General features: G+C 67.5%; 111 protein-coding genes, 2 tRNA genes and 1 pseudogene (2 of these 114 only partly in view). 56 read left to right on the top strand and 58 right to left on the bottom strand.

The window, feature by feature from the left end:
- On the bottom strand, positions 1-12 hold the 5' end (the start) of the coding sequence (locus DMH03_RS13865; protein ID WP_125792385.1) for a tetratricopeptide repeat protein. The gene continues 960 nt to the left of window position 1, outside the view; the window shows 12 of its 972 coding nt (coding positions 1-12); the start codon lies at positions 10-12; the stop codon falls past the left edge of the window.
- Between the two features lie 97 nt (positions 13-109).
- On the opposite strand from DMH03_RS13865, the gene DMH03_RS13860 reads away from it, so the two are divergent.
- On the top strand, positions 110-526 hold the full coding sequence (locus tag DMH03_RS13860; RefSeq protein ID WP_125792384.1) for a hypothetical protein: 417 nt from the start codon (positions 110-112) through the stop codon (positions 524-526).
- A gap of 1 nt (position 527) precedes the next feature.
- Here the strand turns inward: DMH03_RS13860 and DMH03_RS13855 are convergent, their stop codons facing one another.
- Complete coding sequence (locus DMH03_RS13855; RefSeq protein ID WP_125792383.1) at positions 528-827, bottom strand: thiamine-binding protein; 300 nt, start codon at positions 825-827, stop codon at positions 528-530.
- Between the two features lie 87 nt (positions 828-914).
- On the opposite strand from DMH03_RS13855, the gene DMH03_RS13850 reads away from it, so the two are divergent.
- Complete coding sequence (locus tag DMH03_RS13850; protein WP_037341773.1) at positions 915-1,415, top strand: MarR family winged helix-turn-helix transcriptional regulator; 501 nt, start codon at positions 915-917, stop codon at positions 1,413-1,415.
- A gap of 73 nt (positions 1,416-1,488) precedes the next feature.
- Here DMH03_RS13850 and DMH03_RS13845 read toward each other — a convergent pair whose 3' ends face one another.
- Positions 1,489-1,854: a DUF3817 domain-containing protein gene (locus DMH03_RS13845; RefSeq protein ID WP_125792382.1), complete on the bottom strand. Its 366-nt coding sequence runs from the start codon at positions 1,852-1,854 to the stop codon at positions 1,489-1,491.
- Between the two features lie 202 nt (positions 1,855-2,056).
- A complete protein-coding gene (locus DMH03_RS13840) occupies positions 2,057-4,444 on the bottom strand; it encodes a GH92 family glycosyl hydrolase (protein WP_199748860.1) in 2,388 nt (795 codons plus the stop codon).
- 270 nt (positions 4,445-4,714) lie between these two features.
- Between DMH03_RS13840 and DMH03_RS13835 the strand changes: the two genes are divergently transcribed.
- Genes DMH03_RS13835 through DMH03_RS13815 form a run of 5 tightly spaced genes read left to right on the top strand, consistent with a single transcriptional unit; the run spans position 4,715 to position 9,594 of the window.
- The gene (locus DMH03_RS13835) at positions 4,715-5,701 is read left to right on the top strand and encodes a LacI family DNA-binding transcriptional regulator (RefSeq protein WP_125792381.1); all 987 of its coding nucleotides are present in this window, start codon (positions 4,715-4,717) and stop codon (positions 5,699-5,701) included.
- Entirely contained in the window at positions 5,698-6,753 is a 1,056-nt protein-coding gene (locus tag DMH03_RS13830; RefSeq protein WP_125792380.1) for a class I mannose-6-phosphate isomerase, read from the top strand. Before DMH03_RS13835 ends, DMH03_RS13830 begins: the two co-directional genes overlap by 4 nt.
- The gene (locus tag DMH03_RS13825; RefSeq protein ID WP_125786857.1) at positions 6,750-7,514 is read left to right on the top strand and encodes an ATP-binding cassette domain-containing protein; all 765 of its coding nucleotides are present in this window, start codon (positions 6,750-6,752) and stop codon (positions 7,512-7,514) included. Before DMH03_RS13830 ends, DMH03_RS13825 begins: the two co-directional genes overlap by 4 nt.
- Complete coding sequence (locus DMH03_RS13820; protein ID WP_125792379.1) at positions 7,511-8,572, top strand: ABC transporter permease; 1,062 nt, start codon at positions 7,511-7,513, stop codon at positions 8,570-8,572. The genes DMH03_RS13825 and DMH03_RS13820 overlap by 4 nt, the downstream gene beginning before the upstream one ends.
- Positions 8,573-8,604: 32 nt before the next feature.
- Positions 8,605-9,594, top strand: a complete 990-nt coding sequence (locus DMH03_RS13815; protein ID WP_199746387.1) for an ABC transporter substrate-binding protein — start codon at positions 8,605-8,607, stop codon at positions 9,592-9,594.
- A 243-nt stretch (positions 9,595-9,837) separates the two neighbouring features.
- Here DMH03_RS13815 and DMH03_RS13810 read toward each other — a convergent pair whose 3' ends face one another.
- Positions 9,838-10,317 (bottom strand): hypothetical protein, encoded by a 480-nt coding sequence (locus DMH03_RS13810; RefSeq protein WP_233611499.1) that lies wholly within the window; start codon positions 10,315-10,317, stop codon positions 9,838-9,840.
- Between the two features lie 74 nt (positions 10,318-10,391).
- On the opposite strand from DMH03_RS13810, the gene DMH03_RS13805 reads away from it, so the two are divergent.
- The 6 genes from DMH03_RS13805 to DMH03_RS13780 all read left to right on the top strand — a co-directional run bounded on the left by DMH03_RS13805 (position 10,392) and on the right by DMH03_RS13780 (position 16,316).
- Entirely contained in the window at positions 10,392-11,438 is a 1,047-nt protein-coding gene (locus DMH03_RS13805; protein ID WP_199748859.1) for a sensor histidine kinase, read from the top strand.
- On the top strand, positions 11,435-12,205 hold the full coding sequence (locus DMH03_RS13800; RefSeq protein WP_125792376.1) for a LytTR family DNA-binding domain-containing protein: 771 nt from the start codon (positions 11,435-11,437) through the stop codon (positions 12,203-12,205). Before DMH03_RS13805 ends, DMH03_RS13800 begins: the two co-directional genes overlap by 4 nt.
- Positions 12,202-12,549 carry a hypothetical protein gene (locus DMH03_RS13795; protein ID WP_125792375.1) on the top strand — a complete coding sequence of 116 codons (348 nt, stop codon included), beginning with the start codon at positions 12,202-12,204 and terminating at the stop codon, positions 12,547-12,549. The genes DMH03_RS13800 and DMH03_RS13795 overlap by 4 nt, the downstream gene beginning before the upstream one ends.
- Positions 12,549-14,282 carry a cation acetate symporter gene (locus DMH03_RS13790; protein WP_125792374.1) on the top strand — a complete coding sequence of 578 codons (1,734 nt, stop codon included), beginning with the start codon at positions 12,549-12,551 and terminating at the stop codon, positions 14,280-14,282. The genes DMH03_RS13795 and DMH03_RS13790 overlap by 1 nt, the downstream gene beginning before the upstream one ends.
- 67 nt (positions 14,283-14,349) lie before the next feature.
- On the top strand, positions 14,350-14,691 hold the full coding sequence (locus tag DMH03_RS13785; protein WP_125792373.1) for a DUF485 domain-containing protein: 342 nt from the start codon (positions 14,350-14,352) through the stop codon (positions 14,689-14,691).
- On the top strand, positions 14,688-16,316 hold the full coding sequence (locus tag DMH03_RS13780; RefSeq protein ID WP_125792372.1) for a cation acetate symporter: 1,629 nt from the start codon (positions 14,688-14,690) through the stop codon (positions 16,314-16,316). Before DMH03_RS13785 ends, DMH03_RS13780 begins: the two co-directional genes overlap by 4 nt.
- 59 nt (positions 16,317-16,375) lie before the next feature.
- Here the strand turns inward: DMH03_RS13780 and DMH03_RS13775 are convergent, their stop codons facing one another.
- Positions 16,376-17,119 carry an isocitrate lyase/phosphoenolpyruvate mutase family protein gene (locus tag DMH03_RS13775; protein ID WP_125792371.1) on the bottom strand — a complete coding sequence of 248 codons (744 nt, stop codon included), beginning with the start codon at positions 17,117-17,119 and terminating at the stop codon, positions 16,376-16,378.
- Positions 17,116-17,580, bottom strand: a complete 465-nt coding sequence (locus DMH03_RS13770) for a carboxymuconolactone decarboxylase family protein (protein WP_125792370.1) — start codon at positions 17,578-17,580, stop codon at positions 17,116-17,118. The genes DMH03_RS13775 and DMH03_RS13770 overlap by 4 nt, the downstream gene beginning before the upstream one ends.
- 46 nt (positions 17,581-17,626) lie before the next feature.
- Between DMH03_RS13770 and DMH03_RS13765 the strand changes: the two are divergent.
- Positions 17,627-19,005 (top strand): annotated as a pseudogene (locus DMH03_RS13765) (PLP-dependent aminotransferase family protein).
- A gap of 80 nt (positions 19,006-19,085) precedes the next feature.
- Here the strand turns inward: DMH03_RS13765 and DMH03_RS13760 are convergent.
- Positions 19,086-19,766: a peptidylprolyl isomerase gene (locus DMH03_RS13760; protein ID WP_125792925.1), complete on the bottom strand. Its 681-nt coding sequence runs from the start codon at positions 19,764-19,766 to the stop codon at positions 19,086-19,088.
- Between the two features lie 146 nt (positions 19,767-19,912).
- Here DMH03_RS13760 and DMH03_RS13755 point away from each other — a divergent pair, with 146 nt between their 5' ends.
- Positions 19,913-20,500: a hypothetical protein gene (locus tag DMH03_RS13755; protein WP_125792369.1), complete on the top strand. Its 588-nt coding sequence runs from the start codon at positions 19,913-19,915 to the stop codon at positions 20,498-20,500.
- A 196-nt stretch (positions 20,501-20,696) separates the two neighbouring features.
- Here the strand turns inward: DMH03_RS13755 and meaB are convergent, their stop codons facing one another.
- Together meaB and DMH03_RS13745 are read right to left on the bottom strand one after the other, a co-directional pair.
- Positions 20,697-21,665, bottom strand: coding sequence for a methylmalonyl Co-A mutase-associated GTPase MeaB (gene meaB / locus DMH03_RS13750; protein WP_125792368.1), 969 nt, complete (start codon positions 21,663-21,665; stop codon positions 20,697-20,699).
- A gap of 5 nt (positions 21,666-21,670) precedes the next feature.
- The gene (locus DMH03_RS13745; protein WP_125792367.1) at positions 21,671-22,852 is read right to left on the bottom strand and encodes an acetyl-CoA C-acetyltransferase; all 1,182 of its coding nucleotides are present in this window, start codon (positions 22,850-22,852) and stop codon (positions 21,671-21,673) included.
- Positions 22,853-22,983: 131 nt separating this feature from the next.
- Between DMH03_RS13745 and mce the strand changes: the two genes are divergently transcribed.
- Positions 22,984-23,433, top strand: coding sequence for a methylmalonyl-CoA epimerase (gene mce, locus DMH03_RS13740; RefSeq protein ID WP_125792366.1), 450 nt, complete (start codon positions 22,984-22,986; stop codon positions 23,431-23,433).
- Here mce and DMH03_RS13735 read toward each other — a convergent pair.
- On the bottom strand, positions 23,427-23,990 hold the full coding sequence (locus DMH03_RS13735; RefSeq protein WP_125792365.1) for a TetR/AcrR family transcriptional regulator: 564 nt from the start codon (positions 23,988-23,990) through the stop codon (positions 23,427-23,429). The two genes, mce and DMH03_RS13735, sit on opposite strands and share 7 nt — an antisense overlap.
- 16 nt (positions 23,991-24,006) lie before the next feature.
- Complete coding sequence (locus DMH03_RS13730; RefSeq protein WP_125792364.1) at positions 24,007-24,375, bottom strand: SPW repeat protein; 369 nt, start codon at positions 24,373-24,375, stop codon at positions 24,007-24,009.
- 203 nt (positions 24,376-24,578) lie between these two features.
- On the opposite strand from DMH03_RS13730, the gene ccrA reads away from it, so the two are divergent.
- The 4 genes from ccrA (at position 24,579) to DMH03_RS13710 (ending at position 28,839) form a co-directional block, all read left to right on the top strand.
- Positions 24,579-25,919 carry a crotonyl-CoA carboxylase/reductase gene (ccrA, locus tag DMH03_RS13725; protein WP_125792363.1) on the top strand — a complete coding sequence of 447 codons (1,341 nt, stop codon included), beginning with the start codon at positions 24,579-24,581 and terminating at the stop codon, positions 25,917-25,919.
- Between the two features lie 77 nt (positions 25,920-25,996).
- Entirely contained in the window at positions 25,997-27,133 is a 1,137-nt protein-coding gene (locus tag DMH03_RS13720; RefSeq protein WP_199748858.1) for a chromosome segregation protein, read from the top strand.
- A gap of 105 nt (positions 27,134-27,238) precedes the next feature.
- On the top strand, positions 27,239-27,688 hold the full coding sequence (locus DMH03_RS13715; protein ID WP_125792362.1) for a universal stress protein: 450 nt from the start codon (positions 27,239-27,241) through the stop codon (positions 27,686-27,688).
- Positions 27,688-28,839 (top strand): adenylate/guanylate cyclase domain-containing protein, encoded by a 1,152-nt coding sequence (locus DMH03_RS13710; RefSeq protein ID WP_125792361.1) that lies wholly within the window; start codon positions 27,688-27,690, stop codon positions 28,837-28,839. Before DMH03_RS13715 ends, DMH03_RS13710 begins: the two co-directional genes overlap by 1 nt.
- A gap of 138 nt (positions 28,840-28,977) precedes the next feature.
- On the opposite strand, the gene DMH03_RS13705 is transcribed toward DMH03_RS13710, so the two are convergent.
- The 3 genes from DMH03_RS13705 to DMH03_RS13695 are packed head-to-tail and all read right to left on the bottom strand — an operon-like array spanning position 28,978 to position 31,953.
- Positions 28,978-30,210, bottom strand: coding sequence for an aldehyde dehydrogenase family protein (locus DMH03_RS13705; protein ID WP_125792360.1), 1,233 nt, complete (start codon positions 30,208-30,210; stop codon positions 28,978-28,980).
- 52 nt (positions 30,211-30,262) lie between these two features.
- A complete protein-coding gene (locus tag DMH03_RS13700) occupies positions 30,263-30,976 on the bottom strand; it encodes a M50 family metallopeptidase (RefSeq protein WP_125792359.1) in 714 nt (237 codons plus the stop codon).
- Positions 30,977-31,011: 35 nt separating this feature from the next.
- Complete coding sequence (locus tag DMH03_RS13695) at positions 31,012-31,953, bottom strand: DNA-3-methyladenine glycosylase (RefSeq protein WP_125792358.1); 942 nt, start codon at positions 31,951-31,953, stop codon at positions 31,012-31,014.
- Between the two features lie 141 nt (positions 31,954-32,094).
- Here DMH03_RS13695 and DMH03_RS13690 point away from each other — a divergent pair, with 141 nt between their 5' ends.
- The 3 genes from DMH03_RS13690 (at position 32,095) to DMH03_RS13680 (ending at position 35,206) form a co-directional block, all read left to right on the top strand.
- Positions 32,095-32,865 (top strand): class I SAM-dependent methyltransferase, encoded by a 771-nt coding sequence (locus tag DMH03_RS13690; RefSeq protein ID WP_125792357.1) that lies wholly within the window; start codon positions 32,095-32,097, stop codon positions 32,863-32,865.
- Positions 32,862-34,190, top strand: a complete 1,329-nt coding sequence (locus DMH03_RS13685; RefSeq protein WP_125792356.1) for a M20 family metallopeptidase — start codon at positions 32,862-32,864, stop codon at positions 34,188-34,190. Before DMH03_RS13690 ends, DMH03_RS13685 begins: the two co-directional genes overlap by 4 nt.
- Before the next feature lie 65 nt (positions 34,191-34,255).
- Positions 34,256-35,206 carry a S1C family serine protease gene (locus tag DMH03_RS13680; RefSeq protein ID WP_125792355.1) on the top strand — a complete coding sequence of 317 codons (951 nt, stop codon included), beginning with the start codon at positions 34,256-34,258 and terminating at the stop codon, positions 35,204-35,206.
- Positions 35,207-35,291: 85 nt separating this feature from the next.
- On the opposite strand, the gene DMH03_RS13675 is transcribed toward DMH03_RS13680, so the two are convergent.
- Complete coding sequence (locus DMH03_RS13675) at positions 35,292-35,669, bottom strand: DUF3224 domain-containing protein (protein WP_125792354.1); 378 nt, start codon at positions 35,667-35,669, stop codon at positions 35,292-35,294.
- A 47-nt stretch (positions 35,670-35,716) separates the two neighbouring features.
- Positions 35,717-37,249, bottom strand: a complete 1,533-nt coding sequence (locus DMH03_RS13670; RefSeq protein ID WP_125792923.1) for a helicase HerA-like domain-containing protein — start codon at positions 37,247-37,249, stop codon at positions 35,717-35,719.
- A gap of 113 nt (positions 37,250-37,362) precedes the next feature.
- On the opposite strand from DMH03_RS13670, the gene orn reads away from it, so the two are divergent.
- A complete protein-coding gene (gene orn, locus DMH03_RS13665; RefSeq protein ID WP_125792353.1) occupies positions 37,363-37,971 on the top strand; it encodes an oligoribonuclease in 609 nt (202 codons plus the stop codon).
- Between the two features lie 78 nt (positions 37,972-38,049).
- A tRNA-His gene (locus DMH03_RS13660) sits at positions 38,050-38,125 on the top strand.
- 386 nt (positions 38,126-38,511) lie between these two features.
- Here DMH03_RS13660 and DMH03_RS13655 read toward each other — a convergent pair.
- Positions 38,512-39,732 (bottom strand): Ig-like domain-containing protein, encoded by a 1,221-nt coding sequence (locus tag DMH03_RS13655; protein WP_199748857.1) that lies wholly within the window; start codon positions 39,730-39,732, stop codon positions 38,512-38,514.
- A gap of 194 nt (positions 39,733-39,926) precedes the next feature.
- On the opposite strand from DMH03_RS13655, the gene DMH03_RS13650 reads away from it, so the two are divergent.
- Positions 39,927-39,999 (top strand) — tRNA-Lys (locus tag DMH03_RS13650).
- Between the two features lie 107 nt (positions 40,000-40,106).
- On the opposite strand, the gene DMH03_RS13645 is transcribed toward DMH03_RS13650, so the two are convergent.
- From DMH03_RS13645 to DMH03_RS13615, 6 genes are all read right to left on the bottom strand, one after another.
- Positions 40,107-41,423, bottom strand: coding sequence for a site-specific integrase (locus DMH03_RS13645; RefSeq protein WP_158633082.1), 1,317 nt, complete (start codon positions 41,421-41,423; stop codon positions 40,107-40,109).
- Positions 41,424-41,985: 562 nt separating this feature from the next.
- Positions 41,986-43,659 (bottom strand): DUF6119 family protein, encoded by a 1,674-nt coding sequence (locus DMH03_RS13635; RefSeq protein ID WP_158633081.1) that lies wholly within the window; start codon positions 43,657-43,659, stop codon positions 41,986-41,988.
- A 734-nt stretch (positions 43,660-44,393) separates the two neighbouring features.
- Entirely contained in the window at positions 44,394-44,978 is a 585-nt protein-coding gene (locus DMH03_RS13630) for a hypothetical protein (protein ID WP_125792350.1), read from the bottom strand.
- 96 nt (positions 44,979-45,074) lie between these two features.
- Complete coding sequence (locus DMH03_RS13625) at positions 45,075-46,703, bottom strand: adenylosuccinate synthetase (protein WP_199748855.1); 1,629 nt, start codon at positions 46,701-46,703, stop codon at positions 45,075-45,077.
- A 49-nt stretch (positions 46,704-46,752) separates the two neighbouring features.
- On the bottom strand, positions 46,753-48,171 hold the full coding sequence (locus DMH03_RS13620) for an ImmA/IrrE family metallo-endopeptidase (protein ID WP_125792348.1): 1,419 nt from the start codon (positions 48,169-48,171) through the stop codon (positions 46,753-46,755).
- Positions 48,172-48,243: 72 nt separating this feature from the next.
- On the bottom strand, positions 48,244-48,714 hold the full coding sequence (locus DMH03_RS13615; RefSeq protein WP_125792347.1) for a MazG nucleotide pyrophosphohydrolase domain-containing protein: 471 nt from the start codon (positions 48,712-48,714) through the stop codon (positions 48,244-48,246).
- A 95-nt stretch (positions 48,715-48,809) separates the two neighbouring features.
- On the opposite strand from DMH03_RS13615, the gene purB reads away from it, so the two are divergent.
- On the top strand, positions 48,810-50,102 hold the full coding sequence (purB, locus tag DMH03_RS13610; protein ID WP_199748854.1) for an adenylosuccinate lyase: 1,293 nt from the start codon (positions 48,810-48,812) through the stop codon (positions 50,100-50,102).
- 342 nt (positions 50,103-50,444) lie between these two features.
- Here purB and DMH03_RS13605 read toward each other — a convergent pair whose 3' ends face one another.
- Complete coding sequence (locus DMH03_RS13605) at positions 50,445-50,882, bottom strand: tyrosine-type recombinase/integrase (RefSeq protein ID WP_125792346.1); 438 nt, start codon at positions 50,880-50,882, stop codon at positions 50,445-50,447.
- Positions 50,883-50,908: 26 nt separating this feature from the next.
- On the opposite strand from DMH03_RS13605, the gene DMH03_RS13600 reads away from it, so the two are divergent.
- Both DMH03_RS13600 and DMH03_RS13595 read left to right on the top strand, forming a co-directional pair.
- Positions 50,909-51,490, top strand: a complete 582-nt coding sequence (locus tag DMH03_RS13600; protein ID WP_125792345.1) for a hypothetical protein — start codon at positions 50,909-50,911, stop codon at positions 51,488-51,490.
- On the top strand, positions 51,487-52,503 hold the full coding sequence (locus DMH03_RS13595; protein WP_125792344.1) for a glycosyltransferase: 1,017 nt from the start codon (positions 51,487-51,489) through the stop codon (positions 52,501-52,503). The genes DMH03_RS13600 and DMH03_RS13595 overlap by 4 nt, the downstream gene beginning before the upstream one ends.
- Before the next feature lie 366 nt (positions 52,504-52,869).
- Here DMH03_RS13595 and DMH03_RS13590 read toward each other — a convergent pair whose 3' ends face one another.
- The 8 genes from DMH03_RS13590 to DMH03_RS42045 form a co-directional block, all read right to left on the bottom strand.
- The gene (locus DMH03_RS13590; RefSeq protein ID WP_233611534.1) at positions 52,870-53,364 is read right to left on the bottom strand and encodes a tyrosine-type recombinase/integrase; all 495 of its coding nucleotides are present in this window, start codon (positions 53,362-53,364) and stop codon (positions 52,870-52,872) included.
- A 123-nt stretch (positions 53,365-53,487) separates the two neighbouring features.
- A complete protein-coding gene (locus DMH03_RS42300; RefSeq protein WP_199748853.1) occupies positions 53,488-53,754 on the bottom strand; it encodes an integrase core domain-containing protein in 267 nt (88 codons plus the stop codon).
- A gap of 584 nt (positions 53,755-54,338) precedes the next feature.
- The gene (locus DMH03_RS13580) at positions 54,339-55,316 is read right to left on the bottom strand and encodes an LLM class flavin-dependent oxidoreductase (RefSeq protein ID WP_125792342.1); all 978 of its coding nucleotides are present in this window, start codon (positions 55,314-55,316) and stop codon (positions 54,339-54,341) included.
- Positions 55,317-55,322: 6 nt separating this feature from the next.
- Positions 55,323-56,228, bottom strand: coding sequence for a T3SS effector HopA1 family protein (locus DMH03_RS13575; RefSeq protein WP_125792341.1), 906 nt, complete (start codon positions 56,226-56,228; stop codon positions 55,323-55,325).
- A complete protein-coding gene (gene lxmK, locus DMH03_RS13570; protein WP_125792340.1) occupies positions 56,228-57,295 on the bottom strand; it encodes a class V lanthionine synthetase subunit LxmK in 1,068 nt (355 codons plus the stop codon). Before lxmK ends, DMH03_RS13575 begins: the two co-directional genes overlap by 1 nt.
- 18 nt (positions 57,296-57,313) lie before the next feature.
- Positions 57,314-57,517, bottom strand: a complete 204-nt coding sequence (locus DMH03_RS13565) for a hypothetical protein (RefSeq protein ID WP_125792339.1) — start codon at positions 57,515-57,517, stop codon at positions 57,314-57,316.
- Positions 57,518-57,593: 76 nt separating this feature from the next.
- Positions 57,594-57,776 (bottom strand): hypothetical protein, encoded by a 183-nt coding sequence (locus DMH03_RS13560; protein ID WP_125792338.1) that lies wholly within the window; start codon positions 57,774-57,776, stop codon positions 57,594-57,596.
- Positions 57,777-57,799: 23 nt separating this feature from the next.
- Entirely contained in the window at positions 57,800-57,967 is a 168-nt protein-coding gene (locus DMH03_RS42045; protein ID WP_158633080.1) for a hypothetical protein, read from the bottom strand.
- Positions 57,968-58,150: 183 nt separating this feature from the next.
- On the opposite strand from DMH03_RS42045, the gene mpaB reads away from it, so the two are divergent.
- From mpaB to DMH03_RS13515, 9 genes are read left to right on the top strand one after another with little or no spacing between them, the layout of a single operon-like run.
- Positions 58,151-59,134, top strand: a complete 984-nt coding sequence (gene mpaB / locus DMH03_RS13555) for a daptide biosynthesis RiPP recognition protein (RefSeq protein ID WP_125792337.1) — start codon at positions 58,151-58,153, stop codon at positions 59,132-59,134.
- Positions 59,131-59,904, top strand: a complete 774-nt coding sequence (mpaM, locus tag DMH03_RS13550) for a daptide-type RiPP biosynthesis methyltransferase (protein WP_125792336.1) — start codon at positions 59,131-59,133, stop codon at positions 59,902-59,904. Before mpaB ends, mpaM begins: the two co-directional genes overlap by 4 nt.
- Positions 59,897-61,117, top strand: a complete 1,221-nt coding sequence (mpaD, locus tag DMH03_RS13545; protein WP_125792335.1) for a daptide-type RiPP biosynthesis aminotransferase — start codon at positions 59,897-59,899, stop codon at positions 61,115-61,117. Before mpaM ends, mpaD begins: the two co-directional genes overlap by 8 nt.
- Complete coding sequence (mpaC, locus tag DMH03_RS13540; protein WP_125792334.1) at positions 61,114-62,226, top strand: daptide-type RiPP biosynthesis dehydogenase; 1,113 nt, start codon at positions 61,114-61,116, stop codon at positions 62,224-62,226. The genes mpaD and mpaC overlap by 4 nt, the downstream gene beginning before the upstream one ends.
- Positions 62,223-63,422, top strand: a complete 1,200-nt coding sequence (locus DMH03_RS13535; RefSeq protein ID WP_233611533.1) for a YcaO-like family protein — start codon at positions 62,223-62,225, stop codon at positions 63,420-63,422. The genes mpaC and DMH03_RS13535 overlap by 4 nt, the downstream gene beginning before the upstream one ends.
- A gap of 1 nt (position 63,423) precedes the next feature.
- Positions 63,424-65,037, top strand: coding sequence for a daptide biosynthesis intramembrane metalloprotease (mpaP, locus tag DMH03_RS13530; RefSeq protein WP_125792332.1), 1,614 nt, complete (start codon positions 63,424-63,426; stop codon positions 65,035-65,037).
- The gene (locus DMH03_RS13525) at positions 65,034-65,735 is read left to right on the top strand and encodes an ABC transporter ATP-binding protein (RefSeq protein WP_125792331.1); all 702 of its coding nucleotides are present in this window, start codon (positions 65,034-65,036) and stop codon (positions 65,733-65,735) included. The genes mpaP and DMH03_RS13525 overlap by 4 nt, the downstream gene beginning before the upstream one ends.
- Positions 65,728-66,399, top strand: coding sequence for a hypothetical protein (locus tag DMH03_RS13520; RefSeq protein WP_125792330.1), 672 nt, complete (start codon positions 65,728-65,730; stop codon positions 66,397-66,399). Before DMH03_RS13525 ends, DMH03_RS13520 begins: the two co-directional genes overlap by 8 nt.
- Positions 66,396-67,019, top strand: coding sequence for a hypothetical protein (locus DMH03_RS13515; protein WP_125792329.1), 624 nt, complete (start codon positions 66,396-66,398; stop codon positions 67,017-67,019). Before DMH03_RS13520 ends, DMH03_RS13515 begins: the two co-directional genes overlap by 4 nt.
- Before the next feature lie 27 nt (positions 67,020-67,046).
- Here the strand turns inward: DMH03_RS13515 and DMH03_RS13510 are convergent, their stop codons facing one another.
- The 3 genes from DMH03_RS13510 to DMH03_RS13500 all read right to left on the bottom strand — a co-directional run bounded on the left by DMH03_RS13510 (position 67,047) and on the right by DMH03_RS13500 (position 70,597).
- Positions 67,047-67,643, bottom strand: coding sequence for a response regulator transcription factor (locus DMH03_RS13510; RefSeq protein WP_125792328.1), 597 nt, complete (start codon positions 67,641-67,643; stop codon positions 67,047-67,049).
- 2 nt (positions 67,644-67,645) lie between these two features.
- Positions 67,646-68,746 (bottom strand): sensor histidine kinase, encoded by a 1,101-nt coding sequence (locus DMH03_RS13505; protein ID WP_125792327.1) that lies wholly within the window; start codon positions 68,744-68,746, stop codon positions 67,646-67,648.
- A 1,341-nt stretch (positions 68,747-70,087) separates the two neighbouring features.
- Positions 70,088-70,597 (bottom strand): DUF2247 family protein, encoded by a 510-nt coding sequence (locus DMH03_RS13500; RefSeq protein WP_125792326.1) that lies wholly within the window; start codon positions 70,595-70,597, stop codon positions 70,088-70,090.
- A gap of 392 nt (positions 70,598-70,989) precedes the next feature.
- Here DMH03_RS13500 and DMH03_RS13495 point away from each other — a divergent pair, with 392 nt between their 5' ends.
- Complete coding sequence (locus tag DMH03_RS13495) at positions 70,990-71,337, top strand: hypothetical protein (RefSeq protein ID WP_125792325.1); 348 nt, start codon at positions 70,990-70,992, stop codon at positions 71,335-71,337.
- A 264-nt stretch (positions 71,338-71,601) separates the two neighbouring features.
- Here the strand turns inward: DMH03_RS13495 and DMH03_RS13490 are convergent, their stop codons facing one another.
- A complete protein-coding gene (locus tag DMH03_RS13490; protein ID WP_125792324.1) occupies positions 71,602-71,802 on the bottom strand; it encodes a cold-shock protein in 201 nt (66 codons plus the stop codon).
- A 131-nt stretch (positions 71,803-71,933) separates the two neighbouring features.
- On the opposite strand from DMH03_RS13490, the gene DMH03_RS13485 reads away from it, so the two are divergent.
- From DMH03_RS13485 to DMH03_RS13475, 3 genes are all read left to right on the top strand, one after another.
- Complete coding sequence (locus tag DMH03_RS13485; RefSeq protein WP_199748852.1) at positions 71,934-72,338, top strand: SDR family oxidoreductase; 405 nt, start codon at positions 71,934-71,936, stop codon at positions 72,336-72,338.
- 265 nt (positions 72,339-72,603) lie between these two features.
- Entirely contained in the window at positions 72,604-73,341 is a 738-nt protein-coding gene (locus DMH03_RS13480; RefSeq protein WP_125792322.1) for a GAF and ANTAR domain-containing protein, read from the top strand.
- Between the two features lie 42 nt (positions 73,342-73,383).
- The gene (locus tag DMH03_RS13475) at positions 73,384-73,629 is read left to right on the top strand and encodes a hypothetical protein (protein WP_125792321.1); all 246 of its coding nucleotides are present in this window, start codon (positions 73,384-73,386) and stop codon (positions 73,627-73,629) included.
- Here the strand turns inward: DMH03_RS13475 and DMH03_RS13470 are convergent.
- The 7 genes from DMH03_RS13470 to DMH03_RS13440 form a co-directional block, all read right to left on the bottom strand.
- Positions 73,626-74,375: a GAF domain-containing protein gene (locus DMH03_RS13470; protein ID WP_125792320.1), complete on the bottom strand. Its 750-nt coding sequence runs from the start codon at positions 74,373-74,375 to the stop codon at positions 73,626-73,628. The genes DMH03_RS13475 and DMH03_RS13470 overlap by 4 nt on opposite strands.
- A gap of 20 nt (positions 74,376-74,395) precedes the next feature.
- Complete coding sequence (locus DMH03_RS13465) at positions 74,396-75,112, bottom strand: GAF and ANTAR domain-containing protein (protein ID WP_233611497.1); 717 nt, start codon at positions 75,110-75,112, stop codon at positions 74,396-74,398.
- Positions 75,113-75,211: 99 nt separating this feature from the next.
- Positions 75,212-75,469, bottom strand: coding sequence for a hypothetical protein (locus tag DMH03_RS13460; protein WP_125792319.1), 258 nt, complete (start codon positions 75,467-75,469; stop codon positions 75,212-75,214).
- A gap of 17 nt (positions 75,470-75,486) precedes the next feature.
- Entirely contained in the window at positions 75,487-76,377 is an 891-nt protein-coding gene (locus DMH03_RS13455; protein WP_125792318.1) for a diiron oxygenase, read from the bottom strand.
- Positions 76,374-77,255: a crotonase/enoyl-CoA hydratase family protein gene (locus tag DMH03_RS13450; RefSeq protein WP_125792317.1), complete on the bottom strand. Its 882-nt coding sequence runs from the start codon at positions 77,253-77,255 to the stop codon at positions 76,374-76,376. The genes DMH03_RS13455 and DMH03_RS13450 overlap by 4 nt, the downstream gene beginning before the upstream one ends.
- Complete coding sequence (locus tag DMH03_RS13445; protein ID WP_125792316.1) at positions 77,245-77,844, bottom strand: TetR/AcrR family transcriptional regulator; 600 nt, start codon at positions 77,842-77,844, stop codon at positions 77,245-77,247. The genes DMH03_RS13450 and DMH03_RS13445 overlap by 11 nt, the downstream gene beginning before the upstream one ends.
- 253 nt (positions 77,845-78,097) lie before the next feature.
- Positions 78,098-81,682 (bottom strand): CARDB domain-containing protein, encoded by a 3,585-nt coding sequence (locus DMH03_RS13440; RefSeq protein ID WP_125792315.1) that lies wholly within the window; start codon positions 81,680-81,682, stop codon positions 78,098-78,100.
- 259 nt (positions 81,683-81,941) lie between these two features.
- On the opposite strand from DMH03_RS13440, the gene DMH03_RS13435 reads away from it, so the two are divergent.
- Positions 81,942-83,813 (top strand): translation factor GTPase family protein, encoded by a 1,872-nt coding sequence (locus DMH03_RS13435; protein WP_125792314.1) that lies wholly within the window; start codon positions 81,942-81,944, stop codon positions 83,811-83,813.
- A 59-nt stretch (positions 83,814-83,872) separates the two neighbouring features.
- Complete coding sequence (locus DMH03_RS13430; RefSeq protein ID WP_125792918.1) at positions 83,873-84,616, top strand: GAF and ANTAR domain-containing protein; 744 nt, start codon at positions 83,873-83,875, stop codon at positions 84,614-84,616.
- Here DMH03_RS13430 and DMH03_RS13425 read toward each other — a convergent pair.
- Complete coding sequence (locus DMH03_RS13425; RefSeq protein ID WP_125792313.1) at positions 84,613-85,752, bottom strand: Gfo/Idh/MocA family protein; 1,140 nt, start codon at positions 85,750-85,752, stop codon at positions 84,613-84,615. The two genes, DMH03_RS13430 and DMH03_RS13425, sit on opposite strands and share 4 nt — an antisense overlap.
- Positions 85,753-85,840: 88 nt before the next feature.
- Positions 85,841-86,212, bottom strand: a complete 372-nt coding sequence (locus DMH03_RS13420) for a MerR family transcriptional regulator (RefSeq protein ID WP_125786897.1) — start codon at positions 86,210-86,212, stop codon at positions 85,841-85,843.
- Positions 86,213-86,276: 64 nt separating this feature from the next.
- Here DMH03_RS13420 and DMH03_RS13415 point away from each other — a divergent pair, with 64 nt between their 5' ends.
- On the top strand, positions 86,277-87,503 hold the full coding sequence (locus DMH03_RS13415) for an MFS transporter (RefSeq protein WP_125792312.1): 1,227 nt from the start codon (positions 86,277-86,279) through the stop codon (positions 87,501-87,503).
- Here DMH03_RS13415 and DMH03_RS13410 read toward each other — a convergent pair.
- A complete protein-coding gene (locus tag DMH03_RS13410) occupies positions 87,424-88,320 on the bottom strand; it encodes a LysR family transcriptional regulator (protein ID WP_125792311.1) in 897 nt (298 codons plus the stop codon). The genes DMH03_RS13415 and DMH03_RS13410 overlap by 80 nt on opposite strands.
- A gap of 86 nt (positions 88,321-88,406) precedes the next feature.
- Between DMH03_RS13410 and DMH03_RS13405 the strand changes: the two genes are divergently transcribed.
- On the top strand, positions 88,407-89,735 hold the full coding sequence (locus tag DMH03_RS13405) for an aspartate aminotransferase family protein (protein WP_125792310.1): 1,329 nt from the start codon (positions 88,407-88,409) through the stop codon (positions 89,733-89,735).
- Positions 89,736-89,959: 224 nt separating this feature from the next.
- Here the strand turns inward: DMH03_RS13405 and DMH03_RS13400 are convergent, their stop codons facing one another.
- Positions 89,960-90,760: an alpha/beta fold hydrolase gene (locus DMH03_RS13400; protein ID WP_125792309.1), complete on the bottom strand. Its 801-nt coding sequence runs from the start codon at positions 90,758-90,760 to the stop codon at positions 89,960-89,962.
- Between the two features lie 13 nt (positions 90,761-90,773).
- A complete protein-coding gene (locus DMH03_RS13395; RefSeq protein ID WP_125792308.1) occupies positions 90,774-91,640 on the bottom strand; it encodes a bile acid:sodium symporter family protein in 867 nt (288 codons plus the stop codon).
- A gap of 159 nt (positions 91,641-91,799) precedes the next feature.
- On the opposite strand from DMH03_RS13395, the gene DMH03_RS13390 reads away from it, so the two are divergent.
- Complete coding sequence (locus DMH03_RS13390; protein WP_125792307.1) at positions 91,800-92,345, top strand: DM13 domain-containing protein; 546 nt, start codon at positions 91,800-91,802, stop codon at positions 92,343-92,345.
- Here the strand turns inward: DMH03_RS13390 and DMH03_RS13385 are convergent.
- Entirely contained in the window at positions 92,342-92,971 is a 630-nt protein-coding gene (locus DMH03_RS13385) for a TetR/AcrR family transcriptional regulator (RefSeq protein WP_125792306.1), read from the bottom strand. The two genes, DMH03_RS13390 and DMH03_RS13385, sit on opposite strands and share 4 nt — an antisense overlap.
- Positions 92,972-93,031: 60 nt before the next feature.
- Here DMH03_RS13385 and DMH03_RS13380 point away from each other — a divergent pair, with 60 nt between their 5' ends.
- The 3 genes from DMH03_RS13380 (at position 93,032) to DMH03_RS13370 (ending at position 96,742) form a co-directional block, all read left to right on the top strand.
- Positions 93,032-93,463 carry an RpiB/LacA/LacB family sugar-phosphate isomerase gene (locus DMH03_RS13380; protein ID WP_125792305.1) on the top strand — a complete coding sequence of 144 codons (432 nt, stop codon included), beginning with the start codon at positions 93,032-93,034 and terminating at the stop codon, positions 93,461-93,463.
- A 262-nt stretch (positions 93,464-93,725) separates the two neighbouring features.
- Entirely contained in the window at positions 93,726-95,363 is a 1,638-nt protein-coding gene (locus tag DMH03_RS13375) for a glycosyl hydrolase family 18 protein (RefSeq protein ID WP_125792304.1), read from the top strand.
- An 11-nt stretch (positions 95,364-95,374) separates the two neighbouring features.
- Positions 95,375-96,742 (top strand): cellulose binding domain-containing protein, encoded by a 1,368-nt coding sequence (locus tag DMH03_RS13370; protein WP_199748851.1) that lies wholly within the window; start codon positions 95,375-95,377, stop codon positions 96,740-96,742.
- 504 nt (positions 96,743-97,246) lie between these two features.
- Here the strand turns inward: DMH03_RS13370 and DMH03_RS13365 are convergent.
- Positions 97,247-99,016 carry a chitinase gene (locus tag DMH03_RS13365; protein ID WP_125792303.1) on the bottom strand — a complete coding sequence of 590 codons (1,770 nt, stop codon included), beginning with the start codon at positions 99,014-99,016 and terminating at the stop codon, positions 97,247-97,249.
- A gap of 243 nt (positions 99,017-99,259) precedes the next feature.
- Between DMH03_RS13365 and DMH03_RS13360 the strand changes: the two genes are divergently transcribed.
- On the top strand, positions 99,260-99,889 hold the full coding sequence (locus DMH03_RS13360) for a sigma-70 family RNA polymerase sigma factor (protein ID WP_125792302.1): 630 nt from the start codon (positions 99,260-99,262) through the stop codon (positions 99,887-99,889).
- On the opposite strand, the gene DMH03_RS13355 is transcribed toward DMH03_RS13360, so the two are convergent.
- The 5 genes from DMH03_RS13355 to DMH03_RS13335 all read right to left on the bottom strand — a co-directional run bounded on the left by DMH03_RS13355 (position 99,886) and on the right by DMH03_RS13335 (position 104,618).
- Positions 99,886-100,533, bottom strand: a complete 648-nt coding sequence (locus tag DMH03_RS13355) for a response regulator transcription factor (protein WP_125792301.1) — start codon at positions 100,531-100,533, stop codon at positions 99,886-99,888. The two genes, DMH03_RS13360 and DMH03_RS13355, sit on opposite strands and share 4 nt — an antisense overlap.
- Positions 100,530-102,077 carry a GAF domain-containing protein gene (locus DMH03_RS13350; RefSeq protein ID WP_125792300.1) on the bottom strand — a complete coding sequence of 516 codons (1,548 nt, stop codon included), beginning with the start codon at positions 102,075-102,077 and terminating at the stop codon, positions 100,530-100,532. Before DMH03_RS13350 ends, DMH03_RS13355 begins: the two co-directional genes overlap by 4 nt.
- 30 nt (positions 102,078-102,107) lie before the next feature.
- Positions 102,108-102,587 carry a pyridoxamine 5'-phosphate oxidase family protein gene (locus DMH03_RS13345; protein WP_125792916.1) on the bottom strand — a complete coding sequence of 160 codons (480 nt, stop codon included), beginning with the start codon at positions 102,585-102,587 and terminating at the stop codon, positions 102,108-102,110.
- Between the two features lie 806 nt (positions 102,588-103,393).
- Positions 103,394-103,825, bottom strand: a complete 432-nt coding sequence (locus DMH03_RS13340) for a nitroreductase family deazaflavin-dependent oxidoreductase (protein WP_125792299.1) — start codon at positions 103,823-103,825, stop codon at positions 103,394-103,396.
- Between the two features lie 10 nt (positions 103,826-103,835).
- Positions 103,836-104,618 (bottom strand): TetR/AcrR family transcriptional regulator C-terminal domain-containing protein, encoded by a 783-nt coding sequence (locus tag DMH03_RS13335; RefSeq protein WP_125792298.1) that lies wholly within the window; start codon positions 104,616-104,618, stop codon positions 103,836-103,838.
- Between the two features lie 78 nt (positions 104,619-104,696).
- Between DMH03_RS13335 and DMH03_RS13330 the strand changes: the two genes are divergently transcribed.
- The gene (locus DMH03_RS13330) at positions 104,697-106,958 is read left to right on the top strand and encodes an excinuclease ABC subunit UvrA (RefSeq protein WP_125792297.1); all 2,262 of its coding nucleotides are present in this window, start codon (positions 104,697-104,699) and stop codon (positions 106,956-106,958) included.
- Between the two features lie 49 nt (positions 106,959-107,007).
- Here DMH03_RS13330 and DMH03_RS13325 read toward each other — a convergent pair whose 3' ends face one another.
- Positions 107,008-107,868 (bottom strand): hypothetical protein, encoded by an 861-nt coding sequence (locus DMH03_RS13325; protein WP_125792296.1) that lies wholly within the window; start codon positions 107,866-107,868, stop codon positions 107,008-107,010.
- Positions 107,869-108,006: 138 nt separating this feature from the next.
- Here DMH03_RS13325 and DMH03_RS13320 point away from each other — a divergent pair, with 138 nt between their 5' ends.
- The 4 genes from DMH03_RS13320 to DMH03_RS13305 all read left to right on the top strand — a co-directional run bounded on the left by DMH03_RS13320 (position 108,007) and on the right by DMH03_RS13305 (position 111,280).
- Positions 108,007-109,140 (top strand): metallophosphoesterase, encoded by a 1,134-nt coding sequence (locus DMH03_RS13320; RefSeq protein ID WP_125792295.1) that lies wholly within the window; start codon positions 108,007-108,009, stop codon positions 109,138-109,140.
- 124 nt (positions 109,141-109,264) lie between these two features.
- A complete protein-coding gene (locus tag DMH03_RS13315; RefSeq protein ID WP_125792294.1) occupies positions 109,265-109,909 on the top strand; it encodes a DUF998 domain-containing protein in 645 nt (214 codons plus the stop codon).
- A 23-nt stretch (positions 109,910-109,932) separates the two neighbouring features.
- The gene (locus DMH03_RS13310; protein WP_125792293.1) at positions 109,933-110,730 is read left to right on the top strand and encodes an alpha/beta fold hydrolase; all 798 of its coding nucleotides are present in this window, start codon (positions 109,933-109,935) and stop codon (positions 110,728-110,730) included.
- A 10-nt stretch (positions 110,731-110,740) separates the two neighbouring features.
- Positions 110,741-111,280, top strand: a complete 540-nt coding sequence (locus DMH03_RS13305) for an O-acetyl-ADP-ribose deacetylase (RefSeq protein WP_199748850.1) — start codon at positions 110,741-110,743, stop codon at positions 111,278-111,280.
- 259 nt (positions 111,281-111,539) lie between these two features.
- Here the strand turns inward: DMH03_RS13305 and DMH03_RS13300 are convergent, their stop codons facing one another.
- A protein-coding gene (locus DMH03_RS13300; protein WP_125792291.1) for a PD40 domain-containing protein crosses the window boundary here: on the bottom strand, positions 111,540-112,018 show its end. Its footprint extends 505 nt past the window's final position; only the last 479 of its 984 coding nucleotides appear in the window; its start codon lies off the right edge, out of view; it ends in the stop codon at positions 111,540-111,542.

Raw genomic sequence — 112,018 nt, 5'->3', positions numbered from 1 at the left:
TGGGTGTGTCACGGTTCCATCCTGGCACGCATCCCCGAGGGTTTCACCGCATGCCCCCGGCTGCCCGCTTGGCAGGACGGTTCCGTTCCGGCAGGCTCGCCACGAGGGGGTGATCGACATTCCGACCCGCAGGACGGCGACGGTGGCCGTCGCGATCGCCGTCGCCATCGTCTGGGTGAGCGTGATCACGGTGCTGATCGCCCATCAACCCGACCCCGGCGTCGGCAGCCCGGCACAACTCCGGGACGGCCTCACCGCCGCACTCAACGAGCACGACGTCGAGGCCCTCTCCGAACTCATCGACTACCCGCCCGCGTCGGCGGGCGACTTCGCGAAGTCCTATATCGACGCGCTGGCGGGCCGCGGCGCCCATGACGTCACGGTGAAGTTCGCGCCGGACGATCTCGCGCCGACTTCGGCGACCGTCAGCGGGAAACTGGCCGACGGCAGCGCGTTCGGTTACGCGGTGGCCATCGCGGTCAAGGGCGAGCTGTGGCTGGTGTCCTTCACCCCGCCGCTCCCCTGACCTACTCGCTCAGGTGCTTCTCGACGCGTTCCACCTTCGCGGTCAACTGGCCTTCGTAACCCGGCCGGATGTCGGCCTTGAGTACCAGCCCGACCCGTGACGAGCCCTCACCCGCGGCCTCCACGGCACGTTTGACGACGTCCATCACTTCGTCCCACGAGCCCTCGATGTTGGTGAACATGGCGTTGGTGGAATTGGGCAGGCCGGACTCGCGCACCGCTTTCACCGCGCGGGCGACGGCCTCGCTGACCCCGCCGTCTTCCTCGGCCGCGGACGGGCTGACACTGAAGGCCACGATCATCTTCTGCTCCTCGTTCAGACACTTTTCCCACGCATAACACCCGGTCGTGCGGCGTGGCACGGGTACCCGCTGGTAACTTCGACCGCCATGAGCCGTCCGTTGCCGTTCGACCCGATCGCCCGCGCGGCGCAGCTGTGGGAAGCCCGTATCGGGCCGTCCGAAACCATGGCCGCGGTGACCGGGATCATGCGCGTGCAACAGATCATCCAGTCCGCGGTGGACGGCGCGCTCAAACCGCACGGGCTGACCTTCGCCCGGTACGAGGCGCTGGTCCTGCTGACTTTCGCCCGCGCCTCCCACCTGCCGATGCGGGTGATGGGCGAGCGGCTCCAGCTGCATCCGACGAGCGTCACCAACATCGTCGACAGGCTCGAGAAGGACGGCCTGGTCAAGCGTGTGCCGCATCCGACCGACCGCCGGACCACGCTGGTCGAGATCACCGACGAAGGCCGCGCACGGCGCGAAGAGGCCACGAAGGCGGTCACCGAAATCGACTTCGGGCTGACCGGGCTCACCGGCAAGCAGACCGAGCAGCTGACCGACCTGCTCACCAAGGTCCGCAAGGCCACCGGCGACTTCACCGAATAAGCCCGCAAGTACATGAAGGCCCCCTTCATTGCGTCTAGCGCAATGAAGGGGGCCTTCATGTACTTGCCGAAGATCAGACGGCGGCGGTTTCCGGAGTGCGGTCGAACAGGCCGACACCACCGTGCGTGAGCCGCTGCGGGCCGTCCAGCTTGCCGTTGCGCAGCGCCCAGGACTCGAACAGCCAGGTGAACAGCGGCGGGATGCTGGACAGCAGCGCGAGGATCAGGGTCTTCGGGCGCCAGCCGAGCGGCTTCGCCACGGACAGGGAGACCAGCACGTAGAGGACGAACACGACACCGTGCACCATGCCGAGGACGGGAACGCCGCCCTCGCCGAGCTTGACGGCGTACTTGAGGAACATCCCGACCAGCAGCCCGGCCCAGGAAAGGGCTTCGGCTACCGCGGCCACGCGGAATACTAGAGCGGCCTTGCTGGACACTTCTCCTCCTGTGGGGTCTCACCACTACGTGTGTGCACATGACTACGTCCGACGAGCACTGTCCAAGGCGGACTCGCCAAGAACGTCAACAGCGCTGTCGGACGTGGTAATACCAGTGTGAGGCGTGACGGCCCTCACCGGAACACCGGGGGCCGTGATGCTCCTCACGACCCCCGGAACGAACCGGTCTAAACCACTCGGATCACCCAGCGCAGGGCGACTTCGGCGCCCCCTCGGGCCCCGTCGCCCATGTCGCCTCGGCGGCGTTTTCGGTGAGCTTGAAGTCCAAAGTGGTCCCCCGCGTCAACTGTTCCAAGCCGACGTAGGCCCGCTGCGAGCCGGATCCCATTCCTTGGACGTACTGCAGCTTCGACGCGTCGGCGCCGCCGGCCTTGATCGTGATGTCACGGCCGTTCTCCAGATGCACCACCGACTTCTCGAACCGCGGCGCGTTGAGCACGAACTGCCCGGTGCCCGGCACCGCCGGGTACAGGCCCAGCGCACTGAAGACGTACCACGCGGACATGGTCCCGAGGTCGTCGTTGCCGGTGACACCGTTCGGCGCGTTGGTGAACAGCGTGTGCGCGGCGCGCACCACGGCCGAGGTCTTCCACGGCTGCCCGGTCAGCGTGTACATCCACGGCGAGTGGAGGTCGGGCTCGTTGTTCGGGTTGTACCGGAACTGGTTGTAGTAGTTGTACGGGCCGACGACCCATTCTTCGCGCACGGTCTTCGCCGGATCCTTGACCAGATCCCCGTAGGCGAAGAAGTCGTCGAGCCGCTTGCCGACGTTCTCCTTGCCGCCCATCCGTTCGACCAGCCCGGGAACGTCCTGCTGGGTCAGCCACTGGTACTGCCACGACGTGCCCTCGTGGAACCCGTCCTGGCTCTGCGGATCGAACGGCTTGCCCGCCGGGCTGAACCATTCGCCGCCTTCGAGCTTGGGCCGGTAGAAGCCGGTGAAGCCGCGGTCGGTCACCGAGGAATCCCACAGCGTGCGATAGTTGCGTCCCTTGCCCGCCAAGGCCTTCGCGTCGTCCTTCTTGCCGAGCCCGGCGGCCATGATGGACAGCGAGCAGTCCGCGAGCGCGTATTCCAACGTGGCCGAAGCGCCGTGGTTCGGGTCGGTGTCCTGCCCCTTCTTCGGGAAGTCCTTGTCGTACTGGACGAACCCGTCCTTCTGATAGCTCGCGTTCCCCGAGCGCCCCTGGAACGGCGAGGACGCGGGTGGGATCTCCCGCGAGTTCTGCAGAAGCGCTTGGTACGCCTTGAGTTCTTGTCCGGACAGCGCGCCGAACCGCCACAGGTCGACCAGGAACGGGGTGACCGGATCGCCGGTCATCGTGTTCGTCTCCTGGTTCGCGTATGCCCAGCGCGGCAGCCAGCCGCCCTGGTCGTGGATGGCGAGCACGGACTTCGCGACGTCCTTCGCCCGCGCCGGCCGCAAGAGGGCGAGCAGCTGGTTCTGCGTGCGATAGGTGTCCCACAACGAGAAGAACTCGTAGTAGGTCCAGCCCACCGCCCGGTGGATCTTGTCGTCGAAACCGCGGTACCGGCCGTCTGCGTCGTTGCCTGTCAGCGGCTGCAGAAGCGCGTGGTAGAGCGAGGTGTAGAACACCGTGCGGTCGTCCTTCGACGCGCCCTTGATGTCCACTGAGGACAGTTCCTTGCGCCAGGCGCGCTGTGCGCCGTCGCGGACCGCGTCGAACGAGCGGCCCTTCTCGGCCGCCAGGTTCAGCCGGGCGCCGGAAGCGTCCACATGGGAGATCGCCGTCGTCGCGGTGACCTGTCCGCCGCCGAAGGTCAGCCAAGCGCCACGAAGGCCCTCACCGCCCGCGGACTCCTTCGAGCCCGGCGTGCCACCCGTCGGCGACCAGGTGCCGAAGGATTTGAACGGCTTGTCGAACGTCGTCGTGAACCAGGTCTTGTACGGTTTGCCGCCGCAGAACGCCTGCGACTCCACCATGCCTTCGACCGTCCGGTCCCCGACGACGCGGATCTGGCTCGCCGTCACGGGTTCCTTGTCGTTGGCCTGCCCGACGTTGACGAAAACGTTCGCATCGCCCGATTTCGCGAAGGTGTACCGCTCGACACCGGTCCGCGTGGTCGCGGTGGTCTCCGCGTCGACGCCGCCGTAGCCGGTGAGCCGCACCTTGTAGTAGCCGGGTTTCCCGACCTCACCCTCGTGCGTGTACGGCGAGGCGTACTTCTTGTGGTCGAACGTCTCGGGTTCGGCGGTGTCGAACGCCGCGCCCGGGCCGACGGCGCCGGTGGTGGGCAGCGACGACACGAGGCCGCCCTGCTCCCAGCAGCCCGCGCCGGACAGGAAGAAATGCCCGAAGCCGCGGATCGCGGTGTCGTCGTAGCGGTAGCCGGCGTAATGCGATGAGATCGGGCTGACCTGCGTCATCCCGAACGGGGCCGAGGCGCCGGGGAAGGTGTTGCCGTCGTCCTTGGTGCCGATGAAGGTGTTGACCGCGTCCACGGGGTCGCCGCCGGGCGCCGCCGCCGCGGCGGGCGTGAGCAGCCCGGCGGGGACGACAAGCGCGGTGAGCAACCCGGCGACGCGGGTCGAAGTGCGTGCAGGCATGGGAAAGGCCGCCTCCTGACAACGTTGTCGCTGCCTGCTCACCTTCGACAAGAACGGACCGGTTGGTCAAGAGGTCCGCCAAACCCTGTCCGATTCCGGACAGGGCCCGGCCGGAGTCCGACTCGTAACGGTTCGACTTCGGAAAACCGGGCTGACGCGAATCGGGCATTGACATCATCGCGTCGCTGGCGTTCAATTCCGGCCACTATGACAACGTTGTCTTCCAGCGGACCGGACAGCGGCCACCGCACCACCGGCCGACGGGCCACGATGAGTGACGTGGCCCGCCTCGCGGGCGTGAGCATCAAGACCGTCTCGCGGGTAGTGAACGACGAGCCCGCCGTCCATCCGGACACCGCGGAGCGCGTCATGGCGGCGATCGAGCAGCTCGGGTTCCGGCGCAATCTCGGCGCGCGGAACCTGCGGCGCGGCTCGACGACCGGGACGATCGGCCTGATCGTCGAAGACGTCGGTAACCCGTTCTACTCGGAGCTCAACCGGGCCGTCGAACGCATCGCGACCTCGTTCGGGCGCCAGGTGCTGACCGGTTCGTCGGAGGAGAACTCCGACCGCGAACGCGAACTGGTCCTGGAGTTCTGCTCCCGCCGGGTCGACGGCATCCTCGTGGTCCCGGCCGGGATGCAGCACGGCTACCTGGTCCCCGAGATGCGCGCCGGCACGCCGGTGGTGTTCCTCGACCGGCCCGCCGGCGACATCGTGGCCGACACGGTGCTCGTCGACAACATCGGCGGCACCGTCGAAGCGGTCGCCCACCTGGCGAAACACGGCCACCGCCGGATCGCGTTCCTCGCCGACAGCCCGGACATCTTCACCGCGGGCGAACGGCTGCGCGGGTTCCGGGAGGGCTGCGTCCGCAACGGGATCCCCTACGACGAGAGCCTCGTCGTGATGCGCACGCCGACCGCCGAGGGCGTCGGCGACGCCGTGCGACGGCTGCTCACCGGGCCGAATCCGGCCACCGCCGTGATCGCGGGCAACAACCGGGTCGCCGTGCACCTGCTGCGCGCGCTGGCGCACGCGCAGCGGCGTCCCGCGATGATCAGCTTCGACGACTTCGAACTGGCGGATCTGCTGGATCCGCCGGTCTCCGTGATCGCGCACGACGTGAGCGCGCTGGGCCGGGCGGCCGCGGAACTGCTGTTCGCCCGGGTACAGGGAGATCAATCCGCACCGAGAAAGGTAGTTCTGCCCGTGCATCTCGTAGCCCGCGGTTCCGGGGAGGTCGCCCCTTCATGAGCGGCCACCTCGAACCGATCCGCCTGCCGGCGAACCAGCCGCCGCAGTTCTACCGCGGCGGTGACGCCATCGCCGCGTTGCGAGACGCCCCCTCGGAGAGCAAGTTCGGCCCCGAAGACTGGGTCGGCTCGGCCACCACGATGTTCGGCCAGGAGACCAACGGCCTGACCAAGCTGCCCAACGGGGTCTGGCTGCGCGACGCCGTCCGCGAAAACCCGTCCGCCTGGCTCGGGGCGAAACACGTCGAGGCGCTCGGCGATTCGACCGGCCTGCTGGTGAAGCTGCTCGACGCGGGTCAGCGCCTGCCGGTGCACTTCCATCCGTCGGACTCGTTCGCGAAGCGGCACTTCGACTCGCACTTCGGCAAGACCGAAGCGTGGATCGTGGTAGGCACCTACGGCGAAGACCCGCGCGTCTACCCCGGTTTCAAGGAGACCGTCGACAAAGCGACGGTCAACGAATGGGCCCGCAGCCAAGACGCGCCCGCCATGCTCGGCGCGCTGAACAGTGTCGCGGTCACCCCCGGCGACACGGTCTACATCCCGGCGGGCCTGCCGCACGCGATCGGCGAGGGCGTGTTCGTCGTCGAACTCCAGCAGCCGACCGACTTCTCGCTGACCCTGGAATGGCGGGACTTCCTGGCGAACCCGGAGAAGGCGCACCTCGGGATCGGCTTCGAAACCGCCATCGAAACCCTGGACACCTCGGGCTGGGACGAAGAACGGCTCGGCTCGATCGTCAAGCGCACCGCGGGCGAGAACGCGTCCACTGTGGACCTGCTCGCCGACGGCAGTGACGCGTTCTTCCGTGCCGACCGGCTCCGTCCCGCTGTTTCCGGTAGGTCGACAACGTTGTCACTCGACCCGTCGTTCGCGGTGCTGGTCGTCATGGACGGTTCGGGAACGCTCCGCACCGAACACGGCGGCGAGTACGCCCTGCGCAAGGGCGAGACCTACGTGGTCCCGCACGACGCCGGGCAATCCACTGTAGAGGGCGATGTCACGATCATCCGCTGCCGTCCGCCCGCCCCCGAGAAGAGGGAGCGATCGTGAGCGAACTCCTGCTCGACGCACAGAACCTGGTCAAACGCTATGGCTCGGTGGAGGCGCTGCGCGGCGCTTCGTTCCAGGCGCGGGCCGGTGAGGTCACCGCGCTGATCGGCGACAACGGCGCCGGGAAGTCCACTTTGGTCAAATGCCTGTCCGGCGCGGAACAGCCGACGTCGGGCAAGATCCTGCTCGACGGATCCGAGGTGGTGCTCGAATCCCCCACCACGGCGCGGCGGATGGGGATCGAGACGGTGTACCAGGACCTCGCGGTCGCACCGGAACTCGACCCCGCCGCGAATCTGTTCCTCGGCAGGGAGATCCACCGCAAGGGGATCCTCGGCAAGCTCGGGATGCTGGACAAGGCCGAAATGAAGCGTCAAGCCGTGGAGGAGTTCCAGCGGCTCGGCGTGACCCTGCAGAGCACCGACGTCCCGATCGGCTCGCTTTCGGGCGGGCAGCGGCAAAGCGTCGCCGTCGCGCGGTCGGTCGTCTGGGCGTCGAAGGTCGTGTTCATGGACGAGCCGACGGCCGCGCTCGGCGTCGTGCAGCGCGAACGCGTGCTCGACGTGATCAAGAAGGTGCGGGACAAGGGCATCGCCGTCGTGCTGATCAGCCACAACATGCCCGAGGTGCTGTCGGTGGCCGACCGCGTCGAGGTGCTGCGGCTCGGCAAGCGCGTCGCCCGGTTCACCGGCTCCGACACGAAACTGGAAGACCTGGTCGCCGCGATGACGGGCGCCCTCGTACAAGAGGAGGCGGCATGACCGTGTCCACTCCGGCGAAGAACGATCCCGAGATCCAGACCTCGGTGGACGGTGGCTTCGGCAAGCGTTCGCTGGGACAGCGGCTGATCGGGGCGAACACGTTCTGGATCGCGCTGGTGCTGCTGGCGCTGATCATCGTGTTCACCGCCATCGCGCCCGCCGAGTTCGCGACGGTGTTCACCTTCCAGACCCTGCTCATCGAGACCTCGGTGCTGCTGGTGCTCTCGGTCGGCATGACGTTCGTGATCATCACCTCCGGTATCGATCTCTCGGTCGGTTCGGTGCTGATCTTCGCGGGCATGGTGGCGGGCAAGACGATGGAGGCGCTCAGCCCGGACGGTGACGCGACGAAGGCGGGCTGGGGCGTCATCACCGCCGGGCTCGTTGCGGCTGTCGTCGCGGGCACGATCTGGGGGCTGATCAACGGTTTCCTGATCGCGGTGGCGAACATCCCGCCGCTGATCGTCACGCTCGGCACGATGGGTGCCGCGCTCGGCGCCGCGTACCTGCTGAACAACGGGTCCGACGTGCGCAGCGTGCCGACCGAGCTCAACAAGACGCTCGGCTACGGGACGTCGTTCGGCGGGGTGCCGAATCTGGTGCTGGTGGCCGTGGTGATCACGCTGATCGGCGCCTGGTTGTTGCACACCACCAAATTCGGCCGCTACACCTACGCCGTCGGCTCCAACGCCGAGGGCGCGCGCCGGGCGGGCATCGGGGTGACCGCGCATCTGCTGAAGGTGTACACGCTCACCGGTTTCCTCGCCGGTGTCGCCGGTTTCCTGTCGCTGGCGTACTACGCGTCGACGACCATTTCGGCGCACACCACCGACAACCTCAACGCCATCGCCGCCACGGTGATGGGCGGCACGAGTCTCTTCGGCGGCGTCGGTTCGGTGCTGGGCACGGTGATCGGCGTGTTCATCCCGGCCGTGCTGAAGAAGGGCTTCAACATCACGCAGGTCCAGGACTTCTGGCAGATGATCGCGGTCGGCGCGGTGCTGATCGCCGCGGTCTGGTTCGACCAGCGGCGCCGTCGTCGCCGCAACTCTCGCTGAGATCCCTACACGCACAAAGAGGTGCTATCCCCATGAAGAAGACCCTGCTCGTCGCCGGTGCCGCCGTCTCCGCCGCTCTCCTGCTGACCGCTTGCGGCGGTGGCACGGTCGGCGAGTCGCCCTCCGGTGACTCCGGTGCCAAGACCAACAACAAGAAGCTGTCGCTCATCCCGGGCGTGCAGGCCGAGCCGTTCTACATCTCGATGCAGTGCGGTGCCGAAGCCGAGGCCAAGAAGGCGGGCTACGAGCTCACCACGCAGGCCCCGCAAAAGTTCGACGCGGCCATGCAGACCCAGCTGGTCAACGCGCTGGGCTCCAACCCGCCCGCCGCGCTGCTCATCGCGCCCACCGACGCGCAGGCGATGCTCGCGCCGATCCAGCAGGTCAAAACGCGCGGGGCGAAGATCATCGAGGTCGACACCGCGCTGAAGGACACCAGCGTGGCGGAGTCGTCGATCTCCTCGGACAACGCCGAGGGCGGCAAGCTCGCCGCCAAGACGATGGCGGAACTGGCCGCGGGCAAGACCGGCTCGGTGCTGGTGCTCGACACCATCGCGGGCACCTCGACCACGAACACCCGCGCGAAGGGCTTCGAGGACGAGCTGAAGAACTACCCGAACCTGAAGTCGGCGGGCGTGCAGTTCACCCAGAACGAGCCCGACCAGGCCGCGTCCAAGGTGACCGCCGCGCTGGCGTCCACCCCGGACCTGATCGGCATCTTCGCGACCAACCTCAACACCGGTGAGGGCGCCGCGACCGGCCTGCGGAACGCGGGCAAGATCGGCGCGGTCAACCTGATCGGCTTCGACGCGTCGCCGTCGGAGATCGAGGGCCTGAAGAAGGGCGAGTACCAGGGCCTCATCGCGCAGGACCCCGCCGCCATCGGGCAGCAGGGCGTGCAGCAGGCCATCGCGGCCCTGGAGGGCAAGCCGGTGACGCGCAACCTGACCGCTTCGCTGCACTCCATCACCAAGGCGAACATGGACGCGAACGCCCAGTACTTCTACAAGCAGAGCTGCTGACGCGCTTCGGTACCGCTAGGAAAGGACCGTTCCTTGCAAAATTTGCAAGGAACGGTCCTTTCATAGCATCCGGGAGTGGCTCGCTCCCGCGGTCGAGGGGCCGCGTTCGAGCGCGGTGTCGGTGCCGATGTCCGGTCCCGCTGCCGGGCCGCGGCCCGCAGCCGTGAAGCCCCGGATGTCAGGAAAGGGTCGTTCAGGACGAAAAACGTCCTGAACGACCCTTTCCTGACATCCGGAACCCGCTCACTCCGCGAACTCCACCACCCCAGCCGGAGCGAAACGCGTGAGAGCCGCGTACAGCGCAGCGCCCCCACCCAGGTGACCCAGCGCGTACACGTACTCGCCGTCCTCCAGCAGGTCCTCCGGCCCGGACCCGATCCACGACAGCCGGTAGTGCCACCAGTGCATCCACCGCCCCACCCGCCGCTTCTCCCGCCACACGCGCAGCCGCCGCACCTCGGTCCACCCGACGGCGAACTGACCCGCCACCTCGAAGCCCGAAGCGGACACCGTCAAGAAGGTGGCAGACCGCCGCAGAGCGAGCAGGATCAGCCCCGCGAAACCCACGCTGAGCAGGCTGAACACCACCCCGGAAACCGAGCGGGAGAACAGCGACAGAACGACGGCCACCACGCCGCCCACGCTGAACACCACGAACCCCGCCCACGCGAGCCGGCGCATCACGACGTCCAGCCGGAGCACCACGGCATCCCCAGTGACCATGCCCGGAGCGTAACCGCCGAAACCCCGCACCGACGTTAGGATCCAGTCCTCGACGTCGCGGAAGGAGGTGGCCGATGAGCACGCGTCTGCCCTGGCGTCCTGCCGTGAGCGCGGATCCGGTGCCGGTGCTCGTGGCCGCCCAGCGCGTCTCCGACGATCTCATGGACGGCCTCGCCGGGCCCCGCGCGCGCCACGCCACGCACGGCCTCCGCCGTTTGTTCGGTGTCCCCGGTCTCGGGCTGACCGACCTTTCCGGCTCGCTGATCTGGTCCGGCCGCCCGGCGGCGGACGACGTCGTGGTCTCGGCGCTCGACGAGGTACTCCACTCCGAGACTCCGGTGTCCGAGCCCGGGCTGGTGGCGCTGCCGCTCCACGTCCACGACGAACTCGCCGGTGTCCTCCTGGTCATCGAAGGAAGGACCGCCGTCGCCCGCCAGGCCGCCGAACTCGTCGTCCACGCGCTCGAACGCGGCAGGTTGGAGGCCTCCGCCGAGCAGGCCGCGGAGGCGGAGCTGCGCGCGCTGCGGGCCGAGATCTCGCCGCATTTCGTCTACAACGCGCTCACCGTGATCTCCTCGCTGGTCCGCTCCGACCCCGACCGCGCCCGCGATCTGATGCTCGACTTCGCCGAGTACACCCGCTACAGCGTCGCCCGGCACGGCGAGTACACGATGCTCGCCGACGAGTTCGGCGCCATCGAGACGTACTTGGCGCTGCAGCGCGCGGTGCTCGGCGAGCGGCTTCGGGTGCAGGTGCGGGTGGCGCCGGAGGTGCTGGCCGTCGCGGTGCCGTACCTCGTGCTGGAACCGTTGGTGGAGAACGCGATCCGGCACGGGATCGAGCCACGCGCCGAGGCGGGGTTCATCCAGGTTCAGGGAATGGCGGAAGGGAACGACTGCGTGATCAGCGTCGAGGACGACGGTGTCGGCATGGACCCCGCACGCGCGGCGGCGATCCTGGCCCGCCGCGGCGAAGACGGCGGCGTCGGACTGGCCAATGTGGACAGAAGGCTGCGCAGCGTCTACGGGCCGTGGTACGGACTGACGGTCGAGACCGAGACCGGCGCGGGCACCAGGGTCGTGGTGCGGGTGCCCCGATTCCAGCCGGGGGTGCTGCCGTGACGAACGGGCTGCGGGTGCTGGCGGTCGACGACGTCCCGCCCGCCCTCGACGAGCTGTGCAGCCTGCTGCGCGAGGCACCGGAAGTCGCCGAGGTGGTCGCGGCCGGTGACGCGCTGAACGCGCTCAAGCTGTTGCAGGGTGACCATTTCGACGCCGTCTTCCTCGACATCTCCATGCCGGGGCTCGACGGGCTGGAACTCGCCTCGCTGCTGGCGCGGCTCAACCGGCCGCCGGTGATCGTGTTCGTCACCGCGCACGACGGTCACGCCGTGGCCGCGTACGGCATCGGCGCCGTCGACTACCTGCTCAAACCGGTCCGCGCGGAACGGCTGTCCGCCGCACTGTCCAAAGTGGTCCGGATGGCGGGCAACCAGGCCGACGAGCCGAAACCGGCGCCGGACGCGATGTCGGCGCTGCCGGTGGAATCCGGCGGGCGCACGCGGTACGTCCGCCGTGACGAAGTCCAGTTCGTCGAGGCGCACGGCGACTATGTCCGGCTCCACACGAAATCCGGCGTCCACGTCACGCGCATGCCCATCTCCCGGCTCGAAGAGTATTGGGAGGGCACGGGTTTCACCCGCGTGCACCGGAGTTTCCTGCTCGCCGTGGACGCCGTGCTCGAACTGCGCAGCGACACCACCGGCGGCTTGCTGGCGCATACCGAAGCGGGTGACGTGCCGGTGAGCCGCCGCCACGCGCGTGACCTGCGCGACCGGTTGCTCGCCGCCGCGCAACGTGGCGAACTCGGCCGGGGAATCCCCCGGTGAGCCGCGTCAAACGGGTCGCCGTCACCAGCCCGCAGACCCGGCTCGCGCATTCGCGGCGCCGTTCGCGCGGACGCTGGCGGGTCCCCCGGCTGGCCGCGGGCGACGCCGAACGCGCGGACGCGCTCTACCGCGCCCAGCGCCGTCGCGGGCTCCCCGCGCTGGCCGGGATGGCCGGGCTGGTGTTCGGGCTCCCGCTGGTGTTCGGGGTGTTCCCCGGGCTGGATTCGGTGCGGCTGCTGGATATCCCGCTGTCCTGGCTGATGATCGCGATCCTCCCGTATCCGGCGATGGCGCTGCTTTCGTGGTGGCAGTTGCGCCGCGCGGAAAAGATCGAGGACGACTAGTGGTCGCTGCGCTCTCGGTGGCTCCGGTCGTGCTGATCACCCTGCTGATCGGGTTGCGCGGCGTCGCGGCCATGCGCACGACGTCGGACTTCCTCGTCGCGTCGCGCCGGATCTCGCCGCTGGTCAACTCGGCCGCGGTCTCCGGCGAATACCTGTCCGCCGCGTCGTTCCTCGGGGTGGCGGGGCTGGTGGTGAAGGACGGCATCGGCGCGCTCTGGTACCCCGTCGGGTTCACCGCCGGGTACATCGCGATGCTGGTGCTCGTCGCGGCACCGATGCGGCGCTCCGGCGCGCTCACCGTCCCGGACTTCGCCGAAGCCCGGCTGGCCTCCCCCGCCCTGCGCCGCCTCGCCGCCGTCGTCGTCCTCGTGATCGGAACCCTTTACCTGGTCCCGCAATTCCGGACCGCGGGGCTGGTGCTGACCGCTGTCGGCGGCACGCCGTACTGGGTCGGTGTCGTCATCGCGGGCGCCGCCGTCAGCGCGACACTGGCGCTCGGCGGGATGCGCGCGGCGACCTACGTCCAGGCCTTCCAGTTCGTGCTGAAACTGCTGCTGTTCCTCATTCCCGCGATCTGGCTGGTCTCCCAGGTCTCCCCGGAAGAACGGTCGGCTTCGGTGCACCCGGTGGAGTTCACCCACTTCGCCCGCGACACCCGGCTGTCCTTCGAGATCGACGTGACACTGACCCTGCGCGAGCCGACCACCCTGCTCACCCCGGAAAAGCACGTCGTGCCGCCGGGGGAACTGGTGGCCAGGAGCGGGCAGACCCTGGAATTCGCCGAGGGCACACCGGTTCCCGCCGTCCGGGGCGGTGCCCCGCTGGGCGGCCCGGACTGGCAACGGCCGCTGCTCGACCTCGGCGACCATGGCTATCCGCTGCTCGGCACGTGGGCGATCCTGATCGCCACCATGCTCGGCACCATGGGCCTGCCGCATGTCCTGATGCGCTTCCACACCAGCCCGGACGGCCGCGCCGCGCGCCGGACAGCGGCGATCACCGTCGCCCTGCTCGGCGTCTTCTACCTGTTCCCAGGGGTTTACGGCGTCCTCGGCCGGGTGCTGGTGCCCGAACTGTACGTCTCCGGCGCGACGGACACCGTCGTCGTCGCGCTGCCGGCGCAGGTCGACGACGGCTGGGCGGGGTCGCTGTTCACCGGACTGCTGACGGCGGGCGCGTTCGCCGCGTTCCTGGCGACGTCGCTCGGGCTGCTGCTGGTGATCTCCGGCGCGGTCGCGTACGACCTCGCGCCCGGCGGCCTGCGGAGACTGCGCTGGTCGGTGCTCGGGGCGGCCGCGGTGATGGTCCTGCTCGCGTTGCCGTCCGCCAGATTGGACGCGGGTGTCCTCGTCACGTGGGGTTTCACCGTGGCCGCGTCGACGTTCTGCCCGTTGCTGGTACTCGGCATCTGGTGGAACCGGCTCACCGCCGCGGGCGCGATCAGCGGCGTGCTCGCCGGGCTCGTCGCGTCTTCGGGCTCGATCCTGGTGGCGCTGTTCGTCCCGAGCCTGAGCGGGCTGCCCGCGATCCTGGTGTCGCAGCCGGCGCCGTGGTCGGTTCCGCTGGCATTCGGAGTAATGATCGTGGTTTCCTTGCGGGGCAGGCCACCCGCCTGGTCGACGGCCGCCATGTTGCGGCTGCATCTGGACGATCGCACAGCCGAAACCCCTTCGTCGTGGTCCGACCACCGTTCGTCGACCGTTCGTCGTCTCGGCAGACGTTTGAACCGCTGAAGGTTCCGGTCGCCTTGACCTCTCCTTAACGTGTCGCGGAACACATTCGCGGCGCAAGGAGAGCACGATGAGTACCGAAACGAACGCTCCCAGTCCGCCTGAAACGGACTGGGAGAAAGCCCACGACAGCCCCGAGTTCAAGGAGTTGCGTGCGCGGCTGCGCCGGTTCGTCTTCCCGGTCTCGGTGCTGTTCCTCGTCTGGTACCTGCTCTACGTGCTGCTCGCCGACTACGCGCACGGCTTCATGAGCACGAAGCTGGTCGGCAACATCAACGTCGGCCTGGTCTTCGGTCTGCTGCAGTTCGTTTCGACCTTCGTGATCACCGGGCTCTACGTCCGCTACGCGAACAAGAAACTCGACCCCATCGCGGAGAAGATCCGCACGGACCTCGAGAGTGAGACCAAATGACCCTCGCCGCCGGAGTCGAGGGCAGCAGCCCCGTACTCAACATCACCATCTTCGGCCTCTTCGTGGTCGTCACGCTCTTCGTCGTGTTCCGGGCCAGCCGCAACTCGAAGACGGCGTCGGACTACTACGCTGCGGGCCGCGCGTTCACCGGTCCGCAGAACGGCGTCGCCATCGCGGGCGACTACCTGTCCGCCGCGTCGTTCCTCGGGATCGCGGGCGCCATCGCCGTCTACGGCTACGACGGTTTCCTTTACTCCATCGGATTCCTGGTGGCGTGGCTGGTGGCGTTGCTGCTGGTCGCGGAACTGCTGCGCAACACCGGCAAGTTCACCATGGGCGACGTCCTGGCGTTCCGGATGAAGCAGCGGCCGGTGCGGGCCGCGGCGGCGACGTCCACGCTGGCCGTCTCGTTCTTCTACCTGCTGGCGCAGATGGCCGGTGCCGGAGGTCTCGTCGCGCTGCTGCTCGGGATCGAGAGCAAGGCCGGGCAGGCCGCGATCATCGTGATCGTCGGCATCATCATGATCGCCTACGTGCTCATCGGCGGGATGAAGGGCACCACCTGGGTCCAGATCATCAAGGCGGCGCTGCTCATCGTCGGCGCGCTCGTGATGACGCTGTGGGTGCTCGGCATGTACGGCTTCAACCTTTCCTCGCTGCTGCAAGGCGCCGTGGACAGGGCGGGCAGCGCCGGTGAAGCACTGCTCGGGCCGGGCAACCAGTACGGCAAGACTGGTACCACCAAGCTCGACTTCCTGTCGCTGGGTATCGCGCTGGTGCTCGGAACCGCGGGCCTGCCGCACGTCCTGATGCGCTTCTACACGGTGCCGACGGCGAAGGAAGCCCGTCGTTCCGTGGTGTGGGCGATCGGCCTGATCGGCCTCTTCTACCTGTTCACCCTGGTGCTCGGCTACGGTGCCGGCGCGCTGGTCGGCGCGGACAAGATCAAGGCCGCGCCCGGTGGCGTGAACTCGGCGGCCCCGCTGCTGGCGCTGGAACTCGGCGGACCGGTCCTGCTCGGCCTGATCGCGGCGATCGCCTTCGCGACGATCCTCGCCGTGGTCGCGGGTCTGACGATCACCGCGTCGGCGTCGTTCGCGCACGACGTCTACGCCAACGTGATCAAGAAGGGCAAGGCGAGTCCGGCCTCGGAGGTGAAGGTCGCCCGGATCACCGCGCTGGTGATCGGCGCGGTCGCGATCCTCGGCGGCATCCTCGCGAACGGGCAGAACATCGCGTTCCTCGTGGCACTCGCGTTCGCGGTGGCGGCGTCGGCGAACCTGCCGACGATCCTGTACTCGCTGTTCTGGAAGCGGTTCAACACCCAGGGCGCGCTGTGGAGCATCTACGGCGGACTCGCGGTCTGCATCGTGCTGATCGTCTTCTCGCCGGCCGTCTCGGGTAAGCCCGTCGACGCCAAGACCGGCAAGAGCGCTTCGATGATCCAGGGCGTCGACTTCCACTGGTTCCCGCTCGACAACCCCGGCATCGTCTCGATCCCCGTCGCGTTCTTCCTCGGCTGGCTCGGCACCGTGCTGTCCAAGGAGCACAACCAGAAGAAGTACGCCGAGATGGAGGTCCGCTCCCTCACCGGCGTCGGCGCCGAAAAGGCCGTCGCCCACTAGTCGCCGGGACGGTGCGGCCGGCATCCAACGCCCCCGGCCGCACCGTCCCGGTTCCCACTTCAGTAAGGCAGCTTGCCCGCCGTCAGCTCGGCCAGTTTCGCGCGGATATCCGCGCGGACCGACTTCCACAGCCCGGTACCCAGCGAGATCCGCGCCACCCCCAGTGCGGCGAGCGCGGAGAGATCGGGGCCTCCAGGCACCGGGGAGGCGTTGACCGCCCCCGACGCGACCGCCCGCACGAAATCGCCGAGCACGTCCGGCGACTTCACCAGGATCGGGTAGACGCAGTCCGCCCCGGCCTCGAAGTACGCCTTCGCCCGCAAGATCGCGTCGTCCAATACGGCTCGCTCGTCGGACGCGCCGAGGAAGACGTCGACGCGGGCGTTGATCACCAGCGTGTCCCCTGCCGCGTCGCGCAACTCCGCGATCCGTTCCGCCTGCGCCGCAGGCGAACGGACTCCACCTGAAGCGTGGTCGGTGTCCTCGTAGTTGCACCCGACGGCACCCGCTTCGGCCAGCCTCGCCGCGAGTTCTCCCGCTTCGAACCCGTACCCGCCTTCCGCGTCGACGGTCACCGGCACCGAGACCGCCCGCGCGATCCTCGCCGCCGCCGCGAACATCTCGTCGACGGGCGCGTCTTCCCCGTCTTCGTACCCGAGGACCTTCGCGACGGCGAAGGAACTCGTCGCCACGACCGGGAAGCCGGCGGCTTCCACGAGACGCGCGCTGTCGGCGTCCCACGCGTTCGGCAGGAGCAGCGGCGTACCCGCGACGTGCAGTTCCCGCAGCCGAGCCGCCGTCATTCGGCGCGCTCGGGCAGCGGCGCGTGGCTGGTCACGCACATCCGGTTCCAGCTGTTGATCGCGATGGCCTCCCAGACGATGGCGCGGTACTGCTCCTCGGTGAAGACGCGGGTGGCCTCTTCGTAGACGTCGTCCGGGACGTCGTGCAGGGTCGCCACGTTCGTGATCGCCTCGGTGAGCGCGAGCGCGGCACGCTCCTGCTCGGTGAACAACTCGGTCTCGCGCCAGCCCTGCAGCACGAACAGCCGCCGCGGCGACTCGCCCATCTGCAGCGCGTCGTGGGAATGCATGTCGAGGCAGAACGCGCAGTGGTTGATCTGCGACGACCGCATCTTCACCAGTTCGAGGGTCTTCTGGTCGACACCGGCGTTGGCGGCGGCCTTCTCGACTTCGGCCTGCAGTTTCGCCATCGCCTGGTAGATCTCGGGCACTCGCTTGCCCACATGGATTCGCTCGGTCATGCCGTCGAATCTAGCGGCGACTGGCCCACGAGTATGGTCCAGTCACATGGCAGATTCATGGTCCAGTTCGGGGATGGACGTCCACCTGGACTGGCGTCCCGAAAGCGGCCGGACCGGGCTCGCCGCGGCGATCCGCGCGGCCATCCGGGAGGGACGCTGGCAGGCGGGCGCCGCGGTGCCCTCGACCAGGGCGCTGGCGCACGACCTGGGGGTGGCACGGGGAACGGTCACCAGGGTCTACGCCGACCTCGCCGCCGAGGGCTACCTGCGGACGGCGCAGGGCGCGCCGACCCGCGTCGCGACGGCGGGCGCGCTGCCGCGTCACCGCCGCGGCCCGTCCCCCGCGACCCGGCGCCGCGCTGGGATCTGCGCCCCGGCAGGCCGAACCTGTCCGCGTTCCCCCGGTCCGCCTGGCTCGCGGCGATGCGGCGGGCACTGCACCGGGCGCCGATGTCGGCGTTCGACTACACGGCCGAATCCGGCGCGCCGGAACTGCGGGAGACGCTCGCCGCGTACCTGGCCCGCAGCCGCGGCGTGGTCGCCGATCCCGAACGCATCCTGGTGTGCGCCGGGTTCTCGCACGCGATGGCGATACTGGCGCGGGTCCTGCACGCGCGCGGCGCGGACGAGATCGCGTTCGAGAACCCGTCACTGCACATCTACCGGGACATCGCCGCCCGCAACGGTCCCCGCGTGGTCGGCGTCCCTGTCGACGACCACGGGATCACTGTGTCCTCTTTGGACAGTCCGGCGGTCGTGGTCACCCCGGCGCATCAATACCCACTGGGCGTCACCCTCGCGCCGGGACGACGGGCGGAACTCACCCGCTGGGCGGAGGAAACCGGCGCCGTCGTCATCGAGGACGACTACGACGGCGAGTTCCGGTTCGACCATCAGCAGGTCGGCGCGTTGCAGGCGCTGGCACCCGAACGGGTCGTGTACGTGGGCACGACGAGCAAGACGCTCGCGCCGTCGCTGCGGCTGGGCTGGATGGTGCTGCCGCGGTTCCTGGTCGAATCGGTACGCGTGGAGATGGCCGCGAGCGGGGCCCGGCCCGCGCTGCTGGACCAGCTGGCGATGGCCGAACTGATCGAATCGGGCGCCTACGACCAGCACATCCGCCGCTGTCGCGCCGAATACCGCTCCCGGCGGGACCGGCTGCTCGCCGCCCTGCCGGATTCCGTGCTGCCGCAGGGGATCTCCGCCGGGCTGCATTTGGTGCTCCAGTTCCCCGGTGACCTGCCAGGGGAGATGGAGGTGCTGGCCGCCTGCCGCCGTCGCGCGATCGGGCTCGAGGGGCTCAGCGGCCACTGGATCGGCGAGCCACAACGCGAAGGGCTCATCATCGGGTACGGCGCCGCCGCGAAACACGCTTTCGGCGGCGCCACCCAAGCCCTGCGCGAAGCCATCTTCGAAGTCACCTGACAACCCCCGCATTTAGTCCTCTGAATGCGGTAGTACGCACTGCCAACTACCGCATCCAGAGGACTAAATGCATGAGGGGATCAGCAGAACCAGGGGCGCGCCCGGAGGATGTCGGTCTTCAGGACGGGGGCGCCGTCGACCGGGGCGGGGTTCTCCGGGGTCGGCTTGATGCCGCCGGCGGCGACGTCGTCGAGGGTTTCGAGGCCTTCGTGGCCGACGGTGCCGAAGATCGTGTAGTTCGGGCGCAGCGCGGAGTCGCCGTACACGACGAAGAACTGGCTTCCGTTCGTCGCCGGGCCCGCGTTGGCCATCGCGAGGACACCGCGTGAGTACACCTTGCGCTCGCCGGTCGGGTCGGTCGGCGCGGGCGGCAGGCCGACGGGCAGTTCGTCCTTGTACTTGTAGCCGGGGCCGCCCTCGCCGGTGCCGCTCGGGTCACCGCACTGCAGCACCTTCAACGTCGGGTACGCGGTCAGCCGGTGGCAAGTCGTGCGGTCGTAGAACCGGTGCTTCGCCAGATGCAGGAAGCTCTGCACCGTGCACGGCGCCTTCGCCCGATCGAGGGTCAGGTCGATCTCGCCCTGATTCGTCTTGAGCTGGACCGGCACCTTGCCCCGATCCGGCGTACGACGGGGGTCCGGCGGCAACGGGACCGGCCGCGCGGCCGGCTCGTCCGGCGTCCGCGTGTACTGGCACGGCCCCTTGGTGACCTTCGGCGGCGTGCCTTCCGCGGCCGCCGTTCCGGTACCGGCCGCGAGCATCAGCCCGGCACCCAGCACTGCCACAAAGACCTTCGCGATCCTCTGCACGGTTCCTGCCTCCCAGCCGTGGACGAAGAGGAGAGCATAGGGTGAATCCCCACCGCTCACACAGGTCCGGAAGTAGGTCCGCGGTTAGGGTCGGAACCGTGGAGATCGCCGAACGACACCAATGGCAGCTGAACGCCCTGACCTTCCTGTACGCGTACACGCAGTACGTCCTCGTGCACGAACGGGTCATGGCGGGGCTGCCGCCGGACAAGCCGGCCGAACTCGACAAACCGCGCATGCACAGGCTCGCCAAGGTCGTCGACGACATGATCCTCGACTTCCGCAAGGAGGACGGGCTGACCGATCTCGAACGGCGCCGGGTCATCCGCCTCGCCAGAGAGATCAAGTCGCACGTCCGGGAGAAGTGGCCGCCTCGCGACGCGTCGCTCACCGAGTGGATCGCCTCGGCCGCGGCGCACTTCTACTGCGAAGAGCACATCAACAACGGCTACGTCCGGATGGGCCGCGTCTTCGACCCCGACATGGCCGACCGGTTCCTGGAGCGCGTCGAGTTCTGCCGGGGCCAGACCGTCACGATCACGAACTACGCCAACAAGGTGGCCGACGGCGAACAGCTCACCTACGGCGAGACGAACCAGCTCGAGGTCTGGAAAGAGGACGCGGTCGCCCATTTGGACAATCTCGACAGCGATTTCGGCGACATCAAGATGTACGTCGAAATCTGACCAGCCTCGTGAGTGGTAAGGACGGTTAGGGCCAAGGGCGGCTTAGGTACCTGCGTGGTTCCGGCCGCGGTTGGTGTCCGGCCCGGTCCGTGAAGGCCCCCTTCCCTCGGCTGAGCCGAGGAAACTCGACCTTCACACCTAGCCGAGCCGGTCAAGCCTCGTGAGTGGTAAGTGTCGTTCTAACGACACTTACCACTCACGAGCCGCGAAGGTCCTTGATGAGTTCTTCGGCCGCGGCGAACGGGTCGAGCGTCCGCGCCACCACGCGTTCGGCCAGTTCGGTGAGCCGGTCGCCGGAGCGCAGGTCGACGAGTTCCGCGCGCAGCCGCTGCAAGGCGATCGCCTCGACCTCGTCGCGGGCCCGCGCCGCGCGACGGCCGGGCAGTTCGTCGCGCTGGACCAGCCAATCGTGGTGGTCGTCCAACGCCCGCACGACGTCCTCGACGCCTTCGCCTCGTGAAGCCACCGTTCGCACGATCGGCTGACGCCAGCTCGGGCCGCGAATTTCCCGGCGTACCAACGAGATCATCTGTTTGAGGTCGTGCACGGTCGCGTCCGCGCCGTCGCGGTCGGCCTTGTTGACCACGAACACGTCCGCGATCTCCAGCACGCCCGCCTTGGCCGCCTGGATCCCGTCGCCCATCCCTGGCGCGAGCAGGACCACCGTGGTGTCGGCCAGTTTCACGACGTCCACTTCGGACTGACCGACGCCGACGGTCTCGATCAGCACGACGTCGAAACCGGCCGCGTCGAGCACCCGGACGGCCTGCGGCGTCGCCCACGAAAGGCCGCCGAGATGCCCGCGAGTGGCCATCGAACGGATGAACACGCCGGGATCGGTCGCGTGTTCGGTCATCCTGATCCGGTCGCCGAGCAGCGCGCCGCCGGAGAACGGCGACGACGGGTCGATGGCCAGGACGCCGACCCTCGATCCCTTCGCCCGCAACGCGGTGAGCAGCGCGGAGGTCGATGTCGACTTGCCGACACCGGGCGGGCCGGTCAGTCCGATGACCCGCGCGTTGCCGGTGTGCGGCGTCAGTTTCGCCGCGACCTCGGGCAGCCGCGGATGGGCGTCCTCGACCAGCGACAGCAACCGGGCGATCGCGCGGGGGACGCCGTCCCGCGCGCGATCGACCAGTTCGTCGATGTCCAGCTGTACCGGCAAGGGCTTTACGGGACGCGGAGCAGCAGAGCGTCGCCCTGACCGCCACCACCGCAGAGAGCGGCCGCGCCGAGGCCGCCGCCGCGTCGGCGGAGTTCGTGGATCAGGTGCACGGCGAGCCGCGCGCCGGACGCGCCGATCGGGTGACCGAGCGCGATGGCGCCGCCGTCGACGTTCACCTTGTCCGCGCTGACGCCGAGCTTGTCGCTGGAGACCAGGCCGACGGCGGCGAACGCCTCGTTGATCTCGATGAGGTCGAGCGCGTCCGCGGTCAGCTTCTCCTTGGCCAGTGCGGCGAGGATCGCGTTCGACGGCTGCTCGTGCAGGCTCGCGTCCGGGCCGGCGACCACGCCGTGCGCGCCGATCTCGGCGAGCGCGGTGAGGCCCAGTTTCTCGGCCAGTGCCTTGCTGGCCACGAGCAGCGCGGCGGCGCCGTCGGAGATCTGCGACGCCGAACCGGCGGTGATCGTGCCGTCGGAGGCGAACGCCGGGCGCAGCTTCGCGAGGCCTTCCGCGGTGGTGTCGGCGCGGACGCCTTCGTCCTTCGAGAAGACGACCGGGTCGCCCTTGCGCTGCGGGATCGACACCGGCGCGATCTCGGCGTCGAAGCGGCCCTCCGCGATGGCGGCGGCGGCACGCTGGTGCGAGCGCGCGGAGAACTCGTCCTGCTGCTCGCGGGTGATGCCGTAGCGGCTGTTGTACTTCTCCGTCGACGAGCCCATGGCGACCTGGTCGAAGGCGCAGAACAGACCGTCGTAAGCCATGTGGTCGACCAGCGTGGTGTCGCCGTACTTGAAGCCCGCGCGGGACTTCGGCAGCAGATGCGGCGACTGCGTCATCGACTCCTGGCCGCCCGCGACGATCAGGTCGAACTCACCCGCGCGGATGAGCTGGTCGGCGAGCGCGATCGCGTCGAGACCGGAAAGGCAGACCTTGTTGATGGTCAGCGCCGGGACGCTCATCGGGATACCGGCGGCCACCGCGGCCTGGCGGGCCGGGATCTGGCCCGCGCCGGCGGTGAGCACCTGGCCCATGATCGTGTACTGGACCGCGTCCGGCGAGACACCGGCCTGCTCCAGCGCCGCCTTGATGGCGAATCCGCCGAGTTGTGCGCCCGAGAAGTCCTTCAGGGAACCGAGCAATCGCCCGATCGGTGTACGGGCGGCACCCAGGATCACGGAACCGGACACGGCGTCCTCCAAGCATCGGCGCAAGGGCAAAGGGGGTCTTCGCGACCATACCCGGGTCGCGGGTCTCTTGATGGAGCCAGTGTGAGGCGGCGCACGCCGGTCCGCCCGCCCGCGCACCTATCCTGCTCTGCATGAACCAGGCGCTGAAACCGTTCGTGACGGCCATCGACCACGTCGGCATCGCGGTACCCGACCTCGACGCCGCGATCGCCTTCCACGCCGAGCATTTCGGCCTGGAGGTCGCGCACGAGGAGGTCAACGAGGAGCAGGGCGTCCGCGAGGCGATGCTGCGCGCGCCGGGCGCCGCCGGGACCGAGACCGCGATCCAGCTCCTCGCGCCGCTGCGCGACGATTCCGCGATCGGCAAGTTCCTCGCGAAGAGCGGCCCCGGGCTGCAGCAGCTGGCGTATCGAGTGTCCGATGTGGACGCCGCCGCGGCGGCACTGCGCGCGCAGGGTCTCCGGCTGCTCTACGACGAGGCGAAGCGCGGCACTTCCGACAGCCGGGTGAACTTCGTCCATCCCAAGGATGCCGGCGGCGTGCTCGTCGAGTTGGTGGAGCCCGCGAAGAGCGGTCACTGACCCCGCGTCAACGCTGAGGCGATGAAGAGGACCTCGCGATCGATTTCGGCGGGGTCCTCGTCCTCGGTGTGCCGTGCTGTCGCGTGCCGGTGGCTGACCGCCCGCGCGAGCAGCCCGGACGCCGAATCGATGTCGGCCGCGGCGAGCTTGCCGCCGGTCGCGGCGACGATCACCGCCTTCACCTGTCGGACGAGTTGCTGGAACCGGTCGGCCAGCGCGTCGCGGACGGCGCGGTGCGTGTCGGCCTCGCGCCACAGCAGATGTGACAGCGCCAAGGAGCGGTTGAACCGCCTGTCGAGTTCGACGACGAGGCCGCGGAGGCTGCCCACGAGGTCGCCGGGGACCACCACGACGGCCGGTTCGATCCGGGCGTCCGGCAGTTCGGCGACCAGCGCGGCCAGCAGGTCCGACTTACGCCGGAAGTAGTAGTGCACCAGGCCTTTCGGTACGCCCGCCCGCTCCGCGATCCGCGAAGTGGGCGTGGCGTCGAAACCGGATTCGGCGAAAAGCGCCTCCGCGGCTCGCAGGATGCGCTGTTTCGCCGAATCCTCTTTCACGCTGTTCCCTTCCGGGTCAGTGCTGCCCCGCCGTCCGGTGCGTCGCCTGTGCGATCGGCATCGCCGCCGCCCCGGCCACCACGGTCAGGACGCCGCCGATCCAAGCGGTCCAGGAGGCGCCCATGAAGTCGGCGTATCCCATCACCCATGGCGAAATGAACAGCAGCGCGCCCAGCACGATCTGGATGCCTTCGCCGTAGACCATGCCAGGCATCGCAAGCGACGCGAGGCCGTCGAGGGCGATCAGTGCGCCGAGGATGACGAGCGACCACATGGCGGTGTTGTCCGTGGTCATCCAGAGGGGTGAAAGAGCGACCACGACACCGATGGCCACCTCCGCCCAGTCATGGGGACGGGTCCAAGGGCGCGTCGTGGGTTCGTTCATGCGTGCTCACCTCCGAAAATCGGCTGAACCTGCAGGTCGGAGAGGTCTCCACCGCCCATGGTCCGCTTGGTTGGCCAGCCGGTCAAGACCGGTCGATAACACTTCGGGATGTGTACGTGCTCCACGTCTCGTACAGTTGTGAACCTGGTTACCGGTGAGTAATTTGTGGCGCCTACGCCGTCCCCCCAATCGCGGAGGTTTCGATGACGCAGATCGGCGAGATCCAGCAGGCCATTCTCAACGATGACCTCGGCGCCGTGGCGTCGCTCGACGTGCCGGAGTCCTATCGCGGGGTCACCGTGCGCAAGGACGAGGCAGGCATGTTCGAAGGCCTCGAAAGCCGGGACAAGGACCCGCGCAAGTCGCTGCACGTGGACGAGGTCCCGACGCCGGAGCTCGGCCCTGGCGAGGCGCTGGTCGCGGTCATGGCGAGCGCGATCAACTACAACACCGTCTGGACCTCGATCTTCGAACCGGTCTCGACCTTCAAGTTCCTGGAGCGCTACGGGCGGCTTTCGCCGCTGTCGAAGCGTCACGACCTGCCCTATCACGTCGTCGGCTCGGACCTGTCCGGCGTCGTGCTGCGGACCGGCCCCGGCGTGCACAACTGGAAGCCGGGCGACGAGGTCGTCGCGCACTGTCTCAACGTCGAACTCGAGGGCCCGGACGGGCACAACGACACGATGCTCGACACCGAGCAGCGGATCTGGGGTTTCGAGACGAACTTCGGCGGGCTCGCCGAGATCGCGCTCGTGAAGGCGAATCAGCTGATGCCGAAGCCGGGCCACCTCACCTGGGAAGAGGCCGCCTCCCCCGGTCTGGTGAACTCCACCGCCTACCGCCAGCTCGTCTCGCGCAACGGCGCCGACATGAAGCAGGGTGACGTCGTGCTGATCTGGGGCGCTTCGGGCGGCCTCGGTTCCTACGCGACGCAGTACGCGCTCAACGGCGGAGCGATCCCGGTCTGTGTGGTCTCCAGCCCCGAAAAGGCGGAGATCTGCCGGAAGCTCGGCGCGGAGCTGATCATCGACCGCAACGCGGAGGGCTACAAGTTCTGGAAGGACGAGCACAACCAGGACCCGAAGGAGTGGCAGCGGTTCGGCAAGAAGATCCGCGAGCTGACCGGCGGAGAGGACCCGGACATCGTCTTCGAACACCCTGGCCGTGAGACCTTCGGCGCTTCGGTCTACGCCGCGCGCAAGGGCGGCACGATCGTCACGTGCGCGTCGACTTCGGGCTACATGCACCAGTTCGACAACCGCTACCTGTGGATGAACCTCAAGCGGATCATCGGCAGCCACTTCGCGAACTACCGCGAATCGTGGGAGGCGAACCGGCTGATCGCGAAAGGTCTGATCCACCCGACGCTGTCGAAGACCTACGCGCTCGAAGACACCGGCCAGGCCGCGCTGGACGTCCACCGCAACGCGCATCAGGGCAAGGTCGGCGTGCTCGCCCTTGCGCCGGAAGAAGGTCTGGGCGTCCGGAACCACGAGCTGCGCGAAAAGCACATCGACGGGATCAACGCGTTCCGGAACGTTTAGCGCGCCAGAACGCGCTTTCGCCGCGCGTTGCGTGGGTGCTCACCCTTCCGTGACTCCAGCTCGACTACGGTAGAAGGATGAGCCTTGGCGAGGAACGGGAGCTAGTGCCGCTGGGAGCCGGCTTCGACGTGGCGAAGCGCGGTTACAGCCGTGCGCAGGTCGACGAACATCTCGAACGGCTGGACGCCGATCTGAAGATGCTCACCGCCGATCGCGATGCCGCCATCGGACAGGCGGGCGACCTGGCACGGCAGCTGGAGATCGCGCGCGGCGAGATCGCGGACCTGCGCGGGCAGGTCGACAGGCTCGCCCAGCCGCCGACGAGTGTCGAAGGCCTTTCCGAGCGCCTGCAGCGCATGTTGCGGCTCGCGCAGGACGAAGCAGCCGACACCAAGGCGCGCGCGGAAGCCGAAGCCGGGCACATCCGGGCGAAGGCGGAGACCGACGCGAGCGCCATGCGTGCCCGCTACGAGCAGCTGCTCAACGAGCTCGACCTCCGCCGCAAGGAGATGGAGGCCGAGCACCGCGGTGTGCTCGAGAAGGCCCGCGCCGAGGCGAAGGACATCATCGACAAGGCGAAGGCCGAGCGCGACAAGCTCGACGCCGAGTCGCAGCAGCGCCGCACGCAGGTCGAAGAGGACTTCGAGATCGCGATGGCGTCGCGCCGCACCGAGGCCATGCACGCGCTGGCCGAGCAGGAGGCCGCGAGCAAGGCCGAGGCCGCCCGCCGCGTCCGCGAGGCCACCGAGGACGCCGCCGCCATCCGCGCGAAGGTGCTCGAAGAGGAGACGACGGCCAAGGCCGACATCGAACGCCGTCAGCGGGAGTCCGTCGCGGACGCCAACAAGCGCAAGCAGGACTCGATCACCGAGGCCAACGCCCGGCTCGCCGAGGCGGCCGACGAGGCACGCCGTCGCGTCCGGCAGGCCACCGAGGAGTCCAACCGGCGGATCACCCAGGCCACCGAACGGGTGGAAGCGCTCCGCAAGGTGCGCTCCAGCCTTGCCGAGCAGGTCCGCACCGCACGGACCGCGCTCGCCGAGGCGACGCACGTGCTCGGCGACGAACCGCATATCCCCGCGGAGCTCAAGGCGAAGCCGTCACCCGACTCGGAAGCCACCGTGCAGCTGCGGACGGCCGATGTGCCGAAGGCCACATCCGGCGCGAAGCCTTCACCGCGACCTGCGGCAGCGCAGAAACCGACTGGCGAGTAACCTTTCCACCCGACCGCTCTCACGACGGCCTGCGAGCCACTCGCCGAGCGGTTATCGTCGCTGCTCGCACGCAGGTGCGGGCTGTCAGATCGGTGGAGGTTGCGGATGGCTGCATATCGGACCGTGGTCGTGGGCACGGACGGATCGGATTCCTCGTTCGCCGCGGTCGACCGGGCGGCGAGTGTCGCCGGGGATTCCGGAGCGACCCTGGTCGTCGTGTGCGCCTACTACCCCGCCAACAAGGGCGACGTGGAGAAGGCGCAGGACGTCCTCGGTGACGAGGCGTACCAGGTGGTGGGCTCGGCACCGGCCGAGGACACCCTCCTGTCCGCCCGTGACCGGGCCGCGAAGGCCGGCGCGAAGAACATCGAGACCGCCGCTGTCGTCGGCGACCCGGTCGACTCGCTGCGCAAGGTCGTCGCCGAGCGCTCCGCGGACCTGCTGGTGGTCGGCAACCGCGGGCTGAACACCCTCGCGGGCCGCATCCTGGGCTCCGTGCCGTCCGAAGTCGCGCGAAAGTCCGGGGTGGACGTGCTCATCGTCCACACCACCTGATGCCCGAACCCGGCGAGATCTCGGCCGACGCGCTGCAACAGCGCCTCGAACGGATCCTGCTCGGCGGAAAGCGCAAGTACACCCGGCTCGAAGTCGCCGAGAAGGCAGGCGTTCCCGAGGAACGTTCTCGGCGGCTTTGGCGTGCGCTGGGCTTCGCGACCGTCGATGACGACGAGGTCGTCTTCACCGACGCCGACATCGAAGCGATCCGCACCGCGGATCAGCTGATGAACTCGGGGCTGATCGACCCGAGCATCGAACTGGCCGTGACCCGCGCGCTGGGCCAGCACCTTTCGCGGCTCGCGGAATGGCAGGTCCACATGCTGTGGACGATGATCACCGAGAACAAGGAGATCGGCAGCAGCGAACGGCAGATCGGGCGGCTCGTGGAACGGCTGCTGCCCGAACTGGAGAAGATCCAGGAGTTCGTCTGGCGCCGCCACCTCGCGGCCTACGCCGGCCGGGCGATGGCCCTTCCCGACGAGGACCTCGAAACGAGGACCGAGGTGGTCGGGTTCGTCGACATGGTCGGCTACACCCGGCTGACCAGGCAGGTCGACGAAGAGCGGCTGACCGACATTCTCGACCGGTTCGAATCCGTCGCCACCGAGGTGGTCGCCGACCACCACGGGCGGATCGTGAAGATGATCGGCGACGAGGTCCTGTTCGTCGCCGATTCCGCCGTCGACGGCGCCGAGATCGCCCTCGCCCTGTCCGAACGCGCCGACGCCGACGAAACCCTGCCCGCCGTGCGCGCGGGCCTCGCTTCGGGCCGGATCCTCAGCCGGTTCGGCGACGTCTACGGCTCGGTCGTGAACCTCGCCGCCCGCCTCACCTCGACCGCGCGGCCGGGCACCATCCTGGTGGACAAGGAACTCGCCACGGAGCTGTCGGACTTCCCGGAATACGAGGTTCGCACGCGGCGGCCGGTGTCGGTGCGGGGATACAACCGGCTGCGGCCTTCCTCCCTGCGCCGGGCGCGGGAACGGCCTTCGGGCATGTTCGCCTCTTCGCAGCAGCTTGCCGCGGAGATGCTGGGCCTGGCTGACGCCACTCCTGCTGCCGCGCCTGCTCCGGAAGACGTCGAGGACGCCACCGCCGAGTCGTTGCCGCCTCAGCCGCGGCCCCGGTCCAAGCACCGGCGGCGCTGAGCTCCCGCCGGGAGAGCAAGGGACCTTTGCTATCGCTTCTGCGGCCGCGGAAGCCCCAGTGTCATGAAAGGGTCGTTCAGGACATCTTTTGTCCTGAACGACCCTTTCATGACATCCGTGAAGGGAACCAGCGCGAGGTCAGGCGGGCAGCACGGCGTACTGCCGCACGTAGAGATCGGTGTAGGTGACCGGACCGCGCGGGCCGGGGACCTTGTCCAGGTTGATGCCGGTCTCGGGGACGGCGAGGAGCTTGAAGCCGTCAAGCAGCCGGGTAGGAGCGTTCCAGAAGACGCCGGTGCCGGTGTAGGCGTCGAAGAACGCGTCGGCGGCTTCGCTGCTTTCGGTGGCGATGCCGGCGGCCAGGCCCGAGGTGCGCTCGTTGGCGATCTCCGCCGCTTCAGGCAGGCCCGAGACCTTCGCGACGGTGACGGTTGCTTCGCGGTCGGAGTCGAGGGCCCATTCGTAGCCGATGGCGTGCTCGTGCGGGGCGAGCGAAGGGGTCACGCCGCGTTCGGCCAGCGCGCCGGAGATGCCGGGCCAGACGCGGTCGTGGGCGTCTTCGTGGATCAGCAGCAGGTTCAGCCGGTTGCAGACGCCGAGCCGGTCGAGGCTGTTGAAGACCAGGTCGCGCACCTTGTCGGTGTCGGCGGCCTCGTCGACGTACAGCACGCCGCCGCCATCGGCGTGGGCCAGCGTGCGTACGCCGTGGACGGCCGCCTCGGTGGCCAGCGCCCTGGTGCTGTCACCGCTGCCGCGCAGGATGACCAGCGGCACGAGCGCCGGGAACCGGACCAGCGCGGAAGCCGCTTCGCGTTCGGCGCGCGGCACCAGCTGGATGACGTCCGGGTCGATGCCTGCCTCGGCGAGCGCGGGGGCGATCACGGTCTCGCGCAGGCGCTGGGCCGAGCCGAGCGCGGCGGAACCCGTGCGGAGCACGCCGCCGTTGCGCGACTTCACCAGCTGCGAGGCGACGTCGACCGTGACGTTCGGCCGCGCCTCGTAATTCGCGCCGATCACACCGACCGGGCGGCGGCGTTCCACCAGCCGCAGCCCTCCGTCCAAAGTGGACACATCGACGGACCGCTCCTGATGCGGCGCGCCCGCCAGGAGACGGAGCTGTTCGGCCATGCCGGTCAGCCGCTCGGGGGTGATGGTGAGCCTGTCGAGCAGACCCGCGCTCATCCCGTCCTCGCGTGCCTTGGCGATGTCGGCCTGGTTCGCTTCGAGCACGACATCGGCGTGCTCGACCAGCTTGCCGGCCATGACGTTCAGCGCGGCGTCGATCGCCTCGGCGGCGAGGGCGGCCAGCGACGGTGCGGCCCGTTTCGCCGATCGAGCGCATTCCTCGACGGCCTTGGCGACCTCGTCCATCTGGTGACTCCTTCCGCGCGGAACGAGCCATCAGTCTGCCGTACCGCCCCGGTCAGGCGACGGTCGGCTCCAGCAGCCACAACCCGCCCGCGAAGAGACAGCTCACCGTCAGCACGGCCATCACCAGCACCCACAGCACCGCGGGCATCCCGGTGAGCCTGCCGAGCTGATCGGCGTCGGAATCCCTCGCCGCACCCCGGCGCCGTTTGATCTGCAGCTCGACCACCGGCCGGACGCCGCCGAACAGCAGGAACCAGGTCAGCAGGTAGACGAAGATCGCCTGGAACCACGAGGGCGCCACCAGCGCGACCAGCCCGAGCACCACCGAGCTGGCGACCACGGTGAACACGCCGTAGGTGTTGCGCACCATCACCAGCACGCCCAGCAGCATCAGCGCCATCACCACCAGCACGACGGTGATCAGGTCCGACGAGAGCAGCCCCGCGAACACCAGCCCGAGCACGGCGGCCGCCGGGTACCCGGCCAGCGCGGTGAACGCCATGCCCGGCCCCTCCGGTTTGCCACGGGAGACGGTGACCCCGGAGGTGTCCGAGTGCAGCTTGATGCCCTGCAGCCGACGGCCGACCAGCACCGCCGCCACCGCGTGACCCGCCTCATGGACGAGCGTGATCAGGTTGCGGGCGATCCGCCAAGGCCTGCCCGAGAGCACCACGAGCAGGGCGAGACCACCGGTGACCAGGGTGATCGTGCCGGGCGGGGTGGACTGGGCGATGTCGGAAAACGTTTCGGCGGGAGACGCGCTCACCGCACCAGCTCACCACAAGCCGGATATGTCCTGTGTCAGGCGGTCATCGAACCCCCGATCTCGCGCGTGCGAAACTCCCGGTCGTTGCGCAGGGTGAAGGCCACCCAGCTGCGGAACGGCCGCCACACCGCGGACAGCTCCTCCAGCTCCTCGGGCGGCGCCATCGGCAGGTCGTACGCGGCCCGCATGGCCTCCTGCAACCGGGGTTCGCCCGCAGGGAAGACGTCCGGATGCCCGGCGCCCCGGATCAGGATCAGTTGCGCCGAGAACGGTCCGATCCCCGGCAACCGCTGCAACCAGCGCAGCGCGTCCGGGACCGGCATCGCACGCAGATACGCGGCGTCGAGCAGACCGTCCTTGGCGGCGTTGGCCACCGCGCGCAACCGCTCGGCCTTCACCTCCGGCAGGCCACGCCCGGCCTCGGGCCCGGCCAGCACGTCCGGGGCCGGGAACGACCTGAGGATCTTCCCGCCGACGTCCACCGGCCTGCCGAACTCCTCGGCGAGCCGTCGTTTCACCGTGGCGGCCTGCGACATCCGCGCGCGGTGACTCAGGATCGCCCAGCAGGCCGCTTCGTAGGGCGAATGGAACAGCACGGGCCGCAACCCGGGGAACGTCTGCTGCAGGCGGCGCACCACGGGATCCGCGGCGCCGATCTTGGCGAAGCCGACGCCGTCGACGTCCACCGAAAGGATCCGGCGTACCTGGGCGCCGACCTCGACGGCGAGACCTTCCTCGGCGAAGACCTCCACCTCGATCGAGCCGGGCGATCTCTGTCTGACGGCCGCGCCGACGTGCACCCAGCCCGCTTCGGCGGGAAAGGCGAAGCGCAGGGTGCCGGGTTCGGCGGCGGCGTCCGCGCGGCACGCGGGCGGGAAGTCGGTCAGGAACCGGATGGACTTGTCGAGGTCGAACGGGCCGCGCACCGGGATGCGAAGCGTGGTCGTGGCGGTGTGCTGCAGGATCGAGCCGGTCATTTCGGGCTCCTTCGGCTGGGGAACGGCGACTCCCTCCGACGTTAGAGATGGCCACCGACAGTTTCGGGTCGCGGCGGCGGGAATGTCGCGAACGGGCCGGTCATGGCAGATTCTCCGGTGAAGACCGTGAAGGGAGCAGCCATGCCGGACCATCGCGAACGTCTCGAAAGCCTGCTGCGGCCGGGCACCACACCCACCGCCACTCCGAAGGATTTCCTTGACCTGCTGGGAGAAATCCCGCAGGCGGGGCCGCCGACCGGACTCGCGCAGCGGCTGATGCGCACCTCCGCGGTGCCGATGATCTATGAGCGGTACTGGCGCCCGACGCTGGGCAGGGTCGCGAAAGGACTGAACGGCCCGACCATGGCGGACGAGGTCCGTATCGCGATCGAAGCGCTCGGCCTGCGTCCCGGCCAGGTCTCACTGGACGTCGCGTGCGGCACCGGCCGGTTCACGCGTGCCTTCGGCGAAGCGGTGGGCCCGGACGGGCTGTCCATCGGACTCGACGGTTCGGTCACGATGCTGGAAAAGGCGCTCTCCGCTCCGAATCCGCCGACGGTGGCCTATCTTCGCGCCGACGCCGTCGACCTGCCGCTCGATGATTCCACTGTGGACGCCGTCTGCTGCTTCGCCGCGCTGCACATGTTCGCCGATCCGGACGCGGCGCTGGATTCGTTCGCCCGCGTGCTGAAACCCGGCGGCTCACTGGTGATGCTGACCAGTGCCCGGCACAGCGATCAGCCGATGCGGCTGGCGGACACCGTCCTCGGCAGGCTGAGCGGGCAGCGGATGTTCGACCGCGGTGAGATCGCGGCGAAACTGCTCCGGCGCGGCTTCGACCACGTCGACGAGCGGTACTCCGGTGTCACGCAGATCGTCACGGCGGAGCTAGGAGTTAACATCCGGAAATGATCCGCTCTGAGCACGCTTCGCCGATTCCCCCCGACGACGGCTACCTCCGTTCGCTGGTCGAAGCGACCGCGGGCGCCGTCGCCGCGGCCGACCCCCTCGGCTCGCCCCACGACGGCGCGGACGCCGCCACGCGAGACGCCGTCAGCACCGAGATCCGCGCGCTGACGGCGGAACTGGTGGGGCTGAGCCAAGACCTGCACGCTCATCCCGAAGAGGGTTTCGCCGAGCACCGCTCGGTCCGGGCACTCGCGGACCTGCTCCAGCGGCACGGCCACGAGGTGACGATCGGCGCGGGCGGACTGGACACCGCCTTGGTCGCGACCACCCCCGGCAGCGGTCCGCACATCGCCGTCCTCTCCGAGTACGACGCCCTTCCCGGGCTCGGCCACGGCTGCGGGCACAACGTCATCTGCACCGCGGGCGCGGGCGGCTTCCTGGGCGCGGCGGCGGTCGCCGAACGGCTGGGCGGCCGGGTCTCACTGATCGGCACGCCGGCGGAGGAAGGCGGTGGCGGCAAGGAGACGATGGCCCGCGCGGGCGTTTTCGACGACGTCGACGCCGTGGTCATGCTGCATCCGTTCAGCCACGACATCGCCATGCACCCGTTCCTCGGCAGGCGGCAGCTGGAAATGGTGTTCCACGGGGTCGGCGCGCACGCCTCGGCTCAGCCGTTCATGGGCCGCAACGCGCTCGACGCCGCCGTCGCGGCCTATCAGGGCGTCGCGGCTCTTCGGCAGCATCTGCCCTCCAGCGACCGCGTCCACGGCGTCTTCACCGACGGTGGCGCGCGGCCGAACGTCGTCCCCGAACGCGCTGCGCTGCTGTTCTACCTCCGCTCCGCGCAACCGGACACGCTGCGCGACCTCGCCGAGCGGGTTTCGGCGATCGCGCGCGGCGCGGCGGAGATGACCGGTTGCGGGGTCGAACTGAAGTGGGACGCCCAGCCCGCGTATCTGCCGATCCGGTTCAACACCACCCTCGCCGGACGCTGGTCGGTGCATCAGGTCGACGCCGGCCGCAAACCGCTGCCGCCGGGGATCGTGCCCGAATTCCTCACCGGCTCGACCGATCTCGGCAACCTCTCCTACCGGATGCCGGCGATCCACCCGATGATCGCCATCGCCGGACCGACGACCGCCTTGCACACCAAGGAGTTCGCGGCCGCGGCCGGTTCGCCGGACGGCGATCGCGCGGTCGTCGACGGCGCACTGGGGCTGGCGCTGACCGCCGTCGACTACCTGGCCGACGCGAACCTCCGCGCCGCGGTGCACGAGGAGTTCGAGGCATCGGGCGGAGCGTTGGACGTGCCGGCTTTCTTCGACTGAGATTCTCAGGAAAGCCCTGGGGTTTTCCACAGGCGGCTCACAAGTACGGGCGCGAATCTTGTTCCATGACCGAGAACGAGAGTCGGCCCGGCCCCGCCTCCACCGGTGGGCCCCAGCCGCCGCACCAGCAGCAGTACCCCGGCTACACCCCTTGGCAGGCCGCGCCGAATCCGCTCTTCACCCCGCAGCCTCCCGCACCCCGTAAGAAGGGCGGCCGGGTCGCCGTCCTCGTCACCGCGACGGCGCTCGCCGCCGCACTCTTCGGCGGGGTCGGCGGAGCGGCGATCGTGGGGCTCGGCTCCACGTCGTCGGCATCGGGCACGGGTTCGTCCGCGGTCGCCAACGGGCAACTGGTCGGGAACAACACTTCGGGTGACGTCAGCGGCGTCGCCGCGAAGGTGACCCCGAGCGTCGTCCAGGTGAACGTGACCACCGCGCAGGGTGAGGCCGTCGGCTCCGGCGTCATCCTGACGGCGGACGGGCGCATCCTCACCAACGCCCACGTGGTCGCCGACGCCCAGGGCGACGTGACCGTCACGCTGTCGGACGGAAAGCAGTACAAGGCGAGCGTGGTCGGCGCCGACACGAAGGCCGACATCGCCGTGCTCCAGGCGAAGGACGCGAGCGGCCTGACGCCGGCTTCACTCGGCGATTCGAGCAAGCTTTCCGTCGGCCAGCAGGTCGTCGCGATCGGCTCGCCCGGCGGGCTGCAGAACACCGTGACCACCGGGATCGTGAGCGCCCTGAACCGCAAGCTCGACGAGTTGAGCAGTGGCCAGGAACGGCGTTCGCCCTACAGCAGGACCACGAACGAAGCCGGGCCGAGCTACACCGCGATCCAGACCGACGCACCGATCAACCAGGGCAACTCGGGCGGGGCGCTGGTGGACGCGCAGGGGAACGTCATCGGCATCAACTCGGCGCTGTACAACCCGGCCTCGACCGGCAGCATCGGGATCGGCTTCGCGATCCCCATCAACGATGCCAAGAAGATCGTCGATCAGATCGTCGGCTGACCCTGCCGTCTGGACCGCGTCAGGGGGCGGCCCAGCCGGTGAGCGCGTGAAGGACTCCTTCGGGGGAGGAGTCCTTCACGCGCGTTCAGAGTTCGTAGGTGAGGGTGAAGGTGTGGTTGCCCTCGTCGTCCTTGACGATCTCCGCCGTTCCGGTGAGGCCCGCCAGTTCACCGTGACCGGAGCCAGGCAGGACGATCAGGTGGTGGCCGTTCTCCCCCGCCGAGTGATGCAGGACGAAGCCACCCTTACGCCCGTCGACGGTGACGGCCAACCGCTCGAAGGCGACGTACGCCGACGACGTCCCGTTCACCGCCGTCAGCATCTCCACGGCGCTGGTCCCTTCGACGTCACCGGTGAACGTCTTGGTCAGCAACACCCGGGAGAACTCGGTGCTTTCGGGCTTGTCGGTGGCTTGCGGCTCCCAGCCGTCCACAGTGAACGACGCTGTCGCGGTGTTGGTCATGCCGTGCAGCCTGCCGGACATACCTGACAGAACGCGTCAGGTATTCCTCATCGCCTCCGGTTCCCGAACAAACCGCGGGTGATCTCCCGTCCGAGCGCGCTCGCCGCCGAGCGGAAGAACGACTTCACCGCCGGATTCTTCATCGCCTGCTCGACCATGCCCGGGCTCTCCTTCTCCGGTTTCGGCGCCGGGGGCGCTTCCGCCGGGGGCGGAGCCTCACCGGCAGGCGGTACGGCCACCTTCGCGGCGAGCTTCTCGTAAGCCGACTCGCGGTCGATCGTCTCGGCGTACTTCGCGTGCAGATCCGAAGACGTCGTCGCCGCGGCGATGGCCTCGGCGCCGATGGACCCCATCTTCGACCGCGGCGCGCGCAGGCGTGTCCACGCGACCGGCGTCGGCGCGCCCCGCTCGGAAAGCACCGTGACGATCGCTTCGCCGATACCGAGCGACGTCAGCGCCGAGTCCAGCTCGTAGTGCTTCGTCTTCGGGTACGTCTTCACGGTCTTCGTCAGCGCCGCCTGATCCTCGGGCGTGAACGCACGCAACGCGTGCTGCACCCGCGCGCCCAGCTGGGACAGGACGTTGTTCGGGATGTCCGTCGGGAGCTGCGTGCAGAAGAACACGCCGACCCCCTTGGAGCGGATCAGCTTCACGGTCTGCTCGATGCGTTCCAGGAACGCCTTCGACGCGTCGTTGAACAACAGGTGCGCCTCGTCGAAGAAGAACACCAGCTTCGGCTTGTCGAGGTCACCCTCTTCGGGCAGTTCCTCGAACAACTCGGCCAGCAGCCACATGAGGAACGTCGAGAACAGCGCGGGCTTCGACTGGAGGTTGTCCAGCTCCAGCAAGGTCACCATCGCCTTGCCGTCGACCTCGCGCATCAGATCGTGGACGTCTAGCTCGGGCTCTCCGAAGAAGTCCTCGCCGCCCTGAGCCTCCAGATTGGACAGCGACCGGAGGATCACCCCGGCCGTCGCGGCCGAAACGCCGCCGATGCCCTTGAGGTCCTCCTTGCCCTCGTCACTCGTGAGATGCGTGATGACCGAGCGGAGGTCCTTCGTGTCCAGCAGCGCCAACCCGCGCTGATCGGCCCAGTGGAAGATCAGGCCGAGCGTCGACTCCTGGGTTTCGTTGAGCCCCAGCACCTTCGACAGCAGGATCGGGCCGAAACTCGTGATCGTCGCCCGGATCGGCGACCCCTTGCCGCCGGTGCCCAGCGACAGGAACTGAACGGGGAACGCGGCGGGCTCCCAGGAATCACCCAGTTCCTCCGCGCGTTTGGCGACCTTGTCGTTGCCCTCGCCCTGCGCGGCGAGCCCCGACAGGTCCCCCTTCACGTCCGCCAGCACCACCGGCACACCCGCGGCCGACAACTGTTCGGCGATCAGCTGCAAGGTCTTCGTCTTGCCGGTACCGGTCGCGCCGGCGACCAGCCCGTGCCGGTTCAGCGTCGCCAGCGGCAGCCGGACCGCGGCGCCGGCGTCGGCCTTGCCGTCGATCACGACGGCGCCGAGTTCGACCGCCGGACCCTCGCTGACGTACCCCTGCGCGATCTCCTGGGCTGGACCCTGTTCGGCCACTGTCGCTCCCCTGGTCTGTGACATGACTCACCTGAGGGTGCACACGCTGCCAGCAACGCGCCGAACCCGCACGTCGCGCGCCACGAATCCCCGGGTCGGGTTAGGGTTCCGGGGTGAACGACCGCCTAGTCTGGATCGACTGCGAGATGACGGGGCTCGACCTCGGCAAGGACGCGTTGATCGAAATAGCCGCGCTGGTGACCGACGCCGAGCTCAACGTCCTCGGCGAAGGCGTCGACATCGTCATCCACGCCGACGACGAAGCCCTCGACGGCATGCCGGAGGTCGTCCGCGAAATGCACGCCCGCTCCGGCCTCACCGAAGAGGTCCGGCACTCCACGGTCACCATGGAAGAAGCCGAGCAGCGGGTCCTCGAGTACATCCGCGCACACGTGCCCGAGGCCAACGTCGCCCCGCTCGCCGGCAACTCCATCGCCACCGACCGCGGCTTCATCACCCGCGACATGCCCCTTCTCGACGCGCACCTGCACTACCGCATGGTCGACGTCTCCTCGGTGAAGGAACTCGTCCGGCGCTGGTACCCGCGGATCTACTACGCCAAGCCCGAGAAGGGCCTCGCGCACCGCGCGCTCGCCGACATCAAGGAATCCATCTGGGAGCTCGACTACTACCGTCGCGCCGCCTTCGTCCCGCAGCCCGGCCCGACCACCGAACAGGCCAAGGCCGCGGCCGCTGAAGTGCAGGAACGCCACCAACGGTAACCCGTTGCGAGCCCCGGAAACCGGCGCGCTAATATAGTGCGGCCGAGGTGATGGGGAAGCTTCCCGAGCCCGGCGATGGTGGGCGTAGCTCAGCTGGTAGAGCACCTGGTTGTGGTCCAGGAGGTCGCGGGTTCGAAACCCGTCGCTCACCCCATCACCCCAGTTTGGCCGGTACTTCCGCCAGGCTGGGGTTTCGCTTTTTCGGGGGTCCGGTAACACGGCGTGGCGCTCACGCGAGTTCAGGAAGGAACTCGCGCGGAGGATGCCATGAGACGGTGGCCGTGACGGTGAGCCGCCCAAGCCCGCGAAGACGGCCACATCGGCCAAGAAGTCACCGTGGCGCTGCGAACCCGGCTACCCGAACTGCACGAAGGCCCAGTCTCAGAAGTACCTCGCCGAACTCGAGTACCAGAAGTGCCGCTACAAGACCAGCGGCGAGACGCAATGGGAGTACCTCTACGGCACCCTGCCGCCCGGAACGCCATGAGGGGTCCTGTCAGGACTGATTCCGTCCTGACAGGACCCCTCATGACAAACGGGTCAGTTCCGGTCGCCGCCGGTCTTCCAGTCGTCCCAGGACATCTGCCACACCGACCAGCCGTCGGTCGGCTCCAGCACCTGCGGGCCCGAGTTGGTGACGGTGATGATGTCACCCTTCTTCGAAGTTTCCATCAGCCACTGGGCGTTCTCGGTCGACAGGTTGATGCAGCCGTGGCTCACGTTCCGCTTGCCCTGCGAACCGACCGACCACGGCGCCGAGTGGTAGAAGATGCCGCTGTTCGACATCCGCACCGCGTACTTCACGAACGTCCGGTAGCCGGCTTTGCTGTCCGTCGGCACGCCGTAGGTGCTCGAGTCCATCGTGTACCCGGTGTGCTCGCTCATCACCGTGTAGGTCCCGGCCGGGGTGCTGCTCGACGGCTTGCCCATCGAGATCGGCATCTGCTTGACCTCTTGGTCGTTCACCACGACCTTCATCTGGTGGGTGCCGCCGTCCGCAGTCGCGACCAGCTTGTCGCCGACGACCACCTTGGCAGGCTTGTCCTCGCGGCCGAAGGTGTTGTTGCCGAGGTTCTTGCCGTAGATCGCCGCGTTGACCGAGATCTTCGTGCCAGCCTTGAAGTACTCCTTGGGCCGCCACATCACGGTCTTCTCGCCGAACCAGTGGAACGCGCCCTCGGCCTGCGGCTCGGTGACGATCTTCAGCGCCTTCTCGGCCGCCGCCTTGTCCGGCACGTTGGCGGTGAAGGTGAAGATCAACGGCAGCCCGACGCCGACGGTCTCGCCTTCGACCAGGTTGATCGAGACACCGATCTGACGGCCCGGCTTGGCCGTGGAGAACGTCGAGGTGGAGGTGACCGGCTTGCCGTCGGTCCCGGTCGCGGCCGCGGTGACGGTGTAGGTCTTGCCGTAGCCGAGCGGCTCCGCCGACTCCCAGCCCGAACCGTCTTCCTTCGGCTTGCCCGCGACGACCTTGCCGTCGGCGCCGGTCAGTTTGACCTCGCCCACCTTGCCGTCGGCGACAGCCACCACGACCGGCTCACCGGGCGCCACGTTCGCCGCGCCCTGCGCCGGCGTCAGCGTCACCACGGCGGCCTTCGGCTCCGGCGCGGGCGCTCCACTCTGCTGCGAGCCGCCGGGAGCACCACCCTGAGACGGCGATTCACCCGACGGTGTACTGCTGCAGGCGGCCAGTGTGAACCCGGCCACCAAAGCCACCACAGCCACCCGCGACCGCCCCGTCGCTCCCCAGACCCTCATGCACACCGCCCGTTTCGCGTGGTACCAACCCCAACGTCTGGCTATAGTCTGCCTGACCGGCCGCAACGCCCGCGGCCGGATGGCCGAATACGTCCCGGCCCGTCGCAAGGGGACCCCCCTGAAACGGGCCCCAGCAACCCTGTGTTAATGTTTTCCACGTCGCCGAGGGGAACACCAAAGCGGCGGACAAGCAGGCGCCATTAGCTCAATTGGCAGAGCAGCTGGCTCTTAACCAGCGGGTTCGGGGTTCGAGTCCCTGATGGCGCACAGTAAGAAATCAAAGCCCACCAACGGTTTTATCCCGGATTTCCGGGTACCGTCGGTGGGCTTTGATCGTATGTGCAGCCTGGGTGCAGCCGACGTGTCACCCCGATTCAGTCACCGACCGCCACCAGCCGCGCCCGCGGTGACCCACCGCGCTGCCGGGGCACCACCACCTGGTTGATCTTGGCGCCACGCTGGTACCCGGCGCGCCGGACAAGCGCCGCCGTCGCATCCGCCGCCTGCTGCGCCAGGCAGGGCAGGACGCTGGTGTAGGTGTCGGCGGTGAGCACAATGCTGGAATGCCCCAGCAGGGCCTGCACCACCCGCAGCTCGTTACCCGCCGCGAGCGACAGCGTGGCCGCGCCGTGCCGCAGGTCATGGAACCTGATCGGCGGCAGATCGGCCTCGCCAACCAGCCTCCGGAAGGTATGTGAGACGTAACTCGGACTCCACGGCCGACCCTGATCATGGGAGAAGACCCAATCCCCATCCGGGTCGCGCCGGGCGAGCCGGCGCAACAGCGACGTCGTACCGCGGTCCAACGCAATGGTTCGGCAGCTGGCGTCGGTCTTGGGCAGGCAAACGCCCCGGCCATCTCGTTCAACGAGCTGCCGCACCACCGACACCGTCCGGTTCGCCAGATCGACATCGCACCACCGCAGGCCGACCACCTCCCCGCGCCGCAGCCCCAGCAGCGCCGCCACGTGATACAGCGGGTACAGCGGATGATCCCGGACATGCTCGAGGAACCTCGCGGTCTGTTCCGCCGTCCATACCGCGACCGGAGGATGTTCCCCCGTCCTGCGCCACAGCTCGACCCTGCCGTCTGTCCACACCACGGCACGAGGGCGACGCGCTGACGGCAACTCCACCCAGCGTGCCGGGTTGCTCGTGATCAATCCACGCCGGACCGCACCGTTGAGCGCAGCTCGCAACACCTCACGAATCCGCTGCACCGTGGTCGGCGACAGCGGCCTCGACCGCACCTCGTTGGCCCGCAACAACGCAGTGAAGGCGGCTTGCACCTTGCCAATGCTCAATTCCGACACTGTGAGCCCGCCCAGCTGCGGCTGCAGATAGTCCCTGATCAACTGTCCATAAAGCCGCCTTGTCGACGGCCGCAGCGTGTTCCTGGTCGCCAGCCACACATCCAGCCACTGACCCACCGTCACCAAAGCCCGCCCAGGATCCACGTCATCACCCAGCCAGAACCCCCGCGCACGTTCCGCCGCGGCCCGAGAAGCAAAGCCGCCGCGCTGCAACCGACAACGGCGACCGTCCCGGCCGGCCGCCAACTCAACCGTGAAATACCACCGCCCATGGCCGCGCTCGCTCAGCCTCGGACAATGCAAACCCCACCGCCGACCATCAGCCGGATTGGCACACCCGCACCGCTTGAACACCCGTCCACCGGATCGCTTCGCCATGATTCCTCCGTCCACCGAGAACACTGACTCACCAACGATGCGCGCACTTGGACGAAGACTCCATCTAAGCCGCCTATGGCAGACTCCAGCGAACCGGGCGCCGTCGCCGAAACGGGGCGGCGCAGATCCGAAGCAATGTGTTGCGCGACTATCGCACGACGAATCTCGCCCATGCCCGCCGCGCATCCGAGAAACCGGTTCGCGCCGGTTTCAACACCGGACGGCGCCCTACGGCTATCGGGGCGAGCGTATGAGGATCGCCCCTGGGACTCGAAGGCCGCGCCGGCGACCCGGCTCGGATCGAGCCCGTCGTCGCTAGCAGAAGTATCAACAACGACGACTGCGTAGAAGTGTTTCTTTGCCCCGAAAACATACTCGCTCGTGACACCAAGACCCGCGAACACGGGCACTGGAATTCTCCACGACCACGTGGCGCGCAAACCTCGACTATCTCCGAGGCTTCCGCGGCGTAGCCGACTAGCGTTCATCGAATCCGGCAGCACGTCACCGCGATGTGCTGCCTTCTCCAGACAGACCATACTTCGCAGATCTTAACGTTCCGTTAGGGTTTCAGCGTGCCCTTCTTCGATGCTCGCGGCTTAGCCGGTTTCTTGGTCTTCGGTTTGGGTGGCTGCGGCGGCGACACGTCTTTGACGAAGCCGAAGCTCACCGGCACACCCATCACCCGGCGCAGGACTCTGACATTGCGGGCCAGGCTGATGCGCGAGAACAACGGCAGGTTCAGCGCCTTCCAGTCGGGGTCCTTCGCCGTGATGATCGCGAACACCACCTCATAGTCGCCGTCCTCGACCGAAGCGACCAGGGCGTCTATGTCGTCGGTGCTCTTCCTCTTCTCCCGCAGGCATTTGATCAGCCTGCCTGGCGCATCGTCGTCGCTCTTGAGCAGCTCCACGGAGTTCGCACCCTGATTGAACAGGTGGCTGAGCTGACTCGATGCGGTGGAAATCTTCACATGGATCAACACTGCATGGCCGCCGATAACGGTGAACACGTCGCAAGGCTCGATCTGAGTCTGCCCTTTCCGGCTCACGTTCGTCTTGTCCAAACATACGAACCCTGCTTTTGTGCCAATCTCCTCGTTGTAGTCGGCCTCCAGGTGGTGCTTGCAGTCATCGAGGAACGCCAGCTCCGACCAGAACGGGTCCAGCCTGGTCCGCAACCGGTTGACATAGTCGCGGTCAACCTCATACCAGTTGCCCTCGTTCAGGTAGAACGCCGCGTCGCTGCCCGGCAGGCTGGTGTCGAACAGCAGCGACTTGAACACCGGGTGGCTGTCCCGGGCGTCACCGTGCTCGTTTACCAGGTGCAGCCGGTGCGCCTTGAGCTGCTCGACGGTCAACGCCGACACCGCGACGCCGTTGGCGGCCAGATAGTCGTAGTAGTGCTCAATCGCCACATCCGAGCACAGGTCGCCACCACCGCAGCCGCTGAACGTCGCGTACATGCTGTCACTATCGTGGCCGTAGTCGATCATGTCGGGCACGGCCAGGTAGATGTTGTCCGCCTGGACGCGGATCTGCTGCTGCAACTGGCGGTTCAACGCCGACACGTGGGCGGGGTCGCGTACCGGGACGATCTTCTGGATGTCAGGGAACGACTCCATGTAGGACTCGTCGGCATACAGGACAAGCATCCGCTCGCACAGATCCGTCAAGTCCGCCGACGTGACCGGGGTGCTCACCCTCAGGCTGCTCGCCCCGGTGGCGTGCTTGACCACATCGGCGTATTCGTCCTTGACCTTACCGGTGATGCTCTTCAACACCGAGCTGTCCTGGTCGAAGTCGAAGTAGGTCAGCTCGGTCTCGATTGCGTGCTGAGTGCGCTGCCGTCGCGCCGAGCCTGGCTCCAACGTGTCGGTGTTCTTCAGCTTCTGCGGGTCCACACAGTTCAGGGTGACCTTGATCCCGAAGTCGTACTCGTAGGACTCGTCGCGCAGATTGTGCGAGACATGGCCGAATGCGAGTACGCACACCCGCCCGGCGATTGGCACGAATACCAACGCACCCTTGCTCGCCTGAAAGAGCTCCCGCTGCACCCCGAAGTACGACTTCCACCATGGCGGTCGAGCCGGACCATCCAACACGAACAACGTCGCCCCAACGGGCAAATTGCTCGCCGGAACCGACTCGATCAACGGGTTGTCGTCCTTCAGCGCGGTCGTCGCGTCGAATCCATCCTTCAACAAAAAGATCGAAAACGCCCTGCTTCGCGCCACGATTCGCCTCCACTCCGCCACCGAGCACGATCACCACACAATTCGCTCGCCACAACATGGCTGCTACAAGCAGTGATAGAACGAGACTCAACCGTGACTGACAACCAACCTCCTCTCAGCAACAGATTCGCAGGTGAAGCGCATCTCACGTCACGCGACGCCGCCCGCATAGCCGTGGCTCGACCGCAACTCGCTGTCACTCACCTTGCCCAGTACGACTGCGAACACCAGAGCGAGCATGGGTGGGCCAGCATTTCCATCGGCCGCGCACGCCAGGACTCACGAACTCGCCCCATCGATTCCCATACATCCCGACAACGTCCGCCACACGGCTGACATCGTCCTGCGACCGCGGGCGGTCTTCGGGCTCCGCGTTCGCTCTACGGGCGTTTACTTCGGCCGTTGGGGCTTCGCAGAGGGCCTCGACTTGTCGGGGCGTCAAACCCGCGGAGGACAAACTTTCCAGCCCGCACGGCCAAACCTGTTCCTTCCTCCGCCACTCAGTCTATCCAGGCCGCCAGAAGACTTCGCCTTCTCCCACACGTGGACCACCACGGCAGCGGCGGCGACCGCCGAGACCGTCCTGGGCCAGCGTCTGATCGCAATGCAAGTCGTGCGCCGCCGAGTTCAACCCTGCAGACGGGACCCACCTATGAGTCCCGCAGAACAACTCGACAGACAGAGCGTCGCAGACGTAGCAACCAACGCGTAGACGAGATATTTTACCTCAAAGCCTATGCGTTTTTCTGACATAGAGTTTCCACAGGCGAACCATTTTTCCAGCGTTCGACGCGAATTGTGAAATCCCTAATGTCAGGCACCGAATACGGCACGGTCAGCTCAACGACCGGGTCAACACGAGTGCGGCGACGCTTTTCAACCCACTCATCATAGGGATAGTCTGCCAGGTCTACGAACACGCCGACACCTCGCGGAGGCGAGTTTGGCACATGCATGCTGCCTGTATTGTACGGCGCCAGCTGAACCTGGTCGCCGTAGCGAGCGATCAACTCCGCCGTGTCAACGTGCAGGACAGTCTGCTGCTTGTGGCGATATTGCCTAGCGTTGAGAAGCTTCTGCAGTCTTTCGATATTCAACCAGAAGAAAACCCTGCCGTTGAGCGCGTCGAGAAACTGCAGTGGCGACGTACCGGGAAGCAGACACTGGTCCAAAAACTTCAGCGGGAGCTGATCACGAATTACCGAACGACCGTATTGCGAACTCTCGATGGTTACACTCTTCTTACGAACCCTGGTGAGGATCGCTTCTGCAGTGTCGGCATCAGGCTCATAGAGATCGACCAGCGCCTTGGTGCTCAACAGCCCACGCTCGCGTATCGATGGCCAGGTCCCGTTCTCCGCCATGTGATACACGATGGGATATCGAGCTATAAGGTCATCAGCAAGCATCTGGAGTCACCACCGCCGTCGATCGATTACACTCCGTACATCAAACCGAGTTCCGAGCAACGAGGCCGGCACACCGGCCACCCGCTCCACCTCTTCCACGAACTCGATCGTTGACGGTGTCAGTTGCTCATACCGCCTTGCCTCTCGGTTTCGCACGTCGAGGTAGTCCGTGAACGTCAGCGCGACATCGGTGGCGCCGTTAAGTTCGGCAGCACGACGCAAGAGATCCCAATCGAATTCCGCGACACGACGCTGGTTGTGACTCACCGAGCCTTTCTCCTGACGCAGAAGTTCGTCTAGCGGAACTTGGGATCTCACGGCGATGTCCTGCCAGCTGATCTCCTGCGACATCGGACCTGAAGTCGCTCCTTCGGGGTTCTTCACTCGAATGGGGTATGTGCGTGCGACGATCACGGTGCGGCGGAGACGGTGGGATCCGATGCCGGCTTCCGCGAGAGTTCCCGCGGTCGTGGTGTCGCGACTGGTTACATGCGGGTAGTGACCATGGAAGATGCTCAACGCCGTCCCCTGCGTTCCTTCGAGCAACACCCTCTGGCCACGAGCGAACGCTCGATCGAGGACGTCGAAACTCGGCTTCAAGTACGGCCTGAGCTCCGGTGTGTCGCGCGCCAGCCGGACGGGCGTCGATACCCCGTCTGCGTTTCGCCCCAGGATACGGCGAGCAGCTGCCGCACCTCCGCCTTTTCCAGTCGACCCTATTCCGGTGACGAGTCTCTGTTCCGTGTCCAGGTCCTCCTGCTCGATGATCATCGCTTGTGGATCGATGAACAGTCGGTCGACGTCGACCGAGCATTCGGCGATCTCTTTCAGCAGGAGGTCGCCATCTAGTGTCGCGCCCGGTCCGATCACGATCGCCGCGTCCATGTTGGACTGGGTTCCGGATGGCAAGAGACGGTGAGTGTAAGGCGTGGGAAGGGGGACCTTGTGTCCTGCGTTCGGCCCCCCGACCCTCATCAGGACATCGTATTCTGGGGCGAGGTAGAAGGCGATGTTCCCCTTACCTTCGCTGCCGTACTGAGCACCTATCAGAACATCTACAAGGCGGTCATCGCGCGAGGCGTAGAGACCGAGGCCGGCAGCGACACGAGTCGCCACGTCTCGTACCGAGTTCCGATCAGTGTCGATCACCAAGTCGGCATCAGCCTCTAGATCTGATACCGCAGCTTCTGTCCGGTTGCTGGCAACCTCGTCGTACGAAGCCAGTTCGACCATGCCACTGCTGTTCCCTCGATCGAGGTATCGTTTCGCCAGGACGCCATGCGGTGCCTTCAAATGAACGTGCGTAACGCGGGCACCAAACGCCTCGCGCAACCGCTCAACCTGCCTGTGCTCACGAACCGCGTCGATGATCACGAGCTCGGACGGCGAGACAGAACGGGTAGCCTCGTCGAGGCTCCTCGCGACACCTTCGGCGACCCAGCCTCCCTGGGTCTGCTGGTCCAGCCGATCCCCGTACTCCTGAAATGCGCGCCGTTCGGCCGCCAGGCCATCACCGTAAGCGAGCGCGTGTTCTTCCATGAGGTCGTGAGTTCGGATGTGCAGGGCCTCGTGCAGCTGGGCGATCCGTGCGGCCAGAGTCGACTTTCCGGCCCCCACCGGACCGCTGATGACCACGAGTCTGCTCGGCACAGTCATCGCAGGCGCCCACGTAGTTCGGAGCTGGTCATACATCACGCTCGGTGGGCTGCGATGGCATCGTATAGACGACTACGCGCAGACCAGCTTTTACCAGAGTGCCCTCAATGGCTTTGCCGATCTCGTCCCAACGTCCGCCAGCCTGGCCCGCACCGATGCGTGGGAGGTGGATGGCCACCCCTCTTTTTGCACCGTACTGAGCCACAGCGTAGAGGCCTTGCCGCAACGCTCCGTAGTCCAAACGAGTTGACACACCTGGTCCATATCCGCGCTGTGCGACGATGCTAGCCAGGAAGATCTCCTTCTCTCCTACCTGCAGGGCAGCAAAGTGGACATTGCCCAGGGTCAAGTTGTCCGGGTCAGCGATCGCCCATGAACGGAACGCCCGAGCCGCATCCGGGAACCGCCGCGTCAGTGACGCTGCGACACCACGCCGCCCCCACGTTCGCGCCGAGTCGGTGACAACGTGCGCTATAAGGACAGGATCGGCACTGTTGTCGAGTTCGCTGACATCGCCCGTACGACGTTCGAACCGCTGTTCTGGTTGGGCGGCCGACTCCGGTTCCACCAGAGCCAACACGCGTGGCAGCACTCGTCCTGGGTACGGCGGTATCCCTACTGCTTGGACACGCAGCGCCTGGCCGTCGATCGATTCGGCACCACGGCTCGTCTGTCCGACCGCGAGACAGTTGCTCAGCACACTGGTGACAGGGACGTGAACCCGCTGCCGGATCCGCGGCGCGAAGCGAACCGAGGGTACGAAGTACTCGACGGTCAGCTCCGACTCCGGCCGATCCTGGATCCGAGATGCCGCTACCAATCCCAACTCGCGATCCGACACCGTCGTGAGCCTTCGCAGGAGAGCCTCAGTCGACACGTCGAACCTGCGTCGTTGCTCCATGATGAAATCGATGTCCGGATCTACGTCGATGAGGCCTGACACGGCCTCCTCCGGCATCAACAGCTCGGCGGCGATCAAATTGCACAGCAACTCGAGCTGCCAAGCGTCGTCGACGGCATAGCCCGGCAGCGCACCGGTGCTCGTCCGGTGTCTGACCGTGTCAGCCACGTCGGGGAACAAGCCGTGGGCGATCTCGTGGGCAACGCTGTAGCGAAGACGGCCACGGGGTCGGGTCGGGTTGTACTCGACGACAAGCGGGGCAGATGAGCCGATGAACTCACGCAGTGGACTCCGCGGGGTCGACCTGACCCCGACGGTATCGGCGCGGATCCGGGCATCTGAGACGTCCGCCCGAGCGCGCAATGACAGTCCGAGCAGCTCCGCCAGCGCGAAGGGGTCAAATGGAGGCCCGTCGAGGCCTTCCGTTACTGCGGCCGCGGTGACCTGCTTCGCGAGCTGCCCCGCTACCTCGAGTGGGTCCGCTCCGTTCGCCAGACGCAGCACTGAGGGGTTGGTCCACCCGGTGCCTGCATCCGTCGAAGGCATTCACCGACTATAGCGACGTAGCCCCAGGCGACCAGTCATTCAGAGGACGAAGAACCACCACATCGGGTGATTTCACTTCAAGCTCGGCTTGTCCGTCGACGGCAACGCGACAGGAAGAGCGCCTTGACGAGAGAGAACGCCAGCCATGTCTGGCGGACTGTACGACGATGACTTCAGAACCTTGCCGTCCGACCGGAAGATCGGCTGTCCGTGCTCGTCCAGCTTGCTCATGTTGGACCGGTGAATCTCGGCGAGCACTGCGTCCAAGTCGATTCCGTAGGTCAATGCCGCGCCGTACGCGACGTAGACGATGTCTCCGAGCGCGTCCGCGAGAGCGAACAGGTCCTCGCGTTTGGTGGCGTCGGCGAACTCACCTACCTCTTCGACGAGCAAGTCCACCCTGAGTTTGGCCAGCTCGTCCCCTACCTCCACAGTCGGCTTCGCGGTCATCGGAAGCCGGAACACGCTGTGGAACTCTGCGACAGCTCGCGAGGCGAAACTATGCTGAGCTTCGGGGGGCGTTCCCTCGTTCGGCCGAATCATGCGGGACACCTTGCCACACCTGTGAACCGGCCCCTCGATCGGCCACGCCGCAGGATTTCAGGCAGAATTTTCAGTGTTCCCGGCAGGAGGTCAGGGTGCTCGACCGGTACACGAGTTCGCACATGCGGTCGCTCTGGGCGCCGGAAGCTTCGTACACCGGCTGGCGAGAAGTGGAGCTCGCTGTGCTCGACGCCCGCGTCGCACTCGGGGAAGCACCAATGTCCGCGGCGCGTGCGGCGCGCGATGCGCCCACTCCGGCAGCAGCCGATGTCAAGGCCGCCGAGGCACAGACCAAGCACGATGTCGTCGCCTTCCTCGATGCCTGGACGAAGACTATGCCCGACGAAGCAGCTTGCTGGGTCCATCGGGGCCTGACCAGCTCAGACATCGTGGATACCGGCCTCGCACTCCAGTTGACCGCAGCATCCGACATCTTGCTGGAGCGCACCGCTGACCTGGTGCGGACCTTGGCGAAACACGCCATCGAGCATCGCAACACCAGTCGAGTCGGACGGACGCATGGAATGCACGCTGTCCCGGACACTTGGGGTCATCGTGTCGCCGATCTCGCGCTCGCGGCCGACCGGGCACGAAAGCGCTTGACGAGGGCACGAGAGGAGATCGCCAAGGCCAAGGTCTCCGGCCCGACCGGCACCTACACCCACGTATCCCAGGAGGTCGAACGCCACGCCGCCCACCTTCTCGGCCTCGAGCCGGTGGACGTCGCCACCCAGGTCGTCATGCGTGACCGACTCTCGGAGTGGATCTGTGCCCTCGCTCTGCTCGCAACGGTGTGCGAAACCTTCGCGCTCGAGATCAGGCACGGTCAGCGAACTGAGGTCGACGAACTGGCGGAAGGATTCACGAGCGGACAAGTCGGCTCCTCAGCCATGCCACACAAGAGAAACCCCATCACAGCCGAGAAGATTTGCGGTCTTGCCCGGGTTGCCCGCTCCTACGTCGTGCCGGTCATGGAAGGCATCGCCCTGTGGCATGAACGCGACATATCGCACAGCTCAGTGGAAAGGATCTGCCTGCCGGACGCGGCGGCGGTAGTGGAACACATCCTGCTGTCGTCGACATCGCTGGCCAAGGAACTTGTGGTCAAAACGACCCAGATGTCAGACACGCTGGTTGGCGCATACCCGTCAGCACTGTCGGAAACCACCGTGGTGAGTCTCATGTCCGCGGGTCTCCGGCGCGAGGCGGCCCATACCGTCGTGCACGAAGCGCTAAGAGACAAGCCATCCGCCGCCGAATTCATCGCTCACGTGGAGGAACACCTCGCAACGATGGGGATAGCGCTGGACGCTGACTGGAACGCTAACCAGCGTCCAGACCGTTTGGCTCCGCTCTTCGAGCAGCTGGCACTCCTGGCAGACGAGTAGGGACCGTGAACCAGGATCAGCTCGGTTGACCTGCGCCACACGGCGACAGAGTCCGGCACGGCCGAGCCCGAGCCGCGCCCGAGAGGTCTGAAACAGACCGACACCAGGCGACACACCCCGACACCGCGGATGCGCCGCGAACAGACGAAAAGGTCTTGTCCGTCATCACTTGACACCATCCGACACCCTCTTAACCAGCGGGTTCGGGGTTCGAGTCCCTGATGGCGCACAGTTCTGAACCGAAGCCCATCTGAGGATTTCTCGCTTAAGCGGATCTTGCCGGTGGGCTTTGATCATGGATGGGACCAGCGTGGGTCCGAATGAGACCGTACGCGCCGCCCCTTATTTCTTGGCCTTCTTGCCTCGACCACGGCTTCCTTTGCGTCGTCGGGATTGTTTCCGGCCTCCATGGCCTCGCAATGAGGTCGCAGTGCTGCGAGCCGCCTCTAGCACTAGCGCCGCCGTTGCTTCTGCGGCGCTATGAGCCAAGCAGGGCAACACGCTGGTGTAAGTGTCGGCGGTGAGCACGATGCTGGAGTGCCCGAGCATTGCCTGCACGACCTTGAGGTCGTTGCCCGCGGCCAGCGACAGACTGGCCGCGCCGTGCCGCAGGTCGTGCAACCGGATCGGCGGCAATCCCGCCTCGGCGACCAGCCGGGTGAAGGTGTGTGTCACATAGCCAGGACTCAGTGGCCCGCGGTGCCGATTGGTGAACAGGAACCCGATCGGTTCGGTTACGTGGTCTCGCCGCTGTCCGGTGTTCTCGGCCAGGCACGGCATCGGAACAGCTGGGCTAGGGTGATCGAGTGACAGATGTCGACAGGGATCCGGACGCCGACGCTCCCGGTCACGACGCGCTGGTCGTGGCGGAATATGTGGGCCTGCGCTCGGAAATCATCAAACTCATCGAGCTCCAGTCACAGCTTGTTTCGCTTGCCGTGGTGACCGTAGGCGCGGTGCTCGGTGTGGCCGTCCAGACGCAAAGTTCCGGCTTGGCTTTCGTCTACCCTGTGCCGGCACTCATCCTTGGCATCACTTGGCTCAATCACGCGCATGCGATCAGCCGGTGCGCCCTGTACCTTTCGCAAGACTTCGAACCACACCGTGGGAACGGGGCATTGGGCTGGGAAGGGTTCGTCCGGAGGAATCCGCTCCGGTTCGGCATGCTCGGGTACTGGGGTGTCCGGTCGGTTTTCATGGGTAGCTCGCTCGTGGCCTTGGTCGTCGGCTGGTCCCTGATCCGAGGACACGCCCTCCTGATCATCGCCGGCGTGATTTCCACTCTCATCAGCTTGGGCACTGTCGCGCTGTTCCTGTTGTGGCGCGAATCCTCCCCGCGGAAACTGTTGGCCGAGGACTTGACTAGCGACGCAGTCCTCGGCGAATGATCGGCTACTACGCACATCACCTTGGCGCCGGCCACATCCATCGAGCTGCCGCGATCGCCGCCGAGACAAAGACTCCGGTCATCGGCTTTTCCACCAAGCCGGAGCCGACCGGGTGGACCGGCCGATGGATCCAGCTTCCCGACGACGCCGTCGACTCCGTAGCTACCGATATCACCGCAGGCGGAACGCTGCACTGGGTTCCCCGCGGTCACGCAGGACTGCGTGACCGGATGGGACTCATCGGGAAGGAGCTCGCCAAGGGCGAGATCCGGGTCATGGTCGTCGACGTATCAGTCGAAGTGTCGGTCTTTGCGCGCCTGCACGGGATTCCCGTCGTCGTCATCGCCCAGCCAGGTGACCGCGACGACCGACCGCACCGGCTCGCTTATGATCTCGCCGAGCGACTGCTGGCGCCATGGCCCCATTTCGCGGCTTCGACGTGGCCTCAGCGATGGCTTGACAAGACCGTCCATTTGGGTGCCCTCTCGCGATTTGACGGCCAGCCCCCAGCCGCGCCCGAACCTGGCCGGCGAGTCCTCGCCTTGTGGGGCTCAGGTGGCTTGGACATCAGCGTCGAGGACATCGGTGCTGCTGCTGCGGCCACCGCCGAATGGCATTGGGATGTTCTCGGGCCCCTCGCCCCCGGTGCGGCGGATCAGCCCAACTTGACCTGGCACGGCTGGGTGGACGACGTCTGGTCCAGGCTGAGCGCCGCCGACGTTGTCGTCACCCACGCTGGCCAGAACGCGCTCGCCGAGGTAGCCGCAGCCCGACGGCCCGCCGTAGTGATCCCCCAGGAACGACCGCACGACGAGCAGCATGCCACCGCTGCGATGCTTCACCAGGCCGACATTGCTGTCGTCACGTCAGACTGGCCCGAGCCGGAACAATGGCCACGTTTGCTGGAGCGGGCGAAAATGCACGGTGGCACCGAGTGGAGCCGATGGTCACCCGGTGACGGCGCCGTACGTGCGGCGTCGGTACTCGACGATCTGGCGGACGCGCACCGTTGAGTCCTGACGGGCACGACCCGAACTGCGCGACCAGACCTGATTGGCGACTGCGGTTACTTGTGGAGGGCACTTATTCCGAGGCCGGGTCAGTGGTGCTGCTGTCGGTCGCGCGGGCTTCTAGGTAGGTCGACCAGTCGCGACGGACACCAACGGTGAGCCCGAGTTCCGCTCCCCGCAACCGTACGAAGAGGCTGGACTCAGACTGGCGAAGCACCCTGACCCCGACGGATTCAACGACAGAACCCGACACCTGCGAGCCCGAGGCGAGCCCGAGAGCGCACGGACAGGACGATACTCATTGACATTTGTCGACACCAAGAGGTCTACTAAAGCCGTTCCGACCAGACGAAAAGGTCTTGTCCGGCATCACTCGACACCATCCGACACGCCAAGGTGTCGACTCTTAACCAGCGGGTTCGGGGTTCGAGTCCCTGATGGCGCACTCTCAAGCCCCACGTTTTCGATTTCGATGACGTGGGGCTTTGTGTTATGTGGATGCATTTCTTCCACTTCCTTACTGTCCATTGTGGTCTGATCCGCGCCCGAGACGAGCCCGAGCTGTCGGGTGGAGTTCCTGGGGATGAGCTTGGCCGTGGCCTCGGCGGTCACGGTGATCGAGGAGTGCCGGAGCATGGCCTGCACGACCTTCATATCGGCACCGGCGGCGAGGGCGAGCGTGGCGGCGCCGTGCCGAAGGTCGTGTAAGCGGATGGGCGGCAGCCCGGCTTGGCGGACGATCTCGTAGAACCGCTCGGTGACATCGGCCGGATGCAGAGGGCTCCCGTCCGGCTGGGTGAACAGCAAACCGCTGTCGACCCACTCGCTACCGAGCCGGACCTTGTCCGCGCCCTGACACGCGATGTGCTGACGCAGGACGAGGACAGTGTTCGCGTCGAGTGCGACGAGGCCCTCCGAGGAGTTGGTCTTCGGCGCTGACTGGCCGGTCTCCCACCCTGTGGGTGCCGAAAATTACGTCCGTGCAGGTCAAGCGGCCTGTATGTACTCATGGAGGACTCCGCCCAGTCGGTCCTGCCGGCGTATCACGAGGCGTTCGATCCGGTCGGGTTCAAGGGCCTGGGGTCGGGCTCGCAGGGGCGCCGCGGCGGCCAGCGACCGGTGGGTTCGATGCTGGTTGTAGTGCCGCTCGTACTCGCGAAGCGCATGCCGGAGGTGAGCCTCGTTCCAGATCAACATGCGGTCCAGCAATTCGGCCCGCAGCGTCTTCACCCAGCGTTCCATGATCGCGTTCATGCGAGGCAGCACGCGGACGCCCAGGCCCACGATTCACGCTCAGGCGGGCATGACGGTGTTTCACCAGATCGCGATGCCACCGCAGCACCGTGTCCGGGCTGACCACAAGCCGAAGCCGACGCAACACCCCGCGCGCCAGCGGCACCAGCAACGCTGAAAGGAACATCCTGTCCTCAGGCCGAAGTTGCGAGCGCTGGTCACCGAGTTGTCGTTGCAAGATGGTCAGTTGGTGGCGCAGGGGCAAGGATCTCGACGTCCCTCTCGCGGTCGGTCATCGACAGTAGCCGCAACACAGCGAACACGTGGACAACGGCGAGATAGACGAAGCGAACCAGCACGAGACGCGATCATGCCGGACCGCGAGCGGTCACCCGCCCATGACCCTTGACCTGAACGGATCCATTTCTCGGCACGTATAGGGCCCACCGATCCGATTAACGCGGCGCTGGCGACTGAGGGTATGCGGGCACTGAACCTCGGTTCTCCCGAGGCGGTACGGAATCCGTCCGTCGAGCGTTGTCACCACTTCAGACCAGTGCAATGTGGAAGGCGATGGGCGCTGTTCATCACCGGTAGAACCCGGCTCACCAAGAGCCGGGCCTCAACGCTTCCACTGAGGTGAGGAGGAATTCCATTTCTCGTAGGGCGACTTGCGCACCGCGATGGGCGCCGACGGCACTGAGATTTAGGACGACTTCATCGGCTCCGGCTGACTGGTAGGCCGAAAGGCCGCTGAGTAGTTCGGGCATTGTGCCGGTCAGGAATATTCCGGCGTCGACGAGGGCGCGGGCTCCGGACTCCGGATCCGCCGGGTCGATGTGGATTCCGGCCTTGCCCAACATGTCGACGTAGTGTGCGGACTGCAGATGTGGTCCGCAGACGGTGCGCGCGAGCTGGACCGGGTCGCGTTTCGGTTTGCGTTCGGCGATGTGCACGACCGAGACCACGCGGGGCATCGGCCGGTTCGCCGCCGCGGCCGCGAGGGCGATTTCAGGGATCAGCACGTTGCGCAGGTAGTCCGGGGGGCACAGCCAGGTGATGGCGACGTCGGCGATCTCGCCGGCCAGGCGGGCCATGCCGGCGCGCAGGACGCCGAGGCCGAGTTCGACTCGTGGGTGTGGCATGGACGGGAGCGCGGCGTTGAGTCGTGTGTATCCGGTGTCGAGGGTGACTGTGTCGCCGTTGAGCAGGCTGCGTATCGACGTTAGGTATTCCCTGGTCGCTGTGAGCGGACTTCGGTAGGCGGATCCGAGCAGGGCACGTTGGAACCCTGCGGGCCCGGGGCCGTATCCCGCGACGACAGGGTGGCCGGTGAGCTGGGCGAGTGATCGGGCTTGCACCGCGGCCTCGAACGGGTTGCGCAGTGGCATGAGCGTGACGCTGGTGCCGACCGGCACGCGCATGCCGCGCCCGGCGAAATAGGCGAACAACTGGTGTGGCTCGACGGTCACCGACTGGCCGAGCCAGAGACGGGAGCGAGCTCGGTTCACCAGTGAGATGAGCGGAGCGATGCGGTCGATGTCGGCAGGCAGGAACGGTACGTGTACGGAGTAGGAGACCACGTTTCATCACTTGCCGGAGTTCAGTGCTGGATTTTCCGGGTCTATGCCCGCCGCGAGGAAGGCTTGGAGGACGGCCTTTTCCGGTTGTTCGCTGTCGTCGAGCAGTGCCTTGGCGAGCACTCTGCAGCGGTGCAGGCCGAAGCTGAGTCCGGCCATGCCGAACCTGGTGTCGATGGGCTCCCAGGCTCGCGCCACGCCGGGTGCGAGCTGCTCGGCGAACAGCGAGGTGATCTCGCCGGTTCCAGGCTGGCCGCGCACCGTGTCGGCGATGAGCCGGGCGACGTCGGCTTCCTCTGCCGGAAGATAGACGACCATGGCATCGCGTCGCGGGTACTCGTCGGCGCGGATCAAGACCTTCGCCTGGTATGCGACGCCTGCTAGTTCGAGTGAACCAAGGACGGCCTGCCATAGGAAAGCGGCCTTTGCGGGATCGGTCAGATGTACGTAGACCCGCAGTAGCGGGCCGGCGAATACCGGCGGCCGCGAACCGGTGACGAACTGGAATCCCGGCGACAGACCGGGGCGCGCGGGTGGCACGAGCAGCCGGACCGGCATGCCGGGATCCGGGGTGTCCGCGGCGAGTTCACGGGGCACTCGGACGAGCACGCCGTCCCATTCCACGAGGACTTGTTCACCGTTGTCCTCTCGTGCGATGGCGGTGACCGGCGTCGTGGTGTGCGGTATGGCTTCGGCGAGTTCTTGTTCCAGCCAATGGCTTTTCTTGAGGCGTGCTTTGCCGGATGCCGTGTTCGGCAGACCCGCGTGGAAGGTCGCGTACAAGTGCGCCGCGAGTTTCTGTTCCAGTTCGCCGCGGCTGCCGGCTTTGATCTTCCGCCCGCAGATGGTGACCTGATCGGCAGTGATCCGCGTTCGAGACAACAGGGTGCGGAGACGAGGGGCGAGCGAAGTCATCAGTCACCGAGCCCGAGGACGGTGGCGAAGCGGCCGGGGTCAAGCAAGATCATTTTGGCGAGTCGGATCAGAGTGAGGCCCGAGCCGTCGAGCTTGGCGCGGAACCGGGCGTCGGTGACCACTCGCAGCAGCAGGTGCCAGGCGGTGAAACGGGTGACACGGGAGGCGAAACCGGGCGCCAGGGCCGGATGAGCCGTGCGGTAGGACAGCCAGAACGCTTCGGCCAAGGGGCGTGTATCGCGCCATGGTCGCCAGGTTGGGCTCAGTGCGATGGTGGGGGCGGGAGCCGTGCCGCGCTTCATCCTGTCCCCGAGGAAGCGGGTGACGGCGTGGTGCAGCCATTCGCCGACGAAGCCGCCGAGGTCGCTCGCCGGGTCGCCGAGCCGGAACATCTCCCAGTCCGCGAGGTAGAGCCGGTCGTCCGCGATCAGAAATTGGTCCAGGCGCAGGTCGCCGTGCACAGGCACTTGCGCCGCATCGGCGGCGTCGCGGTCCAGCCGGGTGATGGATTCCTGGATGAGGCTGTCCTGCTGGAGGATGCGCCATACATCGAGTTCGGCGGCGCTGGCGGCGTAGAACATCTCCATGGTCAACCCGGCGAGCAGATTCTCGTCCGGCAATGGAGGCAGCGATTTCTCGACCTCGTGCAGCGGGGCGGGGGAGATGCCGTGCAACGCGCCGATTGCTTGACCCGCTTGTGTGGCGAGTGCGGAGTCGAAGGTGCCGTCCCGCGCGGTCTCCCGGCCGTCACGGGCGCCGTCGAGCCGGTCGAAGATCTGCACGGCCGCGTGGTCGTCCTGCCCGATCAGTACCGTGGTGCGCAACGTGTCCGGAGCGCCGGAGTCAGCGTGTGCCCGGTAGAACGCCTCGGTCCGGCGCAGGCCGTGTGTCACCACCGTGCCCGAGCCCAAGATCGTCTTGACGAAGACTCCGCGGCCGGTGCCCGTGGTGCCGAGCCAGTTGTCGTTCCGCCCGCCCGCCGCTGTGGCCGCGGCCCAATCGAGCCCGCCCAGGCCGAACCGGTCAAGGACCGTGTCGACCCGGTGCCTGTCCCGCACAGCAGGCATATGGTGTCACCCTTTCATTCAGCCCTCGTCGTTCCGGCGGCGGCGCGTCTCACGCAGCAGCTGCGCCGAAATGGTGCCCATGAAGACGATCGCCAGCACCAGCAGACCGATCTTCAGCCACTGCGGATCCTTGACGGTAAAGGAAATGGTGAGCAGTGCTATTCCGATGACCAGATAGGCCGAGAGGGTCGCGACTTTATTGTCCTGATTTCGTTTGATCATGATCGGACTATAGCCCGGAGGAGGCACCTGATAGCAAGGGGTCACCCTTTCCGGGTGCCTCCTCCAGGTTTCCGCGCTACGTCAGAATGAGCGCGCTCACCGCGGTGGCGGCGGAGACGCCGCCAAGGAAGCTGGCCACATCAGGCGCGGCCGCGCTTTCCAGTTCCGTGATCGACAGGTCGATCGACTTGAGTCCGCCGAGCGAAAGCTCGTTCGACGTGATCTCATTGACCGAGAGATCCAGAATGTCCGTTCGCACGGTTGCCCTCCTTGGGATGATGATCAGGTGATGACGGCCACAGTGAAAGCGACGCTCAGGCTGATGGCGCCGCCCAGTGACGCGTCACAGGCCACGGGGTCGACGTTCCCCCCGCAGTTTCCGCCGAGGCCGACCATGAGCTCAAGTTCCTGGACGGAAAGGTCGAGCTCCGGCTTGGTGCTGGTATCCATTGTGTTCACCCCCTCTTGGTGTCAGCGTGGACGCTAATCGGTTTCACGGGCGTTTTCCAATGCGTGGGAGCATTTCCCGAGTTGTCGGGAATATTTCCCGGAATTCCGGTTTCGGTCGATCGCTCATTTAATCTTCCATGTCGACGCGGTAGACCGCGCTCAAACACCTTGGGGAGAAGAACTATGGAGGAGCAGCCTGTGCTCGCGGCGGTGGTGCAGCTGGCCGGTGGTCTGTTCCCGGCTACCGATTGTCCGGACCGGATTGTCTTTATCGAGTCCGCGGCATATATCGAGCACGCCGTGCGGTTGTCCGGTCCGAAGGGACTCGTGTTCAGTCCCGAGCCCGGCGATCCTCCCGTCGTCGCCTACGAGGGTGGACTGTCCGAGCCAGGCGACGAACTTCTCGTCGGGGACGATCTGTTCGTATACACCCAGGACTACTTGGCGACGCCGTTCCTCGCCATCGCCGGTCCGACGATCGTCAGGATCGGCGGTTCGGCCGACCACAAGGGGTTTCTGCAGGACGCGGACCTCGCCAGGACCCAGGGCATCTTCGTCGAACAGTTGCTGCATCCCGGTGTCTTCCTCGCCGACCAGTGCGCGCTCGGCACCACTCATCCCTGCGCCGGGACACGGCGACTGCACGTGAGCGACACCGGCGAAGTGCGCACCGCGCCGGGCGGCCTGCCGCTCGGCACTGTCGAATCCTTCACGGACGCCGAAAATGAGGGTTGCCTCGGTGGTGTGATCGATACTTCGGTGCTGGACGACGCACGGGCGAGCCGTCCTTGGCTGTCCCGCTACCTGCGTGCCATCGACACGCTGCGCGACCTGCGGGCGAACGGGCGATCCGGCTACGCGGTCTCCGGTTTCGGTGCGCGGCTCACCAAGGGGCTGCCCGATCTCGAAGAACCCGTCGACGCGCCGCTGCTGTTGTGGAACGACGACGAGTACCTGGTGTGCGATCCCGTGCGGGAACGAGTGTTCCGCCTCGGCGTGGACGCGGCGAAGATCCTCGAACTCGTGCTGCTCACCGGCGCCGCGGAACAGGCGATCGAGCTCGCCGCCGAGCATCTCGGCCTCGGTGGCGCCGCGCCGGGCGCGGTCAAGACCACAGTCGCGAAGCTCGTGAACGCGGGCGTGCTGCGGGCCGAGGAGCCGGCATGACCGCCGCGGCTCCCGGCACGGCGGGAAAACTCGCGGCCCTGTACGGGCTGCGTCCCCAGCCGCTCTACGGCCCGGCGGGCGCGGTGGTCTACGACGCCCTGTCCCGCCATGATCTTTCGGAACTGTCCGAGGTGCTCCGTCTGGCGCTGGAGAGCGCCGGGCCGATCCTGGAGCTCGCCGCCGGCTCTGGCCGGCTGACCATCCCCCTTGCCGCGCGCGGCCACGAGGTCGTCGCACTCGACAACTCTTTCGCGCTGCTGGACCTCCTGAGAAGCCGGGACGAACGGATCCGGGTGATCGAGGCCGACATGAGCAGGTTCGCCTTCGATGAGACTTTCGCCCTCATCGTGCTGGGCACCTCGTCGGTGTGCCTGCTCGACCGGGCGCAGCGCGCGACCCTGTTCGGCCTGGTGGTCGACCATCTCAGGCCGGACGGCGTGTTTTACGTCAGCGGAATGGACATCGCCGCGACGCTCACGCCGAGGACGCGCGCCACCGAACGGGTCGCCATGGTCCAGGACGGTGCCACCGTGCTCACGCTGCTCCAGCATTTCGACGGCCGCCGGGGCGTGCGTACCACCAGTGTGTTGACCGAGACCGTCGACGACCACGTGACGGTCGGCCGCGAGTTGTTCACCAGCGAGGTTCAGCTGCTCGATTCGGGCGAATTGACGGCCGAACTCGCGCTGGCGGGCCTGACGGTCGTCGAACAGCGTCGCGGCAAGCCCGGTGAGCAGGTTCCCTACCAGCTGGTCTGCCGCCATGCCTGAGCGCTACCCGGTGTGGGAGTCGCTGATCCCGCCGAGCGAATACGGCAAACCGGAACGGCACGCGGTCTCCGCGCAGGGCACCCGCGTGCGGTTCGCCGACGGCTCGTGGGCGCTGTGTGCGACGAGCGGCCTGTGGAACGTCAACCTCGGTTACGGCAACAGGGCCATCGCCGACGCGGTGGGCGAATCGTTGAATACGGCCTCGTACCTGAGCCTCTTCCGGGGCGGGCACGACCTGGCTGTGCGCGCGGCGAACGCGTTGCTGGCGGTCTGTGGGCCGGAACAGTACGGCCGGGTCTTGTTTTCCACGTCCGGTGGAGCCGCGAACGACGCCATGATGAAGCTCGTCCGGCACTGCCAAGCGCTGCGCGGCGAGGAGCCGCGCCGGGTCGTGGTCGGGCTCAAAGGCAGCTATCACGGCCTGACCTACGGAGGGTTTTCCCTCACCGGCGAGGAACTCGGCCAGCGTGGCTACGGCGTGGACCAGCGAGCCGTCCGCCACGTAGGCCATCACGACGAAGTAGAACTCGAAACCCTTCTCGCCAGGGAAGGTCACCGCGTCGCCGCGGTCGTGCTGGAGCCCGTACTCGGTTCCGGCGCGTACGAGGTGTCCGACCGGTTGATCAACGCGCTCGGCAGGCTACGTGCCGAGCACGGGTTCCTGCTGGTCGCCGACGAGGTGGCGACCGGCTTCGGCCGAACAGGACCGTACTTCGCCTCACAAGACTGGCCGGTACGCCCAGACGTGCTGGTCACCTCGAAGGGTCTGACCAACGGGACCTGTGCGGCATCGGCCGTGGTCGTTTCGCACGAGGTGTGTGAGGACTTCGAGCGCGCCGACGCGGTCCTGGTACACGGCGAGACCCAGGCGGGCTCGCCGAGCAGCTGTGCCGCGGTGCTCGCCATGGTCGAGGAGATGGCACGGCTGGAGGCGGTCGAGCTCGCGGCGAGGAACAGCGCACGCTTGGGCAAGCTGCTCGACCGGCTCACGGCTCACCCGATGGTGACAGGGCATCGCGGACGCGGGTGCTTCCGGGCAGTGGAACTGACCGGACGGTCCGCGGAAGTCATGGCCGTGGCACGGCGGTCGGGGCTGATCGTGCAGCCAGGCCCCGACTGCGTGCAGCTGGTTCCCGCGTTGACCTACACCGAGGCGGACTTCGAGGAACTGGAAGCACTTCTTGTGTCCACTTTGGATGAGGTGGCGGCATGATACTTCGCCGCGACGCGCCGACTCCGGTGGTCGCCGGGCCTGGCGCGCTCCACATCGCACGCCGGTCACTCGGCAAGCGGACCCTGGTCGTCGTCGACGCCATGATCGCCTTCGAGGGGGAGGCGATACGGCTCGACGCGTCGGATACCGGGTGCGGAGCGGTCCGAGGGCTGGCACAGCGTCTGGGCGAGTTCGCCCCGGACGCCGTGCTGGCCATCGGCGGCGGCAGCGTGCTGGACGTGGTCAAGCTCGCGAGCGTGGTGCACGCCGACCCCGCGGCGGCGGACCTGATAGAGGCATGGGGCTGGAGAGCGGGCGCGATCACCTTGCCCGAGACCCGGAAACCCCTGATACGCAGGGTCTTCGTGCCGACGACCGTCGGCACGGGGGTGGAGGCCAGCGCGGTCGCGTGCGTGCGGATCGGGCCGGACCGGCGGATCGTCGCGGGCAGCGCGTTGCGCCCCGACCTCGCCGTGCTCGACCCTGAACTCACCGCGACGCTTCCGGAGCATCTGCTGCGCGAAGGCGCGCTGGAAGCACTGCTGCGGGTACTCGGCCCCGTGGCGGGAAGTGCGCGGGTAGGCGGGCTGCCGGACGCCGAGGCGGCCACACTGGCAGCCGAGCTGGTCGCCGTCGGCGATCGGATATCCGCGGGGGACAGCGGGCAAGATGCCCGCCTCAGCGTCGCGATGCTCAGCACTGCCACGCACACGGGCTGGGCACTCGCCGGCCGCGGCCGGTATTCGGCCAAGCATTGGTATCTGGCCAACGAACTTTCCTGCGCACTGGGGGTGCGCAAGATGGTCGCGACCGCGTGTCTGCTTCCTGCGGTCTGGGCACGGATCCTCGAAGGCGACACCCGGTATGGCAACACCGCGTCGCTCACCGAAGCGTGGGGCCGGCTCGGTCACGAAGACCCGGTCACCGGTCTGCGGAATCTGTTGCGGCGCTGGCGGATCGAGTATGAGCTCACCGCTCCGGCGGACGTGATCAGGAAGGCTGCCGAAGCTGCGGTGCGGTCGTGGGGCGGGCGGTTGCCGATGCTCGCCGGGTTGGCCGTCGCGGACATCGAAGAACTCTTCGGGGAGGTGCTGTCGTGCTCGACATGATCAAGACCTTGGATCCGGCCAACGGTCTCACCCGAGGCTGGCGGGTCGCGCCACCACAGCGGTCAGAACCTCCCTTGTGGAACGTTGCGGTCGACATCGGCGGTCTCGCCGTCCGCGGGCGGACGATCGACGAATACCCGGTCCATATCGTCGGCGCCTGCGGGGTGAGCCGCAAGGACACGATCTCGCGGGCCGCCGGTGAGGCGGTGGAACGGTTTGCCCTGTTCCCTGGCGAACGCGGCCCCGACGCGATCAAGGCCACGAGCGACGCACTCGGCGACACCGCTCTCGATTTCGAAGGTCTTGGTGACGCACGCGCTGAAGGCCGTCCGCTGCGCTGGTATCGCGGCAGGCGGCTGGGCTCCGGCGAGAGCGTCTGGGTGCCGGCCGGGCTGGTCGACTACCCGGCGGAGGACCCCTGGTTCGACCCGACGCCGTCGGGAGCCGCTGCAGGCCCGACCCGGGAGTTCGCGCTGCGCGGCGCTTTGCTGGAGCTGATCGAGCGGGACGCGGTCAGCGTCGCCTGGGCCGCCGATGTGGAACTCGAGGAGTTCGACGTCGAGGCCGAGATCGCCGCCGCCCGCCCGACCGCCGACTGGCGCCACCTCACCCGGCTGTACCGCTCTGTGTGTGCTCAAGGGCTTCAGCCCCGGCTGCTGCGTGTTCCCGTGCTGCCTGGATTCCACTGCGTGCTGGGGGCTGTGATCGACGGTGGCCGCGCTGCCGTGGGCGCCAAGGCACACGAGGAGCTGGGCAGGGCGTTGCTGATCGCGCTCCAAGAATCCTTGCAGGTCCGCGAAGCACTGCGGCGGATCGGACGGCGCACCGTTCCGGAAGTCGTGCGTGACGACATGGACCGAGCCGCTCTGTGGCAGACCGAAAGCGCTGTCACCGAGCTTGACCGGCGGTTACGCGGGCTGGCCACGACCGAGCCGGGAGCGACGAGCCGCCCGCCGCACTCGCTGACCGACCTGGTGGCGGCCGTGGTGGCCGACGGGGGACGGCCGGTCGCGGTCGACCTGACGGCACGATTGCCCCCGGAGCACCGGGCTATGGGCTGGCACGCGATAAAGGTCGTGGTCGCCGGCTACCAGCCACTGCGGATGGACGAGCGGCACGAATTCACCTGGCAGCGTGCTCGGATCGCCGCAGCCGCCACGAAACCCGTCCGCTACTTCCCTCATCCGCTGATCTGACATGGAGAGCTTGACGAAACCGCGGCGCGCGCCGTGGATCACCGTGCACGGCCCGCTGACCAATGGTGCACCATGGATCATCGAGCGCCCCGGCGCCAACCCGTTGCGAGTCAGCGACGACCTGGGCGAACTTCTTTCCGCCCTCGACGGCGAGCGCGACGCCGAGACACTGTCGGCCGCGCTGGGCTGGACGCCGGACCTCGTACGCGACGCGGTGCGCAGGTTCAGCGGGCTCGGCCTGCTCTGGGAGCCGGGAAACCGGCCGCCGCCACCGGAATGCCGGTTCACGGCCCCATCGTGGACGGTCCTGCGACTGCGCGTGGTCGAGGCTTCCCGCTTGCTTGACCCCTTGCGTCCCATGCTGACCAGGTTGTCCGGCCGGGCCGTCCTCGGCACCACCATCGCGGTGTTCCTCGCCGGCCTGGCCGCGTTGGCCGTCCAGCGCGCCACGCTGGCCGATGCCCTCTCCCGGCCGTTGCCGATGAGTTCAGGGGTGCTGATCTGGTTCGGTCTCGGCGCGACCACGGTCGTCCACGAACTCGCGCACGGCGCCACCCTCACCCATTTCCGGGGCAGACCCGGCTGGCTCGGAATCATGCTCTTCTACCTGACACCGGCCTGCTTCTGCGAGGTGACCGACGGCTGGCGGCTCGCGCGTCCCCGGCAGCGGGTCGTAGTCGCGATGGCGGGCGTCGCCACCCAGGCGGTCATCGGCAGCCTTGCCGCCTTGCTCGCGCCGATCCTGCCCGCCGGCGACGGCCGGGCAACGGTTCTCGGCTTCGCGATCGCCTCCTACCTCGCCGGTGCGGTGAATCTGGCTCCGTGGATCAAACTCGACGGCTACTTGGCGTTGATGTCGTACCTCGACATCCCGCGGCTTCGCGAGAAGGCGATGGCCGACGCGCGCGGATGGCTCGTTCGCCTCCTGTTCGGCGTACGCCTGGACCGGACTTTGCCAGGTCGGCGATGGGTGATCCCCTTCGGCCTGCTGTGTCTCGTGTTCCCCGCGGTGGTACTGACGCTGGTCGTCACCAAGTGGAGTCCACTGCTGCTGGGTCTTGGCGCCGCGGGTGCGGCCGCGAAACTGCTGCTGACCGGATTTCTGCTGTACTGGCTCTGCCGCAAGGCCTTCATCGCGCTGCGAGAAGCGAAACGCGGCGGCGCCGGCCTGTGCAGGCTCGTGGTGGCTTCCCTGGTCGTATCCGGGATGTTCGCAGTGCCATTCGGGCTGATCGAAGTCCGGAACGACGTCAAGGCCGGATACATCGTGGACCGTTCGGGTGTCCATTTGGTGCTGCCGCCGCTCACCGCGGTGCGTCCGGGCGAACCTGTCCTGCTGCAACGCAAAGGCATCTTCCTCACCACGGAACTGGGCACGGCGCGCGTCGGCGTCGGAGAGCCGCGGGACGCGAAAGTCCCCGCGGAGACACTCATGCCGTTCCGATCCGACTCGGCGATCGACGCGGTGATCGTGCCTCTCGACGGCGCTGCGGTGTCGCGACTCGACGCGCAAGGCGGCGCGACCGTGCCGGGAGGGACCGAGCCGCTCGGGCGATGGTTGCTGCGCGAACACGTGCTCACCGCCTGGAAATACCTGTTCAAGGGAGAAGAATGACGATCAAGTTCAGCGGGTTCGGCAAACGGTACGGCGGTGTGACCGCCGTGGAGGACCTCGACTTCGCGGTCGGAGCCGGTCGCGTCGTCGGGCTGATCGGGCCCAACGGCGCGGGCAAGAGCACCTCACTGCGGGGCCTTCTCGGATTGGTGCGGCCCACTTCGGGCTACGCGACCGTGTTCGGCCTGCCTTACGGGCAGCTCAAGATGCCCGGTCGGCAGGTCGGCGTGCACATGGAGGGCCTCGGCTTCGAGACCGGTATCACCGGCCGCCGCCACCTGCAGATCTGCGCGACGGCTGTCGGAGCGTCCAAAGACCGGGTGGACGCCGTGCTGGACGAGGTCGGCCTGGGCCGCGCTGCCCGGCGCCGCCTCGGCCAGTACTCCACCGGGATGCGGCAACGGCTCGGCCTGGCCACCGCGCTGATCGGAGATCCCGAGATGCTCGTGCTGGACGAACCGGCCAACGGGCTCGATCCCGAGGGAATTCGCTGGCTGCGCCGGCTTTTGCGGTCCTTCGCCGACCGGGGTGGCACCGTGCTGCTGTCGAGCCATCAGCTCGCCGAACTCGCGCAGACCGTGGACGAGATCGTGATCATCAAGGGCCGTACGGTTTTCGCGGGTTCACTCGATGAGCTCACCGGCAACGGTGTTCACCAGCTCGAGGATCGGTATTTCGAGCTGGTGAACCATGCGTGAGGCCGTTCGTACGGAGTTACTCAAGGCTCGCAGCGGTTTCTGGATGCTGTTCGTACTGGCCTATACCCTGCTGTTGCCGTGGTTCGCCTGGCAGATCACCGGTGAGGGTCAGGACATGTTGGCCTACCTCGCGGTTTGCCCGGTCGCCGCGGCTTTCCTCGGCTCGTTCGTGGTCACTCGAGACTACTACTACAAGTCGATGGAACGGGCCGTGCTCATGCACCGCCGGGCACACGTCTTCGCGGCCAAGCTGATCGCGGGAGCGGTGGGCGGTTTCGTGGCCGGAGTGGCGGGTTCCGTGGGGTGGGGCGCGATCACGGCGGCGGTCGACCGTGTCGATCCTGGTGCCTGGCGCGCTTTCGCCGGTTGTGTGGCCGCGTGCACGCTGGCGGGCGGCATCGGGGCGGCCGTCGGCTGGATCCTGCCGAACTACTACGCGGCTACGTCTGTTTCGCTGCTGGTGCCCTTCGCCCTTGAGCTGCCGCTGAGTATCGTCGCTCCCGAAGTCACGCGTTTCCTGCCTGCCAGTGCGCTTGCGAGCATCGTCGGAGCGCCGCTTCCGGGATTGTCCGGCCCAGTGCTCGGTTCGCTGATCGGGGCGGGTTGGCTTGCCGTCGCGGCGTTCACGGGCTGGCAGCTCTTTTGCAAGAGGGAAATCCGATGACTCTTCGGTTGTTGCGTGCCGAAACGATGCGTTTGCGCACCGACCTTGTCTTGCTCGGCTATCTGGCCATGACGGCGTTGCTGTCCGCGCCATCCAGCGGGATCGGTCAGTCGGCATTCGTCGCGACGCTCTACGGGGCGCACAGATATGCGCTCGACCGGCGTCATGGCGTAGTCGCCAGGACCGTCCTCAGTGGGCAAAGGACTCCGACACTGGCGGCCAAAACCGTCGTGACCGCCTTATGTGGTGGTCTGCTCGGACTCGTAGGCGCCGCCGGCGCGGCGGTCGCCGGGGCAACAGCGTGGGACTTCGCGATCGTGCTCGGCGCGATGCCGGCTGCCGCGGCTTGTGCAGTCGTCGGTTTGTGCTTCGGCGTGGTGATCGGGAACTACTTCCTCGCGCCGGTCGCGGCGTTCGGGGCCTTTGCCGGGTCGGCGGTGGTGCTGCAACTCTGGCCGGGAATCGGCCGCGCCCTGCCCCTCGGCGCGGCCCTCTCCCTGCTCACCGACGCCGAAATGAACCTGCTTTCACGGCCGCTCGCGGTAATCGTGCTGCTTGCCTGGCTGCTCGTGACAGGCGCCGTCGCGTGGTGGTCGATGAACGCCAGAGACGTTGCCTAGGACCTGCTTCAGGCCCGGAGGTCACAGTCAGCCATACCGCTCGGCCGTCCTGATCGCCTCGATCTGATTGCGGGCACCGAGCTTCTGCAGCACCCGGGTCGTGTGATTGCGGGCGGTCCCGATCGCCATGTGCAGTTCCCGGCTGATGTCGGCGGCGGTGGCCCCGGTGGCGATCCGGCGCAGGATCGTCTGCTCGTGTTCGCTCAGCGGGTTCTTCCCGTCCTTCATCGCCGCGTTCAGCAGGTCGGGCGCGATTGCCAAGCCGCCGGCGGCAACTTGCCGGATCGCGGCGGTCAACGCGTCCACGGACGCCCCTTTCGGCAGGAACCCGCGTACTCCCGCGTCCAACGCCTCACGGACGATGCCTGGCCGATCGAGCGCGCTCAGCACGAGGATCCGGTGGTCCTGCAGGTGCCGTGCGAGGGTCAGGCCGTTCTGTCCGGGCAGATCGATGTCGAGTACCAAGACATCGGGCCTGCAGCTGGCGACGAGCGAGGGAACCTGGTCGCCGCGATCGGTCTCGCCGACAACCTCGATGTCCGGTTCGAGAGCCAGCAGCGCGGTGAGTGCGTCTCGGAGTACGGCCATGTCCTCGGCCACGAAAATCCTGATCGCGCCCGGCATCTTCACTCTCCGTTCGGTAGTTCGACGATGAGACGGAATCGTTTGCCCGCGGCCGGGCCTGCCCGCACGTGCCCGCCGAGGCCGAGTGCCCGGTCGGTTATCCCGGCTATCCCTGTGCCAGGCGGCCCGGCACGCCGGGCACCGTTGTTCTCGATAACCAACCGGAACCGCTCATTGCGGGTTTCGGTGATGATCAGACACTGCTCCGCATTGCTGTGCTTGAGGACGTTGGTGATCCCTTCACGCAGCGCCCAGCCGGCAATCGGCGCGATCCGGTCGCCGGGGGCGGTACCCAGGCGCGTCCGGCAGCGTATGCCCGAGGACTCCAGCAACGCGGTTCCGGTGGCCAGCTCGTCCTCGAACACCGGTTGCCAGTGGCCCCTGGCGATCCGGCGCACGTCGTCCATGATCTTTTCGGTGCTGTGCTGCACCGCTTGGATTTCGGTCGCGGCGCGGTCAGGTGCTTTGAGCACAAGACGCGCGGCGAGTTCCGCGCGCAGTCCGATCGCGGTGAGCTCCTGGCCGAGATTGTCATGCAGATCGCGAGACACCCGTGCTCGTTCCCGCACCACCGCGAGCCCGGCGAGCTGGTCCTGGGCCTTGCGTAGTGCCACGGCGAACTCGCCCATGCGAATGCCGGAGTAGATCACCGCGCCCGAAAGCAGATTGTGGGCCAGCAGGCCGAGCATCGCGGGTACGGGAGCTGTCCAATGCGCTGCGACGCCCAGGACGATCGTCACGGTGAACGCCAGCCAGGACCAGGGCTTCGGCAACGTGACGAGCAGCGTGCAACCGAGTATGAGCGTCAGTACGGTTGTGTCCGCCTGGTCTGCGGCGACCAAGACGAAGGCGAGCTGGATGATCAGTGCGGCGCCCGTCCACCACCAGGGAGGCGGCCCGTGGCGGAGCCGGCGCAGTGACGTCGCGATGAGGATCAGCAGCGGAGCCGCGAGCAACGGCAGCAGGTGGGCGACGGGGGTAAGTTCAGCGGCCAGCGCGGGCGACGCGTGCCGCAGCGAATACCGCCAAGCCAGCAAGCTCAGCGGAAACCCGAGCTCGACCGCGACGACGACGAGCGCTGACCGCCGCTCGGTAACCCGCAAAGCCGTTCCTCCCCGCCCTGTCTCCCTCGAACTAGGAGACCTCGGACGGCTCCATCACTGATGACGTTCCCAGAGAATGAGATCGACGACACAGCCTTTATCCGGCAAAGGGCAACCCGCTCGTCAGGGAACGTGGCCCGGCATCTGGCAGGGGACAGCAAGACCGTGTCCGCCGTCACTGCTGAAATTTGCGCCATCGGTCGTTATGACGTGGCGGCGGCAAGCAGCGCATCCATTGAGGTGACCTAGGTCACTTGTATTATTCAGTGCGCGATTCGCTTGCGGCGCGATCGGGGCCATCCACCGGTTCGGCTCCCACTGCACCGGTCGCTGGCCCGCCTCGCTTTGTCGGACCAGAAAGAGAACGCCCGCTCGGCCTGCGCGGTGATGGTCAACAACGGGCGCGCCAAGATGCGCGGTAGTCGCCGTACCGTCCACAGTCGAGAGTCCTGGAGAGGAACTTCAGCCCGACCACGGTTACCACCGTCGTGCTCACAGCCGACACAATCGGATCGCGCCGCTCCCCCTCCGTCATCGCACACACCACCTGGCAATGCGGCTCTCCAAGACGGTTGAGCTAGGCGGCAGAACCCGACATCCGCGAGCCCGAGACGAGCCCGAGAAGTCTGAAACAGTCCGACACCAGGCGACACACGACGACACCGCAGACCCGTCGCAACCAGACGAAAAGGTCTTGTCCAGCGTCACTCGACACCATCCGACACGCCCAAGTGCCGACTCTTAACCAGCGGGTTCGGGGTTCGAGTCCCTGATGGCGCACAGTGAGAAATCAAAGCCCACCAACGGTTTGTCCCGGTTTTCCGGGTGCCGTCGGCGGGCTTTGTTGATGTCTGAGCCCGAGGCGGGCCCGCCATGAGCCCCGTCAATTGCCCTCCGGGACGGATGAGCGCAGACCTCGGTCGCCGCCCCGGCCTGGTTCGTAGCCGGGCTCGACGAACCAGGCTTTCTGTCGCTTCGGCGCAGGCCATGAGCGAGCGACGGGAGCACACTGAGGTATCTTCCGTCCGCCGTGCACCGTCACCGGATCGAGCACCGCCGGCCGACAGTCACGTTCCGACGACATACCCAGGGGGCGGCCGTGCCCTTGTCAGCGGTTCTCGGATGCCACCAAACCCGGCGACACCACCCCGGAACGTGCGTACGACTGGGGGCATCAGTCATACCGGGCCTGGTGACCACCAGCTCCTCGACCAGGAGCCACGAAGAAGGTATCGGAGGCATCTGACCCAATCCACTGCTGCTACTGACCCGTGCGTCGGACGGTGTCCGACGCACGGGTCAGGCCGTGATGACGGCAGCCGGTCTCGTCACTCTGCCCGGTCAGTTACCGGCAGCACGCTTGGAAAGGTACGCCTTTGTACGCTGAATGTATTCCAGCCACCTTTCGTACATTGACTCCACACCGACCAGCCTGTCATCGTCGACTGGCGTAAATCGAAGGAGTGCGCGACCTTCCTCCGGGTATCCGAAATCAGCGGAGATCATCTCAACTGTTTCAAGTGGGTCCACATAGGAGTCCTTGTGGTCATACACCCAGGATAGAGCGAGAAAGAACCAGACACGAGCCTCTTCTTTCTCTTCGCGACGAGGCAGCGCGCTCAGCAAGTCGGGAACACGGTCATAGTCATCGGACAGGAGTAACGCGAGTTCCTCGAACGCGCCAGGGATAGCGGTAAAGGTTTCATACGCTGCGAGAGCCACCTTGACTACATCGTCCGCGGTGAGCCACCCGTGCTCGAATCCATACGCCGCCTCGGCCGGGGTCAGCGCCACATTATCAGTCACGAACGAGGCTGGAATACGAAACTTTACCAGGTCACTATCACTCATGGCTTGATCGCTATTCCATTGATTGCTCCACCGCGAATGAACATCTGATGGCTCATGATACCATCTCGAACTATCCACTCATATCTACCTGGTTTGCCGTTGAGTTCTCCTGGCATCTGGATCAGAGTGGCATCCCCCTGCCATCCTTGCTGCCGATCTTGAACACGATGCCCTTCTTGCCGATCTCGTCTACGACAAACGAGCCTGCCCTGTGCCAGGTATCGGCCTTGAGAGCCGATCCGGTAGGGTTGCTTTCTTGGCCAATTCGGCCGCTTCGGCCGGCGTGGGGATGCCACACCCGCGACCAGACGACGAGTTCTTGGCAGATCCAAAAACTCAAGGACTTTATTCGACCACACGAACCATTCGTGTTCATCCTGAGGTGAAATGAGTTGTCCGGAGATTTCATCGTAGAACCACCGGGGCGCGTTCAGCCACCGCAGATGCTGTCATGGATGCCCTCGCGGGGACTGCTGCTCCGAGTAGTTGAATTTATCGCCGGCGAAGTTGCGGACGATAAACTTTCCGAAAAGCTGCACCACTTCGCCGAAGGAGGCTACGGTTTCTTCTCCCTCAGCGTATACACAAGCAAGCAAGCTGAAGAGATCATGGCCGTAGTCCGAGAATCACTCCTACCTGCGGTTGCCGAATGGTACCCGGGTGACGACGAAGTCTACGACTTTGTAACGGAGTTAGTCGATCTCGTGAAGCAAGCCCAAGAGCTTGAGCTGACCAATTAAACGACCGATGAGCGACGGTGGCTCCTTGTTGACTCAGAGAGAAGGAGCCACCGTCTCCCTGATGGCGCACTCCCAGACTCCAGGTCACGGATCACCGTAACCTGATTTTTTGCGTTCTCTCTGTCCACAGTCCCAAGACGCTGAGACTGCGGACCACTCGTTCCGGCAAGCTCATCCGACGGCAGCCAAAAGGCGAGGGGCCGGCACCCTGTGGTGCCGGCCCCTCGTCCGGTGTCATTCATGGCGGGCATCGCCCACCGTGGCTCAGACCGCTTGGACGCGGGTGGCCTGCGGGCCCTTGGCGCCCTGGGCCTCGTCGAACGTCACGCGCTGGTTCTCCTCGAGGCTACGGAAGCCGTTGCCCTCGATCTCGGAGTAGTGCACGAACAGATCCGGGCCATCCTCGCGGGCGATGAAGCCGAAGCCCTTTTCCGCGTTGAACCATTTGACAGTTCCCTGAGACATCTATTCTCCTCATAGGGCTGGTTACGGGGACCGCACCGTGCGGTACACCCTTGGCCGGTTCTCGACGCGGCTGCCTGATCCCTGAGGGAGAAAAGAGCGGCGCCCGCAACAACGTTCCTTGCGAGCGTGCGGTGACACGAACACACAAAACTACGACCACCCTGTACAACCAGCCGCCCCGCCGATTCATTCCCGGCCGCCCTGCCAGCGGCGAGCCCGACCGGACCGGGCCCCAGACCCGGGCGGCGACAGCCGGGAAGGACCAGGATGACAGCCGGTTCCTCGCGGCCGAGTTCGGCGAACGGGGAGCGCGGGTCGTTTCCGTCTCGCCGGGGAGCTTCGATACCGCGATGGGACGGCTGGAAGAGAACCACGGCGCCGGCGACCTGGTGAAGTCGGCGGCGATCAAGCGATTCGGCAGGCCGGAGGAGGTCGCGTCCGTTCTCGCGTTCTGCGCCGGCGAAGCACCCGGCTACCTGACCGGGGTCGACATCCTGGTCGACGGGGGCACCAAGGCCAGAAAGGAGTTCTCCTGAATGTGGCACTGCCGGGTTTGACCCCACCGAGAGCGGGTAGCCGCTCGTCGAGTCCCGCGGGACCTCGACGGCGGTGGGCGGTGTGCACGCACCCCACCGCGCCCCAGGACGGCCGGCTTTCCGTTGGTGAGGGTGGAACTCCCAGGGGAGAGCCGGCCGTTCAGGACCGCTGAGTCATCGACAGTGGCGGCTTGAACACACAGGGTTCTCTCAATACCTTGGAGTCCTGAGCGACCCCACGGTGGTTCGGGGAAAGGGAACCGCCATGTCGTCGCCAGACGAACCGACCGGCATCCGCCGTCAGCTGGACGACGTGACGGCGGCGTTGGAAGCGCTCATCCGGTCCCTGGAGGACGACGGCGCCCTGGACACCGCGCTCCGGGTGATCTCCCGCCAGCTGCTCCACGTCATTCCCGGCGCGGACGTCGTCAGTGTGACCCTGCTGAAGGGCGGGGTCCCGACCACGGCCGCCTGCACCGATCAACGTGCCCTGGGCATCGACACCGACCAGTACCGTGCCGGTGCCGGGCCGTGTTTGGAAGCCGCGGTGAAGAGACAGATCGTCCGGGTGGACGTCGGGTCCGCGCACGCTCGCTGGCCCGAGTTCGCCGGACAGGCCGCGTCCGCCGGGGTCGCCAGTTTCCTCTCGGCGCCGCTGGCGATCGACGCCGAACACACCGGCTCGCTGAACCTTTACGGATTCCACGTCCATGCCTACCGCGAGGTCGACGTCGTACTGCTCGAACTGTTCGTCACCGCGGTCGAAGGCGCGATGCGGGCCACCGCCCGGTATCGGATCGCCAGGGAAGAAGCCGACCAGCTCGCCACCGCGTTGCTCTCCCGCGCCGTGATCGACCAGGCCAAAGGCATCCTCATGGGTGTACACGGCGTCTCCGCCGACGAAGCCTTCCAGCTCCTGGTGGAGCAATCACAGCGAAAGAACGTCAAACTCCGCGACTGCGCCGAGCAGCTCGTCACCGCGATCGTCCAAGCACACCATTGAGCGCCACTGGTGTTCCTACGCCGGATGGAGGACGGTGGGGGCATGACCTCCCCCAAGCCGGATCCCGAACTGCTCGAGGCCGCGGCCGGCCTCGTCCGGGCGCTCGAGGGACGGGCGGCGGTCAATGAAGCGGTCGGTGTCCTGCAAGGCTGGCAGGGCTGCGACACCGCGCACGCGCTCAACGCGGCGATCGACGCGGGGCGCGACGCCGAGGCCGTCCGGATCGCGGCCATCGTCGACGCCCAGGCCGACGGCACCGCCGACCCCGATTACGAGGGCTGGGTCTAGGTCAGGTTCGCCGGGTCGAGTGAGCCGTCGGTGATCGCTCCCGTGACGTCGCGCAGCGCGAGGGCGTGTTCGGTCGCGTAGCCGAGGATCGCGGCATGAGCGGCCGCGGGCTCGATGCCGAGTGTTCCCGCCACGACGCCGACGGCCTGGCCGAACTGGACCCGGTCGTTGAGCGCGGTGACCGTGGTTTCGAGGAACCGGTCCGCACGGCGCTCGCCGCGTTCCTGCACCAGCGCGAGCACCGCCAGATCCGCCACCACCTGCCCCAGTTCCAGCTGCCACCGCTCGAACACCGTTTCGGTGTCGTAGAGCAGGTTGAACCCGCCCACCGCCCGTTCGTCCAGCCTCATCGGCACCGCGACCGCCGAACGGAATCCGGCCGCGAGCGCGGCGGGCACGAAGTCCGGCCACTTCGTCCGATCTGCCGACAAGTCGGGCGAAGTGATCAGGGTGGCCGACGCGATGGAATCGACACACGGTCCCTGATCGATGTCCGTTTGCAGCGACTCCAGGAACCGCGCCTTCCCGTCGGACGCGGCCACCACGTCCAACCCGCCGCCGGGCCGGACCAGCAGTACGCCGGTCGCGGACGCGCCGAGCAGATCCGTACCGACCTCGGTGATCAGGCGCAGTACGGAGGCGTTGTCCGGGGTGTTGACCAGCCGGGCGGTGATGGCGGCCAAGGCCTCGGTCAGATCGGCGGGCAGTGTGCCGGGACCGCCGTCAGCCCTTCGGTGGCGACTCATGTTTCCTCCAGGTCGACGGTTCATTCGGCGAGCTCGTCCAGGACGATGCGCCGGTCCAGCACATCACGGGCGACGTCCAGGATCGACCGGTTCCGCCCGTAAGCGTGCGCCCTCAACCGGGTGAAGGCATCATCCAGGCCGATGTGCAGCTGGGCGGCGAGCATGCCGGTGGCCACATTGACATCCTGGAACGACCGCACCGGATCCGGGGCGAATTCGTGGCCTTCGACCTCGGCCGTCCTCGCCTGCCGCAACAGCGCCGCGGCACCGAGGTCCGCCGCCAGCACGGCATCCCTCAGTTCGTCGCTGGGCAGCCCGCCGGGGCCGCGGCGGATCAGTTCCAGGGTGCCGAGCCGGATGGCCCCGAACTGGAGCGGGAACGCGAACATCGCCGCCACCCCGCCGTCGAGGGCGGCCTGCGCGAAACCCGGCCAGCGCACCTGCTCGACCCTGAGGTCGGAGACCAGCACCGGGGTTCCAGCGGCGAACGCCTCCACGCCAGGACCCTCGCCGACGGTGTACTGCGCTTCCGCCAGGTCGGCGGCCCAAGGGTCGCTGGCGCCCAAAACCTCCTCGGCGTGCGAACCACCCCGCAACGCCAGGATCGCCGCGTCCACCCGGTCGAAAGTCTCCACACAGGCGAGACAGACGGTCTGTGCCCAGCTGTCACGGCGACCCGCCACATCCTCGGCGGAGGCAATGGCCCGCCACAACGGTCCCCGATGCCGCCCATCCACCGCCGTGCTCCTCGTCCGCCGCGGGCCATCCGAGCTGACACCCGGAACCATCACCCTACGAGATACCGCCGGTGACGGCAGCTTCGTCCCGGCGGCAGGTCAGCGCCGGGCGAGGACTCGCTTCGCCAGCCAACCGGCGTAGACGGCCAGTCCGGCGAACCCGGCCTTCCTGGTGGGGCGGGCCGCGATCGCCAGGCCGATGGCGACTTCGGTGGCGCCGTTGCGGTAGGTCCAGTTGCGGACGTCGTCGGCGAAGGCCATCCGCGTGACGGGCTCGAAGGCCGCCGGAGCGGCGAAGTGGGCGAGACCGGTCGCGGCGATGCCGAGGCCGAGGACCTTGCCGGTGCGTGAGGACATGGAGTTGCCTTCCTTGTTCAGTCGAGGACGCCGGCGCGGCGCCAGAGCCGGCGGCTCTGGCCGCCGATGAGGCCGATCTCGGTGAAGTGTTCGACGGCCTTGGCCGCCCACGACGCCTTGGTCCGGCGCCAGTGCGGATTCGCGGCGGCGACCTGGCGGGCTTCGCGGGGATCGAGTCCGACAGCGGTGTATGCCTTGGGGTGCAACAGCTCCGACGTCGCGACGTAGGCCATGCTGGCGATCGCCCAGCGGATCAGTTCGCGGCCGACGCGGCCGTGCCTTGCCCAGGCCCGGCCCAATTCGTCCTTCGCGAAGCTGATGTGGCGTGCCTCTTCGATGACGTGGATCCGGGAGATCATCCGGGTCATCGGTTGCAGGCTGGAGTCACGCATCATCTCGCGCTGCATGCCGTCGGCGAGTTCTTCGACGTAGATGGCCCCGGCGAACAGCAACGCCGGACCGCAGATCGCGCCGAACACCTTGCCCGCGCGGTGCGCCGAGCGGCTCGGGCGCCGGACGACGCCGCCGCTCTTCACGATCGAGCGGGCGAACATGGTGCTGTGACGGCATTCGTCGGCGATCTCGGTGAGCGCGTACTGGGCGTTGTGCGTCGTCGGGTCGCTGTTGTAGACGTGGCGCACGAGGCCCTGCATGAGGATCAGCTCGAACCAGATACCCGACGCCGCGGCGGCCGCGGCCTCCTGACGGCTCAGCTCGGCGCGCTGACTTTCGTCGAGACGTTCCCACAATTCGGTGCCGTACAAGGAACATCGTTCCGGGGCCTTGCCGTACGCTCCTTCGACCAGCGGTGCCAGCCAGTCGACGTCGACGTCCGGGTCGTAGGAAAGCCGTGCGGAGGAGCGCTGCAGGCGCTCGGCGACACGTTCGCTTTCGGCGTTCGCGGTCAAGACGACCTCCTCGGATCCGTGTGCTCCGGCAGCGGTCCGCCACCGTCCGGGATGACCTGTCCGGAATCGCGGTAGGCCACCGCCTCGTGGAAACCATCGCGTTCGGCGAATTCGCGGAACCAGCGGCCTTCCGGGGTGTGCCGGGTGATGCCGTCGAAAAGCGTCGCGAGCGTCTGCGTGCCGGAGAGGCCCATGTTGTCGTAGGCCTGGTTGATCATCAGCTTCTGCATTACAAGCTGGTTCGTCGGCACTCCCGCCATCCGGTCGGCCAGTTCCTCGACGGCGGCTTCGAGCCGTCCGGGCTCCACCGCCTCGAGCGCGAGTCCCCACTCCGCAGCAGTGGTGCCGTCGATGGTGTCTCCGGTGAGCAGCATCCGCTTCGCGCGCTGAGCGCCGACGCGGTACACCCACATCCCCGTCGTCGGGCAGCCCCACACCCGTGCGGGCGGATAGCCGATGCGCGCGTCGGCCGCCATGATCAGCACGTCGCACGACAGCGCGATGTCGCTGCCGCCGGCGATCGCGTGTCCCTGCACCTGGCAGATGGTGGGCTTCAGCGACCGCCACAGGCTGAAGAAGTCGTCGGTGTTGCGCTTCATCACCCGGTAGTCCTTGACCGGATCCCAGACCGGGCCCTGGTTCCAGCGGCCTTCGGCGTCTTCCTCCGCGAACTGTTTGAGGTCGTATCCGGCGCAGAAGGACCGGCCTTCGCCGCGCACCACGATCACGCGGACAGCGTCGTCCTCGTTCGCCAGCTCCACGGCCTGCCGGATCTCGCCGGGCATGACGTCGTTGATCGCGTTGAGCCGCTCGGGGCGGTTCAACGTCAGATAGGCCTTCCGGTCTTCGACGCGGTAAGTGAGCGTCTCAAGCTCCATCGGAGCCTCCCAGCGCCCGAAGGGTGAACGTGACCAGATGCGGGATCGTGTCCGGCCCGCTTTCCCCGGCCAGCGGCCCGACCAGCATTTCCGCCCCCGCGCCGACGAGCGCCGCGGCGGTCGCTTCCGCGTCCTGCCGCGGCAGCAGTCCTTTTTGGACGCCGTCGGCGATGTTCCTCGCGATGACCTCGCGGAACGCGCGGCGGAAGACGAGCCGTTCGGCCTCCACGACGGCGTCGACCGGTTCGGCCAGCAACGCGTACGCCAGCCTCGGTGCCTTCAACGCCCGGCCGGCGAAGGTCTCGATCACCGCGACCACCCGCTCCCGGACGTCGCCTTCGGACGCGGCGGCTTCGACGGCGTCGACCTCCCGGGAGACCACCTCGCGGAAGACCTCGACGACGAGGTCGGCCTTCGACGGGAACTGCCGGTACACGCTGCCGGTGCCGACGCCCGCCCGCGCCGCGACCGCGGCCATGGAGCAGCCCGCGTAGCCGGTCTCGGCCAGCAGCGCGATGGCCGCGACCAGGATCTCCCCTCGCTGGGAGTCCAGTCTTGCCTGCGTCTTCGGGGTGCGTCGGTACGGCACGCCAAAGAGTGAAGCACGGATTCCGCACTTCAGCAACGTGCCTCGCGAGTGGTAAGGACGGTTGGACCGCAGGTGGCTCAGGTACGTGCTGCCGGGAGCTCGAGTGGCGGTTTCGCGTGATTGAACGGACGACACGCGTGACTGGATGGACGACACGCGTGATTGGGCGGCAGATCACGTGACATCGCCGGTACTGGACCTCGTGAGTGGTAAGTGTCGTTAGAACGTCACTTACCACTCACGAGGCGGTCGCTCAGTTCCGACTGATCGTGAACGTGCTCGTCTTGTTCCTGATGTCCTCGGCGTTGTCGCTCAGGGTGAGCCCGGTGAACGTCGCCGAGCCGACGGCCGGGCCCTGGCCCGGTTCCGGCAGTTCGTTGACCCAGATCCCGATCCCCGACTTCGCGTCGAACTCGTCACCGCTGCGGTGCGCGCCGGTGATCGACACGTTCGTCAGCACCGTGTCCTCGACCGGGTTCTCCGGCCGGTTGCCGGTGTACTTGGTCTGGAACATGATGCCGCTGTACGTCGGGCTTTGGATGTCCACATCGGACACCCGGATACCGCGGAACTCCTTGGACGCGGAGAACAGCCAGATCGCGGGGAACGTCTGCTGTCCCCAGAAATGGCCGCCGGCGCGGACCAGCGAGACGTTCTGGACGGTCGTCGGCCGCGGGCCGAACCCGAGGAACGGGTAGCCGAAGTCGAGCGAGCTGATGGTGATCCCCGAGTACGTCAGCGTGTCCGCGATGTAGAGGTTGCGGAAGGTGTTGCTGTGCCCGCCGTACACCGCCAGCCCGGCCGCGCGCCACGGAAGCAGCACTGTCAGGTTCTCGAACACGTTGTCGTACTGGTTGCCGGCATTGAGGTCCGTGGCGGCGAACAGCGCGAAACTGTCGTCGCCGGTGGAGCGGGCCTCGTTGTTGGTGACCCGGTTTCCCGTACTGCCGTTGGTGAAGTTGACGCCGTCGGCGAACATGTCGCGGATGCGCGAGTTCTTCACCGTCGTGTTGTCCACATTGGTCGCCCAGAGCAGGCACATCTGGTGCTCCACCCAGATGTCGTCGATGGTCATGTTCGTGACGTTCGTGAAGTTGAAGACCTTGCCGGGGCCGTCGATGCGGGAGGTGTAGTTCCCGAACACGGCGAACCCGCCGAACGTCGAACCGCTCGCGCTCGCCTGCGCGTCGAACCCGATGTCGGTGTTCTCCTGCCCGGCGGGCGCGGTGAACCTGGTGAACCAGGGCCCGGCGCCGAGCACCGTGACCGGCTTGCCGTACACGGTGACCTTGCCGGTCATCGGGTACTGCCCCGGCGGCAGGAAGACACCGGTGAGGTTCGGGTCCTGGCGGACCTTGTCCAGCGCGGCCTGCACGTCCTGCTGCGTGAATCCGGCCGGGACGGCGTAGCGCGCCGGGTCTGGGTTCGCGGCCGCGGTGGCCAGCTCGAAGTTCACGAAGTCGATCGCGTAGTTCAAGCCGTTGCCGTCGTCCTTCTGCAGCTTGATCCGGTGCCCGGCGGGCACCGTGGTGCCGAGCAGCATGCTGGCCTCGTCGTAGATGTGGCGAGCGGGCCCGGCTCCCGGAGAGTTCTGCGGAGAGGCTTCGGGGCCGTAAAGCCAGGCGTGGCGCGAAGTCAGGTCGATGGCTTTCAGGAACGTGCCGTCGACGTAGACGTTAAGCGTCGAGTTCTGCCCGCCACCACCCGCGGCGTCCGGCATCGAGAACCGGGTCACCAGGGTGTTCGTGGCCGCGCGGGTGGTGAACTCGACCGAGGAGCCGGTCGAGTTCAGCGTCACGGCTTTACGACCCGACGCCTCGCCCGCGAGATCACCGATCTTGCGGTTCGGGCCGATCACGGACGCGCCGCCCGCGACCACACCGTCCTCGGCCTCGTACATGTCGTAGGGCATGTTCGCGCCGCGGCCGACGAACAGCGCCTGCGTGCTCGTGTTGTTGCCCTGTTTGGCGGGCAGCTCGTTGGTGTCGTTCGCGACGACCGTTTTGACCGTGTACCGGCCGTTTCCGGCGGTCCAGGTGCCGGCGTTCACCGGCGGCGCGGTGGCCCCGGCGGCGATCGCGCCGGTGTACGAGCCGGTGAGTGTCTTGACGACGACACCGTTCTGATCGGTGATCGTCACCGTGACGCCGTGGGCGCCGCCCGCCGAAGCGACCGTGCCCTGGTTGCGCACCGTGGCGGTGAAGGTCACGGTGTCACCCGCCGTCGGATTGCCCGGCGACCAAGCGGTGGCCGCGACGAGGTCGGAGCTCTGCACCGGGCTGACGACGAGTGCCGTCGAACCGGTGTAGGAGTTGTTGCTCTCGTCCTGCTCGACAACGGTGTTGGCCTCGTCCACCTTCGCGGTGAGCTGGTGGCTGCCCGCCTCCCTGGTGCCGATGTCCGCCGACACCGTCGCCGACGCTCCCCCCGCGAGAGCGCCGACCGGTGCGGTGCCGACCTTCGTCGTGCCCAGGTAGAGGTTCACGTCCGTCGCGCCCGAGGCCGCGGTCCCGGCGTTGCGGACCGTCGCCGACACGGTGATCGCGTCGGTCTCCACCGGGTTCTGAGGCGACCAGGACACGCCCGAAACGGTCAGGTCGGGGTTCGGCGCGGGAACGCCGAAGACCTGGAATTCCGCGGCCTGGCCGCCGGGAGCGCCGGAGTTGGCGGTGATCCGCAGGCGGATGTCGGCGGCGCGGCCACCGACCGGGATCGTCACGGTGTTCCCGCTCGAAGGAGTGAAGGTGTACGTCTGCGCGGGCACCAGCGTGGTGAACGCGGCCGCGCCCTGGTCACGCCCTTCGACGGCGATCGTCTGCGTGCGCTGTGCCCAGGCCGGATCCGGGTTGAGCTTGACCACGACCCGGTCGAGGTCGGCGTTGGACCCGAGCGCCACGGTCAGCTGGTTCGGGTACGCCGCGCCCTCCCAATAGGTGGTCACGGAGTCGTCGTTGGCGTTGGCCGCGACGTAACCGTGCTGCACCGAGGACGCCGTGATCGGTTTGCCCAGCGCGAGATTCGTCCCGGCCCGAGTACCGGTCCTGGTCACGGTGCCGCTGCTCGCCGACTGATTGCCCGCCGCGTCGCGAGCGCGCACGGCGTACGCGACCGTCGCGCTGTCCGGCTGGTCGTCGGTGTAGGTCAGGACGTCACCCGCGCCACTGCCGCGAAGCTGCCCGTTGGCGTAGACGTCGTAGCCCGTGACACCGGTGTTGTCGGTCGAAGCCGACCAAGTGAGCCGGATCTTGCCGCTCGAAGGCTCGGTATAGGTGAGATTCCCCGGTGCGGACGGCGGTTGCGTGTCCCCGCCCGCCGGGCCGTGCACCTCGAACTCCGAGAGCTGGGCGGCGGGCCATCCGGTGTTGGCCGTGATGTTCAGCCGCACGAACCGGGTGTTCCCGGTGACGTCGAGGGTGACCGTGTTGCCGGTCGCCGGGTCGAATCGGTGCCCGGCAGAAGGCACGAGGTCGCTGAAGCTCGTGCCGTTCGCGCTGCCCTGCACCGCGAAGGTCTGGGTGCGGGATTCCCAGCCAGAAGGCAGTTTGAGTACGAGCCGGGCGATGTTCGTCGCCGCGCCGAGGTCTGCCTGGATCCACTGCGGGAACTGGTTGTTCGTGCTTTCCCAGTACGTGGCCTGGTTGCCGTCCCCGACGTTCGACACGGCATAGCCCGGCAGCTGACTACTGGCCGTGTACGTCGCGTCGGCGGCTTCGGCGGCGGCGGGAGTCACGACGGCGGCCGGCACTGGGGCGCCGTTCGCCGCGATGGCGGGTGGAGCGAGGAGGAGGGACAGGGCGGCAACCGTCACCGCACGCGTCAGAAGGCGCTTCGTTCTCATGACATTCCTCTGTTCCGGGAGGGGACTGAGCGGAATCTTCCTGACTCTTGTCATGTTCTTGCGCTGAAATGTTCAAGAATTACAGCCCATGAGGCGGCGCAAGTCAACGCCCGGCCCTAAATCGCGTGACCGGCCGGAAACACGCTGCTAACGTCCGGCCTGACCAGGTGTTTCCCTCAGAAGATGGAGAACGGCGTGCGCCGAGCTGTCGAGTCCCCGAGCCCTGCGGACCTTTCGACAGCCCTGGAGCCGTTCATCCATGGATCACCTGAACATCGGAATTCTCGCCCACGTCGACGCCGGTAAGACGAGCCTGACGGAGCGCCTGCTCCACCACACCGGCGCGATCGGAACCCTCGGCCGCGTCGACGACGGGGACACCCGCACCGACACGATGGAGCTGGAACGCCGTCGCGGCATCACCATCCGCTCGGCCGTGGTCGCCTTCCACATCGGCGAGCTGCACGTCAACCTGATCGACACGCCCGGCCACCCGGACTTCATCGCCGAGGTCGAACGTGCGCTGCGGGTGCTCGACGGCGTCGTCCTCGTCGTTTCCGCCGTCGAAGGGGTGCAGGCGCAGACCCGGGTGCTCATGCACGCGCTCAAGCGGCTGCGGATCCCCGTGCTGATCTTCGCCAACAAGGTCGACAGGGCAGGTGCCAGGTACGAGGGCCTTCTGAGCGACCTCACCGAACGCCTCGGTGTCACCTGCGTGCCACTGTCCGAAGTCGACGCCATCGGCACGGCGGCCGCGAAGATCCGGCCGGTCTCACCGCCGCCCGCGTTGGCCGAACAGCTCGCCGAGCACAGCGACGCGTTCCTCACCGCGTATCTCGAAGACACGGTGACGGCCGAGGACTACCGGGCCGAAGTCGTCCGTCAGACCCGGCTCGGCGTCGTCTCCCCCGTCTTCTTCGGTTCCGCGCGCAGCGGCGAAGGGATCGCCGAGCTGACCACCGGTATCCGCGAATTCCTTGCCGGAGCGGCGAAACCGGTGCCGGACGACCGGCTGCGCGCCACCGTGTTCAAGATCGAACGCGGCCGCGCGCACGAGAAGATCGCTTACGTCCGCGTGTTCTCCGGCGAGATCGGCGCGCGGGACCACGTCCGGTTCCATCGCCGGGGACTCACGAAGGAGGCGAAGGTCAGTGCGGTGCACGTCTTCGAACTCGGCGACGAAACCGTCGAGGACCGGGCGCGGGCCGGTCAGATCGCCAAGGTCACCGGGCTCAAGGAGATCCGGATCGGCGACCTCGTCGGCGTTGCCGAGGGCGACGGCGCCACAGCACGGTTTCCACCGCCCGCCTTGGAAACAGTGGTCAGCCCCGCCACCCCCGCAGTGTTCGCGGCCTTGCAGGAACTGGCGGAACAGGATCCGCTGATCACCGTCCGGCAGGACGACGAGACCCGCCGGATCTCGGTGCGGCTCTACGGCGAGGTGCAGAAGGAGATCATCGCGGAGACACTCGCCACACAGCACGGGCTCGACGTCGAATTCAGCCTCACCCGGCCGATCTGCGTCGAGCGGCCGGTCGGCACGGGATCCTCGCTCTGGCTCATCACGGAGAAGCGGAACCCGTACTTCGCGACGCTCGGGCTGCGGGTCGGCCCCGGCGCTCCCGGATCAGGGCTGACCTTCGGCCTCGACGTCGAACTCGGCTCTCTTCCGCTCGCCTTCCACAAGGCCATCGAGGAGACCGTCGACGCGACGCTGCGGCGGGGCCCCTCCGGCAGGGAGGTGATCGACTGCACGGTGACCGTCACCCACACCGGCTACTTCAGCCCGGTCAGCGCGGCGGGCGACTTCCGCAAGGTCACCCCGCTCGCGCTGGACGAAGCGCTCCGGGAGGCGGGGACCGAGGTGCTCGAACCGGTCAACCGGATCGAGGTGGAACTGCCGTCGGACTCGGTGACCGCGACGCTGTCCCGGCTGGTCGAACGCGGTGGGACCGTCACCGGTTCGGCGGCCCGTGGCGACCGGGCCGAACTGACGGGCGTCCTCCCCGCGGGGGAGGTCGCCAAGTTCGAACAGCAGCTGCCGGGGCTCACCCGCGGCGAAGGCCTGATCACCACCGAACCGGCGGGCCACCGCCCACGGGTTAGTCCGAATCGGCCAATGCCCGGCTAGCCGGAACGAGTACGTTCGTGGTGGTCGGCGAAATCCGCCGTCCGAGGGAAAGGGCCATGATGGATCAGTTTCGCGACACCGCTTCGGCGTTGCGGGAGCTCACCGAGTCGATGCGGCTCGACGAGCCCCGCGACGAGTTGCTGGAACGGGTGGCGAAGAAGGTGGTCGGCCTGCTGCCGGGCGCGGACGGAGCGACGGTCACCCTGTACTCCGGCGACGAGCCGAGCACCGTCGCCGCCACCGACGGATCGCTGCTGCCCCTGGACAAGGCGCAGTACAGCGCGGACGAGGGCCCCTGCCTGAAAGCCGCCGAGAGCGGCACGATCGTCCGGACCCGGTTGGGCGGCGAGGCGGCCGGACGCTGGCCGGATTTCGCGGCCGCCGCCGAACAGCTCGGCGTGCGGACCGCGCTGTCCTGTCCACTGTTCGTTCCCGACGACTCCCACCTCAAGCGGCGCGAGACCGAGTCGCTGGCCGGTGCCCTCAATGTCTGGAGCTTCGAGGACAACGCCTTCGACCCGGTCGAGGCGGCACTGGTCGCGATGTTCACCTCGGCGATCTCGGCGATCATCCTGACCGCGTCCCGCTGGGCCGCCGCCGAACGACAAGCGGAGACCCTGGTCGCCGCGTTGGAGACCAGGGACGCCATCGCCACCGCGAAGGGCATCGTGATGGCACGTCTGGAGCTGAACGCCGAAGAAGCCTTCCGCTGGCTCACCGAGGCGTCACAGCACACGAACCGCAAGATCCGGGAGATCTCCGTGTTGATCGCGGAAGACCCGGGCGCGGTTTTCGGCCGTTAGCCCAGCGAGATCCGGCGGTTCTCGCGTGACGACTCCAGGCCGGCTTCCGCCAGCCGGATGCCGCGCACCCCTGCCATGAAGTCGTAGGGGTGCGGCGCGTCCTCCACGACGTGGCGGACGAACTGCTCCCACTGTGCGCGGAAACCGTTGCCGAAGTCCTCGTTGTCCGGCACTTCCTGCCACTGCGAACGGTACGACCGCGTCTCGGCGAGGTCCGGGTTCCACACCGGCTTCGGGGTGGCCTCCCTCGGCTGGATGACGCATTTGTGCAGGCCGGCGACCGCGCTGCCCTTGGTGCCGTCGACCTGGAACTCGACCAGCTCGTCGCGGTGGACCCGCACACACCAGGACGAGTTGAGCTGGGCGATGATCCCGCCGTCGAGCTCGAAGATCGCGTACGCGGAGTCGTCGGCTGTCGCGGCGTACCGGTCACCCTTCTCGTCGACGCGTTCCGGGATGTGCGTGACGGCCTTCGCGGTCACTGCGTTGACGGCGCCGAAGAGGTTCTCCAGCACGTAGTTCCAGTGGCAGAACATGTCGACGACGATGCCGCCGCCGTCTTCGGCGCGGTAGTTCCAGCTGGGACGCTGCGCCGCCTGCCAGTCGCCCTCGAAGACCCAGTACCCGAACTCACCGCGCACGGAGAGGATCCGGCCGAAGAAGCCGCTGTCGATCAGGCGCTTCAGCTTGAGCAGGCCGGGCAGATACAGCTTGTCGTGGACGACGCCGTTCTTGACCCCGGCCGCCTCGGCGTGCCGTGCCAGCGCGAGCGCGCCTTCGACCGACTCGGCCACCGGCTTCTCGGTGTAGATGTGCTTGCCCGCGTCGATGGCGCGGATGATCGACTTCTCGCGGACCGCGGTCAGCTGCGCGTCGAAGTAGAGCGGGAGGTCGTCGTCGCCGAGGGCGGCGTCGAGGTCGGTGGTCCAGCGGGTGAGCCCGTGCCTGGTGGCGATCTCCTCGAGCTTGTCCGCGTTGCGCCCCACCAAAACCGGCTCCAGCTGGACCCGCGACCCATCGGCCAGCTCGACCCCGCCGGCCTCCCTGATCGCCAGGACCGAGCGCACCAGGTGCTGCCGATAGCCCATCCGCCCGGTGACGCCGTTCATCACGACGCCGAGTTTCCGCGTGGTCATCCGTTTCTCCTTTGAAAGCGCTTTCCTGCCCACATCCTGAAAGCGCTTTCTCACCCTGTCAAGGCCGTGCGAGGAAAGTCCCTCCGGCTCAGGACGCCGGGTCGTAGGCGCGGACGGCGTCGAGGTACTCGGTGATGGCGTCCCGGTTGCGCAGCAGGCATTCGGCACGCCGGGTCATCCGGTCGCGTTCGGCCTCCAGGGTCTCGAGCATCTCCCTGGTCGCGTCCGGGAAGTAGATCTGCCGGGGTTTGTCCAGGCACGGCAGGATCTGCTTGATGATCCTGGTCGGCAGCCCGGCGTCGAGCAGGCCGCGGACCTGGATGACCCGGTCCACCGAAGACTCGCCGTAGTCGCGATAGCCGTTGGCCTGGCGCTCCGAGATGATGAGACCCTGCTCTTCGTAGTACCGCAGCAGACGTCGCGACGTCCCCGTCCGCTCCGACAGCTCCCCGATCCGCATGTGCGCCACCTCACCCCGGCCGACTTGACCTTCACATCTATGTGATGGTTCGAGCATACGGATCATGACTCCGAAACTCCCGCTCGGCGCCTTGCTCGCGCTGACCACGGCGGCGTTCGTCACCGTCCTCACCGAAGCCTTGCCCGCGGGTGTACTGCCCGCGATGAGCGCCGGCCTCGGCGTCGGCGAAGCGGCGACAGGGCAGCTGGTGACGGTGTACGCGATCGGCACCGCGCTCACCGCGATCCCCCTTTCCGCCGCCACCGCGGGCTGGCGCCGCAAACGTTTGCTTCTGGCCGGTGTGGCCGGTTTCGCCGTCGCCAACACCGTCACGGCACTGTCCACGAACTACCCACTGACGCTCGGCGCGCGGTTCGTCGCCGGGATCGCGGCGGGCGTGGTCTGGGCGCTGCTGACCGGTTACGCCCGGCGGCTGGCGCCGGAACCGGTGCGGGGCAAGGCGATCGCCATCGTGATGACCGGCATCCCGCTCGCGCTCTCCCTCGGCATCCCCGCCGGCACCTTCCTCGGCGGCCTCTTCGGCTGGCAGGTGACGTTCTCGCTCATGTCGGCGCTCGCGCTCGTCCTGCTCGGCTGGATCACGCTGGCGGTCCCCGATTTCCCCGGGCAGGCCAAGGGCGGCAGGCTCCCGGTGCGCAAGACCCTCGCCGTGCCGGGCGTGGCCGCGGTCCTGTTCGTGACGCTGACGTTCGTGCTGGCGCACAACATCCTGTACACCTACATCGCCGCCTTCCTCCAGCACGTGTCGATGGGCGGATCGGTGGATCGGATCCTGCTGGTGTTCGGGCTGGCGTCGATGGTCAGCATCTGGTTGGTCGGCCTCCTCATCGACCGGCGGCTGCGCCCGCTGACCGTCGCGAGCACGCTTCTCGTAGCGCTCGGGGCGACGATTTTGGCTCTACTGGGCGAAAGTCCGGCGCTGGTCTACGTCGCCGTGGCGCTGTGGGGACTCGGCTGGGGCGGGATCCCGACACTGCTGCAAACCGCGGCCGCGCAAGCAGGCGACAAGGGCGGCGCGGCGGACATCGCGCAGGCCATGCTGGTCACCCTGTGGAACGCGGCGATGGCGGGCGGCGGGATCGCCGGCGGCGTCCTCCTCGACGGCTTCGGCGCCGGTTCGTTCCCGTGGGGTGTCCTGGTGCTGCTCGTGCCGACGCTGGCCGTGGTGCTGGTGGCGCGACGGCACGGGTTCACAGCGGCAGTTCCGGATGACTCCGGAGCGCCTCGAGAACCAGGTCGGCGGCGGCGCGAGGCGCGGACCCGCGCCTGATCGCCGCGGTGATGGCTCGGTCGACCGGCGTCGCGAGCTCACGGGTGACGACGCGGTAGCGCCGGTCGACGGCGAGGCCGGGCAGGAGAGCGATCGAATGCCCGGCCTCGACGTGCTGCAAGGTCATCATGTAGTTGCTGAACCGGGCGATCACGCGCGGTTCGAAACCGGCTTCGCGGCAGAGCCGGGTGGCGAGGTTCGCCATGTACGACTGGGGGATGTCGAACGCCCATGGCTCGCTCGCGTAGGCGGCGAGGTCGGCAGGACCCCGGCCCGCGGCCGGATGACCGGGCGGGACGACGAGCACGATCGGGTCGGTCGCGAGCGGTACGAGCTCGATGTCGGGGCCCAGCGGCTGCTCGACGAAGTCCGTGGTGGTGATGATGACTTCGGCGTCGCCGACGCGGAGCGCGGGCATGCTCACGTGCGGTTCGAGTTCGAGGAGTTCGATCTGGAGACGCGGATGTGAGCGCGCCAGCCGGTTCACCGCGGGGACGGCGATGGTGTGGATCGAACTTTGAAAGGCGCCGAGGCGGACGAGCCCCGCCGGTCCCTCGCCGAGACCCCGCAGCTCGGCCTCCACGGTGTCCATGTGGTCGAGGATCTCCCGCGCGCGGCGGGCGAGCATCCGTCCGGCAGGGGTCAGCCGGACGCGGCGGCCGGTGCGTTCCAGCAGCTGGGTCCGCGTTTCGGCCTCGAGGACCGCGAGCTGCTGGGACACGCTCGACGCGCTCAGGTTGGCCGCCTTCGCGACCGCGCGGACAGTGCCGAGCGTGTCCAGCCTGCTCAGCAGGCCGAGCCTCCAGGGGTTGAGCATGGACCCATTGTTGTACGGATCGGCCGAACAGCACAGCCGGAATCGTGAGCTGGACGTGTCGCTCGGGTCGGATTTACCGTCGAGACATGGCTGCTCCCCACACCGACCTGTCCACCGCCGACCGTTTCTGGGCCGACGCCGACCGGCACCTCGTGCGCTACGCCGGGGCCGGCGACTTCACCCGCGAGATCATCGACCACGCCGCCGGGAGCTACCTGTTCACCGAGTCCGGGCGGCGGATCCTCGACTTCACCTCCGGGCAGATGAGCGCGATCCTCGGGCATTCGCATCCCGAGATCGTCGAGACCGTGCGGCGGCAGATCGGCTCGCTCGACCACCTGTTCAGCGGGATGCTGAGCCGCCCCGTCGTCGACCTCGCGCGACGGCTGGCCGAGACCTTGCCGTCACCGCTGGAAAAGGCGTTGCTGCTGACCACCGGCGCGGAGTCGAACGAGGCCGCGATCCGGATGGCGAAACTGGTGACGGGCAAGCACGAGATCGTGTCGTTCGCCAGGTCGTGGCACGGGATGACACACGCGGCGGCGAGCGCGACCTACAGCGCGGGCCGCAAGGGTTACGGCCCGTCCGCGCCCGGCAACTTCGCCATCCCCGCGCCGAATTCCTATCGGCCGGACTTCCTCACCCCGGACGGGGAGCTGGACTGGAAGCGGCAGCTGGACTTCGGCTTCGAGATGATCGACGCCCAGTCCGTCGGCAGCCTCGCAGCGTGCGTCGTCGAACCGATCCTCAGCTCGGGCGGGATCATCGAGCCGCCTGTGGGTTATTTCGCAGCTCTGCAAGAGAAGTGCCGCGAACGCGGGATGCTGCTGATCCTCGACGAGGCACAGACCGGCTTGTGCCGCACGGGGAATTGGTACGCCTTCGAGCGCGACGGCGTCGTCCCCGACATCCTCACGCTGTCCAAGACGCTCGGCGCGGGACTGCCGCTGGCGGCGGTGATCACAAGCGCCGAAATCGAGCAGGAAGCACATGACCGCGGCTACCTGTTCTTCACCACGCACGTCGCGGACCCGCTGGTGGCGGCCGTCGGGAACACCGTGCTCGACGTCCTCACCCGCGACCGCCTCGACGAACGCGCCACCGAACTGGGCGCCTTCCTCCGCCGCGGCCTCGACGACCTCGCCACCCGCCACGCGGTCGTCGGCGACATCCGCGGCCGCGGCCTGCTGGTCGGCGTGGAACTCGTCGTGGACCGTGCCACCAAGCAAAGCTCCGACGAACTGGGCGCCCTGGTCACCCGGCGCTGTCTCGAACTGGGGCTGCACATGAACATCGTGCAGTTGCCGGGAATGGGTGGGGTCTTCCGGATCGCTCCCCCGTTGACCGCGACGGAGGACGAACTGGCGGAAGGGCTGGGGATCCTGGACAAGGCGATCGGCGACGCCGGCGCCTGAAGTACATGAAGGCCCCCTTCCTGTACTGGGGAAGGTGTGAACGCGCCGCTCAAGGTGGTTTCGCGTGACTGAGTGGACGACACGCGTGATCCGACGGACGACACGCGTGACTGGTCGGACGACACACGCGCGACCGCGTTCCGCCGCGTGTCGTCCATCCCATCACGCGTGTCGTCCATCCAGACACGTGTGTCGTCCATCCGGACACGCGTGAGCGTCGGCCGCTATGCCCGGAACTCGCGAAGTAACCGAGCCACCTCGCCTGGCCGCTCCAAGAACGGCGAGTGCCCGGCGCCCTCGACGACCTCCACACGAGCCCCGACCGCCGAGTACCGGGCGAAAGTCTTTTCACAGTCGTAAAAACGGTCCCGCCGCCCGAGAATCACCAGACACGGCAAGCCCAAGGCCGCCACTTGCGCATCGAGAGGACGAAACGCGAGCAGTCGCGCGCGTTCCACGAGAACCACCCGGGCCATCGCCGGCGTGGTGACGGCGTGATCGGCCAAGTCCTGCAACGGATCGTCGAACCAGCTCACCCGCCGGAACCGGGACGCGAACCGGATCCACCGCCGATGGGCGACGACCCGCACGAGAGCACTGACCATCGGCAGCAGCACCGAACTGCCCGGCGGAAAGGACGCGTAGCTGTAGTCCGGCGCCTGTCCGATCAGGACCAAGGAACCGACTCGCGGGGAAATCGCGGCCAGCGCCAAGGCGACATCCGCACCGAAGGAATGACCGGCGACCCGCACGTCCTCGACGTCCAACGCGTCGAGGACGGTTGCCACCATGCGTGCCTGCGACGCCGCGTCGAGACCGGAAGAGCCACCGGTACATCCGTGCCCCAGCAGATCCACCCGGATCACCCGATGTCGCGCGGCCAGGCCGAGGGTGAGCCTGTCGAACCAGTGCACCGATCCGCAATACCCGTGCAACAACAGTATCGGCGGCCCGGCGCCGTCCTGGCGGACATGGACGGCGACACCGTTCACGTCGAGGAGGTCGCCGATGGGGAAACGAGGCACGCCCCGACGTAACTCAGACCGGTGCGCTCACCTTGCTGCGGGACAACAGGAAGGCCGCGATCCCGGCGGGGAGGAACATGAGCACGCCGTAGATCCCGGCCGGTACGGCCATCGCCTTGTCGCCGAGCACGGAGATCGCGACGGCGATGGCGAGTGTTGCGTTGTGGACACCGATCTCCATGGCGGACGCGATCGACTGCCCGCGGTCCACCCGGAACAGCCGCGGCACGTAGTACCCGATCGCGAGACTCAGCACGGAGAGCGCCAGCGCCACCGGCCCGAGCGTCCAGATGTTGTCCACCAGTGTCCGGAACTCCTGCGCGATCGCCGCCGCGATCACCAGGACGAGCACCACGGCGGAGCCGATCTTGACCGGTTTGCGCATCCGCTCGGCCCAGTCGGTGAACCGGTGCCGCACCGCCATCCCGATCACGACCGGGATCAGCACGATCGCGAACACCTGCACGAACTTCGCGGGCTGGAGCCCGACAGTGGCACTGCCGTCGAGGAATTGGGCCATCGACAGGCCGACGACCAGCGGCAAGGTGAACACGGCCAGCACGGAGTTGATCGCCGTGAGTGTGACGTTGAGGGCGACGTCGCCGCCGGCGAGGTGACTGAACAGGTTCGCCGACGTGCCACCGGGTGAGGCGACGAGCAGCATCATGCCGACCGCGAGCACACCGCCGAGCCCGAACAGCATGATGAGGCCGACGCAGATCACGGGCAGCACGATCATCTGGCACACCAGCGCAATGACGGCGGCCTTCGGGTACTTCAGCACGCGCGTGAAGTCGCCGACGGTCAGGGTCAGCCCGAGCCCGAACATGACCAGCGCCAGCGCTATCGGCAGGAGAATGGAAAACATCGCCGAACCCATCGAGGGCCTCCGTCCGATATGCCCTTTTCAGCTCGGCAATCGTGTCAAGCGGCGTGAACCGGGTCAAGGCACCGACACCCAGCCGTGACCCACGTCGTAAGAAGTCGGTAACCAGGCGAACCGGGCGATCCGGACGGTTCGCGCGGTTGAATGTCCCCCATGAAACGCAAGCGGGTGCTCGCCGTACTGGCGGTCGGACTGGTGGTGGCGGTGGCCGCGGGCCTCTACTGGTTCCAGCCGTGGAAGCTCTGGGTGAACGAAACGGTCCAGGAAGCCCTGCCCGTCGCGGCCCAGCCGTCGGCGCAGCCCTCGGTGCAGACCTCCGGAAGTGCCACGCCCGCCCCGAAAGAGCCCGCGGTCGTGGCCACCGGCGCACTGATCAGCCACGAGCACACGACCAGCGGCGACGTCCGGATCCTGCGCGCGGCCGACGGATCCCTGGTGCTGCGCCTGGAGAATCTCGACACGAGCAACGGACCGGATCTGCGGGTCTGGCTCACCGACGCGCCGGTCATCCCCGGCAAGGGCGGCTGGTTCGTGTTCGACGACGGCGCGTACGTGAGCGCCGGGAAACTCAAGGGCAACAAGGGAAGCCAGAACTACACGCTGCCGGCGGGCACCGATCTGGCGCGGTATTCGAGCGTGACCATCTGGTGCGAACGGTTCAGCGTTTCCTTCGGCGCGGCCGAACTGAAGAAGGTTTAGGCGAGCCGGTCCACGGCGTACTCCATCTCCGCGCGGACGGCGCGCAGATCGATGCCGCCGGGATCGATGATCGCCGCCACGGCGATTCCGCGCAGCTGTCCCACGAGCGCGGCCGCGTACGCGTCCGGATCGCGGACGCCGCTGATGGAGCCGTCCGCGATCCCGGCGGCGACGGTCTGCGCGATGGCGAACCGGTACCGGCGATCGGCCTCGGTCATCGCCGACCGCACCGCGGGATCGCCGACGGTCGCGTCCGTCCACAGCACCACGAACGCCCGGTTCAGCGGCGGCATGTCGGTGAGCAGCTCGAAGAAGATGTCCAGCAGGGCGCGCAACATGTCCATCGGGCTCGGGGTCAGCCCACCGGTCCGGGTGGCGACGGCGGCGCTGAAGACGTCGGCGAACTTCTCCGCCGCGAACTCGACGAGCCGCTGGACCAGCGTCTCCTTCGAGCCGAACAGCTGGTAGACGACGCCGCTGGGGTAGCCGGTCCTGGCGCAGATCATGCCGATCTTGAGCCGGGCGAAGCCTGCCTCGCCGATGAGGCGGGCGGCGGTGTCGAGAATCCGGGTCCGTGCGATCTCCTGGTCACGCTGGACCTGGCGCTCCTCCGCAGACGAGTCCACGCCGCGATCCTCCCATGACTTCCGGTTCGTCACCCGTCGACGCGGCGTTACGATCCGGACATGAGGATCGCCTTCGCCGCCGACGACCGCAACGCCACCACCGACGCCGTCCAGGCGTATCTCGCCGAGGCGGGCCACGAGGTGTTCCGCCCGGCGACGTCGGACGTCTGGCCGGAACTCGGCGCGGCGGTCGGCAGGGCGGTCGTGGCGGGCGAGGCCGATTTCGGCGTGGTGATGTGCTGGACCGGGACGGGTACGGCCATCGCGGCCAACAAGGTCCCCGGGGTCCGCGCGGCACTGGCCTGGGACACCTGGATCGCCGCCGGCGCGCGCAAGTGGAACGACGCCAATGTGCTGGCGCTGAGCCTCAAGCGGCTGGCCCCCGACGTGGCCGTCGAAATCACCGAGGTCTTCCTTTCCGGCGTGCTGCCCGACCCCGACGAATCCGCGAATATCGCCAGGCTCGGCGAAATGGACGAATTCCGCCGCTGAACGGCAGTGAACCAGTGAACGATTAACGCTGTCGAACGTATTAGGCCGTTCGCAGGAAAATCACCACTCTACGTAGTGACGCTTCCCATATTGGTCCAGACCACGTACCGTCTCCGGCAACAAAGCGTTTCCGCATGGAGGTGGTCGATGAAGACGCATCCCCGCCTGCCCGGCTCCGGCCGCGGCAACGCGATGTCGCCGATTTCCCTTTAGCGAAATCATCTCCAAGATCATTTCCCTGCACCGGGTTGTAAGGAGTGAAATGTCGAGAAAAAGATGGCATCTGGTCGGCCTGTTCACGGCCGTGGCGGCGCTGGCCGTCGGTCTGGTGACCGTGCCGGCGAACGCGGCCGGTGGCGTCGGAGCCACCCTGACCAAGGGCTCGGACTGGGGCTCCGGCTGGGAAGGCAAGTACACGATCACCAATAACTCGGGATCGAGCCTGACCAACTGGACCCTCGAGTTCGACCTCGCGGCGGGGCACTCGATCGCCTCGCTGTGGGACGGCAGCTACACCGTCTCCGGCCAGCACGTGACCGTCAAGAACACCTGGAACGGCAACCTTTCCAACGGCGGTTCCACCAGCTTCGGCTTCAACGTCAAGTACTCCGGCGCCTACACCGCGCCCGCCAACTGCAAGATCAACGGCGGCTCCTGCGACCCGGGTGGCGGCAACCCGACCACGACGCCGACCACACCGACCACCACGACGTCCAATCCCCCGACTTCGACCAGCACGAGCAACCCGCCGACCACCACGACTTCGAACCCGAACCCCGGCGCGAAGAAGAACCTCGGTTACTTCGTGCAGTGGGGCGTCTACGGCCGCAACTATCACGTGAAGAACATTCACACTTCCGGTTCCGCGGCGAAGCTGACGCATATCAACTACGCGTTCGGCAACGTCACCAACGGTTCCTGCTCGGCGAATGACGACACCTACGCCGACTACGACAAGTTCTACGACGCCGGGTCCAGTGTGGACGGTGTCGCGGACTCGTGGGACGCGGGCTCGCTGCGCGGTAACTTCAACCAGCTGCGCAAGCTGAAGAAGATGTACCCGGGCCTGAAGGTGCTGTGGTCGTTCGGCGGCTGGACCTGGTCCGGCGGCTTCGGCCAGGCTTCGAAGAACCCGGCCGCGTTCGCGGAGTCCTGCTACAAGCTGATCAAGGACCCGCGGTGGGCCGACGTCTTCGACGGCATCGACATCGACTGGGAGTACCCGAACGCCTGCGGTCTCACCTGTGACACCAGCGGTCCCGCCGCGATCAAGAACGTGGCTCAGGCGCTGCGCACCAAGTTCGGTTCCTCGTTCCTGGTCACCGCCGCGATCACCGCGGACGCCAGCAGCGGCGGCAAGCTCGACGTCGCCGACTACGGCCCCGCGTCGGCGTACTTCGACTGGTACAACGTCATGACGTACGACTTCTTCGGCGCTTGGGCGGCGCAGGGACCGACGGCCCCGCACTCGCCGCTGACCTCGTACCCGGGCATCCCACAGCAGGGCTTCAACTCCGACGACGCCATCCAGAAGCTCAAGGCAAAGGGCGTCCCGGCGAACAAACTGTTGCTGGGTATCGGTTTCTACGGCCGAGGCTGGACCGGTGTCACGCAGGACACGCCGGGCGGCACCGCGACCGGAGCGGCACCGGGCACCTACGAGGCGGGCATCGAGGACTACAAGATCCTCAAGAACAGCTGCCCGTCGACCGGCACCGTCGCGGGCACCGCGTACGCGAAGTGCGGCAACAACTGGTGGAGCTACGACACTCCCGCGACCATCAACGGAAAGATGGGCTGGACCAAGAACCAGGGTCTCGGCGGCGCGTTCTTCTGGGAACTCAGTGGTGACACCTCCAACGGCGAACTCGTCTCGGCCATGCGCAACGGCCTGAACTGAGGAGTCTGACAGTGGGCAAGCGGATTTGGATCCAGGCCGTCGGCCTGGCCGCCGCTGCCGCAACGGCCGGCGCGGTCCTCGTGATCGCGCCGGCCTCCGCGGCCGGCGGCGTCGGCGCCGCCTTCAGCAAGGGCTCCGATTGGGGCTCCGGCTGGGAGGGCAAGTACACGATCAGCAACAACTCCGGATCGGGCCTTCCCACCTGGACGGTCGAATTCGACCTCCCCGCGGGGCACTCGATCGCTTCGCTGTGGGACGGCAGCTACTCGGTCTCCGGGCAGCACGTGACGGTGAAGAACACCTGGAACGGCAACCTTTCCAACGGCGGTTCCACCAGCTTCGGCTTCAACGTCAAGTACTCCGGGGGCTACGTCGCCCCGGCGAACTGCAAGATCAACGGTGGTTCCTGCGATCCGGGCGGCGGTGGCCGGACCACGACGCCGACCACGCCGACCACCACGACCACGACCTCTCCGACGACGACCACGAGCACCCCGCCGCCGCCCGGCGGCCGTGGCGCGCCGTATCTGTACATGGGCTGGGGCAGCCCGCCGAACCCGCAGACGGTCATGAACGCGACCGGGATCAAATGGTTCACGATGGCGTTCATCCTGTCGTCCGGTGGGTGCAATCCCGCTTGGGACGGCAGCCGTCCGCTGCAGGGCGGCGTCGACGCGAACGCGATCGCGCAGATCAAGGCCGCGGGCGGGCAGATCGTGCCGTCCTTCGGCGGGTGGAGCGGCAACAAGCTCGGCCCGAACTGCTCGACGCCGGAAGCGCTCGCCGGGGCCTACCAGAAGGTGATCGACGCCTACGCGCTCAAGGCGATCGACATCGACATCGAGAACACCGACGAGTTCGAGAACGCGGTGGTGCAGGACCGCGTCCTGAACGCGCTGAAGATCGTGAAGGCGAACAACCCCGGTATCCAGACCATCCTCACCTTCGGCACGACGACCAGCGGCCCGAACTCCTGGGGCAACCGGCTCATCGACCAGTCGAAGGCGCTGAACGCCGGGATCGACGTCTACACGATCATGCCGTTCGACTTCGGTGGTGGCGCGGACATGTACGGGAACACCATCAAGGCGGCGAACGGCCTGCGTGACAAGCTGAAGTCGACCTTCGGGTGGAACGACGCCACGGCGTACAGCCACCTCGGCATCAGCGGGATGAACGGTCTTTCGGACCAGCGGGAACTGACGAGTCTCGACACCTGGACCCGGATCACCGACTGGTCCAAGACCAACAAGATCGCCAGGCTCGCGTTCTGGTCGACCAACCGCGACCGAGGTTGCCCCAACGGCGGAGTCGCCGAGAACTGCAGTGGCATCGCCCAGAACGACTGGGACTTCACGCGGATCACCGCGGCCTTCTGACGTCCCCTTGAACTGCGGGCCCGCACCGATGCTGCACGGTGCGGGCCCGCTCCTTGCGTCCACGCAATTATTGAGGGGTAAGGCAAACGTGTCGTGTTCGGGGCGAGACGGCGGGCTGGGTGACGCGACACCGCACTCGCGTGCGCAGACCCGGATCTCGCGTGTTTACAGACGTAACTCGCGTGTTCAGAGACGTAACTCGCGAGTGCGGCATCCAGACACGCGAGTCACGTCCCCAAGCACGCGAATCACGCCTTACCGACCGGCCGCCCCACTGTCACCAGGGACCACATCTGACGGTAGCGAAAGCCTCTTTCACTACCTTCAGAGTAGGCAAGGAGGCCCTCACTACCCAGAACGCCCACGCAGGGGCGACACTGCCCCGCGCCACGACACCCCTCAATAGTCCTCTGGATGCGATCCTTGCGTTGCGCAAGGACCGCATCCAGAGGACTAAGTGCACGGTGGGCGGTCGCGAGCCGGGCCGCACTTTCCGTGAAGCCGTCAGGGCAAGGCGTTCAGGAACGGTTCGTGGGCGTTCTGGAACTCCCAGCCGTAGTACCGGTCCCAGTTGATCGACCACGTCATCAGCCCGCGCAACGCCGGCGAGGCGCCGCCGCGCAAGGAATACGACCCGCAGCCGGAGTTCTTCACCAGGCAGTTCAGCGCCGAATGCACCGCGGCGGGCGCGGTGTGCCCGTTGCCCGCGCTCACCGCGGCCGGCAGACCGAACGCGATCTGGTCCTCACGCAGCCCCGGAAACCGGAAACCGGTCGAGGACACGGTGAAGCCGGCCTTGATCATGTCGGTCATCGCGATGTGGAAGTCCGCGCCGCCCATGAAGTGGTACTGGTTGTCCAGGCCCATCACCGGTCCGGAGTTGTAGTCCTGGACGTGCAAGACGGTCAGCGCGTCCCGCATCGCGTGGATCACCGGCAGGTACGAACCGGTCCGGTTGTCGGCGCCGCCGAGGCCGCCGTAGTACTGGTAGCCGGTCTGCACGAAGAACGTCTCCGGCGCCATTGTCAGGACGAATCCCGCTCCATACTTGGCTTTCAGCGTCTTAAGTGCCGAAATGAGGTTGACGATCACCGGCGTGGTCGGGTTGCGGAAGTCGTTGTCGCCGGAGTTGAGGTACAGCGAGTGGCCCTCGAAGTCGATGTCGAGTCCGTTCAACCCGTACCGGTCGATGATCGCGGAGACCGAACTGACGAAAGCGTCACGCGCCGCGGTCGTGGTCAGCTGGACCTGGCCGTTCTGGCCACCGATGGAGATCAGCACCTTCTTGCCCTGCGCCTGCTTCGCGCGGATCGCGGCGATGAAGTCCGCGTCGCTTTCCACGGCCGGGCATTCCGCCACCGGGCACCGGGTGAAGCGGATGTCGCCGGAGGTCACCGAAGTCGGCTCGCCGAAGGCCAGGTTGATGATGTCCCACGCCGCCGGGACGTCGGCCATCCGCGTGTAGCCGGAGCCGTTGGCGAAGCTCGCGTGCAGATAGCCGATCAGCGCGTGTTTCGGCAGGCCGGTGTCGACGCAGCCGGAAGTCGTGGCGCTCGCCTCCGTCGTCTTCGGCGATTCGCCCGTGCTGTTGTACGCGGCCACCGAATAGTTGTGCGAGGAACAGGCTGTCAGCCCCGAGATCGTCGCCGAAGTCCCGGTCACCGTCGCGACCACGGTCCCGCCCTCGTACACGCGGTAGCCGGTCACCGTGCCCGCCGAGGCACCCCACGACAGCGCGATCGACGAGTTCGTCACCGCGCCAACGGCCGGATTTCCCGGCGTCGGTGGCGCGCCGGGGGTGCCACCGCCGGGCCCGTCGAGGCTGATGTCGTCCGCGTAGAAGGTGCCCGACCCGTACCAGCCGTGGACGTACACCTCCGCCGTCGTCTGCGTGGCCGACGTCGTGAACGAGAGCGACAGCTGCGTGTACGAGGTCGCCGCCGTCCAGGTCGACGGCCCGCCCGTGACCCCGAGGTACACCGGGTTCCCGTTCACCCATGCGGAAACCGCGTAGGTCGTGTTGGGCCGGACGGACACCGTCTGTGCGCATTTCCCGGTCGTCGAGCCGGGCGTGACCGAAACGGCGTAACCGCCCGACCGCACCGGGGTGCTCACGGCCGCGCCCGCCGCGCAGGACCAGCCGGACGTCGAGCCCGCCTCGAAGCCGGGGTTGAGGAGCAGGTTGGCCGCGTTCGCGGTGCCGCCGCCCGTGATCAGGCCGGTGAAGGTGAGCACCAATACGGCCAGAAAGGCCAAGGATCTGGAACGCCTCATCGCGATTCCTCCGTGAAAGGGCGGCCTGCCGCCGCGCTGGGCCAATTGTCTAGACCAATCTGGCGAAAGTCCATACCCCGCGGACACCAGGGCCTAAAGACCCGACTACTCCGGGCTGCTGTACCGGTGTGACGCGCGAGCGCGCTCCGTAACGTCGGAAGGGCCAAAGAGGGCTGGGGGCTTTCGGGAGGTGGGGACGATGGGAACGCACAGGCACATGCCGAGAACGGCCCATCCGGCGTGATGACCGTGACAGCCGTGCGCCCGGCATATCAGCCCCGGCCGGGAGAGCCGGACGGCGAAATGATCCGCGCGGCGATCAGTGGTGACCGGCGGGCCGTGGGAAGCCTGCTGACGCTCCTCCGGCCGATCGTGTTCCGCTACTGCGCGGGCAGGCTCGGCGGGGCGACGCGCGGCATCGCCAACGCCGAAGACTGCGCCCAGGAGGTCCTCATGGCCGTCCTCGTCGCCTTGCCGCGCTACAACTACCAGGACACCAGCTTCCTGCCGTACGTCTTCGGGATCGCCTCGCACAAGGTCACCGACGTCCGCCGGAACCTCGCCCGCGACCCGTCCGCGCCGGTGCCCGATCCGGAGCCCGAACAGGACGGTCCCTGGAACCCGACGTTCGAAGAAGTCGAGAAGGCGGATCGCGGCCGCCGGATGTCGCGGCTGTTCAAGTTCCTTTCGGCGAGGCAGCGCGACGTGCTGGTGCTGCGCGTGATCCACGGGTTCAGCGCCGAGGAGACCGCCGTCGCGCTGGGCATGGCGAGCGCGGGCGCCGTCCGCGTCACCCAGCACAGGGCGCTCAACGAACTTCGCCGGGTGCTGCGCGACGATCCCGATTTCGCCGGCGAGTTCACGATCTTCTAGACGATGGGCTTGCGACGCTGAGAGGCGTAGACGGCGGCAGCGGTGCGGCGTTCGAAACCGAGCTTGTGCAGCAGGGAAGACACGTAGTTCTTGACCGTCTTCTCCGCCAGGTACAGCTTTTCCGCGATCTGGCGGTTGGTCAGCCCGTCGGCGATGTGGTCGAGCACCCGCCGCTCCTGCGGGCTCAGCTGTTCGTAACGCGGATCCGGGGCATCGCTCTCGCCGCGCAGCCGGTTCATCACCGACGCCGTCAGCGTGCTGTCCAGGAGCGATCCTCCCGCGGCGACGGTGCGGACGGCCTTGACGAGCGCACTGCCGGAGACCTGCTTGAGCATGTACCCGCCCGCGCCCGCCATGATCGCGCCGAACAACGCGTCGTCGTCCGAATAGGACGTCAGCATCAGGCACGCGGGCGGCGGGTCGACGGACGACCGGATCTCGCGGCAGACGCTGACCCCGTCACCGTCCGGCAGGCGGACGTCGAGCACCGCGACCTGCGGTTTGACCGCGGCGATCCGCACGAACGCCTCGGCGGCCGTGGACGCCTCGCCGACCACCGTGAGGTCGTCTTCCGCCTCGAAGACGGTCTTCAGCCCGGTGCGGACGAGTTCGTGATCGTCCAGCAGGAACACCGAAATCGTCATCCCACACTCCCCTGTCGGGCCGGCAGCTCCACCGACCAGTCGAGCCTCGTCCCGCCTTCCGGCCGCGCTTCGACGGCGAAGGCGCCGTTCCAGCGGGCCGCGCGTTCGGCGAGGTTCGCCACGCCGCTGCGATGGCCGGGTTCGGCGGGCATGCCGACGCCGTCGTCCACCACCGAAAGCTCCAGCCGCCGCCCGTCGCGATCGACAGAGACGTCGACCGACACCGCCGTCGCCGCCGCGTGTCTGACCACATTGGACAGCGCTTCGCGCAGGGTCGCGATGAGGTCCGAGCGGACCGTGTCCGGCACGGCCGAGTCGAGCGGCCCGTCGAAGCCGACCCTTGGCTCCGACATGCAGCCCGCGTCGAGCGCGACGCGCAGCAACTCCGACCGGAGGCTGCCCTGCGCCTCGGCCGGTTCCTGCAGCGAAAAGATGCTGTTGCGGATCTCGCGGATCGTGCGGTCGATCTCGTGCGCGAAGCCGGCCACACGGTCGGAGACCGCGGACTCGCCCGTCAACTTGCTGAGCCCCTCCAGGCCGAGCCCGATCGCGAACAGCCGCTGGATCACCAGGTCGTGCAGGTCGCGGGCGATCCGGTCGCGATCCTCGAAGACGGCGAGCCGCTGCCTGTCCTGCTGCGCGCGGGCGAATTCGACCGCGAGCGCGGCGTGCGCGGCGAAGGTCTCGGCGAGCTGCACGTCGTATGCGGAGAACGGGGTCTTGTCGCGGAACTTCGCCACCAGCAGGACGCCGAGCTTCTCCTCCCCGACGATCAGCGGGACGGCGACCGTGGAATCCAGGTCCTTGATCATCGCGGGCATCGTGACGCCGCGGCCGCCCTGGTGCTCGATCACCTTGTCGCCGTACTCCCGGACCACGACGGGTTTACCGCTCGTGTACGCCAGCCCGGTCGCGGTGCCCTCGGTCGGCACGGTGACCCCGGCGATCCGATCGGCGTCCGGCCCTGGCGGCTCGACGATCTCGAAGACCAGCATCCCGTCGCCACGCGGACGGGCGACCGCGCCCGCGGTGCCACCTGCGACGACACGCGCGCGTTCGGCGATCAGGTGCAGGGTCGCGGTCAGATCCTGGTCGGTCAGGAGCGCGCCGGTGACGTGATAGGAGGCTTCGAGCCAGCGTTCGCGCCGCTGCACCTGCTCGAACAGCGCGGCGTTCTCGATCACCACACCGGCCGCCGCGGTGAGCGCGACGAGAAGGTCCTCTTCGGATTCGGTGAACTCCTCGCCGTCCGGTTTGCGGGCGAGGTACAGCATCCCGAAGATGCGGCCGCGCATGCGGATCGGCACCACCCGGGACTCGTCCTCGGACGGCGGCCGCACCCAAGCGTCGCCGAAGCGGATGAACTCGTCGGAATCGAGCACGCTCAGCGCGCCGAACGGCGCGCCGGTCAGGTCGCAGGCCGATTCGACCAGGCGCCGCAGGACGTCGGGGAGACTGAGATCGTGGGCGATCCCCGCCACCGCGTCCAGAATCCTGGGCGCCTTGGCGTCACTCGCCGCACTCACCCGCCGCACTGGCGTCACCGTCCCGGAGTAACTCCCCGGGCAGTGGGGTCAGGAATGACAAACTCGCCCGGATCGCTCATCTGGTGCGTCGATCACGGACAGTGCTTCGTTACCGCGACCGCCGAGGATCCTCCGACCGGTGACCGACTCGACCGGGATGCGGAGATAGCGCGCGTCCGCCTGACCAGTCCAGCAGCACAGCGGCAGGGTCTCCAGCTCGGCGATCACGATCGGATCACGCACCTCGGCGGCGCGGCCGAGGACGGTCACGAACCAGCCCTTCCCGAGATCCGCGGAGAACTCGTCGACCGCGAACGCCACCACACTGTCGAGTATCCCGGCGAACAACGCGCTCTGTGACGGCGTCCGGACCACGATCGCGCCGTGGTGGAGCGCGAACCGCGCGGGCTGGATCGCAGGCAGAGCGCGGGAGGTGAACACCACCCGGCCCAGCCCGACGCCGGCGAGCAGTGACAGGCACTGCTCGCGGTCGAGCATTTCGAGACCCAAGGAGTCGGACATCGGCATCCCCGCGTTCTCGTCGTGTACTACGTCGAGTTCCACGGTCCCCGGCTTACCGACTCGCCGGTAGGGCCGATGGACCCGGCCCGTGCGGGGGATGGCGGCCGGTCCGGTGGGTCGTGATCGCAGGTCCGTGAGGGCCTCCTTCCCTACCCTGAGAGTAGGGAAGGAGGCCCTCACGGCATGCCGGCCCGAGCTGAGGCTGGGGGCGGGCAGGAACGCCACCTTGAGCCTCGGCACTACAGCGACAGCGCGTGAAGGCCCCCTTCCCTCGGCTCAGCCGAGGAAACTCGACCTTCACCCCTTCCCCAGTACATGAAGGACCCCATCCTTGCGCCTAGGTACAGGAAAGGGGCCTTCATGTACTCCAACCTGGCATCACGCAAGAAGCGGCGCTGGATCACGCGTGACGTGAGTCGCGATTCGGGTTATCGGGGTAAGTCAAACGTGTCTTTTCGGGCGGAGTGTCCAAGGACCGGGGGCCGCTGGGTGGTCGTGTCGCGAAAGTGGCTTACGCGACACGCCTTGGCGTCACGCCACGTTGCCTTACCCCTCAATAAAACCAAGGTTCTTAGGTATCTACATGGATTCCGGCTGCGGTTGGCGCCAGGCCGAGTCCGTGAAGGCCAAGCCCTCGTGAGTGGCGATTCGGGTTAGCGCGGACCGGATGGAGGAATCGGGACATTGAGTGTCCCAATTCCTCCATCGTCGTGGTCTTCCCCGCTCACCCACATCAGCATCCAGTGGGCAGGCGAATACAGGTCCACCAGAACCCGAATCGCCACTCACGACCCGCTGTACCGGACGCGCACTTACGCCTTGGGCGCCAGCAACACGACGGGGATCTCCCGTTCGGTCTTGGTCTGGTACTGCGCGTAGTTCTTGTAGTCCGCGGTGATCTTGGGCCACAGGCGGGCGCGCTGCTCGGCGTCGGCGACGCTCGCGACCATCGGCTGCGGGCTTTCGCCCTTCAGGGTGACCTGCACGTCCGGGTTGTCGCGGAGGTTGAGAAACCACGCCGGGTGCTGGTCGTCGCCACCGCGGGACGCCACGATGACGTACGCGTCGCCCTCCCGCAGCGGCGAGGTCAGCAGCACGGTGCGCGGCTGGCCGGATTTGCGGCCGATGGTGGTCAGTTCGAGCACGGTCATCCCGGCGACCTGCCAGCCGGCGCGGCCGCCGCTGACCTTCTGGATGACGCGATGGACGGCGTTCATGGTCTTCAAGGCGAAATCACTGGGCATGCGGAGAAGGCTACTCCGCTTTCATCGCGACTTCGATTCCGTCCAGGAGAACGGCCAGCGAGAACTCGAAGGCCTCCCTCGCCTCCTGCTCCAGATAGGACACGGTCTCGTCCTCCATCCGGAACGCCTGCTCGCTCTCCATCCAGGTCAGCGTCGGGAACCGCTCGGCGAAGTCCGGCGAAACCTCCCGCAGCTGCGCGGACCGGGCATACCACCACTCATCGTCGGACTGCCCTGTCACCTTTTCGGCCAGACGCGACTCCGACGCCGTCCTGGCGGGCTCGCGCACGCACGAGTACAGCGCGCTGACCAGCCGTCGCAGCGCCGCCGGGCGCAATCCGGTCCGACGCAGGATCTTCACCAGCGCCTCCAGTACGACGTACTCGTTCGGCCCCAGCACCGGCCGCGCCTGCGAGACCTGGAGAACCCAGGGATGCCGCAGGTAGAAGTCCCACAGGTCCTCGGCCCAGCGCGCGGCGTCGGCCCGCCAGTCTTCCCCGTCGTAGGCACCCGTCAGCTCGACGAGCGCCTTGTCGTACATGAGATCGAGCAGCTCGCTCTTGCTGGGGACGTAGGTGTACAGCGCCATGGCCGTGCGGCCGAGCCTGTCCCCGACGGCACGCATCGAAAGGCCCGCCATGCCTTCGGCGTCCGCGATGGCGATGGCGGTTTCGACGATCAGCTCCACCGAAAGCCCCGGTTTGGGGCCTGGCCGTTCGGCGTCCGGCGACTCGGTCCGCCACAGCAGTGCCATCGACCGCCAGGGGTCTCCTTGAGCCGCGTAGACGACCACGTGCCAACTCCTTACAGCATAAACCAACCTCTGCTACCCTCACTTTACAGGCTAAAGAGTTCCAACCAGGGGAGAGCCATGCCTTCGGCCGCCGACAGCCACGACATGATCCAGGTGCGCGGAGCCAGAGAGAACAACCTCGCCGACGTCTCGGTCGACATCCCCAAACGCCGCCTCACCGTCTTCACCGGTGTCTCGGGCTCGGGGAAGTCGTCCTTGGTGTTCGGCACCATCGCCGCGGAATCACAGCGGCTGATCAACGAGACCTACACCGCGTTCATCCAGTCCTTCATGGCCCCGGTCGGACGGCCGGACGTGGACGCGCTGCGGAACCTGAGCGCCGCGATCGTCGTCGACCAGGAGCGGATGGGCGCCAACTCGCGGTCCACGGTCGGCACCGCGACCGACGCGCACACGATGCTGCGGATCGTCTTCAGCAGGCTGGGACAGCCGCACATCGGGACGTCGGGGGCGTTCAGCTTCAACCTTCCCGAGGGGATGTGCCCCGAATGCGAGGGGCTGGGGAAGGTCTCCACCATCGACATCGACCAGCTCGTCGACAAGGAGCTTTCGCTCGACGAAGGGGCGATCACCGTCCCGAACTTCGCGCCCGGCAGCTGGTACTGGAAGGGGCTGGCGGAAGCCGGCTTCGTCGACCCGGCCGTGAAGCTGAAGGACTACACGCCGCAGCAGTGGGAAGACTTCATGCACAAACCCGCCACCAAGATGAAGCTCGGCGGGATGAACACCACCTACGAAGGCCTGCTGGTGAAGGTCCAGCGGCTGTTCCTGTCGAAGGACAAGGAGTCGATGCAGGCGCACGGCCGGGCTTTCGTGGACCGCGCGTTCACCTTCGAGCTGTGCCCGGCCTGCGAAGGCGCCAGGCTGAACCAGGCGGCGCTGTCGTCGAAGATCGAGGGCCTGAACATCGCCGACTGCTCGTCGATGCAGATCAGCGATCTGGCCGATTTCGTCCGCAAGATCGACGATCCGTCGGTCGGCCCGCTGATGCAGACACTGCGCGGCACCCTCGAGTCGCTCGTGGAGATCGGCCTCGGCTACCTGAGCCTCGACCGTGAGTCGGGGACACTCTCGGGTGGGGAAGCGCAGCGCGTGAAGATGGTGCGGCACCTGGGTTCCAGCCTCACCGACGTCACCTACGTCTTCGACGAACCGACCGTCGGCCTGCACCCCCACGACATCCAGCGCATGAACGGCCTGCTGCTTCTCTTGAAGGACAAGGGGAACACGGTGCTCGTCGTCGAGCACAAGCCGGAGACCATCGAGATCGCCGACCACGTCGTGGACCTCGGTCCCGGCGCCGGGCCGAACGGCGGGCAGATCTGCTTCACCGGCGACGTCGCCGGGCTGCGCGCGTCCGGCACGCTGACCGGGCGCCACCTGGACCACCGGGCGCGGTTGCGCACCGACGTCCGCGTGGCACGCGGGCAGATCCCGATCCGGAACGCGACCAGGCACAACCTGCGCGGTGTCGACGTCGACATCCCGCTGGGCGTGCTGACCGTGGTCACCGGGGTCGCCGGTTCGGGCAAGAGCTCGCTCATCCACGGTTCACTGTCCACAAGGGACGACGTGGTGGTGCTCGACCAGTCGGCCATCCGCGGCTCGCGGCGCAGCAACCCGGCGACCTACACCGGCCTGCTCGACCCGATCCGTACCGCGTTCGCCAAGGCCAACGGCGTCAAGGCGGCCCTCTTCAGCGCGAACTCCGAAGGCGCCTGCCCGAAGTGCAAGGGCATCGGCCTGATCTACACCGATCTGGCGATGATGGCCGGGGTGGCGACGGTCTGCGAGGAATGCGAGGGCAAGCGGTTCACCGCGAAGGTGCTGACGTACACGCTGCGGGGCAAGAACATCAGCGAGGTCCTCGCGATGCCGGTCGCCGAGGCGCGCGAGTTCTTCACCTCGGGTCAGGCGCGGACGATCCTGGACCGGCTCTCCGACGTCGGCCTCGGCTACCTCGGGCTCGGGCAGCCGCTCACGACGCTGTCCGGTGGCGAACGGCAGCGGATCAAACTGGCCATCCGGATGGCGGAGAAGTCCGCGACCTACGTCCTCGACGAACCGACCACCGGTCTGCACCTCGCCGACGTCGACCAGTTGCTGGGGCTGCTCGACCGGCTCGTCGACGACGGGAACACGGTGGTGGTCATCGAGCATCACCAGGCGGTGATGGCGCACGCGGACTGGATCGTCGACCTCGGGCCGGGCGCCGGTTCGGACGGGGGTCAGGTGGTGTTCACGGGGACTCCGGCCGACCTGGTCGCCTCCGGTGACACGCTCACGGCGCAGCACCTTCGCGCTTACGTGGGCCAGTAGCGCGCTATGAACGGTCCGTTCCTTGCAAATTTTGCAAGGAACGGACCGTTCATAGCACTCGGGACCGCCGCCGAACCGCTTCACGACCAGCCACCGCACCGATAAGCCCCAGCACCACCAAAGCAAGCCCCGAAGTCACCATCTCCACAGGCGAAGCCGCCAGCGGCGAAACCCCGGTCACCGACTCCAGCCCCACGACAGCGGTCAGCACGGCGTAGGCACCGATCGCGGCCCACACCAGCCGCACGCGCCGCCGTTCCGTCCAGTCCGCGAACCGCAGCAGCCACGCGAGTCCCGGCAGGATGAGGATCGCGTGCATCGCCACCGCGTGGAGTGGCTTCAGCGCGCCGGCGGTGGCGTACGCGGCCTGCGGGTTCCCGCCGCGCGCCTCGACGACGCCGCTCGCGATCATCGCCGCACCCGCGCCCAGCGCCACCAGCAGCGCGACGAGCCCGGATCGCACCGCGAGCCGCATGCTCGGCGTGGTCTCCCCTTCGCCGCGCATCGCCGCGGCGGTGAACGAGATCGCCGTCAGGATGATCACGCCGCCGCCCGCCGCGAGCGTGGTCGACACCGCGTTGTCGAAGCCGGTCTCGAAGTTGAAATGCGACGGCACCCCGCGCCACGCCTGCATGCTCACCAGCACCGTCTCGACGACGCTCGCCGCGGTGAAGACGCCGAGCAGCACGTTCCGCACCCTCGGCCGCACCGCGACGTACGAAGTCGCCCAAGCGACGGTGACCAGGGTCAGCCCGAACGACAGGCCGAACGTAACCGCTTTCCGCATCGACAACGGCCCGGTCCACGAACCACCGGACACGATCAGCACTCCGGCGTGCACGAGCCCGCTGAGGAACAGGAGTGCTCCGACCACGTAGGCGACGCGTTCGATCGTTCGCGATTCCTTCATGCCGAAGAGTGTCTTCCGGCTCGCGGCGAAAAGCGTCAGCCGTGAAGCGACATCGCGCGTACGCCCGCCTACGTACCTGAGAGGCCCCTCAGCGAAGACGGCGGTAGAGACCATTGGTCTGTTAGTCTGGCCGACATCATGCCCCGCATCCTTGTCCGCGTCGCCGCGCTGATCGCCGTTCTCGCCCTCCTGTTCGGTGTGCCGTGGTGGACGATCGTCGGCTCACCCGAACTCCCGGCCGCGCTCGAAGTCCTCGGCACGATCGTGTTCGCCGCCGCGGCGATCGCCGTGCCCGCGTGCATGGTCCTCGGCCACGGCCCGTGGCAGCGCGACCTCGCGGCGAAGATCGGCGACCTCTCCCTCGGGCTGATCTGGCTGCTGTTCTCCTTGTCGGTACTCGGAAACGTGCTGCGACTCGTGCTCGCGGTGTCCGGAGTGGACAGTGCGGCGGGAATCGTGTCCGGCGTCGTCCTGGTGGCCTTCGCGGCGCTGGCGGCGTACGGGATGGCCGAAGCCCGGCGCGTGCCGAGGCTCAAGGAGCTCGACGTCGTACTCCCCCGGCTGGGCGCGGGCCTCGACGGTCTCCGTTTCGCGATCATCACCGACACCCATTTCGGCCCGCTGAACCGGACGAAATGGTCGGAGAAGGTCGTCGAGGCGGTGAACGAACTCGACGCCGACGTCGTCGCCCACGCGGGCGACCTCGCCGACGGTTCCGTCGCCAAACGCGCACAGCAGGTCGCGCCGCTCGGGAAGGTGCGGGCGAAACTCGGCAAGTTCTACATCACCGGCAATCACGAGTACTTCGGCGAGGCGCAGGCCTGGCTCGACCACATGCGCGACCTCGGCTGGGACACGCTGCACAACCGGCACGCGAAGGTCCACCAGGGCGGCGACACGCTCGTCTTCGCCGGGATCGACGACACGCGTGGCGCCGCCTCCGGACTGCCCGGCCACGGCCCCGACCTCCCCGCCGCGCTCGACGGCGTCGCCGCGAGCACGCCGGTCGTCCTGCTCGCCCATCAGCCGAAGCAGGTCAAGCAGGCCGCCGAGGCGGGCATCGACCTGCAGATCTCCGGGCACACCCACGGCGGCCAGATCTGGCCGTTCCACCTCCTGGTCCGGCTCGATCAGCCCGTCTTAGCCGGGCTTTCGCGCCACGGCGAGCGCACGCAGCTCTACACGAGCCGGGGCACCGGCTTCTGGGGACCGCCGCTGCGCGTCTTCGCGCCGAGCGAGATCACCCTCCTGACCTTGCGAAACAGCAAGTAGCCACCTGGTTGCGACACCTCCGGCGTCGCATTCGGCGCCACCGACAATTTTTTTTGTCTTGACAATCGAGACTTTCGGAGCGAGAGTTGTGCCCAACGAACTCCCGCCCCGAAAGGCCGAAACGATGACCATCGCCGCCACCCGGACCCACGTCGCACTCCCCGCCCGCGCCCTGCTCGCCTGCGGCGCGGTCTCGGGCCCGCTGTACTTCCTGACCACGCTCACCCAGGCCGCCGTCCGCGACGGTTTCGACGTGACGAAGCACCCGGCGAGCATGCTGAGCAACGGCGACGCCGGCTGGATCCAGGTGACGAACTTCCTGGTCACCGGCGTCCTGATGATCGCGGGCGCGATCGGCCTGAGCCGGACGCTCGAACCGGGCAGAGGCAGCACGTGGGGTCCACGACTGCTGGGCGTCTTCGGCGTCAGCCTGCTCTTCGCCGCGGTCTTCAAGGCCGACCCCGGCAACGGCTTCCCCGCGGGCAGCGGCCCGGGCACCATCAGCACCGCGGGCGTCCTGCACATGGCCGCCGGCTCGGTCGGCTTCCTCTCGCTGATCGTCGCGACCTTCGTGTTCGCGAGCCGCTTCTCCCGTGAAGGCCGCCGCGGCTGGGCCGTCTACTCCCGCGCCACCGGCATCGCATTCTTCGCCTCGTTCGCCGGGATCAGCTCCGGCAACGCGAACGCCGTCGTGATGCTCGCCTTCTGGGCCGCCGTGATGCTGGCCTGGGGCTGGGTCACCGCCGTCATCGTCCACACAAGCCGCTAGACAACCCTAGGAGAATTCCCGCCATGAGCACCGTGACCTCGCAAGACGGCACCACCATCGCCTACACCCGCACCGGCTCCGGCCCCGCCGTCATCCTGGTCGACGGCGCGATGTGCCACCGCGAGTTCGGCCCGGCCAAGCCGCTGGCCGCCGAACTGGCCGCGCACTTCACCGTCTACACCTACGACCGCCGCGGCCGCGGCGAAAGCGGCGACACCGAGCCGTTCTCCGTCGCCCGCGAAGTCGAGGACATCGCGGCGCTGATCAAGGAAGCGGGCGGGACGGCGCACGTCTACGGCATCTCGTCCGGCGCCGCGCTCGCCCTCGAAGCCGCGAAAGCCGGGCTCCCGATCACGAAACTGGCGGTGTACGAATTCCCGCTGGTCGTCGACGACACGCGCCCGCCGGTCCCGGCCGACTACACCGAACGGCTCGAGAAGGCCATCGCCACCGGGCGGCCCGGCACCGCGATCAAGACCTTCATGCGGGAAGGCGTCCGCGTTCCGGCGCCGTTCGTGTTCATGATGCAGCTCATGCCCGCCTGGCCGAAGATGAAGACGGTCGCGCCGACCCTGCGCTACGACGCCGCCCTGTTCGACGGCCTGCACGACGGCACCCCGCTGCCCGAGGGCCGCTGGGCGGGCGTTTCGGTGCCGACGCTGGTCATGGACGGCGGCAAGAGCCCCGCGTGGATCCGCAACGGCGTCGCCGCGCTGGCGAAGGCGGTGCCCGGCGCCGAGCACCGGACGATCGCAGGCCAGACGCATATGCTCAAGCCGAAGGCGGTGGCCCCGGTACTGATCGAGTACTTCAACGACTGACGGAGCGATCATGAAGATCGAACTGGTCGAAGGCGACATCACCGAACAGCAGGTCGACGTCGTGGTCAACGCGGCCAACTCGTCACTGCTCGGCGGCGGCGGGGTGGACGGCGCGGTCCACCGCCGCGGCGGACCGGAGATCCTCGCCGAATGCCGGGCACTGCGCGCGGGGCATTACGGCAAGGGACTGAAGACCGGAGAGGCGGTCGCCACCACGGCGGGCCGCCTTCCGGCGCGCTGGGTGGTGCACACCGTCGGGCCGGTGTGGTCCGATTCCGAAGACCGCTCGGCGCTACTGGCAGCGTGCCACCGCAACTCGCTGCACGTCGCCGCCGACCTCGGCGCGCACACCGTGGCCTTCCCCGCGATCTCGACCGGGATCTACCGGTGGCCGGTCGAATCCGCGGCGGAGATCGCCCTCGAGACCGTGCTGAGCACGCTTTCGGCCGGATCGTGTTCGGTGGAGCTGGTGCGGTTCGTGCTGTTCGGGAAGGCGGCGTACGACGTGTTCCTGGAGCAGGCGGAAGCGCTGGGCGTGGCTGGGTCGTGAGTGGCGATTGCTCGCCGGGTCCGTGAAGGCCTCCTTCCCTACTCTGAGGGTAGGGAAGGAGGCCCTCACTACCCTCCGGAGACCCCTTGAGCCCCAGGTGCAACACCAGTCACACCGGTGGCGCGTGAAGGACCCCTTCCCTCGGCTCAGCCGAGGAAACTCGACCTTCACACCTTCCCCAGTACATGAAGGACCCCATCCTTGCGCCTAGGTACAGGAAGGAGGCCTTCATGTACCTAAAGAAAGGGCGCCGGACCCACTACACGCCCGCCGGCGACGCCCCGCGCTCCACCACCAGCCGGGCCGCCCCGCTCCCGTCCGCCGGAACCGCCCAGATCCCCGAGTCCAGCCCGTACGCGATGGTCCGGTCGTCGAGCCAGGCGGCCTGGTCGTCCACGCTCCGCGTCTCGGCCAGCAGGGTCTCCTGTCCGGAGGCCAGATCGAGGACCGCGAGCCGCCACGGCGCGGCGAGATCGGCGGAAACCCGTTTCTTGAAGGCGATCCGCTTTCCGTCCGGCGAAAGGGACGGGCATTCGACGTTCTCCCGGATCATCTTCGCGACGAGCTTCTCGTAGTCCGCCTCGACCAGGTACGTCTTCCCCTTTGTCCCCACGGTCGCGTAGAACCGCTTGCCGTCGGGGGTGAAGGTGATCCCCCAGTAGTTCACGTCGGACGAGTAGTACGGCTTGCCGTCGAGCAGGAGGCCCATCTCCTCGATGCTCTTCATCAGCTTCCCGG

It is taken from the genome of Amycolatopsis sp. WAC 01376 (genome assembly GCF_003947415.1).
Classification (GTDB): Bacteria; Actinomycetota; Actinomycetes; order Mycobacteriales; family Pseudonocardiaceae; genus Amycolatopsis.
This window is presented reverse-complemented; position numbering and strand designations above follow the sequence as displayed.

What these genes read in the sequence shown, in the direction of transcription:
- DMH03_RS13450 (WP_125792317.1), bottom strand. Translation starts at nt 77,255, where the DNA reads ATGGAGCTTGAGACGCTCACTTACCGCGTCGAAGACCGGAAGGCCTAT.
- mce (WP_125792366.1), top strand. Translation starts at nt 22,984, where the DNA reads ATGAACCAGGCGCTGAAACCGTTCGTGACGGCCATCGACCACGTCGGC.
- DMH03_RS13340 (WP_125792299.1), bottom strand. Translation starts at nt 103,825, where the DNA reads ATGCCCAGTGATTTCGCCTTGAAGACCATGAACGCCGTCCATCGCGTC.
- DMH03_RS13480 (WP_125792322.1), top strand. Translation starts at nt 72,604, where the DNA reads ATGTCGTCGCCAGACGAACCGACCGGCATCCGCCGTCAGCTGGACGAC.
- DMH03_RS13690 (WP_125792357.1), top strand. Translation starts at nt 32,095, where the DNA reads ATGCCGGACCATCGCGAACGTCTCGAAAGCCTGCTGCGGCCGGGCACC.
- DMH03_RS13535 (WP_233611533.1), top strand. Translation starts at nt 62,223, where the DNA reads ATGATCAAGACCTTGGATCCGGCCAACGGTCTCACCCGAGGCTGGCGG.
- ccrA (WP_125792363.1), top strand. Translation starts at nt 24,579, where the DNA reads ATGACGCAGATCGGCGAGATCCAGCAGGCCATTCTCAACGATGACCTC.
- DMH03_RS13500 (WP_125792326.1), bottom strand. Translation starts at nt 70,597, where the DNA reads ATGAGTGATAGTGACCTGGTAAAGTTTCGTATTCCAGCCTCGTTCGTG.
- DMH03_RS13440 (WP_125792315.1), bottom strand. Translation starts at nt 81,682, where the DNA reads ATGAGAACGAAGCGCCTTCTGACGCGTGCGGTGACGGTTGCCGCCCTG.
- DMH03_RS13525 (WP_125792331.1), top strand. Translation starts at nt 65,034, where the DNA reads ATGACGATCAAGTTCAGCGGGTTCGGCAAACGGTACGGCGGTGTGACC.
- DMH03_RS13815 (WP_199746387.1), top strand. Translation starts at nt 8,605, where the DNA reads ATGAAGAAGACCCTGCTCGTCGCCGGTGCCGCCGTCTCCGCCGCTCTC.
- DMH03_RS13345 (WP_125792916.1), bottom strand. Translation starts at nt 102,587, where the DNA reads ATGCCGATGTCCGACTCCTTGGGTCTCGAAATGCTCGACCGCGAGCAG.
- DMH03_RS13520 (WP_125792330.1), top strand. Translation starts at nt 65,728, where the DNA reads ATGCGTGAGGCCGTTCGTACGGAGTTACTCAAGGCTCGCAGCGGTTTC.
- DMH03_RS13565 (WP_125792339.1), bottom strand. Translation starts at nt 57,517, where the DNA reads ATGATCAAACGAAATCAGGACAATAAAGTCGCGACCCTCTCGGCCTAT.
- DMH03_RS13785 (WP_125792373.1), top strand. Translation starts at nt 14,350, where the DNA reads ATGAGTACCGAAACGAACGCTCCCAGTCCGCCTGAAACGGACTGGGAG.
- DMH03_RS13575 (WP_125792341.1), bottom strand. Translation starts at nt 56,228, where the DNA reads ATGACTTCGCTCGCCCCTCGTCTCCGCACCCTGTTGTCTCGAACGCGG.
- DMH03_RS13680 (WP_125792355.1), top strand. Translation starts at nt 34,256, where the DNA reads ATGACCGAGAACGAGAGTCGGCCCGGCCCCGCCTCCACCGGTGGGCCC.
- lxmK (WP_125792340.1), bottom strand. Translation starts at nt 57,295, where the DNA reads ATGCCTGCTGTGCGGGACAGGCACCGGGTCGACACGGTCCTTGACCGG.
- mpaP (WP_125792332.1), top strand. Translation starts at nt 63,424, where the DNA reads ATGGAGAGCTTGACGAAACCGCGGCGCGCGCCGTGGATCACCGTGCAC.
- DMH03_RS13605 (WP_125792346.1), bottom strand. Translation starts at nt 50,882, where the DNA reads ATGCCGTGCCTGGCCGAGAACACCGGACAGCGGCGAGACCACGTAACC.
- DMH03_RS13835 (WP_125792381.1), top strand. Translation starts at nt 4,715, where the DNA reads ATGAGTGACGTGGCCCGCCTCGCGGGCGTGAGCATCAAGACCGTCTCG.
- DMH03_RS13510 (WP_125792328.1), bottom strand. Translation starts at nt 67,643, where the DNA reads ATGCCGGGCGCGATCAGGATTTTCGTGGCCGAGGACATGGCCGTACTC.
- DMH03_RS13410 (WP_125792311.1), bottom strand. Translation starts at nt 88,320, where the DNA reads ATGCTCAACCCCTGGAGGCTCGGCCTGCTGAGCAGGCTGGACACGCTC.
- DMH03_RS13380 (WP_125792305.1), top strand. Translation starts at nt 93,032, where the DNA reads ATGAGGATCGCCTTCGCCGCCGACGACCGCAACGCCACCACCGACGCC.
- DMH03_RS13460 (WP_125792319.1), bottom strand. Translation starts at nt 75,469, where the DNA reads ATGTCCTCACGCACCGGCAAGGTCCTCGGCCTCGGCATCGCCGCGACC.
- DMH03_RS13655 (WP_199748857.1), bottom strand. Translation starts at nt 39,732, where the DNA reads ATGAGGGTCTGGGGAGCGACGGGGCGGTCGCGGGTGGCTGTGGTGGCT.
- DMH03_RS13730 (WP_125792364.1), bottom strand. Translation starts at nt 24,375, where the DNA reads ATGAACGAACCCACGACGCGCCCTTGGACCCGTCCCCATGACTGGGCG.
- mpaD (WP_125792335.1), top strand. Translation starts at nt 59,897, where the DNA reads ATGCCTGAGCGCTACCCGGTGTGGGAGTCGCTGATCCCGCCGAGCGAA.
- DMH03_RS13595 (WP_125792344.1), top strand. Translation starts at nt 51,487, where the DNA reads ATGATCGGCTACTACGCACATCACCTTGGCGCCGGCCACATCCATCGA.
- DMH03_RS13490 (WP_125792324.1), bottom strand. Translation starts at nt 71,802, where the DNA reads ATGTCTCAGGGAACTGTCAAATGGTTCAACGCGGAAAAGGGCTTCGGC.
- DMH03_RS13420 (WP_125786897.1), bottom strand. Translation starts at nt 86,212, where the DNA reads ATGCGGATCGGGGAGCTGTCGGAGCGGACGGGGACGTCGCGACGTCTG.
- DMH03_RS13515 (WP_125792329.1), top strand. Translation starts at nt 66,396, where the DNA reads ATGACTCTTCGGTTGTTGCGTGCCGAAACGATGCGTTTGCGCACCGAC.
- DMH03_RS13615 (WP_125792347.1), bottom strand. Translation starts at nt 48,714, where the DNA reads ATGATTCGGCCGAACGAGGGAACGCCCCCCGAAGCTCAGCATAGTTTC.
- DMH03_RS13720 (WP_199748858.1), top strand. Translation starts at nt 25,997, where the DNA reads ATGAGCCTTGGCGAGGAACGGGAGCTAGTGCCGCTGGGAGCCGGCTTC.
- DMH03_RS13390 (WP_125792307.1), top strand. Translation starts at nt 91,800, where the DNA reads ATGAAACGCAAGCGGGTGCTCGCCGTACTGGCGGTCGGACTGGTGGTG.
- DMH03_RS13320 (WP_125792295.1), top strand. Translation starts at nt 108,007, where the DNA reads ATGCCCCGCATCCTTGTCCGCGTCGCCGCGCTGATCGCCGTTCTCGCC.
- DMH03_RS13695 (WP_125792358.1), bottom strand. Translation starts at nt 31,953, where the DNA reads ATGACCGGCTCGATCCTGCAGCACACCGCCACGACCACGCTTCGCATC.
- DMH03_RS13710 (WP_125792361.1), top strand. Translation starts at nt 27,688, where the DNA reads ATGCCCGAACCCGGCGAGATCTCGGCCGACGCGCTGCAACAGCGCCTC.
- DMH03_RS13770 (WP_125792370.1), bottom strand. Translation starts at nt 17,580, where the DNA reads ATGACCGAGCGAATCCATGTGGGCAAGCGAGTGCCCGAGATCTACCAG.
- DMH03_RS13360 (WP_125792302.1), top strand. Translation starts at nt 99,260, where the DNA reads ATGACCGTGACAGCCGTGCGCCCGGCATATCAGCCCCGGCCGGGAGAG.
- DMH03_RS13330 (WP_125792297.1), top strand. Translation starts at nt 104,697, where the DNA reads ATGCCTTCGGCCGCCGACAGCCACGACATGATCCAGGTGCGCGGAGCC.
- DMH03_RS13775 (WP_125792371.1), bottom strand. Translation starts at nt 17,119, where the DNA reads ATGACGGCGGCTCGGCTGCGGGAACTGCACGTCGCGGGTACGCCGCTG.
- DMH03_RS13415 (WP_125792312.1), top strand. Translation starts at nt 86,277, where the DNA reads ATGACTCCGAAACTCCCGCTCGGCGCCTTGCTCGCGCTGACCACGGCG.
- DMH03_RS42045 (WP_158633080.1), bottom strand. Translation starts at nt 57,967, where the DNA reads ATGGATACCAGCACCAAGCCGGAGCTCGACCTTTCCGTCCAGGAACTT.
- DMH03_RS13685 (WP_125792356.1), top strand. Translation starts at nt 32,862, where the DNA reads ATGATCCGCTCTGAGCACGCTTCGCCGATTCCCCCCGACGACGGCTAC.
- DMH03_RS13355 (WP_125792301.1), bottom strand. Translation starts at nt 100,533, where the DNA reads ATGACGATTTCGGTGTTCCTGCTGGACGATCACGAACTCGTCCGCACC.
- DMH03_RS13715 (WP_125792362.1), top strand. Translation starts at nt 27,239, where the DNA reads ATGGCTGCATATCGGACCGTGGTCGTGGGCACGGACGGATCGGATTCC.
- DMH03_RS13435 (WP_125792314.1), top strand. Translation starts at nt 81,942, where the DNA reads ATGGATCACCTGAACATCGGAATTCTCGCCCACGTCGACGCCGGTAAG.
- DMH03_RS13325 (WP_125792296.1), bottom strand. Translation starts at nt 107,868, where the DNA reads ATGAAGGAATCGCGAACGATCGAACGCGTCGCCTACGTGGTCGGAGCA.
- mpaB (WP_125792337.1), top strand. Translation starts at nt 58,151, where the DNA reads ATGGAGGAGCAGCCTGTGCTCGCGGCGGTGGTGCAGCTGGCCGGTGGT.
- DMH03_RS13620 (WP_125792348.1), bottom strand. Translation starts at nt 48,171, where the DNA reads ATGCCTTCGACGGATGCAGGCACCGGGTGGACCAACCCCTCAGTGCTG.
- DMH03_RS13810 (WP_233611499.1), bottom strand. Translation starts at nt 10,317, where the DNA reads ATGGTCACTGGGGATGCCGTGGTGCTCCGGCTGGACGTCGTGATGCGC.
- mpaC (WP_125792334.1), top strand. Translation starts at nt 61,114, where the DNA reads ATGATACTTCGCCGCGACGCGCCGACTCCGGTGGTCGCCGGGCCTGGC.
- DMH03_RS13705 (WP_125792360.1), bottom strand. Translation starts at nt 30,210, where the DNA reads ATGGACGAGGTCGCCAAGGCCGTCGAGGAATGCGCTCGATCGGCGAAA.
- DMH03_RS42300 (WP_199748853.1), bottom strand. Translation starts at nt 53,754, where the DNA reads ATGAACGCGATCATGGAACGCTGGGTGAAGACGCTGCGGGCCGAATTG.
- DMH03_RS13315 (WP_125792294.1), top strand. Translation starts at nt 109,265, where the DNA reads ATGACCATCGCCGCCACCCGGACCCACGTCGCACTCCCCGCCCGCGCC.
- DMH03_RS13850 (WP_037341773.1), top strand. Translation starts at nt 915, where the DNA reads ATGAGCCGTCCGTTGCCGTTCGACCCGATCGCCCGCGCGGCGCAGCTG.
- DMH03_RS13405 (WP_125792310.1), top strand. Translation starts at nt 88,407, where the DNA reads ATGGCTGCTCCCCACACCGACCTGTCCACCGCCGACCGTTTCTGGGCC.
- DMH03_RS13310 (WP_125792293.1), top strand. Translation starts at nt 109,933, where the DNA reads ATGAGCACCGTGACCTCGCAAGACGGCACCACCATCGCCTACACCCGC.
- DMH03_RS13395 (WP_125792308.1), bottom strand. Translation starts at nt 91,640, where the DNA reads ATGGGTTCGGCGATGTTTTCCATTCTCCTGCCGATAGCGCTGGCGCTG.
- DMH03_RS13675 (WP_125792354.1), bottom strand. Translation starts at nt 35,669, where the DNA reads ATGACCAACACCGCGACAGCGTCGTTCACTGTGGACGGCTGGGAGCCG.
- mpaM (WP_125792336.1), top strand. Translation starts at nt 59,131, where the DNA reads ATGACCGCCGCGGCTCCCGGCACGGCGGGAAAACTCGCGGCCCTGTAC.
- DMH03_RS13430 (WP_125792918.1), top strand. Translation starts at nt 83,873, where the DNA reads ATGGATCAGTTTCGCGACACCGCTTCGGCGTTGCGGGAGCTCACCGAG.
- DMH03_RS13475 (WP_125792321.1), top strand. Translation starts at nt 73,384, where the DNA reads ATGACCTCCCCCAAGCCGGATCCCGAACTGCTCGAGGCCGCGGCCGGC.
- DMH03_RS13830 (WP_125792380.1), top strand. Translation starts at nt 5,698, where the DNA reads ATGAGCGGCCACCTCGAACCGATCCGCCTGCCGGCGAACCAGCCGCCG.
- DMH03_RS13375 (WP_125792304.1), top strand. Translation starts at nt 93,726, where the DNA reads ATGTCGAGAAAAAGATGGCATCTGGTCGGCCTGTTCACGGCCGTGGCG.
- DMH03_RS13645 (WP_158633082.1), bottom strand. Translation starts at nt 41,423, where the DNA reads ATGGCGAAGCGATCCGGTGGACGGGTGTTCAAGCGGTGCGGGTGTGCC.
- DMH03_RS13855 (WP_125792383.1), bottom strand. Translation starts at nt 827, where the DNA reads ATGATCGTGGCCTTCAGTGTCAGCCCGTCCGCGGCCGAGGAAGACGGC.
- DMH03_RS13470 (WP_125792320.1), bottom strand. Translation starts at nt 74,375, where the DNA reads ATGAGTCGCCACCGAAGGGCTGACGGCGGTCCCGGCACACTGCCCGCC.
- DMH03_RS13805 (WP_199748859.1), top strand. Translation starts at nt 10,392, where the DNA reads ATGAGCACGCGTCTGCCCTGGCGTCCTGCCGTGAGCGCGGATCCGGTG.
- DMH03_RS13365 (WP_125792303.1), bottom strand. Translation starts at nt 99,016, where the DNA reads ATGAGGCGTTCCAGATCCTTGGCCTTTCTGGCCGTATTGGTGCTCACC.
- DMH03_RS13780 (WP_125792372.1), top strand. Translation starts at nt 14,688, where the DNA reads ATGACCCTCGCCGCCGGAGTCGAGGGCAGCAGCCCCGTACTCAACATC.
- DMH03_RS13760 (WP_125792925.1), bottom strand. Translation starts at nt 19,766, where the DNA reads ATGCTCGCGGCCGGTACCGGAACGGCGGCCGCGGAAGGCACGCCGCCG.
- DMH03_RS13305 (WP_199748850.1), top strand. Translation starts at nt 110,741, where the DNA reads ATGAAGATCGAACTGGTCGAAGGCGACATCACCGAACAGCAGGTCGAC.
- DMH03_RS13820 (WP_125792379.1), top strand. Translation starts at nt 7,511, where the DNA reads ATGACCGTGTCCACTCCGGCGAAGAACGATCCCGAGATCCAGACCTCG.
- DMH03_RS13425 (WP_125792313.1), bottom strand. Translation starts at nt 85,752, where the DNA reads ATGACCACGCGGAAACTCGGCGTCGTGATGAACGGCGTCACCGGGCGG.
- DMH03_RS13840 (WP_199748860.1), bottom strand. Translation starts at nt 4,444, where the DNA reads ATGCCTGCACGCACTTCGACCCGCGTCGCCGGGTTGCTCACCGCGCTT.